Annotated in this window: 91 protein-coding genes, 1 tRNA gene, 1 pseudogene and 1 riboswitch; of the genes and pseudogenes, 57 read left to right on the top strand and 36 right to left on the bottom strand. The window is 72.0% G+C overall.

What is annotated here, in order from left to right; genetic code table 11:
- Positions 1 to 92 precede the first annotated feature (92 nt).
- Positions 93 to 749: a Scr1 family TA system antitoxin-like transcriptional regulator gene (locus tag ACIRPK_RS26085; RefSeq protein WP_403042296.1), complete on the bottom strand. Its 657-nt coding sequence runs from the start codon at positions 747 to 749 to the stop codon at positions 93 to 95.
- A gap of 164 nt (positions 750 to 913) precedes the next feature.
- On the opposite strand from ACIRPK_RS26085, the gene ACIRPK_RS26080 reads away from it, so the two are divergent.
- Both ACIRPK_RS26080 and ACIRPK_RS26075 read left to right on the top strand, forming a co-directional pair.
- Positions 914 to 1255: a hypothetical protein gene (locus ACIRPK_RS26080; protein ID WP_403042294.1), complete on the top strand. Its 342-nt coding sequence runs from the start codon at positions 914 to 916 to the stop codon at positions 1253 to 1255.
- A 454-nt stretch (positions 1256 to 1709) separates the two neighbouring features.
- A complete protein-coding gene (locus ACIRPK_RS26075) occupies positions 1710 to 2894 on the top strand; it encodes an rRNA adenine N-6-methyltransferase family protein (RefSeq protein WP_403042292.1) in 1185 nt (394 codons plus the stop codon).
- 66 nt (positions 2895 to 2960) lie between these two features.
- On the opposite strand, the gene ACIRPK_RS26070 is transcribed toward ACIRPK_RS26075, so the two are convergent.
- Together ACIRPK_RS26070 and ACIRPK_RS26065 are read right to left on the bottom strand one after the other, a co-directional pair.
- Positions 2961 to 3350: a hypothetical protein gene (locus tag ACIRPK_RS26070; protein ID WP_403042290.1), complete on the bottom strand. Its 390-nt coding sequence runs from the start codon at positions 3348 to 3350 to the stop codon at positions 2961 to 2963.
- 178 nt (positions 3351 to 3528) lie between these two features.
- Positions 3529 to 3616 (bottom strand) — tRNA-Leu (locus ACIRPK_RS26065).
- A 430-nt stretch (positions 3617 to 4046) separates the two neighbouring features.
- On the opposite strand from ACIRPK_RS26065, the gene ACIRPK_RS26060 reads away from it, so the two are divergent.
- The gene (locus tag ACIRPK_RS26060) at positions 4047 to 4553 is read left to right on the top strand and encodes an ATP-binding protein (protein ID WP_403042319.1); all 507 of its coding nucleotides are present in this window, start codon (positions 4047 to 4049) and stop codon (positions 4551 to 4553) included.
- Positions 4554 to 4630: 77 nt separating this feature from the next.
- Here the strand turns inward: ACIRPK_RS26060 and idi are convergent, their stop codons facing one another.
- Positions 4631 to 5242: an isopentenyl-diphosphate Delta-isomerase gene (gene idi, locus ACIRPK_RS26055; protein WP_403042288.1), complete on the bottom strand. Its 612-nt coding sequence runs from the start codon at positions 5240 to 5242 to the stop codon at positions 4631 to 4633.
- A gap of 258 nt (positions 5243 to 5500) precedes the next feature.
- Here idi and ACIRPK_RS26050 point away from each other — a divergent pair.
- The 16 genes and pseudogenes from ACIRPK_RS26050 to ACIRPK_RS25975 form a co-directional block, all read left to right on the top strand.
- Positions 5501 to 5599: pseudogene (locus ACIRPK_RS26050) on the top strand (DUF5941 domain-containing protein); the annotation flags it as partial.
- A 104-nt stretch (positions 5600 to 5703) separates the two neighbouring features.
- Positions 5704 to 6459 carry a sugar phosphate nucleotidyltransferase gene (locus ACIRPK_RS26045; RefSeq protein ID WP_403042286.1) on the top strand — a complete coding sequence of 252 codons (756 nt, stop codon included), beginning with the start codon at positions 5704 to 5706 and terminating at the stop codon, positions 6457 to 6459.
- Positions 6447 to 7508, top strand: coding sequence for an iron-containing alcohol dehydrogenase family protein (locus ACIRPK_RS26040; protein ID WP_403042284.1), 1062 nt, complete (start codon positions 6447 to 6449; stop codon positions 7506 to 7508). The genes ACIRPK_RS26045 and ACIRPK_RS26040 overlap by 13 nt, the downstream gene beginning before the upstream one ends.
- 70 nt (positions 7509 to 7578) lie before the next feature.
- The gene (locus ACIRPK_RS26035) at positions 7579 to 8316 is read left to right on the top strand and encodes a CDP-alcohol phosphatidyltransferase family protein (RefSeq protein ID WP_403042316.1); all 738 of its coding nucleotides are present in this window, start codon (positions 7579 to 7581) and stop codon (positions 8314 to 8316) included.
- The gene (locus tag ACIRPK_RS26030; RefSeq protein WP_403042281.1) at positions 8313 to 9197 is read left to right on the top strand and encodes a glycosyltransferase family 2 protein; all 885 of its coding nucleotides are present in this window, start codon (positions 8313 to 8315) and stop codon (positions 9195 to 9197) included. The genes ACIRPK_RS26035 and ACIRPK_RS26030 overlap by 4 nt, the downstream gene beginning before the upstream one ends.
- Positions 9198 to 9329: 132 nt before the next feature.
- The gene (locus ACIRPK_RS26025) at positions 9330 to 10247 is read left to right on the top strand and encodes an ABC transporter permease (protein WP_403042279.1); all 918 of its coding nucleotides are present in this window, start codon (positions 9330 to 9332) and stop codon (positions 10245 to 10247) included.
- Positions 10248 to 10278: 31 nt separating this feature from the next.
- Positions 10279 to 11052 carry an ABC transporter ATP-binding protein gene (locus tag ACIRPK_RS26020; protein ID WP_403042313.1) on the top strand — a complete coding sequence of 258 codons (774 nt, stop codon included), beginning with the start codon at positions 10279 to 10281 and terminating at the stop codon, positions 11050 to 11052.
- 123 nt (positions 11053 to 11175) lie between these two features.
- Positions 11176 to 12102: a squalene synthase HpnC gene (gene hpnC, locus ACIRPK_RS26015; protein WP_403042276.1), complete on the top strand. Its 927-nt coding sequence runs from the start codon at positions 11176 to 11178 to the stop codon at positions 12100 to 12102.
- Positions 12103 to 12143: 41 nt separating this feature from the next.
- Positions 12144 to 13001, top strand: coding sequence for a presqualene diphosphate synthase HpnD (gene hpnD / locus ACIRPK_RS26010; RefSeq protein ID WP_403042310.1), 858 nt, complete (start codon positions 12144 to 12146; stop codon positions 12999 to 13001).
- Between the two features lie 103 nt (positions 13002 to 13104).
- Positions 13105 to 14499, top strand: a complete 1395-nt coding sequence (gene hpnE, locus ACIRPK_RS26005; RefSeq protein WP_403042273.1) for a hydroxysqualene dehydroxylase HpnE — start codon at positions 13105 to 13107, stop codon at positions 14497 to 14499.
- 83 nt (positions 14500 to 14582) lie between these two features.
- The gene (locus ACIRPK_RS26000) at positions 14583 to 15677 is read left to right on the top strand and encodes a polyprenyl synthetase family protein (RefSeq protein ID WP_403042271.1); all 1095 of its coding nucleotides are present in this window, start codon (positions 14583 to 14585) and stop codon (positions 15675 to 15677) included.
- Between the two features lie 172 nt (positions 15678 to 15849).
- Positions 15850 to 17775: a squalene--hopene cyclase gene (gene shc, locus ACIRPK_RS25995; protein WP_403042308.1), complete on the top strand. Its 1926-nt coding sequence runs from the start codon at positions 15850 to 15852 to the stop codon at positions 17773 to 17775.
- Between the two features lie 71 nt (positions 17776 to 17846).
- Complete coding sequence (locus tag ACIRPK_RS25990) at positions 17847 to 18611, top strand: 1-hydroxy-2-methyl-2-butenyl 4-diphosphate reductase (RefSeq protein WP_403042269.1); 765 nt, start codon at positions 17847 to 17849, stop codon at positions 18609 to 18611.
- A 2-nt stretch (positions 18612 to 18613) separates the two neighbouring features.
- On the top strand, positions 18614 to 19636 hold the full coding sequence (hpnH, locus tag ACIRPK_RS25985; protein ID WP_403042268.1) for an adenosyl-hopene transferase HpnH: 1023 nt from the start codon (positions 18614 to 18616) through the stop codon (positions 19634 to 19636).
- Between the two features lie 108 nt (positions 19637 to 19744).
- Positions 19745 to 21655: a 1-deoxy-D-xylulose-5-phosphate synthase gene (gene dxs / locus ACIRPK_RS25980; protein WP_403042266.1), complete on the top strand. Its 1911-nt coding sequence runs from the start codon at positions 19745 to 19747 to the stop codon at positions 21653 to 21655.
- Positions 21645 to 23033, top strand: a complete 1389-nt coding sequence (locus tag ACIRPK_RS25975) for an aspartate aminotransferase family protein (RefSeq protein ID WP_403042264.1) — start codon at positions 21645 to 21647, stop codon at positions 23031 to 23033. Before dxs ends, ACIRPK_RS25975 begins: the two co-directional genes overlap by 11 nt.
- Positions 23034 to 23079: 46 nt before the next feature.
- Here ACIRPK_RS25975 and ACIRPK_RS25970 read toward each other — a convergent pair whose 3' ends face one another.
- Entirely contained in the window at positions 23080 to 23862 is a 783-nt protein-coding gene (locus ACIRPK_RS25970) for an IclR family transcriptional regulator (RefSeq protein WP_403042261.1), read from the bottom strand.
- Between the two features lie 162 nt (positions 23863 to 24024).
- Between ACIRPK_RS25970 and ACIRPK_RS25965 the strand changes: the two genes are divergently transcribed.
- Positions 24025 to 25521 carry an aldehyde dehydrogenase (NADP(+)) gene (locus ACIRPK_RS25965; protein ID WP_403042305.1) on the top strand — a complete coding sequence of 499 codons (1497 nt, stop codon included), beginning with the start codon at positions 24025 to 24027 and terminating at the stop codon, positions 25519 to 25521.
- A 1-nt stretch (position 25522) separates the two neighbouring features.
- Here ACIRPK_RS25965 and ACIRPK_RS25960 read toward each other — a convergent pair whose 3' ends face one another.
- Positions 25523 to 25798: a DUF6343 family protein gene (locus tag ACIRPK_RS25960; RefSeq protein ID WP_403042258.1), complete on the bottom strand. Its 276-nt coding sequence runs from the start codon at positions 25796 to 25798 to the stop codon at positions 25523 to 25525.
- Positions 25799 to 25861: 63 nt separating this feature from the next.
- Between ACIRPK_RS25960 and ACIRPK_RS25955 the strand changes: the two genes are divergently transcribed.
- Positions 25862 to 26041 (top strand): I78 family peptidase inhibitor, encoded by a 180-nt coding sequence (locus ACIRPK_RS25955; RefSeq protein WP_403042256.1) that lies wholly within the window; start codon positions 25862 to 25864, stop codon positions 26039 to 26041.
- Here the strand turns inward: ACIRPK_RS25955 and ACIRPK_RS25950 are convergent.
- The 4 genes from ACIRPK_RS25950 to fabG form a co-directional block, all read right to left on the bottom strand.
- Complete coding sequence (locus tag ACIRPK_RS25950; RefSeq protein ID WP_403042254.1) at positions 25965 to 26714, bottom strand: phosphatase PAP2 family protein; 750 nt, start codon at positions 26712 to 26714, stop codon at positions 25965 to 25967. The genes ACIRPK_RS25955 and ACIRPK_RS25950 overlap by 77 nt on opposite strands.
- 136 nt (positions 26715 to 26850) lie before the next feature.
- Positions 26851 to 29577, bottom strand: coding sequence for an NPCBM/NEW2 domain-containing protein (locus ACIRPK_RS25945; RefSeq protein ID WP_403042252.1), 2727 nt, complete (start codon positions 29575 to 29577; stop codon positions 26851 to 26853).
- Positions 29578 to 29725: 148 nt separating this feature from the next.
- The gene (locus tag ACIRPK_RS25940) at positions 29726 to 29917 is read right to left on the bottom strand and encodes a hypothetical protein (protein WP_403042249.1); all 192 of its coding nucleotides are present in this window, start codon (positions 29915 to 29917) and stop codon (positions 29726 to 29728) included.
- A gap of 92 nt (positions 29918 to 30009) precedes the next feature.
- Positions 30010 to 30777, bottom strand: a complete 768-nt coding sequence (gene fabG / locus ACIRPK_RS25935; RefSeq protein WP_403042246.1) for a 3-oxoacyl-ACP reductase FabG — start codon at positions 30775 to 30777, stop codon at positions 30010 to 30012.
- A gap of 395 nt (positions 30778 to 31172) precedes the next feature.
- Here fabG and ACIRPK_RS25930 point away from each other — a divergent pair, with 395 nt between their 5' ends.
- On the top strand, positions 31173 to 32069 hold the full coding sequence (locus ACIRPK_RS25930) for a MarR family winged helix-turn-helix transcriptional regulator (RefSeq protein ID WP_246511128.1): 897 nt from the start codon (positions 31173 to 31175) through the stop codon (positions 32067 to 32069).
- A 125-nt stretch (positions 32070 to 32194) separates the two neighbouring features.
- Here ACIRPK_RS25930 and ACIRPK_RS25925 read toward each other — a convergent pair whose 3' ends face one another.
- On the bottom strand, positions 32195 to 33049 hold the full coding sequence (locus ACIRPK_RS25925) for an aldo/keto reductase (RefSeq protein ID WP_403042242.1): 855 nt from the start codon (positions 33047 to 33049) through the stop codon (positions 32195 to 32197).
- A gap of 308 nt (positions 33050 to 33357) precedes the next feature.
- Here ACIRPK_RS25925 and ACIRPK_RS25920 point away from each other — a divergent pair, with 308 nt between their 5' ends.
- Positions 33358 to 35136: an ABC transporter transmembrane domain-containing protein gene (locus tag ACIRPK_RS25920; RefSeq protein ID WP_403042240.1), complete on the top strand. Its 1779-nt coding sequence runs from the start codon at positions 33358 to 33360 to the stop codon at positions 35134 to 35136.
- Positions 35133 to 36905 carry an ABC transporter ATP-binding protein gene (locus ACIRPK_RS25915; RefSeq protein ID WP_403042238.1) on the top strand — a complete coding sequence of 591 codons (1773 nt, stop codon included), beginning with the start codon at positions 35133 to 35135 and terminating at the stop codon, positions 36903 to 36905. Before ACIRPK_RS25920 ends, ACIRPK_RS25915 begins: the two co-directional genes overlap by 4 nt.
- Positions 36906 to 36912: 7 nt before the next feature.
- Here the strand turns inward: ACIRPK_RS25915 and ACIRPK_RS25910 are convergent, their stop codons facing one another.
- From ACIRPK_RS25910 to ACIRPK_RS25900, 3 genes are read right to left on the bottom strand one after another with little or no spacing between them, the layout of a single operon-like run.
- Positions 36913 to 37548, bottom strand: a complete 636-nt coding sequence (locus ACIRPK_RS25910) for a 4'-phosphopantetheinyl transferase family protein (protein ID WP_403042235.1) — start codon at positions 37546 to 37548, stop codon at positions 36913 to 36915.
- Complete coding sequence (locus tag ACIRPK_RS25905) at positions 37541 to 37801, bottom strand: acyl carrier protein (protein WP_403042233.1); 261 nt, start codon at positions 37799 to 37801, stop codon at positions 37541 to 37543. The genes ACIRPK_RS25910 and ACIRPK_RS25905 overlap by 8 nt, the downstream gene beginning before the upstream one ends.
- Positions 37802 to 37838: 37 nt before the next feature.
- Positions 37839 to 38696: an aminoacyl--tRNA ligase-related protein gene (locus tag ACIRPK_RS25900; protein ID WP_403042231.1), complete on the bottom strand. Its 858-nt coding sequence runs from the start codon at positions 38694 to 38696 to the stop codon at positions 37839 to 37841.
- A 430-nt stretch (positions 38697 to 39126) separates the two neighbouring features.
- Between ACIRPK_RS25900 and ACIRPK_RS25895 the strand changes: the two genes are divergently transcribed.
- From ACIRPK_RS25895 to ACIRPK_RS25835, 13 genes are all read left to right on the top strand, one after another.
- Positions 39127 to 40218, top strand: coding sequence for a phytanoyl-CoA dioxygenase family protein (locus tag ACIRPK_RS25895; RefSeq protein ID WP_403042302.1), 1092 nt, complete (start codon positions 39127 to 39129; stop codon positions 40216 to 40218).
- On the top strand, positions 40200 to 41510 hold the full coding sequence (locus ACIRPK_RS25890; RefSeq protein ID WP_403042228.1) for a DUF6271 family protein: 1311 nt from the start codon (positions 40200 to 40202) through the stop codon (positions 41508 to 41510). Before ACIRPK_RS25895 ends, ACIRPK_RS25890 begins: the two co-directional genes overlap by 19 nt.
- 59 nt (positions 41511 to 41569) lie before the next feature.
- On the top strand, positions 41570 to 43282 hold the full coding sequence (locus ACIRPK_RS25885) for a condensation domain-containing protein (protein WP_403042226.1): 1713 nt from the start codon (positions 41570 to 41572) through the stop codon (positions 43280 to 43282).
- A gap of 1 nt (position 43283) precedes the next feature.
- Complete coding sequence (locus ACIRPK_RS25880) at positions 43284 to 44534, top strand: MFS transporter (protein ID WP_403042223.1); 1251 nt, start codon at positions 43284 to 43286, stop codon at positions 44532 to 44534.
- Between the two features lie 86 nt (positions 44535 to 44620).
- A complete protein-coding gene (locus tag ACIRPK_RS25875) occupies positions 44621 to 44878 on the top strand; it encodes a lipopolysaccharide assembly protein LapA domain-containing protein (RefSeq protein WP_403042221.1) in 258 nt (85 codons plus the stop codon).
- 23 nt (positions 44879 to 44901) lie between these two features.
- On the top strand, positions 44902 to 45630 hold the full coding sequence (locus ACIRPK_RS25870; protein WP_403042300.1) for an amino acid ABC transporter ATP-binding protein: 729 nt from the start codon (positions 44902 to 44904) through the stop codon (positions 45628 to 45630).
- A 9-nt stretch (positions 45631 to 45639) separates the two neighbouring features.
- Positions 45640 to 46527: a glutamate ABC transporter substrate-binding protein gene (locus ACIRPK_RS25865; protein WP_403042219.1), complete on the top strand. Its 888-nt coding sequence runs from the start codon at positions 45640 to 45642 to the stop codon at positions 46525 to 46527.
- Positions 46528 to 46540: 13 nt separating this feature from the next.
- Positions 46541 to 47185: an amino acid ABC transporter permease gene (locus tag ACIRPK_RS25860; protein ID WP_403042217.1), complete on the top strand. Its 645-nt coding sequence runs from the start codon at positions 46541 to 46543 to the stop codon at positions 47183 to 47185.
- Entirely contained in the window at positions 47182 to 48042 is an 861-nt protein-coding gene (locus ACIRPK_RS25855; RefSeq protein ID WP_403042214.1) for an amino acid ABC transporter permease, read from the top strand. The genes ACIRPK_RS25860 and ACIRPK_RS25855 overlap by 4 nt, the downstream gene beginning before the upstream one ends.
- Positions 48043 to 48100: 58 nt before the next feature.
- The gene (locus ACIRPK_RS25850) at positions 48101 to 49006 is read left to right on the top strand and encodes a LysR family transcriptional regulator (RefSeq protein ID WP_403042212.1); all 906 of its coding nucleotides are present in this window, start codon (positions 48101 to 48103) and stop codon (positions 49004 to 49006) included.
- An 89-nt stretch (positions 49007 to 49095) separates the two neighbouring features.
- Positions 49096 to 49656 (top strand): cysteine dioxygenase, encoded by a 561-nt coding sequence (locus ACIRPK_RS25845; protein WP_403042210.1) that lies wholly within the window; start codon positions 49096 to 49098, stop codon positions 49654 to 49656.
- A 15-nt stretch (positions 49657 to 49671) separates the two neighbouring features.
- Positions 49672 to 50691, top strand: a complete 1020-nt coding sequence (locus ACIRPK_RS25840; protein ID WP_403042299.1) for a YeiH family protein — start codon at positions 49672 to 49674, stop codon at positions 50689 to 50691.
- 291 nt (positions 50692 to 50982) lie between these two features.
- Positions 50983 to 51669: a spermidine synthase gene (locus ACIRPK_RS25835; protein WP_403042208.1), complete on the top strand. Its 687-nt coding sequence runs from the start codon at positions 50983 to 50985 to the stop codon at positions 51667 to 51669.
- A gap of 2 nt (positions 51670 to 51671) precedes the next feature.
- Here the strand turns inward: ACIRPK_RS25835 and ACIRPK_RS25830 are convergent, their stop codons facing one another.
- From ACIRPK_RS25830 to ACIRPK_RS25815, 4 genes are all read right to left on the bottom strand, one after another.
- Positions 51672 to 53918 carry a glycosyl hydrolase family 18 protein gene (locus ACIRPK_RS25830; RefSeq protein WP_403042205.1) on the bottom strand — a complete coding sequence of 749 codons (2247 nt, stop codon included), beginning with the start codon at positions 53916 to 53918 and terminating at the stop codon, positions 51672 to 51674.
- Positions 53919 to 54211: 293 nt separating this feature from the next.
- Positions 54212 to 56053 carry a hypothetical protein gene (locus ACIRPK_RS25825; RefSeq protein WP_403042203.1) on the bottom strand — a complete coding sequence of 614 codons (1842 nt, stop codon included), beginning with the start codon at positions 56051 to 56053 and terminating at the stop codon, positions 54212 to 54214.
- Between the two features lie 92 nt (positions 56054 to 56145).
- Positions 56146 to 56910 carry a TetR/AcrR family transcriptional regulator gene (locus tag ACIRPK_RS25820; RefSeq protein WP_403042200.1) on the bottom strand — a complete coding sequence of 255 codons (765 nt, stop codon included), beginning with the start codon at positions 56908 to 56910 and terminating at the stop codon, positions 56146 to 56148.
- A gap of 50 nt (positions 56911 to 56960) precedes the next feature.
- Complete coding sequence (locus ACIRPK_RS25815) at positions 56961 to 57482, bottom strand: NUDIX hydrolase (RefSeq protein ID WP_403042198.1); 522 nt, start codon at positions 57480 to 57482, stop codon at positions 56961 to 56963.
- 86 nt (positions 57483 to 57568) lie between these two features.
- Here ACIRPK_RS25815 and ACIRPK_RS25810 point away from each other — a divergent pair, with 86 nt between their 5' ends.
- Entirely contained in the window at positions 57569 to 58786 is a 1218-nt protein-coding gene (locus ACIRPK_RS25810; protein WP_403042195.1) for a serine hydrolase domain-containing protein, read from the top strand.
- A gap of 472 nt (positions 58787 to 59258) precedes the next feature.
- Here the strand turns inward: ACIRPK_RS25810 and ACIRPK_RS25805 are convergent, their stop codons facing one another.
- The gene (locus tag ACIRPK_RS25805; RefSeq protein WP_403042192.1) at positions 59259 to 59582 is read right to left on the bottom strand and encodes a nuclear transport factor 2 family protein; all 324 of its coding nucleotides are present in this window, start codon (positions 59580 to 59582) and stop codon (positions 59259 to 59261) included.
- A 169-nt stretch (positions 59583 to 59751) separates the two neighbouring features.
- On the opposite strand from ACIRPK_RS25805, the gene ACIRPK_RS25800 reads away from it, so the two are divergent.
- Together ACIRPK_RS25800 and ACIRPK_RS25795 are read left to right on the top strand one after the other, a co-directional pair.
- A complete protein-coding gene (locus tag ACIRPK_RS25800; RefSeq protein WP_403042189.1) occupies positions 59752 to 60180 on the top strand; it encodes a DUF6325 family protein in 429 nt (142 codons plus the stop codon).
- Between the two features lie 11 nt (positions 60181 to 60191).
- A complete protein-coding gene (locus ACIRPK_RS25795) occupies positions 60192 to 60533 on the top strand; it encodes an SHOCT domain-containing protein (RefSeq protein WP_403042188.1) in 342 nt (113 codons plus the stop codon).
- 107 nt (positions 60534 to 60640) lie between these two features.
- Here ACIRPK_RS25795 and ACIRPK_RS25790 read toward each other — a convergent pair whose 3' ends face one another.
- Together ACIRPK_RS25790 and ACIRPK_RS25785 are read right to left on the bottom strand one after the other, a co-directional pair.
- The gene (locus tag ACIRPK_RS25790) at positions 60641 to 62164 is read right to left on the bottom strand and encodes an aldehyde dehydrogenase family protein (protein ID WP_403042185.1); all 1524 of its coding nucleotides are present in this window, start codon (positions 62162 to 62164) and stop codon (positions 60641 to 60643) included.
- Between the two features lie 167 nt (positions 62165 to 62331).
- Entirely contained in the window at positions 62332 to 63156 is an 825-nt protein-coding gene (locus tag ACIRPK_RS25785; protein WP_403042183.1) for a terpene cyclase, read from the bottom strand.
- A gap of 408 nt (positions 63157 to 63564) precedes the next feature.
- Here ACIRPK_RS25785 and ACIRPK_RS25780 point away from each other — a divergent pair, with 408 nt between their 5' ends.
- The 3 genes from ACIRPK_RS25780 (at position 63565) to ACIRPK_RS25770 (ending at position 68298) form a co-directional block, all read left to right on the top strand.
- Positions 63565 to 66492 carry an ATP-binding protein gene (locus tag ACIRPK_RS25780; protein WP_403042180.1) on the top strand — a complete coding sequence of 976 codons (2928 nt, stop codon included), beginning with the start codon at positions 63565 to 63567 and terminating at the stop codon, positions 66490 to 66492.
- 112 nt (positions 66493 to 66604) lie between these two features.
- Complete coding sequence (locus ACIRPK_RS25775; RefSeq protein WP_403042177.1) at positions 66605 to 67666, top strand: aldose epimerase family protein; 1062 nt, start codon at positions 66605 to 66607, stop codon at positions 67664 to 67666.
- A gap of 44 nt (positions 67667 to 67710) precedes the next feature.
- Entirely contained in the window at positions 67711 to 68298 is a 588-nt protein-coding gene (locus tag ACIRPK_RS25770) for a helix-turn-helix transcriptional regulator (RefSeq protein WP_403042174.1), read from the top strand.
- Here ACIRPK_RS25770 and ACIRPK_RS25765 read toward each other — a convergent pair.
- Positions 68288 to 69439, bottom strand: a complete 1152-nt coding sequence (locus tag ACIRPK_RS25765; RefSeq protein WP_403042172.1) for a globin domain-containing protein — start codon at positions 69437 to 69439, stop codon at positions 68288 to 68290. The two genes, ACIRPK_RS25770 and ACIRPK_RS25765, sit on opposite strands and share 11 nt — an antisense overlap.
- 314 nt (positions 69440 to 69753) lie before the next feature.
- On the opposite strand from ACIRPK_RS25765, the gene ACIRPK_RS25760 reads away from it, so the two are divergent.
- The 5 genes from ACIRPK_RS25760 (at position 69754) to ACIRPK_RS25740 (ending at position 75894) form a co-directional block, all read left to right on the top strand.
- Entirely contained in the window at positions 69754 to 71037 is a 1284-nt protein-coding gene (locus ACIRPK_RS25760) for an extracellular solute-binding protein (protein ID WP_403042170.1), read from the top strand.
- Positions 71038 to 71150: 113 nt separating this feature from the next.
- Positions 71151 to 72146 (top strand): carbohydrate ABC transporter permease, encoded by a 996-nt coding sequence (locus ACIRPK_RS25755; protein WP_403042168.1) that lies wholly within the window; start codon positions 71151 to 71153, stop codon positions 72144 to 72146.
- Complete coding sequence (locus ACIRPK_RS25750; protein ID WP_403042166.1) at positions 72143 to 73042, top strand: sugar ABC transporter permease; 900 nt, start codon at positions 72143 to 72145, stop codon at positions 73040 to 73042. The genes ACIRPK_RS25755 and ACIRPK_RS25750 overlap by 4 nt, the downstream gene beginning before the upstream one ends.
- A 109-nt stretch (positions 73043 to 73151) precedes the next feature.
- Positions 73152 to 74846: a glycoside hydrolase family 13 protein gene (locus tag ACIRPK_RS25745; RefSeq protein WP_403042164.1), complete on the top strand. Its 1695-nt coding sequence runs from the start codon at positions 73152 to 73154 to the stop codon at positions 74844 to 74846.
- Between the two features lie 25 nt (positions 74847 to 74871).
- Complete coding sequence (locus ACIRPK_RS25740) at positions 74872 to 75894, top strand: LacI family DNA-binding transcriptional regulator (RefSeq protein WP_403042162.1); 1023 nt, start codon at positions 74872 to 74874, stop codon at positions 75892 to 75894.
- Positions 75895 to 75952: 58 nt separating this feature from the next.
- On the opposite strand, the gene ACIRPK_RS25735 is transcribed toward ACIRPK_RS25740, so the two are convergent.
- The 3 genes from ACIRPK_RS25735 to ACIRPK_RS25725 form a co-directional block, all read right to left on the bottom strand.
- Entirely contained in the window at positions 75953 to 76156 is a 204-nt protein-coding gene (locus ACIRPK_RS25735; RefSeq protein ID WP_403042160.1) for a hypothetical protein, read from the bottom strand.
- An 81-nt stretch (positions 76157 to 76237) separates the two neighbouring features.
- On the bottom strand, positions 76238 to 76585 hold the full coding sequence (locus ACIRPK_RS25730; RefSeq protein WP_403042158.1) for a hypothetical protein: 348 nt from the start codon (positions 76583 to 76585) through the stop codon (positions 76238 to 76240).
- Positions 76586 to 76731: 146 nt separating this feature from the next.
- Positions 76732 to 77910 (bottom strand): transglycosylase family protein, encoded by a 1179-nt coding sequence (locus ACIRPK_RS25725; protein WP_403042156.1) that lies wholly within the window; start codon positions 77908 to 77910, stop codon positions 76732 to 76734.
- Positions 77897 to 78099, bottom strand: a riboswitch (cyclic di-AMP (ydaO/yuaA leader). It overlaps the preceding gene by 14 nt.
- Before the next feature lie 329 nt (positions 78100 to 78428).
- Here ACIRPK_RS25725 and ACIRPK_RS25720 point away from each other — a divergent pair.
- Complete coding sequence (locus tag ACIRPK_RS25720; RefSeq protein ID WP_403042153.1) at positions 78429 to 80408, top strand: hypothetical protein; 1980 nt, start codon at positions 78429 to 78431, stop codon at positions 80406 to 80408.
- A 305-nt stretch (positions 80409 to 80713) separates the two neighbouring features.
- On the opposite strand, the gene ACIRPK_RS25715 is transcribed toward ACIRPK_RS25720, so the two are convergent.
- Positions 80714 to 81559, bottom strand: a complete 846-nt coding sequence (locus ACIRPK_RS25715; protein ID WP_403042150.1) for a sirohydrochlorin chelatase — start codon at positions 81557 to 81559, stop codon at positions 80714 to 80716.
- Positions 81560 to 81898: 339 nt separating this feature from the next.
- Between ACIRPK_RS25715 and ACIRPK_RS25710 the strand changes: the two genes are divergently transcribed.
- Complete coding sequence (locus tag ACIRPK_RS25710) at positions 81899 to 82135, top strand: DUF397 domain-containing protein (protein ID WP_403042148.1); 237 nt, start codon at positions 81899 to 81901, stop codon at positions 82133 to 82135.
- Between the two features lie 120 nt (positions 82136 to 82255).
- Here ACIRPK_RS25710 and ACIRPK_RS25705 read toward each other — a convergent pair whose 3' ends face one another.
- Positions 82256 to 82795 carry an ATP-binding protein gene (locus tag ACIRPK_RS25705; RefSeq protein WP_403042146.1) on the bottom strand — a complete coding sequence of 180 codons (540 nt, stop codon included), beginning with the start codon at positions 82793 to 82795 and terminating at the stop codon, positions 82256 to 82258.
- A gap of 416 nt (positions 82796 to 83211) precedes the next feature.
- Here ACIRPK_RS25705 and ACIRPK_RS25700 point away from each other — a divergent pair, with 416 nt between their 5' ends.
- A complete protein-coding gene (locus tag ACIRPK_RS25700; RefSeq protein WP_403042143.1) occupies positions 83212 to 84081 on the top strand; it encodes a helix-turn-helix domain-containing protein in 870 nt (289 codons plus the stop codon).
- A gap of 7 nt (positions 84082 to 84088) precedes the next feature.
- Here ACIRPK_RS25700 and ACIRPK_RS25695 read toward each other — a convergent pair whose 3' ends face one another.
- The gene (locus ACIRPK_RS25695; protein WP_403042141.1) at positions 84089 to 84706 is read right to left on the bottom strand and encodes a TetR/AcrR family transcriptional regulator; all 618 of its coding nucleotides are present in this window, start codon (positions 84704 to 84706) and stop codon (positions 84089 to 84091) included.
- Positions 84707 to 84897: 191 nt separating this feature from the next.
- Positions 84898 to 86436, bottom strand: coding sequence for an MFS transporter (locus tag ACIRPK_RS25690; protein ID WP_403042139.1), 1539 nt, complete (start codon positions 86434 to 86436; stop codon positions 84898 to 84900).
- Between the two features lie 88 nt (positions 86437 to 86524).
- Here ACIRPK_RS25690 and ACIRPK_RS25685 point away from each other — a divergent pair, with 88 nt between their 5' ends.
- Positions 86525 to 86971, top strand: coding sequence for a MarR family winged helix-turn-helix transcriptional regulator (locus ACIRPK_RS25685; RefSeq protein ID WP_403042137.1), 447 nt, complete (start codon positions 86525 to 86527; stop codon positions 86969 to 86971).
- Here the strand turns inward: ACIRPK_RS25685 and ACIRPK_RS25680 are convergent.
- From ACIRPK_RS25680 to ACIRPK_RS25660, 5 genes are all read right to left on the bottom strand, one after another.
- Positions 86963 to 87913 carry a M56 family metallopeptidase gene (locus ACIRPK_RS25680; protein WP_403042135.1) on the bottom strand — a complete coding sequence of 317 codons (951 nt, stop codon included), beginning with the start codon at positions 87911 to 87913 and terminating at the stop codon, positions 86963 to 86965. The genes ACIRPK_RS25685 and ACIRPK_RS25680 overlap by 9 nt on opposite strands.
- Before the next feature lie 130 nt (positions 87914 to 88043).
- Positions 88044 to 88577, bottom strand: a complete 534-nt coding sequence (locus ACIRPK_RS25675) for a DUF5134 domain-containing protein (RefSeq protein ID WP_403042134.1) — start codon at positions 88575 to 88577, stop codon at positions 88044 to 88046.
- 105 nt (positions 88578 to 88682) lie between these two features.
- On the bottom strand, positions 88683 to 89462 hold the full coding sequence (locus ACIRPK_RS25670) for an amino acid ABC transporter ATP-binding protein (protein WP_403042132.1): 780 nt from the start codon (positions 89460 to 89462) through the stop codon (positions 88683 to 88685).
- Positions 89459 to 90322: an amino acid ABC transporter permease gene (locus ACIRPK_RS25665; protein WP_403042129.1), complete on the bottom strand. Its 864-nt coding sequence runs from the start codon at positions 90320 to 90322 to the stop codon at positions 89459 to 89461. The genes ACIRPK_RS25670 and ACIRPK_RS25665 overlap by 4 nt, the downstream gene beginning before the upstream one ends.
- A complete protein-coding gene (locus ACIRPK_RS25660) occupies positions 90319 to 91185 on the bottom strand; it encodes an ABC transporter substrate-binding protein (RefSeq protein WP_403042126.1) in 867 nt (288 codons plus the stop codon). The genes ACIRPK_RS25665 and ACIRPK_RS25660 overlap by 4 nt, the downstream gene beginning before the upstream one ends.
- A gap of 408 nt (positions 91186 to 91593) precedes the next feature.
- On the opposite strand from ACIRPK_RS25660, the gene ACIRPK_RS25655 reads away from it, so the two are divergent.
- Genes ACIRPK_RS25655 through ACIRPK_RS25645 form a run of 3 tightly spaced genes read left to right on the top strand, consistent with a single transcriptional unit; the run spans position 91594 to position 94837 of the window.
- Positions 91594 to 93009, top strand: coding sequence for a DUF6421 family protein (locus ACIRPK_RS25655; protein WP_403042124.1), 1416 nt, complete (start codon positions 91594 to 91596; stop codon positions 93007 to 93009).
- Positions 93006 to 93755 carry an SDR family NAD(P)-dependent oxidoreductase gene (locus tag ACIRPK_RS25650; protein WP_403042122.1) on the top strand — a complete coding sequence of 250 codons (750 nt, stop codon included), beginning with the start codon at positions 93006 to 93008 and terminating at the stop codon, positions 93753 to 93755. The genes ACIRPK_RS25655 and ACIRPK_RS25650 overlap by 4 nt, the downstream gene beginning before the upstream one ends.
- Complete coding sequence (locus ACIRPK_RS25645) at positions 93752 to 94837, top strand: threonine aldolase family protein (protein WP_403042121.1); 1086 nt, start codon at positions 93752 to 93754, stop codon at positions 94835 to 94837. The genes ACIRPK_RS25650 and ACIRPK_RS25645 overlap by 4 nt, the downstream gene beginning before the upstream one ends.
- A gap of 83 nt (positions 94838 to 94920) precedes the next feature.
- Here ACIRPK_RS25645 and ACIRPK_RS25640 read toward each other — a convergent pair whose 3' ends face one another.
- The gene (locus tag ACIRPK_RS25640) at positions 94921 to 95793 is read right to left on the bottom strand and encodes an NAD-dependent protein deacetylase (protein WP_403042119.1); all 873 of its coding nucleotides are present in this window, start codon (positions 95791 to 95793) and stop codon (positions 94921 to 94923) included.
- Between the two features lie 98 nt (positions 95794 to 95891).
- Here ACIRPK_RS25640 and ACIRPK_RS25635 point away from each other — a divergent pair, with 98 nt between their 5' ends.
- On the top strand, positions 95892 to 96560 hold the full coding sequence (locus tag ACIRPK_RS25635) for an O-methyltransferase (protein WP_403042116.1): 669 nt from the start codon (positions 95892 to 95894) through the stop codon (positions 96558 to 96560).
- A 118-nt stretch (positions 96561 to 96678) separates the two neighbouring features.
- Positions 96679 to 97644, top strand: coding sequence for a DUF2199 domain-containing protein (locus ACIRPK_RS25630; protein ID WP_403042114.1), 966 nt, complete (start codon positions 96679 to 96681; stop codon positions 97642 to 97644).
- Between the two features lie 56 nt (positions 97645 to 97700).
- Here the strand turns inward: ACIRPK_RS25630 and ACIRPK_RS25625 are convergent, their stop codons facing one another.
- Positions 97701 to 98294: a DUF4291 domain-containing protein gene (locus ACIRPK_RS25625; RefSeq protein WP_403042111.1), complete on the bottom strand. Its 594-nt coding sequence runs from the start codon at positions 98292 to 98294 to the stop codon at positions 97701 to 97703.
- Between the last annotated feature and the right edge of the window lie 250 nt (positions 98295 to 98544).

Below are 98544 nucleotides of genomic sequence, written 5' to 3'. Positions count from 1 at the left end.
GCACGACGGCGCAGCTCAGGCGGGTAGGAAGAGGGACGTGCCATGACTCGAATCCTTACACGAAATCGAGCCTCTACCGAACCCGGGGCGGTTCAGCCCTCCGTGTAGGCCACGTCGGGGCTGCCATCCGCAAACGACATTAGGGTCATTGCGCCCTCCATGACGGCATGAGCACCACGCTTGATCTCAATCACTTGGACAACAGCCGCTCTTGAGCGGATCAGGCCAGCAAGCTTAGTTAGTTGATCGGCCATGACGCGATGTCCGCCCACAGGGCGCCGAAGGGCTATCTCGTCCAACAGCCACCACAGCATGGGCCGTGTCGGTTCAGTTAGTAGCTGCTGCCGACCAACCCGAGTGGCGATCTTGGCATCGATGACTTCGTCGGGCGCCAGGGGCGATGCCGCGCGGAACAGATGACGTGCGTAGTCCTCGGTCTGTGCCAGGCCAGGGATGAAGGGACCGCCGTACTCCTGGATGCGGCGTGCCCTCAGCTCCATCTCTGCATAGGACTGGAAGTAGTCCGGGAACGGCCCCCTGACCACGTGGGGCCACAATCGCGTGAAGAGACCACTCGTCTCCAACGCACCGTCAAGTCTCTCCGCGAACTCCAACGTAGGGGTACGGCGTCCAGTCTCGATCTGACCGATCAACGAGCCTGTGTACCCCAGTACTTCACCAAGGCGGTCCTGGCTCATGTTGGACGCTGTCCGAAGACGTCGGATCTCACTGCCGAAGAGAGCCGCCATGGACTCCGACGGATCAAGCTCGCGAGGGTTTGGCACGACGGCCCCCAATGCTGTCGGACGCTGTTGGACCTCTATGCCTGGTGATCGTAGCGCCGTGTGTCGATGCTGTGACTGGAACGAATCAACCGGTCCGAGTCCGGCACCCTCCCGAGAGCGAGCGCATCATGACGGTTCTTCAGATCACTCCGACGCTGATAGTCCCGGTCGAGCAGGGCCGCCGGTGGCGGCCGGAGATCGGCGCGTTGGTGTCCGACCTTCGGGAGGGTGTTGAACTCCGGGTGCCGATGGTCGTGGTGGGTCTCGGGCACGCCATGGTGACGGTCCTGCTCTCCTCTGCTGACGGTTCGGAGTCGCGGCTCCTGGCCCGTTGGTACGACGAGATCGCGCCGTACGCCTACGACGACCTGGAGCAGTGGGGCTACCCGGCGCAGACCTTGGGAGGAACGAATGGGGACGTACGGCAGCTTGGCCAGGCTCACGCTGGTGGTCTATCGCGTGCGGCCTGACGGCACCCGCATCGAGGTCTCGCGGTCGGAGTCGGACGGTTCCAGCTACCCGGATTCGAGCTTGTGGCCTGCGTGTGGTTGCCCACTGCATCGCCCAGGCCCGGAGGTCCGGCGGCCGGCCGAATTGCAGGCTGGCTGACTCCCAGGAACTCCGGTTGCTGGTTCGAGCTTGAACCCCTCGCCAGCAGCCGGGCACTACCCCCGCTGCCCGCCACAGGAAGCCATACCGAGTCGGTGGGCAGTGGGTAGGACGGTCCCGGGCATTTCCCCCAGCCGGGGCCGTCCGACAGGCACCACCCCACATCGCAGCGATGTGGGCAGGACCAGCAGAGGAGTGATCCATGGCTGAGAACGGAGGGCACGGGGGCAACCCTGCGCCGATCCAACCGCCCCCGCCGCCGCCGACCCCTTCGCCGGACAGTGGGCCGCCGCCCGGTGATGGAGGCCACCGCAAGTGACCGACACCCTCTCTGAGGGGATGGACCGCCCCAGCGTCGAGCTGGGGCGGTTTCTCCTCAACAACGGTTCCATGTCTCCCGATTGGGAGGCGTCGTTCAACGCTGTTCCTCGCTCGCTCTTCACGCCCAAGTTGGTGTGGGCGTGGACCGAAGCGTCGCAGTCCACGGAGGCCATCGACCGCCGGACTGATCCGGAGGCGTGGCAGCAGGCCGTGAACTCGAACATCCCGCTGGTGACCCAGTGGGACGACGGCCGTCACGAGGGCACCAGTCCGGGAAAGGTGTCCACCAGCAGTCTCAGTCAGCCCAACGTGGTCATGTCGATGCTGCGGGATCTTGATGTCCGGCCCGGAATGAAGGTGCTGGAAGCGGGAACGGGGCCGGGCTGGACTGCCGGACTCCTGGCGTACCGGCTCGGTTCCCAACAGGTCGTCAGCATTGAGGCCGACTCGGCCGTGGCGGTGAGGACTTCGGCGGCCCTTCGCAGGGCGGGGCTGACGCCGGAGGTGATCACGGGTGACGGTCAGCTCGGCTGGCCCAAGCGTGGCCCGTATGACCGCCTGATCGCCACCTACGGCGTTCAGCAGATTTCCCAGGCGTGGATTGAGCAGGTCCGGCCGGGCGGCATCATCCTGGCCCCGTGGGGAACCCACTACAGCCACCGTGACGCAGTGGTGAAGCTGACCGTTGGGGACGGGGGTTGCGCTTCGGGCAACTTCACGGAGCTGGTCGGGTTCATGAAGGACCGGGGCAACCGGCTCGTGTTCCCCGGGCACTCCGCCTACGTGCCGGAGTTCCCCGCTGATGCCGACACCAGCTACCGGACAACCCTCACGCCCGATTCCCTGGGCGGGGCGTGGGATCTCCAAAGGTTCCTGATTGGTCTCGTGGTGCCGGACGTTACCCACGTGATCCATGAGCAGGATGACGGAACCGTCACCGCGTGGCTCTACGGGCTGAGCGACAAGGCTTGGGCCTGTGTTGCGTGGCGGCCGGAGGAGTCCGGTGCCACCGTGTACCAGGCGGGTCCCCGAAGGTTGTGGCAGGACCTCGAACGTGCCTTGGCTTGGTGGACCGGCCAAGGCCAACCGGGCATCAGCCGCTTCGGGCTGACCGTCACGGCTGACGGTCAGACAGTGTGGCTGAACCACCCGGGTAACCCGGTTCCTCAGCACGGCTGACAGGACTTACGAACTAAGAACCGCCCCAACCGAATTGCGGTTGGGGTGGTCCTGGTTGTCGGTTCGTTAGATCAGGCTCAAGAAGGGATTGGCAGCACCCGTAACGGGTGCGGGCGTAAGCGTCGGGGTCCTGGGCTGCTTCATGTGCTTTGGGACCTCCGGGGCCCGCAGGGGGGCGGGGCGGTAGGTGTCCAGGCGGACAACCGTCGTGGTCCGATTCTCCTCACGCTGGGCAAGCGGCCGGCTGCGCGGAGAGTGAGAAGAACTGTCGGCCTGGGTGAGGGTGTAGACGGTGGCAGGCCGACCGACCTTGGAGCGGTCGAGAGTGAACGTGATCCCGGGCAGTGCCTTCACCGCAGCGGCGGTGGCGTTCACGTACGGAAGGATCTGTGAGGCGGTGGCCTGCCCACCGTGCATGGCGATCCGGGCCCGCACCTTGTCCGCCAGCGTCAGCACCGGGCGGGATGCCTTCGGGGCGCAGTAAGGCCGGAGCAGTGAAGTTGGCCGCTGGCAGTGCGCGGCGTATGGGGCTGTCTTCCCTGGTCTGACAAGGGAATCGCTCGGCTGTTGGTCACGTGGTTGGTCACGCCACAGCCGGAAAAGCAAAAAACCCCACGTGAAGTGGGGTCTGAGCTGGTGTCCGAGGGGGGACTTGAACCCCCACGCCCGATAAAGGGCACTAGCACCTCAAGCTAGCGCGTCTGCCATTCCGCCACCCGGACAGGGTGTGTGCCTTGGGGCTTTTGTGCTGTTCCCCTTGGCGACAGAGAGAACACTACCAGGCCATGGGAGCGCTTCTCACCTGCGTTTCTTCCCGGTCCGGGGTGGCCGTGGGGGTGTGGGGCGGTGGAGTGGGACGGATCGGTGCAGAACGGACAGAGGTGGGACGGCGGGGGCAGGGAGAGGTGGAGACGGAGCCTCCGGTGGGTGTGGAGGAGCCGTCGCGGTCGTGAATGTTCCGTCCGGGGTTGGCCTGAAGGTGTGCGGGATCGATCAGGAGCGGGCAGGGAACGGTCGGGACACGCCACGACGCGTCAAGTTGCAGTCGCTGAGCCGCTGCTGACTTTCGTTCTCCTAGCCTCGGTGGTCCAGTGCGAAGGGCGGCTTGACGTGGAGCAGACCAGAGGACCGGCCGAGCCAGTGACGAGACGGCTGACGGCGGTGCCGAGCAGGGGGTCGAGTGCGGGTCCGGGGCAGGGGATCTGGCGGTTCTCGGCGGTGGCGCACGAGGCCTCCGTCCCGCAGACCCGGCATGCGGTGCGGGACCGGCTGCTGGAGCAGGGGATGGCGGGTCAGGACTACCAGGAACTGATCGACGACCTGCTGCTGATCGTCTCCGAGCTGGTCAGCAACGCGGTCACGCACGCCGCGGTGCTCTCCCCACAGCTGACCACCGAGCTGGTGATCGACGAGGGCTGGGTCCGGGTCTCGGTGGAGGACGGGCATCCGTACCGGCCGAAGGCGTTGGAGAGCGACCTCGGGCAGCTCGGCGGGCGGGGGCTGCTGTTGGTGAAGAGCGTGACGCTGCAGGCGGGCGGGGTGTGCGACGTGGAGCGGACCGGCGAGGGCGGCAAGGTGATCTGGGCGTCACTGCCACTGCCGGTGCCCCGGCAGCGCCTGGACGAGGGCGCCGGGGGCGACTGGCGCCCCCGGCGTTAGGCCCCGGGAAGAGCGGGGGAGAACGGCCCCGGCCGGAGTGTCCCGAGAAGAGTCCGAGAAGCACCCGGGGCGGGTGACTACCAGTCGCGTCCGGCGATCTCGCGGATGCCAGGGAGGGCGGCCTCGAAGACCGTCCGGAACCAGACCGAGGTCGGCTTCGCGGCCTCCAGGGCCCGTAGCTCCTCCGCCGTGACGAAGACGGTGTCGTCGACCTCGTCCGGGTCGGGGGCCAGGTCGCCGGTGACCAGGCCGACGAAGAGGTGGTTCCACTCGCGCTCGATCAGGCCGCTGGCCTCGTCGGGCAGGTCGTAGCGGACGGTGCCGGCCTCGCAGAGCAGCGCGGGGGCGACGCCCAGCTCCTCGGCGGTACGCCGGGCGGCGGCGACGAAGGGCTGCTCGTCGGGGTACGGGTGGCCGCAGCAGGTGTTGGACCAGACCCCGGGGGAGTGGTACTTCGTCAGGGCGCGGCGCTGGAGCAGCATCCGGCCCTGGCGGTCGAACAGGAAGACCGAGAACGCCCGGTGCAGCCGGCCCGGCTGCTGGTGGGCGGAGAGCTTCTCGGCGGTGCCGATGGTCACGCCCTCGTCGTCGACGAGCTCCAGCAGGATCTCCCCGGCGGCCGCCGGAGTCGAGGCGACGCCGCCGTCCTCGGCGAGCAGGGTCTGACCGGTCGGTCGGGTCTCGGGCATGGGGCCTCTTTCGGAAACGGGGACCAGGGGAGAAGGCGAGGGCTGGGCCGGCCCCACCGGGGCGCCGCGCGGGCGCCCGGAAGCCAGTCTGCCGTATGGCTTGCTACCCGAATGGGCGCGACGCACACGAGGACCTGGAAGGGCCGGATGATCAGACAGCCTGTTCGACATGCGATCGGTTGAGGTCCGCTCCCGCCGTTTTCTGAAAATCCCCGCACCGCGTCGACCGGAGCCGGAACCGAAGCCGGAGTCGACGCCGTGGCGAGCACCGACCCCGAGCCGTCACCCGCCGCTTTCGGGCTGGTCGCCGCCGTCGCCTACCATCACTACGACACGGCCCGCCGCCTGCGCGGCGGCCGTGCTCGCGCTGGGGACGGTCGCCGGGAGCGACCGGTTCCCGGGTCTTCGGCGGCGTCACAGCAGCACGCCACAGCAGAACACGACGAGTCAGGAGACACCGCATGATCGGCCTCGTTCTGGCAGCCGGCGCCGGCCGCCGGCTGCGCCCGTACACCGACACCCTGCCGAAGGCTCTGGTGCCGGTGGACGGGGAGCGGACCGTCCTGGACCTGACCCTCGGCAACTTCGCCGAGGTCGGCCTGCGGGAGGCCGCCATCGTGGTGGGCTACCGCAAGGAGGCGGTGTACGACCGCAAGGACGCCCTGGAGCAGAAGTACGGCGTCAAGCTCACCCTGGTCGAGAACGACAAGGCCGAGGAGTGGAACAACGCCTACTCCCTCTGGTGCGCCCGGGACCTGTTCGGCGAGGGTCTGCTGCTCGCCAACGGCGACACCGTGCACCCGGCCTCGGTGCAGCGCACCATGCTGGACGGCAACGACCGGCTGCTCACCGAGGGCCGTGCCCCCGGCATCCTGCTCGCCCTCGACACGGTGAAGAAGCTCGCCGACGAGGAGATGAAGGTGATCGTCGACCCGGTCACCGGGATGCGCCGGATCACCAAGCTGATGGAGCCCGAGGAGGCCACCGGCGAGTACATCGGCGTCACGGTGATCAACCCCTCGGCCGCCGCCGACCTGAGCAGCGCCCTGCAGGCCACCTTCGAGCGCGACCCGCAGCTGTACTACGAGGACGGCTACCAGGAGATGGTGAACCGGGGGCTGCGGATCGACGTGCAGCCGATCGGCGAGGTCTCCTGGGTCGAGGTCGACAACCATGCCGACCTGGCCAGGGCGCGGGAGATCGCGTGCCAGTACTGACCCGGCTGGTGCCCTCGCCGGTCTTCGTCGAGATCCGCCCGGGTGCCCTGGACGCGCTGGCCGGCATCCTGGCCGACCAGCGGCTGTCGGCCGCCGGCCGGATCGCGGTGGCGATCAGCAACGGCTCCGGGGCCCGGCTGCGCGAGCGGCTGGAGCCGGCGCTGCCCAGCGCCGACTGGTACGAGGTGGCCGACGGCAGCCTGGACAGCGCCGTGCTGCTGGCCGAGCAGATGCGGGCCGGGCACTACGACGCCATGGTCGCGCTCGGTGGCGGCAAGATCATCGACGTCGGCAAGTACGCCGCCGCCCGGGTCGGACTGCCGCTGGTCGCGGTGGCCACCAACCTGGCCCACGACGGCATCTGCTCGCCGGTCTCGATCCTCGACAACGACGCCGGGCGGGGCTCCTACGGGGTGCCCAGCCCGATCGGCATCGTGGTCGACCTGGACGTGATCAGGCAGGCGCCGCCGCGCTTCGTGGCGGCCGGGATCGGGGACGTGGTCTCCAACCTCTCGGCCTGCGCGGACTGGGAACTCTCACACTCCGTCACCGGCGAGCCGGTCGACGGACTGGCCGTGGCGATGGCCAGGTCGGCGGGGGAGAACCTGCTCCGGCACCCCGGGTCGCTGGAGGACCGGGACCTCCTCACCACGCTCGCTGAGGCCCTGGTACTGTCCGGCATCGCGATGAACATCGCTGGCAGCACCCGTCCTTCCTCGGGTGCCTGTCACGAGATCTCGCACGCCCTGGACGTGCTCTTCCCCAAGCGATCGGCCCAGCATGGCGAACAGGTCGGCCTCGGCGCGGCCTTCGCCAGTTTCCTGCGGGGCGAGCGCGAGCTCACCGGACTGATCGTGGACCGACTCCGGTTCCACGGGCTGCCGGTGACCGCAGATCAGATCGGCTTCACCGAGGAGGAGTTCACCGAGGCGGTGCACTACGCTCCGAACACCCGTCCGGGACGGTTCACCATCCTGGAACACCTGGACCTCCCCCCCTCTGACATCAGGGACTCGTACGCCGACTATGTCCAAGCCGTCAACAGCTGACCGCCCCGAGGTCGACCTGACCCGCCGCCCCTCGATCGAGGAGCTGCGCGCCGTCATCCACCCCGAGGGCATGCTCCAGCGCCGTAGCGCGGAGCACTGGGCCGGGCGCCTCTACATGCGGAAGATCTCGCTGCGGATCACCCGGGTGCTCTCCACCGTCACGGCGATCACGCCCAACGGCCTGACCTACCTGATGATGTTCACCGGCATCCTCGCCGGTGCCGCGCTGGTGATCCCCGGCCTCGCCGGTGCGATCCTCGGCGCGGTCCTGATCCAGGTCTACCTGCTCCTCGACTGCGTCGACGGCGAGGTGGCGCGCTGGCGCCGGCAGACCTCGCTGACCGGGGTCTACCTGGACCGGGTCGGCCACTACATGTCCGAGGCGGCGCTGCTCACCGGCCTCGGCCTGCGGGCCACCGACCTGTTCCACCGTCAGGGCGGCGCCTCGCACTGGGAGTGGGCCTTCCTCGGCACGCTGGCCGCGCTCGGCGCCATCCTGATCAAGTCGGAGACCGACCTGGTGGACGTGGCCCGGGCCCGCAGCGGCCTGACCGCCGTCGAGGACGCGGCCGCCGTGCCGCGCTCCGCCGGGGTGGCCAAGGCCCGCAAGGCCGCCGCCTTCCTGAAGTTCCACCGCCTGGTCGGCGCGGTGGAGGCCTCGCTGCTGATCCTGGCCGCCGGGATCGCCGACGCGGTCGCGGGCGAGCTGTTCTTCACCCGGCTCGCGGTGGTGGTGCTGGCCGCGATCGCGATGCTGCAGACCGTGCTGCACCTGCTCAGCATCGTGCTCTCCAGCAGGCTGCGATGAGCGACGGCTTCCGGCTCGGTGCCGTCATCATCACGATGGGCAACCGCCCGGACGAGCTGAACGCGCTGATCGAGTCGGTCCGCAACCAGCGCGGCCCGGCCGTCGAGCTGGCCGTGGTCGGCAACGGCGCCCCGCTGCCGGTGCTCCCGGCGGACGTCCGCTCCGTCGAGCTGCCGGAGAACCTCGGCATCCCCGGCGGGCGCAACGTCGGCATCGAGCTGTTCGGCAAGGACGGCTGCGAGGTCGACGCGGTGCTCTTCCTGGACGACGACGGCCTGCTGCCGAACACCGACTCGGCCGAGCTGCTCCGCCGGGCGTTCGAGGAGGACCCGCGGCTGGGCATCGTCTCGTTCCGGATCGCCGACCCGGAGACCGGGGTGACGGCCCGGCGGCACGTGCCCCGGCTGCGGGCCAGCGACCCGCTGCGCTCGTCCCGGGTGACCACCTTCCTGGGCGGCGCCAGCGCCGTCCGGAGCAAGGTCTTCACCGAGGCCGGCCAGCTGCCCGGGGAGTTCTTCTACGCGCACGAGGAGACCGACCTCGCCTGGCGCGCCCTGGACGCCGGCTGGCTGATCGACTACCGCGCGGACGTGGTGCTGTTCCACCCCACCACCTCGCCGGCCCGGCACGCCACGTACTTCCACAACGTGGCCCGGAACCGGGTGTGGCTGGCCCGACGGAACCTTCCGGCCCCCCTGGTGCCTCTCTACCTCGGAGTCTGGTTCCTGCTCACCGTGGCCCGGCGTCCTTCGGGCGCCGCACTCAAGGCCTGGCTGGGCGGATTCCGGGCCGGCTGGCGCGAACAGTGTGGTCCGCGCAAGCCGATGCAATGGCGTACGGTGTGGCGGTTGACCAGGATGGGCCGACCACCAATCATCTGATCGCAGAATCTTCCGGTGGCCCCCCGCGCCACCGGACCGGAACATCCACCCGTGATCCCGGTGGATCAGCCCGGACCTCCGCCGTCTCCCCCTCGGCGGAAGCCTGGTCATCCGATCCCGTGAAGGACGAATGTGTCGACAGTGAGTGACTCGCTCAGCTTTTCCGCACCCAGCGGCGCTGACGCGGGTCTGACCCCGAAGCAGCTCGCGGCCAAGTACGGCCTTTCGGTGAGCGGCCAGCGGCCCGGCTTCTCCCAGTACGTGCGGGAGTTGTGGGCCAGGCGACATTTCATCGTCGCGTTCGCCACCGCGCGACTGGTCGCGCAGTACACCACGGCCAAGCTCGGCCAGGTGTGGCAGGTGCTCACCCCGCTGCTCAACTGCGTGGTGTTCTACCTGGTGTTCGGCGTGATGATGGAGGGCAACAAGGGCATCCCGGACTACATCGCGTGGCTGTGCATCGGGGTCTTCGTCTTCCAGTTCAGCCAGAGCGCGGTGCTCTCCGGCACCCGGGCGATCTCCGACAACCTCGGGCTGATCCGGGCACTGCACTTCCCCCGGGCGGCACTGCCGATCGCCTTCACGATCATCCAGCTCCAGCAGCTGCTGATCTCGATGGTCGTGCTCGTCTTCATCGTGCTGTTCTTCCAGCTGCCCACGATCACCTGGCTGTTGGTCGTCCCGGCGCTGCTGCTGCAGTGCGTCTTCAACACCGGCCTCGCGCTGGCGATGGCCCGGATCGGTGCCAAGACCAGTGACATGGCCCAGTTGATGCCGTTCCTGCTGCGCACCTGGATGTACACCTCCGGCGTGATGTACAGCGTGCAGGGCGCGGTGGACAAGTTCCCCGCGGTTTTCCGGGTGCTGTTCCGGATGAACCCGGCCTCGATCTACATGGACCTGATCCGGTACGCCTTCATGCCGAACGAGTACAACAAGCACGCGCTGCCGGACCACGTCTGGCTGATCGCGCTGGCCTGGGCCCTGGTCGCCGGTGTGGCCGGCTTCATCTTCTTCTGGAAGGCAGAGGAGGAGTACGGCCGTGGCTGACACCGCTACCACCGAGACCCGAGAGGCCGCCATGACGAACGCCCAGGACGCCCGCGTCCCCACCGTGGTCGTGGACGACGTGCACATCGTCTACAAGGTGCACGGGGCCGGCTCGGGGAAAGGCAGCGCCACCTCGGCGCTCAGCCGGATCATCTCCAAGAAGCGCTCGCCCGCGATCCGCGAGGTGCACGCCGTCCGGGGGATCAGCTTCACCTCGTACCGGGGCGAGGCGGTCGGCCTGATCGGCTCGAACGGCTCCGGCAAGTCGACCATGCTGGCGGCCATCGCCGGTCTGCTGCCGACCGAGCGCGGCGCCATCTACACCAACGGCCAGCCCTCGCTGCTCGGCGTGAACGCCGCGCTGATGAACGACCTGACCGGTGACCGCAACGTCATCCTGGGCTGCCTGGCGATGGGCATGTCCCCGGCCGAGGTGAAGAGCCGCTACCAGGACATCGTGGACTTCTCGGGGATCAACGAGAAGGGCGACTTCATCTCGCTCCCGATGCGCACCTACTCCTCGGGCATGGCCGCCCGCCTGCGGTTCTCGATTGCGGCGGCCAAGACCCACGACGTGCTGCTGATCGACGAGGCCCTGGCCACCGGCGACCAGAAGTTCCAGCGCCGCTCCGAGGACCGGATCCGTGAGCTGCGCAAGGAGGCCGGCACGGTCTTCCTGGTCAGCCACAACAACAACTCGATCCGGGACACCTGCGAGCGCACCATCTGGATCGAGAAGGGCGAGCTGGTGATGGACGGCTCGACCGACGACGTCATGAAGGAGTACGAGAAGTTCAACCACTGAGGCTACGAAGTGGTGGGCCGAACGGCGGGGGCCGGTGCCCGGGGCGAACCCGGAACCGGCCCCTTGGCCGTGTCCGGGTGGGCCGGGTGCCCGAGTGCGGTGTAGAACGGGGGAGTGACGGCAGTGGTGACTTCAAGGCAATCTGACAGTCCGACGGACGGTGGCACGCTCGGCAAGGCGGACCTGGAGAACTTCCCGGTCGCCCCCGGGTTCCTGCCGGCGGCCTGGCGGGCCGATCTGATGGCGATCTACGGGTTCGCCCGGTTGGTGGACGACGCCGGGGACGGTGACCTGGCCGAGCCGGAGCAGGTGGCCGCGCTGCTGGGGGTGACCGGCGCTCCGGCGGACCAGGGCTTCCGGCTCGCGCTGCTGGACGGTCTGGAGGAGGACCTCGACCGGGCCTTCGGCGCCGCGCTGGACCCGAAGGCCGACAGCCCCCGGCACCCGCTGATGCGGGCCCTGGTCCCGCTGATCGATCGTCACCCGGTCACCCCGGAGCCGTTCCGCCGGCTGATCGAGGCCAACCGGGTGGACCAGACCGCCACCCGCTACCCGACCTACCAGGACCTGCTCGGTTACTGCACGCTCTCCGCCGACCCGGTCGGCCGGCTGGTGCTGGCGGTGGCCGGCTACGGCACCCCGGAGCGGATCGCCTACTCGGACGCGGTCTGCACCGCGCTGCAGATCGTCGAGCACCTCCAGGACGTGGCCGAGGACCTGGCCCGGGGCCGGATCTACCTCCCGGTCGAGGACCTGGAGCGCTTCGGCGTGACCGAGGCCGACCTGGCCGCGCCCAGCGCCGACGCCCGGGTCCGGAAGCTGATCGCCTTCGAGGCGGACCGGGCACGCACCCTGCTCGACCACGGTGCCCCGCTGGTGGGTACGGTTCGGGGAAGGCTCCGTCTGCTGCTCGCGGGATTCACCGCGGGCGGGTACGCGGCCCTGTCGGCCATCGAGGCCGCCGGGTACGACGTGCTCGCCGTGCAGGCGAAGCCGGACAAGCGCCGCCTCGCGGTGAAGGCGGCGGCAATCTTCGCGAAGGGAAGGTGAACGCCCGCGTGGCGGCATCACCACTGGCCTCGGCCCCGGTCATGGCGGCCTACCGGTACTGCGAGGCGGTCACCGCCCTGCAGGCCCGGAACTTCAGCTACGGCATCCGGCTGCTGCCCGAGCCCAAGCGGCTCGGCATGTCCGCGCTCTACGCCCTGGCCCGCCGGGTGGACGACATCGGCGACGGCGAGCTGTCCGCCGACCGGAAGGGCGAGCTGCTCCGGCAGACCCGCGAGCTGCTGGACGAGGTCCGGCTCGGCACGGTCAGTGAGGAGGACACCGACCCGATCAAGGTCGCGCTGGCGGACACCGCCCGGCGTTTCCCGATCGACCTGGGCGGTTTCGACGAGCTGATCGACGGCGTCGAGATGGACCTCAAGGAGGTCGAGTACCGGACCTTCGAGGACCTCAAGGTCTACTGCCGCTGCGTGGCCGGATCCATCGGCCGGCTCTCGCTCGGGGTGTACGGCTGCGAGAACCCGAAACTCGGCGCCGAGTACGCGGACACCCTCGGGCTGGCCCTGCAGCTCACCAACATCCTGCGCGACCTGCGCGAGGACGCGTTGAACGGCCGGGTCTACCTCCCCACCGAGGACCTGGTGCGATTCGGCTGCGAACAGGGGTTCGCACTGGACCGGCCGCCGGTCGGGGCGGACTTCTCCGGGCTGGTCGCCTTCCAGGCCGCGCGCGCCCAGGAGGCGTTCGCGGACGGCCTGCGGCTGCTGCCGCTGCTGGACCGCCGGAGCCGCGCCTGCACCGCCGCGATGGCCGGGATCTACCACCGGCTGCTCGGCCGGATCGCGGCCGAGCCGGAGTCGGTGCTGCAGGGCCGGGTCTCGCTGCCGGGCTGGGAGAAGGCGTACGTGGCTCTCTCCGGGCTCGCCGGAGGGCGTTCTTGATTCTCTCGGCGTTTATGTCACGCTGTGTCAGCACGGAATCACCGGGCGCCGGTTCGCCGTTCCCCGGTGACCGCACGGACCATCACATCAGGGGGAGGGGCAGATGACGGTACGGCACGACTCGAAGCGCCCCACCGCGGTGGTGGTCGGCGGCGGCCTGGCCGGGATCACGGCCGCGCTGCGGCTGGCCGAGGCGGACCACCGGGTCACCCTGGTGGAGTCCCGCCCCCGGCTCGGCGGGCTGGCCTTCTCGTTCAAGCGCGGGGAGCTGACGGTCGACAACGGCCAGCACGTCTTCCTCCGCTGCTGCACCGCGTACCGGGGTCTGATCGACCGGTTGGGCGCGGGCCGTCTGGTGGATCTGCAACCCCGGCTGGACGTCCCGGTGCTGGGCGTCTCGGCCGACGGCCGGCGCACCCTGGGCCGGCTCCGCCGGGCCGGGCTGCCCGTCCCGCTGCACCTGGCCGGCAGCCTGGCGACCTACCCGCACCTGTCCGCCGTCGACCGGCTCCGGGTGGTCCGGGCCGCGCTGGCGCTCAAGCTGCTGGACCTGGACGACCCGGCGCTGGACGAGATCTCGTTCGGCGACTGGCTGCGCCGGCAGGGTCAGAACGCGGCCACCCTGGCCGCGATGTGGGACCTGGTCGGGGTGGCCACCCTGAACGCCACCGCCGACCAGACCTCGCTGGCGCTGGCCGCGATGGTCTTCAAGACCGGCCTGCTCTCCGAGCCCGGCGCCTCCGACATCGGGATGGCCAACGTCCCGCTCGGCGCGATCCACCACGACGCGGCCCGCGCCGAGTTGGAGCGGGCCGGGGTGCGGGTGCTGTTGCGGGCCCGCGCGGTGGAGCTGAAGAGCGCCGAGCAGCACGCCGTCCGGCTGGACGGCGACGAGCTGCTGACCGCCGACACCGTGGTGCTGGCCGGGGCCCAGGAGTCCGCCGCCGCGCTGCTGCCGGCCGGGGCGATCGACCGGCAGGAGCGGCTGGCCGAGCTCGGCCACGCGCCGATCCTGAACGTGCACGTGGTCTACGACCGCAAGCTGCTGCGCCGGCCGTTCTTCGCCGCGCTCGGCTCGCCGGTGCAGTGGGTCTTCGACCGCACCGCGCACTCGGGCCTGGCCGTGCCCGGCGCGCAGTACCTGGCGCTGTCGCAGTCCGCCGTGCAGGACGAGATCGAGCTGCCGGTGGCCGAGCTGAGGGCGCGTTACCTGCCCGAGCTGGAGCGGCTGCTGCCGGCCGCCCGGGGCGCCGAGGTGCTGGACTTCTTCGTCACCCGGGAGCGGACCGCGACCTTCGCGCCCGCCCCCGGCACCGCCCCGCTCCGCCCGGCCGCCCGGACGAACCTGCCCGGCCTGCTGCTGGCCGGTTCGTGGACCGCCACCGGCTGGCCCGCGACCATGGAGAGCGCCGTGCGCAGCGGCCACGCGGCCGCCGACGCCGCCCTCGGGGCCGGCCGCCGCCCGGTGGACCGGGGCGACGGACGGTGGCCCCGATGACCTCGGCCCCCGCCAGAACCGACAGCGCATCAGACGGGCCGCCCGCCGCGGCCTCATCACCCCAGCACGGAGAGGGAACGTACGTGGAGCATCGCACCGGAGCCGCCGCCTCCGTCCAGGAGGCACCTGTGCCGGAGGCGCTCTCGGTGCCGGAGCTGCTGGCCCGCGGCCGGACGCTCTGCACCCCGCCGCTCCGGGCGGCGGTGGCCCGGCTGGCCGCGCCGATGGACACGGTGGCCGCGTACCACTTCGGCTGGATCGACCGGGACGGCACGCCGACGGCGGGGGACGGCGGTAAGGCCGTCCGTCCGGCCCTGGCACTGCTGTCGGCCGAGGCGGTCGGCGCGCCCGCCTCGGTGGGGGTGCCCGGCGGGGTCTCGGTAGAACTGGTGCACAACTTCTCGCTCCTCCATGATGATCTGATGGACGGTGACGAGACCCGCCGGCACCGGGCCACGGCCTGGACGGTCTTCGGCCCGGCCCAGGCGATCCTGGTCGGCGACGGCCTGGCCGCCCTGGGCACCGAGGTGCTGCTCGACGCCGGGCTGACCGGTGGCGCCTCCGCCGTCGACGCGGCCCGCGCCGTCCGGTTGATCACCACCGCGACCCGCAAGCTGATCGACGGTCAGGCCCAGGACCTCTCGTTCGAGCACCGCGACCTGGTCACGGTCGAGGAGTGCCTGGAGATGGAGGGCGGCAAGACCGGTGCCCTGCTGGCCGCCGCCGCCGCGATCGGCGCGGTGCTGGCCGGGGCGGACGACCGCACCTCCGACGCGCTCCAGCGCTACGGCCACCACCTCGGCCTGGCCTTCCAGGCCGTCGACGACCTGCTCGGCATCTGGGGCGCCACCGAGGTGACCGGCAAGCCGCACTGGGGCGACCTGCGGCAGCGCAAGAAGTCGCTGCCGGTGGCCGCCGCGCTGGCCGAGGGCGGCCCGGCCTCCCGTCGGCTGGCCGCCGAGCTGGCCGACCCGGCCGGGCGGGGCGAGGAGAGTGAGCAGCAGCTCGCCGCCCGCGCCGCCCTGATCGAGCAGGCCGGCGGCCGGTCCTGGACCCAGGACGAGGCCCGCCGCCAGCACAAGACCGCCCTCGCCGCTCTGGACGAGGTGCCGATGGCCGACGAGGTGCGTCAGCGCTTCGTCGCACTCGCCGAATTCGTGGTGGTACGAGAGAGGTGACGTTGAGGTGACAGCAACCGCGGACGGCCGGCTCGACCCTGAGTACGATCCCGAGCCGGCCGCGGTGGGCGAACGCCCGCCGGTGCCCGAACGGCTGAACGGCCGTCAGGTGACGGTGGCCCAGGCGGCAGCGGTGCCGCTCGGGTCGAGACGGTGGGAACCCGACGGACCGGTGGCGGTAGTACCGTCCGACGATCCCACTGCGGCGGAGGCGCTGGCCCGCGCCACCGCCGAGCTGTTGTCACGCCAGAGCCCGGACGGCTGGTGGAAGGGCGACCTGGAGACCAACGTCACCATGGACGCCGAGGACTTGTTACTGCGTCAGTTCCTCGGCATCAGGACGGCCGAGCACACCGAGGCCACCGCCGTCTGGATCCGCTCGCAGCAGCGCGAGGACGGCACCTGGTCCACCTTCTACGGCGGCCCCGCCGAGCTCTCCACCACGGTCGAGGCGTACGTCGCGCTCAAGCTCGCGGGCGACGACCCGGCCGCCCCGCACATGCAGGCGGCGGCCCGGCACGTCCGGGCGGCGGGCGGCATCGCGGCCAGCCGGGTGTTCACCAGGATCTGGCTGGCGCTGTTCGGCTGGTGGCCCTGGGACCGGCTCCCGGAGATGCCACCGGAGATCATCTTCCTGCCGCGCTGGGTGCCGCTGAACATCTACGCCTTCGGCTGCTGGGCCCGGCAGACCATCGTCCCGCTCACCGTGGTCTCGGCCCACCGCCCGGTCCGCCCGGCACCGTTCGACCTGGACGAGCTGCACACCGACCCGGCGGACCCGTACCCGGCCCGCCCGCTGCCGCCGCTGAACGGCTGGGACGGTGTCTTCGAGCGGCTCGACCTGGCCCTGCACGCCTACCACCGGCACGCGGTCAAACCGCTCCGCCGGGTGGCGCTCGCCCAGGCCGGCCGGTGGATCGTCGAACGCCAGGAGGCGGACGGCTGCTGGGGCGGCATCCAGCCCCCCGCGGTCTACTCGCTGATCGCCCTGCACCTGCTCGGCTACGACCTCGACCACCCGGTGATGCGGGCCGGGCTGGCCGCCTTCGACCGCTTCACCGTGCACACCGAGGACGGCGCCCGCTGGCTGGAGGCCTGTCAGTCCCCGGTCTGGGACACCTGCCTGGCCACCATCGCGCTGCGCGACGCGGGCCTGCCCGCCGACCACCCCGCGCTGGTCTCGGCGGTGGACTGGATGCTCGCCGAGGAGATCACCCGCCCCGGCGACTGGGCCGTCCAGCGCCCCCGGCTGGCGCCCGGCGGCTGGGCGTTCGAGTTCGAGAACGACAACTACCCCGACATCGACGACACCGCCGAGGTGGTGCTCGCGCTCCAGCGGGTCGACCACCCGGACCGGGAGAAGCTCGCGGGCGCGGTCGAGCGCGGCGTCGAGTGGAACCTCGGCATGCAGTCCAAGAACGGCGCCTGGGGCGCCTTCGACGTCGACAACACCAGCACGCTGCCGAACAAGCTGCCGTTCTGCGACTTCGGCGAGGTGGTCGACCCGCCGTCCGCCGACGTCACCGCGCACGTGGTGGAGATGCTGGCGGAGACCGGCCGGGCCGGCGACCGGCGGACCAGGCGCGGGGTCGACTGGCTGCTGAAGAACCAGGAGGCGGACGGCTCCTGGTTCGGCCGCTGGGGCACCAACTACATCTACGGCACCGGTTCGGTGCTGCCCGCCCTGGTCGCCGCCGGCCTGCCGACCGGGCACCCGGCGATCCGACGCGCCGTCAGCTGGCTGGAGGACCGGCAGAACCCGGACGGCGGCTGGGGCGAGGACATGCGCTCGTACGAGGACCCGGAGCGGTGGTCCGGGCGTGGCGACTCCACCGCCTCGCAGACCGCCTGGGCCCTGATGGCCCTGCTGGCGGCGGGCGAGGGCCCGGACGGGGCGGGCGGCGAGGCGGTCGAGCGCGGCGTGCGGTGGCTCTGCCGCACCCAGCTGCCCAGCGGCAGCTGGGACGAGCCGCAGTTCACCGGGACGGGCTTCCCGTGGGACTTCTCGATCAACTACCACCTGTACCGCCTGGTCTTCCCGGTCACCGCCCTCGGCCGCTACCTGCACGGCAGCCCGCTGACCGGAGGCCGCAAGTGACCGCAGCTCCGCACGGCCAGGGGCCGCAGCCCGGCGCGGGCGGGTCGCGTTCCGGCTCATCGGAACACCCCGTGGCCGAAGGGCCGGCCGCGTCGGAGCAGCCCGCCGAAGGCAGGGCCGCTGTCGACCCCCGGAAGCCCGCCGCAGGCGAATTCTCTTTCCGTACCCCCGAGCTCGCCGCAGGCGCGGCCGCTCCCCTGCTGGTGGTCTGCGCGCTCGGCCCCGAGGTCTGGGCACTGCGCGGGGGCGACTGGGCTGCGCCCCCCGTGCTGGTCCGGACCGGGGTCGGGCGGGTCAGGGCCCGGCGGGTGGTCTGCAACCTGCTCTCCCGGGACGGCTACGGGGCGCTGGTGGTGGCCGGCTTCGGTGCCGCGGTGGGGCCGGGCGTCCAGCCCGGCGACGTCATCGTGGCCGACGCCGTCCGCAGCGGCGAGGGCGAGGAGTGGCCGCTGACCTCGGCCGAGGCGATGGCCGCCGAACTGGTCGCCCGGGGCCTGACCGTCCACATCGGCCCGCACCACACCGCCGACCGCGTGGTGCGGGGTGCGGAGCGCCGCGCCCTGTACGCCACCGGTGCGCTGGCCGTCGACATGGAGGCGGCCGCCGTCCTGGCGGCCCGGACCAGGCTGCGGCCCGCCCTCCCCACCGCCGTGCTGCGGGTGGTGGTCGACACCCCCACCCGCGAACTGCTCCGCCCCGGCACCCTGCCGGCCGGACTGCACGCCTGGCGCACCCTGCGGGACGCCGTCCCGGCGCTCACCGCCTGGTACCGACAGGCCGTCACCGACCCGATCCATGCTCCACAGTCCTCGACGCTCCCTCAGGAGGCGAGCTAGTCATGGCAATGCCGCTGCGCCAGACCGTGCGGGTCAGCACCTATCTCATGCAGCAGAAACTGATCAAGCGGCGGGACAAGTTCCCGCTGATCGTGGAGCTCGAGCCGCTGTTCGCCTGCAACCTCGCCTGCGAGGGCTGCGGGAAGATCCAGCACCCGGCCGGGGTGCTCAAGCAGCGGATGCCGGTCGCCCAGGCGGTCGGCGCGGTCCTGGAGTCCGGTGCCCCGATGGTGTCGATCGCGGGCGGCGAACCGCTGATGCACCCGCAGATCGACGAGATCGTCCGCCAACTGGTGGCGCGCCGCAAGTACGTCTTCCTCTGCACCAACGCGCTGCTGCTGCGCAAGAAGCTGGAGAAGTTCACCCCCTCGCCGTACCTCACCTTCACCGTGCACATCGACGGGCTGCGCGAGCGGCACGACGCCTCGGTGGCCAAGGAGGGCACCTTCGACGAGGCGGTGGCGGCGATCAAGGAGGCCAAGCGGCAGGGCTTCCGGGTCACCACCAACTCGACCTTCTTCAACACCGACACCCCGCAGACCATCATCGAGGTGCTCGACTACCTGAACGACGAGCTGCACGTCGACGAGATGATGATCTCTCCGGCGTTCGCCTACGAGAAGGCCCCCGACCAGGAGCACTTCCTCGGCGTCGAGCAGACCAGGGAGCTGTTCCGGAAGACCTTTGCGGGTGGCAACCGGCGCCGCTGGCGCCTCAACCACAGCCCGCTCTTCCTGGACTTCCTGGAGGGCAAGGTGGACTTCGAGTGCACCGCCTGGGGCATCCCGAACTACTCGCTGTTCGGCTGGCAGCGCCCCTGCTACCTGATGTCGGACGGCTACGTGCCGACCTACCGGGAGCTGATCGAGAAGACCGACTGGGCCAAGTACGGCCGCGGCAAGGACCCGCGCTGCGAGAACTGCATGGCACACTGCGGGTACGAACCAACCGCCGTACTGGCCACCATGGGCTCGCTCAAGGAGACCATCCGGGCCGCCAAGGAGACCCTCGGCAGCAGGTCCTGACCCCCGTGGGGCCCGCTCCGGCGGGCCCCACAACAGGCGCGCCACCGGTGATGACCGCAGGCTGAGTACAGACCGTCATCATCCAGACCCGAGCCGCGAGGTGAAGCCATGTCACTTCTGTCCACCGTTCAGGGGCCCGCCGATCTCCGCCGCCTCTCACCGGCCGAGCTCGGGCAGCTGGCCGACGAGATCCGCGAGTTCCTGGTGGACGCGGTGACCCGGACCGGTGGCCACCTCGGCCCCAACCTCGGGGTGGTCGAGCTGACCATCGCGCTGCACCGGGTCTTCGACTCCCCGTACGACCGGATCCTCTGGGACACCGGACACCAGAGCTACGTGCACAAGCTGCTCACGGGCCGTCAGGACTTCTCCCGGCTGCGGATGCAGGGCGGCCTGTCCGGCTACCCGTCCCGCGCCGAGTCCGAGCACGACCTGATCGAGAACTCGCACGCCTCGACCGCCCTGGGCTACGCCGACGGCCTGGCCAAGGCGCACCAGCTGCTCGGCACCCCCGGCCGGCACACCGTCGCGGTGATCGGCGACGGGGCGCTCACCGGCGGGATGGCCTGGGAGGCGCTGAACAACATCGCCGAGGCGAGCGACCGCCCGCTGGTGATCGTGGTCAACGACAACGAGCGCTCGTACGCGAGAACCATCGGCGGCCTGGCCCACCACCTCGCCACCCTGCGCACCACCCAGGGCTACGAACGCTTCCTGGCGCTCGGCAAGGAGGCGCTGCAGCGCACCCCGCTGGTCGGCCAGCCGCTGTTCGACGCGCTGCACGGGGCGAAGAAGGGCTTCAAGGACGCGTTCACCCCGCAGGGCATGTTCGAGGACCTCGGCCTCAAGTACCTCGGCCCGATCGACGGCCACGACCTCGGGGCGATGGAACAGGCGCTCCGGCAGGCCCGGGGCTTCGGCGGCCCGGTGATCGTGCACTGCCTGACCGTCAAGGGCCGCGGCTACCGGCCGGCCGAGCAGGACGAGGCGGACCGGTTCCATGCGGTCGGCGCGATGGACCCGTACACCTGCCTGCCGGTCTCGCCCTCCGCCGGGGTGTCCTGGACCTCGGTGTTCGGCGGCGAGCTGCGGGCCCTGGGCGCCGAGCGGCCCGACCTGGTGGCGATCACCGCCGCGATGCTCCAGCCGGTCGGGCTCGCCGAGTTCGCCGCCGCCTACCCCGAGCGGACCTTCGACGTCGGCATCGCCGAGCAGCACGCGGTGGCCAGCGCGGCCGGCCTGGCCACCGGCGGGCTGCACCCGGTGGTGGCGGTCTACGCGACCTTCCTGAACCGGGCCTTCGACCAGGTCCTGATGGACGTCGCGCTGCACCGGCTGGGCGTCACCTTCGTGCTCGACCGCGCGGGCGTCACCGGCAACGACGGCGCCTCGCACAACGGCATGTGGGACATGTCGATCCTCCAGGTGGTGCCCGGTCTGCGGCTGGCCGCCCCGCGCGACGCCGACCAGCTCCGCGCCCAGCTCCGGGAGGCGGTGGAGGTCGCCGATGCGCCGACCGTGGTCCGGTTCCCCAAGGGCGACCTGGGCCCCGTCGTCCCCGCGCTGGAGCGGATCGGCGGCGTGGACGTGCTGCAGCGGACCGGTCCGATCCCGGAGATCCTGCTGGTCGCGGTCGGCGCGATGGCCCCCGCCTGCCTGGACGCCGCCGCCCTGCTGCTCGCCGAGGGCTTCAGCTGCACCGTGGTCGACCCGCGCTGGGTCAAGCCGGTCGACCCCGCCCTGCCCGAACTGGCCGCCGCCCACCGCCTGGTGGTAACCGTCGAGGACAACGGCCGGGCCGGCGGCGTCGGTTCGGCGATCGCCCAGGCGATGCGGGACGCCGGAGTGGACGTGCCGCTGCGCGATCTCGGCATCCCGCAGGAGTTCCTCGACCACGCCGGCCGGGGAGAGCTCATGGAGGAGATCGGCCTCACCGGCACCGGTGTGGCCGCCCAGACCGCCGTCTTCGCCAAGCACCTGCTACCGACCCGAGGAGCGAACCAGCACCATGCCGGCTGACCGTCTCGACCTCTCCGCACTGCTCGCCGAACGCGGCGCCGAGCGCTACGAGTTGCAGGCCAAGTACCTGAACCCGCAGCTGGCCCGGATGCTGCACACCATCGGGTTCGACAAGTTCTACGAGCGGGCGGAGGGGGCCCACTTCTTCGACGCCGAGGGCAACGACTACCTGGACATGCTGGCCGGGTTCGGCATCTTCGCGCTGGGGCGGCACCACCCGGTGGTCCGGGACGCCCTGCACCAGGTGCTGGATCTCGGGCTGCCGGACCTGACCCGGTTCGACTGCGCCCCGTTGCCCGGCCTGCTGGCCGAGCAACTGCTCTCGTACGCACCGGGGTTGGACCGGGTGTTCTTCGGCAACAGCGGCACCGAGGCGGTCGAGACGGCGCTGAAGTTCGCCCGGTACGCCACCGGGCGCAAGCGGGTGCTGTACTGCGACCACGCCTTCCACGGCCTGACCACCGGCGCGCTCTCGGTGAACGGCGAGAACGGCTTCCGGAAGGGCTTCGACCCGCTGCTGCCGGACACCGCGGTCCCGCTCGGTGACCTCGGTGCGCTGGCCAGGGAGCTGCGGAAGGGCGACGTGGCGGCCCTGATCGTGGAGCCGATCCAGGGCAAGGGCGTGCACGCCCCGCCGCCGGGCTGGCTGCTGGCCGCGCAGCAACTGCTGCACGAGCACAAGGCGCTGCTGATCTGCGACGAGGTGCAGACCGGTATCGGCCGGACCGGTTCGTTCTTCGCCTACCAGCAGGAGGAGGGCGTCCGGCCCGACCTGGTCTGCGCGGCGAAGGCGCTCTCCGGCGGGTACGTCCCGGTCGGGGCCACCCTCGGCAAGGGCTGGATCTTCGAGAAGGTGTACTCCTCGATGGACCGGGTGCTGGTGCACTCCGCCAGCTTCGGCTCCAACGCCCAGGCGATGGCGGCCGGGCTGGCCACGCTGCACGTGCTGCGCGAGGAGAAGGTGGTCGAGAACGCGCACCGGGTGGGGGAGTTGTTCCGGTCCCGGCTGGCCGGGCTGGTGGAGAAGTACGAGTTGCTGGCCGAGGTGCGCGGGCGCGGCCTGATGATCGGCATCGAGTTCGGCCGGCCGAAGTCGCTCAAGCTGCGCACCGGCTGGACCGCCCTCCAGGCTGCCCGCAAGGGCCTGTTCGCCCAGATGGTGGTGGTGCCGCTGCTCCAGCGGCACCGCATCCTGACCCAGGTCTCCGGCGACCACCTGGAGGTGATCAAGCTGATCCCGCCGCTGGTCCTCACCGAGCAGGACGTGGACCGGTTCGTCGACGCCTTCACCGAGGTGATGGACGACGCGCACCGGGGCAGCGGGCTGATGTGGGACTTCGGCCGCACCCTGGTGAAGCAGGCGGTGGTCAAGGCGTGAGGCGAGCCGTGGGCGGGTGCCCGGCGGTGTGCCCGCCCACGGTCCGTCAGAGGTGCCGGGTGGCCAGCGTCAGCCGGTGCCCGGCGTCGAGCAGGGCGTCCCGGATCTGCTCCTCCCGACCCGGTGTCAGCCGGGCCACCGGCACCGAGACGCTCACCGCGTCCCGGGCCGGGGTCCGGTGGGGCAGGGCGAGGCCGAAGCAGCGCAGCCCGACGGTGTTCTCCTCGCGGTCCACCGCGTAACCGCGTGCGCGGACCTCGTGCAGCTCGGCGATCAGGAGTTCCCGGTCGGTGTGGGTGTGCTCGGTGACCGGGGTCAGCTCGGCGGGCAGCAGCTGCCTGATCCGCTCGTCCGGGTGGGTGGCCAGCAGCGCCTTGCCGTGCGAGGTGCAGTACGCGGGCAGCCGCCGGCCGATCCGGATGAACGGCCGCAGGCTGTGCCGGGACTGACGGGTCGCCAGGTAGACCACGCTGGTGCCGTCCAGCCGGGCCAGGTGGACGGTCTCCCCGGTGTCCTCGGCCAGCCGGTCCAGGCCGGGGCGGGCCAGCGCCACCACCTCGTCGCCGTCGATGTACGAGCTGCCCACCAGCAGCGCCCGCACCCCGATCCCGTACCGGGTGCCGGTGCCGTCGGTCTCCACCCAGCCGAGCTCGACCAGGGTCCGCAGCAGCATGTACAGGCTGCTCTTCGGGTAGCCCGTCCGCTCCTGCAACTCGGCCAGGGTGTGCAGTCCCGGGTGGCCGGCGAAGTGCTCCAGCAGGGCGACGGTGCGGACCGCCGACTTGACCTGGGAGCCGTTGCCGGGGCCGGAGTTGGGCGTCGGGTCCATGGGCGCTTGACCCCTTCTGCCGTGCGGCGTAGCGTTCCGCGAGGTTCAACCGTCCGAACGGTGTTCAGCCTACTGAACAGATCCGGGCCGCGGGAGGCCGGGCGCCGCAGCTCCGGCGGGCGCCGCCCGACCGGTGGCCCGGCCGAGGAGGCCCGCGCAGTGCTGTCAGATCCCCGTCGCCCCGTCCACACCGCCGATCCCAGGACCGGCGAGCCCGGCCCGCAGGTGGCGGTCGAGTCCGGCCCCGAGCAGGTCGACCTGGCGGTGCGCGCCGCCGCGGCCGCCGCCCCCGCGCTGGCCGACCGGGCGGTCCGGGCCGCGCTGTTGCGCGCGGTGGCCGACCGGCTGACCGACGCGGCCGTCGAGGTGATCGCGGCGGCCGATGCCGAGACCGCGCTCGGGGTGCACCGGCTGAGCGGTGAACTCGTCCGTACCACCTACCAGTTGCGCACCTTCGCGGACCAGGTCCAGCAGGGCGGCTTCCTGGACGTGGCGATCGACCACGCCGATCCGGGGCTCGGCCGGCCCGACCTGCGCCGGATGAAGGTCCCGCTGGGGGTGGTCGCGGTGTTCGCCGCGAGCAACTTCCCGCTCGCCTTCAGCGTCCCCGGGGGCGACACCGCGAGCGCGCTGGCGGCGGGCTGCCCGGTGGTGGTCAAGGCGCACCCCGACCACCCGGCCACCAGCGAGCTGTGCGCCCGGCTGATCCGGGAGGCGGCGGTCGGGCTCGGCCTGCCGGCCGGACTGCTCGGCCTGCTGCACGGCTTCGAGGCAGGACCCGAGCTGGTCCGGCACCCGCTGGTGGCGGCGGTCGGCTTCACCGGCTCGGTGCGCGGCGGGCGGGCGCTGCACGACGTGGCAGCCGCCCGGCCCCGGCCGATCCCGTTCCACGGCGAACTCGGCTCGCTCAACCCGGTGGTGGTGACCGAGCGGGCCGCCGCCACCCGGGCCGCCGAGATCGGCGGCGGCCTGGCCGCCTCGTTCACGCTGGGCTCCGGGCAGTTCTGCGTCAAGCCCGGGCTGGTGCTGATCCCGGCCGGGTCGGCCGAGCTGGAGCAGGAGGTGGTGGCGGCCGCCGCCAAGACCGGCGGCGGGCCGCTGCTCGACCCCCGGATGCGGGAGGCGTTCCTGACGGGCGTTCGGCACCGGGCGGCCCAGCCGGGCGTGCAGACCCTGCTGGCCGCCGGGCCGGCCGACTCCGCTCCGCTCGCGGTCGCCCCCGGCGTGCTCGCGGTCGCGGCGGCGGATCTCACCGAGGAGCTGCTGGAGGAGTGCTTCGGCCCGGTCACGGTGCTGGTCCGCTATGCCGACCCGGCAGAACTCGAAGACGTCCTCGGCAAGTTGACCGGAAACCTGACCGCCACCGTGCAGCTGGCGGCGGACGAGCGCGGCCCCGAGGCGGCCGCCCTGCTGGACCGGCTGCGCCCGCTGGCCGGCCGCCTGGTGGTGGACGGCTGGCCGACCGGTGTCGCGGTCACCCCCGCCATGCACCACGGCGGCCCGTACCCCGCCAGCACCAGCACCTCGACCTCGGTCGGCGCCACTGCCGTGGAGCGCTGGCTGCGGCCGGTCAGCTACCAGAACACCCCGGAGGAGCTGCTGCCACCGGAGCTGCACGACGCCAACCCGCTGAGCGTGCCGCAACGGGTGAACGGCTGACTCACAGCTCGGTCCGCCGTCGGCGCACCACCACCAGCAGGTCCACCAGGGCGAACAGGGTCAGCAGACCGCAGCCGACGGCGAAGGCGGTCAGGGTGGCCGGGCTCGGCGAACCGCCGGGGTCGGCCACCGCGGCCCAGTACCCGAAGCCGGCCGTGCCGAGCGCGAACAGCGGGGTGAAGAGCACCGAGAGCAGGAAGCGGAGCTTCAGGTCGCTGCGCGCAGTCATCGGCTCGGTGCCGCTCTGCCAGCGACGAGGTGTCTTGGTCGGACGCATCGCCGGGTCACCTCCAGGCCCTACCATCCACGGTATGCCCGGAGAACCGAGGGGGTAACAGGAGTGGACGAGCAGGAGTACGTCGGCCTGACCGGGGCCGAGGCCGAGCGGCTGGCCGCCGAGCGCGGGTGGCGGGTGGTCCGGGTGCTGGCACCGGAGGCGATGATCACCATGGAGTACCGCGAGGACCGGCTGAACCTGGCCGTCCGGGACGGGCGGGTCGAGCGCTGCTGGCAGGGCTGACCGGCCGCCGGAGCGCGGTGATCCGCCGGTCGGCCGCGGTGACCAGCGGCTCGGCCAGCGGCAGCGCGAGCAGCACCAGTGCACCGGCCGCCCAGCCCGCGAGCACGTCCGACACCCAGTGCGTGCCCAGGTACACCGTGGTCAGCCCGACGGTGACCGCGGTGACCGTGCCGAGCAGCACCCCGGTCCGCCGCCAGCGGACCGCCAGGTAGGCCAGCGCGCCCCAGGTGACCACGGCGTTGGCGGTGTGCCCCGACGGGAAGGCGGTGCCGCCGAGGAAGAGTTCGGGGGAGCCCGGGTACCGGGCGTGGTGCGGGCCGAGCCGGCCGGTGAGGATCTTGACCGCGCCCACCGTGGTGTTGAGCAGCAGCAGGGCGGTCCCCAGCAGCAGCAGCGGCCGCACCGTCCGCAGCCGGTGGCAGCGCCAGCCGAGCCAGGCGCAGGCCGCGATCGCCGACGGGCCGCGCTGCCCCGCCACGATCCAGACGTCCAGCAGCGGTCGCAGCTCGGGCCAGTGCTGGTCCGGGCGGAGCCGGCGGAGCGTCCAGTCCAGCTGCACCAGCGGGCCGTCGAGCAGGACCGCCAGGACCACCAGCAGGTACAGCAGCCCGACCACGCCGACCGACAGCGCATGCCGACGGCTCGTCGAACGGGGTCGGATCGGTGCGCGCACCGACCGGACTCTACCGGCCCGGCGGGAGCCGCCCGGGCGCCGGGAACGGCAGGACGGCCGCTTCCGCAGGGTGGGGGTCCTGCGGAAACGGCCGTCGGACTGCGTCTGACGAGGCGTCAGAAAACCTGTACAGACATCAGCTGCAGAGGAACCTAGCAGCCCCCCAGTCCCCGTGGTCACCCGTTTTCGTGCCGACCGTGTTCACCTTCAGGTGCACCCGGGCGGCACTGCCGAGCGGGACCGTGACCGGCAGCGGCGCCGAGGTGCCGGTCAGGGTGGGTGAGGTCCAGAGCGTGACCCCGTCGGCGACCACCGAGAAGGTCACGTCGCCGTAGCCGTTGATCTCGTCGTCGATCCCGACCGTGGCGTTGAACGAGGTGCAATTGCCTCCGGTCACGAACTCCAGGTCGGAGTCCGCGTGCGTGCCGAGGCCCTTGGCGAAGGTGGTCCCGTTCAGGGTCAGCGTCCGGCCGTCCGCCGCGCCCTGCTCGCCGTTGCTGCGGTCCCGCTCGGCGGGGCCCCAGCCGTTGGTCTGGGAGGCGAACGGCAGGTCGCTGGCCCAGGACCAGCTCGGCCCGCCGGCGGTGGCGGCGAGTGCGGTGACGCCGTCCAGGGTGAGCTGGAAGGCGGTCGCGGTGCTGAGCGTGGCGGTCTTCACCTGGGCCACCCCGCCCCGGTCGGCGGCGTCGAAGAACCAGCCCTCGGCCGCCGCGTCGAACGCGGCCCTGTCGGTGAACCGGGGCAGTGCCCGCCCGCCGAGCGCGACCGCGGTCGGGACGCTCACGCTGTGCACGCTGAACCGGTACGGCCGGGTGGTCTGCTTGCCGGTGAAGGCGCCGACGCTGGCCGACACGTCCACGGTGGCCCGGCCGACCCCGGTGGCGGGGGCGGTGACGGTGGCGGTCTGGGTCGCCGACCGGCCCTGCCGGTGCTCCTTGGTCACCCCGTCGTCCTCGTACAGCGAGAAGGAGTTGACCCCCTGCGGGTAGACGTCCCAGGCCAGCGGCGAGGTGGCGGTCCGGTCCTGATAGGAGCTGACGCCGGGCCACATCGGCACCACGGCGCCGGCCCTGACGAACAGCGGCAGGGTGTCCAGCGGCGCGCTGTAGCCGTTCACCGTGGTCGGGCCCTGGTAGGTCCGCCCGGACCAGTAGTCCACCCAGGTCCCCTGCGGCAGGTAGATGCCGTCCCGCACGGTGGTGTCCGAGTAGACCGGCGCGACCAGGAAGTCCCGGCCGCTGAGGAACTCGTACGTGGCCGCGTCGGTCGCCGCCACCTGGTCCTGCGGGTACTCCAGCGCCAGCGGCCGGACCGCGCCGACCCCGGTCCGGGCCGCCTCGGCGGCGTAGCTGTACATGTAGGGGAGCAGCGACTCCTTGAGCTTGAGGTACTTGCGGTTGATCGAGGTGTACGGCTCCCCGTAGCGGTAGGGCTGCTTGTCGCTCGGTGCCCAGCCGTCCATCGACATGATGGCGGGCAGGAAGGACTTCCACTGCAGGTCCCGGGTGTAGGTCTTGGCACTGCCGCCGAAGATCCCGTCCACGTCACCCGAGGTGTACGCCAGGCCGGACATGGTGGCGCCCGCGTAGGTCGGGATCTGCCACCTGATGTAGTCCCAGCTGCCGGACTGGTCGCCGCTCCACTGCACGCCGCAGCGCTGCGCACCGGACCAGCTCTCGGGCGCCCAGGTGAAGCCGCGGGCGGTGCTGTTGTCCTCGATGCCCTGGTAGGCGGCCTTGCAGCCGTCGAGGGCGAACTTGTAGCCGGAGCCGACCCAGGCCACGTCCAGCTTGGCCACCCGCTGGCCGGCCTTCACCTGGTCCGCCAGCTTGGTCAGGCCGTCCTCGGTCCACAGGCCGAGCTGCATCTTGCGCTGCTGGAGGCCCTGGGCGGTCTGCGCCAGGTTCTCGTAGCCGCAGCCGTAGCCGTCGTTGACCAGCATCCAGCCGTTCGGCAGGTCGTTGGCGAGGTAGTCGTCGGCGATCTTCAACGCGTCCAGGGTGTGCCGCTCGCCCCGGTTGGCGTTGTGCAGGTAGCAGTCCGAGTCGCCCATCTCCAGGCCGTAGATCGGTGGCAGGAAGGGCTTGCCGGTCAGCGTGGTGTACTGCCCGATCACGTCCTTGCTGCTCGGTCCGGCGAAGTAGTAGGCGTCGAACCTGACCTCCTGCTCGGTGGTGGTCACCGGGTCGTTGAAGGCGTAGGTGCCGGGGGCGTAGGTGTTGCGGTACACGCCGTACCCGGCCGAGGACAGGTAGAACGGGACCGAGTTCGGGTGGCCGCCCTCGTTCCAGTTGTGGTCGACGCCGACCTCGACGGTCTTCCCACGGTGTGAGAAGGAGCCGTTCTGCTCGCCCGCGCCGAAGTACTGCTCGGTGACGCCCCGGCCGAGCGTCTGGGTGGTGGCCTTGTCGGTCCAGGAGAGCGGCTTGGTCTCCTCCCAGACCTTGCTGCCGTCGGCCCGGTAGAGGCCGAACCGCAGCGCCGACTTGTACGCCCGCAGGGTGACCGCGGCGGTGGACATCTCGTACCGGTCGCCCGCGTCCCGCCAGCTGGTGGCGGGCGGGGTGCCCTGCGGCAGCACGATGTCGCTGCCGGTCGGGTCGGCGAAGGTGCCGGTGGGCGCCAGTTCGATCCGGAACACCTGGTCGCCGACGAAGCTGACCCTGGCCCTGGCGGCACCCGCCGAGATGGCGTAGCCGCCGGCCGGGCCGGGGGTGAAGGCGGTGATCGCCCCGGCCGAGGCGTTGACCGCCGCGGCCGGCTGGGCCAGCCCGGGAGCGATCGTCACCCCGCCCAGCGAGAGCACCGCGGCCAGTCCGAGCGAAGCCGACCGGCTTCGCCAGTGTTGCAAAGTTCTGCGCATAAGAACCCCTCCGCATGCAAGAGCGAGCACTGCTGAGCAGGTATAGCGCACCGAGCCCCGCTTGACCACACCCCCTGTCGTGACCTGGACAGCAGTCAGGCCCCGTACGCCGTACGGGGCCTGACTCCTCGGTCGTTCGCTGCGGGCCTCAGGGGAGCAGCCGCTCCACCGCCGCCGCACCTTCCACTTCGAGCTGTTTGCGCGCCTTGTCGAGCAACTTCGGGGTGGGGGTCCGACCCGAGGCCATCACCAGGTCCTCCGGGTCCACCGGGTGCTCGGCGCCGGTGTGCAGCAGCCGGTCCGGTGTCGGCCGCGAATCCGTGTCGTCCGCTTGGGTCATCTCGTGCCTCCCGTGTCCTCGGGGTGCGCAGCGGGCACCCGCACCCCGAGTCTGCGCCTGCCTGCCGGTGGACGCGAGCGGACCGCGGCCGGTCAGTCGAGCGGCCCGCCGGCCACGTAGACGACCTGGCCGGAGACGAAGCCGGCGGCCTCGCCCGCGAAGAACGAGATGGTGTTGGCGATGTCCTCGGGGGTGCCGACCCGGTTGACCGGGATCTGGGTGGCGGCGGCGGCCTTGAACGCCTCGAACTCCATCCCGATCCGGGCCGCGGTGGCGGCGGTCATCTCGGTGGCGATGAAGCCGGGGGCGACCGCGTTGGCGGTGATGCCGAACTTGCCGAGCTCGATCGCCAGGGTCTTGGTGAAGCCCTGCAGACCTGCCTTGGCGGCGGAGTAGTTGGCCTGGCCGCGGTTGCCCTGGGCGGAGGAGGAGGACAGGTTGACGATCCGGCCGAACCCGGCGTCCACCATGTGCTTCTGGCACGCCTTGGTCATCAGGAAGGCGCCCTTGAGGTGCACGTCCATCACGGTGTCCCAGTCCGACTCGGACATCTTGAACAGCAGGTTGTCGCGCAGCACCCCGGCGTTGTTGACCAGTACCACCGGGGCGCCCAGCTCGGCGGCGATCCGGTCCACCGCGGCCTGCACCTGCCCGGCGTCCGAGACGTCCGCGCCGACCGCCAGGGCCCGGCCGCCGGCCGCGGTGATCAGCTCGACGGTCTCCTGGCCGGACTTCTCGGTCAGGTCCACCACCGCGACCGCGTAACCGTCGGCGGCCAGCCGGAGCGCGGTGGCCGCGCCGATACCACGAGCCGCGCCGGTGACCACCGCGACACGAGGTGAACTGCTGTGCTCGGTCATGTTCGTACTCGTCTCTCTCAGGAGGGTGACAGGAAACCGTGACCTTGACCCCGAGGGGCTCGGGAGGCCGCTCCGGCGGTCAGATTACCGACCGGTAGGAATGCTGACCAGAGGACAGAGCCGCAGGTGACGGAGGGTGAGGGTGGCCGGGCGCGGCAGTTGTGCCGATCAAGTGGACGTGAGCGCGACATACGGCGGAAATATGCCAACTTCGCCGAACAAACATCTACTATTGGCCCCCGCCTGCCGGTACGGGCCGACCGTTTGTATAGTGTGCGCCAGCAGCCACCGGCTGCACGGCTGGCGCGCCTACCCTCACAGCGGGACGCTCACTCGCCGTTACTGCCCCGCCCGGGTGTCCCACACACACCGGGTGTGACATCGGGACGGATTTCATGGTGCTGGGGGAGATCCCGACGACCCGCGTGACCGGTCGGCTGCAGCAGTCGCCCGGACACCTCATCCGCGTGGCCCAGCAGGTGCACACCCGCCTCTGGTCCGAGCATGTCGGCAACGAGTTGACGGCGCCTCAGTTCGCCGTCCTGCTCGCGCTGGCGCTCGAACCAGGAGCGGATCAGCGCACCGTCGGCGAACGGGCCTCGCTCGACAAGGCCACGATGGCCGAAATGGTTGCCCGGCTGGTCCGGCGCGGCCTGGTGCTGCGTCGCCGCGACCCTGCTGACGGTCGCCGCAAACTGCTCGCCCTCTCGCAGAACGGAGCCCAGGCGGTCCGGGAGGCGACCGGCGGAGTCGTCCGGGTGCAGCGGACGCTCTTCGAGCCGCTCAGCCCGGACGAGCAGCTCGAACTGGTCCGGGTGATGGCCAAGATCGCCCGGCTGGAGCCCGCGGCGGTCGCCGCGCTGACCGATGCCCGCCCGCTGCTGGACGCCCAGCGCGCGGTCGGCTATCTGATCCGGGTCAGCCAGCAGGTGCACACCAAGCTCTGGTCCGACCAGGTCGGTTCCGATCTGACGGCGCCTCAGTACGCGGTGCTGGACGCGCTGGAGGCCGAGCCGGGCGCCGACCAGCGCACGGTCGGTGAGCTGGCCTCGCTGGACAAGGCCACCATGGCGGAGATGGTCAGCCGCCTGGTCCGACGCGGTCTGGTGCTCCGCCGCCGCGACCCGCTGGACGGGCGGCGCAACCTGCTCTCGCTCTCGCCCGCCGGGCAGGAGCTGCTGCACCGGTCCTCCGCCGGAGTGCGCGCGGTGCAGGAACTGCTGCTGGCTCCGCTGGAGCCGCACGAGCACGCCGCCGCGATGGCGCTGCTCGCGAAGGCGGCCCGGCTGTAACGATTCACCAGGTGCCATGGACCTGGCAGGAACGATTTGCCAGCTCCGACCGCACCGGCAGGACCCGCACGGCCGACGGCCGCCACCCCATCCGCAGGGGGTGGCGGCCGTCGGCATGCCGGGTGTCAGCTCCAGTCGAAGGACTGCGGGTCGGGGCCGAGGCGCTTGCCGGTCTCCAGGGCCGCGATCGCGGTCAGGTCGTCGGCGTCCAGCTCGAAACCGGTGAAGTCCAGGTTCTCCACGATCCGGGACGGGGTGACCGACTTCGGGATCGCGATGATCCCGCTCTGCAGGTGCCAGCGCAGCACCACCTGGGCCACCGTCCGGCCGTGCTTCTCGGCGATCTTCACCAGCGCGGGCTCGGTGAGCAGGTCCTTGCCCTGGCCGAGCGGGCTCCAGGCCTCCGTCGCGATGCCGTGCTCCGCGTGGTAGGCGCGCAGCTCGTGCTGCGGGAAGTGCGGGTGCAGCTCGACCTGGTTCAGCACCGGGACCAGCCCGCTCCGCTGGGCCAGCGCGTCCAGCTGGACCTGGCCGAAGTTGGAGACGCCGACCGACTTCGCGCGGCCGTCGGCGGCCAGCTGCTCGAAGGCCGTCCAGATGTTGCCGAAGCTGCCGTGCATCGGGCGCGGCCAGTGGATCAGGTAGAGGTCGACGTACTCGAGCCCGAGCTTGGCCAGCGAGTCGTCGAAGGCGCGCAGCACCGCGTCCCGGCCCTGTTGCCCGGACCAGTCGACGGTGCCCGAGTTCCACAGCTTGGTGGTGACGTACAGGTCCTCGCGGGGGACCCCGGCCGCCGCGATCGCCTTGCCGGTGCCGGCCTCGTTCTCGTAGATCGCGGCGGTGTCGATGCTGCGGTAGCCGGCCTTGATCGCCGTCTCCACCGCCGTCGCCGCCTCGTCGTCCGCGACCTGCCAGACGCCGAAGCCGAGCTGCGGAATGGTCTGGCCGTTGTTCAGGGTGATGCTCGGGATGGTGCTCACGGGGAAGGGGTGCCCTCCGGATCGTCCAATGCTGCCGACATAGGACCAACTGGTGGACTTGACCACTTGTTCCCGGATGACGGGAATTCACCGGAAATGACGGCTCCGGGTGGCAGCGCCGGCCCTGACGTGCGGCCGGCCCGGAAAACCTGTTGCGGTCGCGGTGTGACCCCCAACACACTCGATGTCCATGACGTCATGACGGACATTCCCCCGGTCTCCCCTCCGCCGCCCCGCCCGCCCCGCCAGTGATGCGGGCCGGGCCCGGGCCGTGCGCCCCTGCCCGAACCATCCCGCATCGGAGCGTCATGCCGCTCACCACCCTGCCGATGGCCGACCCCGGCCGTCCCGATCTCGACTCCCCGCTCGCCTTCCTGCGCTGGCTCCAGCGCAGCCAACGCCGCGGCCAGTGGCTGGCCACCCTCTGGGGGGTGGTGGAGATGGGCGCGATGGCCACTCTCCCGGTCGCCCTCGGCCTCGGCATCCAGGCCGCCGTCGACCACCGCACCGGCGGCGTGTGGCGGGCCGGCGCGCTGGCCGTGCTGCTCACCGCCGTGCAGGCCACCGGCAGTGTGCTGCTGCACCGTCAGGCGGTGTGGAACTGGATCACCTCCGCCGCCCAGACCCGCCAACTGGTGGCCCGGCAGGCCAGCGCGCTCGGCGCCGGCCTGTCCCGCCGGATCGCCACCGGCGAGATCGTCGCGGTCAGCAGCGGCGACGTGGAGAAGATCGGCTGGTACGTCGAGCTGGTCGCCCGGGTCCGCGCCGCCGTACTGGTCTGGCTGGCCGTCAGCCTGGTGGTGCTGGTCCAGCAGCCGCTGCTGGGCGCCGCCGTGCTGCTCGGCGTCCCGGTGCTGGCGGTCTCCGTCCTGCCGCTGCTCGGCCCGTTCGAGCGCCGCTACAGCGAGCAGCGCGCGCTCGGCGGCAAGGCCACCGAGCTGGCCGCCGACACCGTCGCCGGGCTGCGCGTGCTGCGCGGCATCGGCGGCGAGGAACTGTTCCTGGAGCGCTACCGGCGGGCCTCCCAGCTGGTCCGCGGCGCCGCCGTCCGGACGGCCAGGGTCTGGGCGCTGATGCAGGCTCAGCAGGTGCTGCTGCCGGGCCTGTTCGTGGTCGGGGTCACCTGGTACGGCGTCGAGCTGGCCGCCGACGGCCGGATCGGCGTCGGCGAGCTGGTCGCGGTGTACGGCGCGACCGCCTTCCTGGCCGCCCCGCTGCGGATCCTCGGCGAGGCCGCGCACGCCTGGAGCGTCGCCCGGGTCTCCGCCGGGCGGGCCACCCGGGTGCTCGCGCTGCGGCGCACCGCCGACGAGTCCGGGCAGACCGCCGCGCTGGCCGCCCCGGGCCGGTCCGACCTGCACGACCCGCTCACCGGGCTGACCGTCCGGGCCGGCCGGCTGACCGCGGTGGTCTGCGCCGACGCCGGCACGGCCGACGAGCTGGCCACCCGGCTGGGCGGCCACGTCCCGCTGGCCGAAGGCGAACTCCCGACCCCCGCGGTCCGGTTGGGCGGGATCGAGCTGGACGCCGTACCGCTGGCCGAGGCCAGGGCGGCGGTGCTGGTGCACGACAAGGAGCCGGTGCTGCTCTCCGGCACGCTGGCCGAGCTGTTCGAGATCCCGTCCTCCGGCCGGGTCACCCCGGCCGAGGCGATCACCGCCGCGCAGGCCGAGGACGTGCTGGACGCCCTGGTCGACGGCTCCCCGGAGGCCGACGGCGACCCGATGCGGGCGCTGATCACCGAGCGCGGCCGGTCGCTCTCCGGCGGCCAGCGGCAACGGCTGGCGCTGGCCCGGGTGCTGGTCGCCGACCCGCCGGTGCTGGTGCTGGACGAGCCGACCAGCGCGGTGGACGCGCACACCGAGTCCCGGATCGCCGCCGCGCTGCGCGGCATCCGGGCCGAGCGGACCACGGTGGTGCTGGCCACCAGCCCGCTGCTGCTCGACCAGGCCGACACCGTGGTGCTGATCGACGGCGGCCGGGTCACCGCCACCGGCACGCACCGCGAACTCCTGCACACCGCCCCGCACTACCGGGCCGTGGTCACCCGCGAGGACGACCGGGCCGCCGTCGAGGAGAAGGTATGAAGCCGCCCACCCTTCAGGAACGCGGCCCGGCGACCATGCTGCCGGTCGGCTCACCCGCCACCGTGCGGGCGTACGTCCGGCTGCTGGCGCGTCGGCACCTCGGGGGCTTCGGCGCCGTGGTGGGGCTGCACACGGTGGCCACGCTGGCCGGGCTGGTCGGCCCCTGGGTGCTCGGCTCGCTGGTCGAGGACCTGAGCGCGGGCACCGCGCGGGGCCGGGTGCTGTCGGCGGTCGGCTGGTACCTGGGCGCGCTGCTGGTGCAGTCCGCCTTCACCGGCTGGTCCCGGCTGCGCGGCGGCGTGCTCGGCGAGGAGGTGCTGGCCGACCTGCGGGAGGACTTCCTGGTCCGCTCGGTGGCGCTGCCGCCGGGCGTGCTGGAGCGGGCCGGTACCGGCGACCTGGTCTCGCGCGGCACCACCGACATCGACCGGCTGTCCAAGTCGATCCGCGAGGCGGTGCCCGAACTCGCGGTCGCCCTGGTCTCGCTGGTCCTGGTGCTCGGCGCGCTGGTGGTGACCTCGCCGCTGCTGGCGATCACCGTGGTGGTCGCGCTGCCGCTGATCCTGACCACCTCGCGCTGGTACTTCCGCCGGGCCCCGCAGTCCTACCGGGCCGAGTCGGCCGGGTACGCGGCGGTCAACACCGTGCTGGCCGAGACGGTGGACGCGGGCCGGACGGTCGAGGCGCTCCGGCTCGGCACCGACCGGGTGGAGCTGACGGACCGCAAGATCGGCGAGTGGCAGGCCTGGGAGCGGTACACGCTCTGGCTGCGCTCGGTCTGGTTCCCGACGGTGGAGGCGACGTACGCGATCGTCATCATCGGCACCCTGGTGCTCGGCGGGCTGTTCACGGTGCAGGGCCGGCTGACGGTCGGTGAGCTGACCGCCGGGGTGCTGTACGCCCAGGCGCTCACCCACCCCGTCGACCTGATCCTGCGCTGGTACGACGAGCTCCAGGTCGGCCAGGCCTCGCTGGCCCGGCTGGTCGGCGTCCGGGAGGTCGAGGACCCGGAGACGGACGAGTCCGCCACACCGGACGGCCGCCGGGTGGAGGCCACCGACGTCCGGTTCGGCTACCGGGCGGGCGCCGACGTGCTGCACGGCATCAGCCTGGACGTGGCGCCCGGCAGCCGGGTCGCGCTGGTCGGTCCTTCGGGGGCGGGCAAGTCCACCCTCGGGCGGCTGCTGGCCGGGATCTACGCTCCCGGCCGGGGCACCGTCACGCTGGGCGGCACCGCGCTGGCCCGGATGCCCGCCGAGCGGGTCCGGGCCGAGGTGGCGCTGGTCAACCAGGAGCACCACGTCTTCGTCGGCACGCTGCGGGACAACCTGCGGCTGGCCAGGCCGGAGGCGGACGACACCGAGCTGCGGGCCGCCCTGCAGGCGGTGGACGCGGGGGAGTGGGCCGACCTGCTGGCCGACGGTCTGGACACCGAGGTCGGCTCGGGCGGGGTGGCGCTGACGCCGCCCCAGGCGCAGCAGCTCGCGCTGGCCCGGCTGGTGCTGGCCGATCCGCACACCCTGGTGCTGGACGAGGCCACCTCGCTGCTGGACCCGCGCGCGGCGCGGCACCTGGAGCGCTCGCTGTCCCGGGTGCTGGCCGGCCGTACGGTGATCGCGATCGCGCACCGCCTGCACACCGCGCACGACGCGGACGTCATCGCGGTGGTCGAGCGCGGCCGGATCAGCGAGTACGGCTCGCACCACGAGCTGGTCACCGCCGACGGGCCGTACGCGGCGCTCTGGCGGAGCTGGCGGGACGAGCACTGAGCCGCCGTCAGTTCGCTGCGCCGTCCGTCGGGCCGAGGGTGAAGACCGTGACCGGGGCGGTGGCGGCGACCGCCGCCACCGCGGCCCGCTGACGGTCCGTCCACTCCCTTAGCCGGACGTCGTCCTGACCGGCCTTCAGCAGCGCCTCCCGGCGGACCCAGAGCCGGAGCTGCGCGGCCCCGGGGTCGGGCTGGGCGGCGGCCTCCCGGAGTTCGGCCTCGGGCAGCATCCGGCGCAGCACCCGGAGCGGGCCGGGGCGGCGGCCGGCCGGCTCCACGTCGACGCCGACCGCACCGGGGCCGACGGCGGCCGCGGCCAGGCCGTCGGCGTGGCTCAGGCTGACGCCCACCCCGGGGTGGCCCGGCAGGGAGGGGCGGCCGTGCCCGGACCGCTCGCACTCGGCGCAGAACTGCGCCGGGGCCGACTCGGCCGGCGTCCGGCCGGTGTACCGGGCGACGCACAGCCGCACCAGCAGCCGGGCCGCCAGCACGTCGTCGCGGCGGCCCGGCAGCCGGATCCGGGCCAGCCGCCGCAACTCCCAGTCCGCCAGCAGAGCCTCGGTCAGCTCCGGCCGGTCCAGCACCTCCCGGGTGGTGGCCAGCACGGCGAGGGCGGTCCGGGCCGGCGCCGGACGGTCAGTCACGCGCGGGGGCTCCACCGGCGGCCGCGCCGGAGCTGCTCAGGAAGCGCTGCCGCACCCGGTCGAGGGTGCGGAAGTCGTCGATGGTGACCTCCTGGAGGTCGATGCCGGTGCCGGAGATGTCCTCCAGCAGGTCGACGAACTCCAGGAAGTCCATCGAGTCGATCAGGCGGGCCTCGATCAGGTCCTCGTCGGTCTCGATCGGGCCGTCCAGGCCGGGGTTCTTCTCGTGCAGCCAGGCGGCGATGCGTTCCACAGGTGCTCCTCGGTCGGTACGGGGTCGGGCGGGTGGTTCAGTTCCGGGTGTCCCGGAGCCGGTCGAGCGCCTGCTCGGGGGTGCCGTGGGTGAGGATCATCGCGTGCACCCAGCGCTCCAGGCCGAAGGCGACGCAGGCGCTGTAGGCCGGCCCGTGCGAGCCCGCGCGGATGTCCAGTCGCTCGCCGAAGAAGTTCCGGTGCCGGTTGACCGAGGCGATGGCGGTGCCGTCGGTGGCGACGAACTCGTGCTTGACCGGGTCGAGGGCCATCAGCCGGGCCCGGGAGCTGCCCTTGTCGTAGAACGGGTCGTCGGCCACCACCCGGTTCAGCTCCAGGCCCAGCCGGCCGGCCAGCTCCTGGACGAACTCGGCGCCCTGGTCGAGGTGTTCGACCGAACCCTGCTTGGTGCCGAGGTACAGCACCTCGCGCATGTGGAAGCCCCACAGCCGGCGCAGGCCGTCGTAGTGGGTCTCGTTGCGGAAGCAGCGGCCGCTCGCGGAGAGCCGCAGGCCGTGCTCGCCGACGTCCCGGCCCTCCAGCGAGAGCAGCAGCCCGTAGCAGGTGGCGGAGGGCAGCAGGTGGCCGGTCGGCTGCAGCGACAGCTCGCCGGGCGCGCCGCCGGCCGCCAGGCCGTCCAGCGCCTCCGGGCCGAACCGCCCGGTGGAGACGCCGAGATGGGGGAAGTTGCGGAAGTAGTCGAGCCGGGCGAGCGCCGCCGCGGACAGCAGCGGCGGGCCCACCACCTCGGGAGCGGCGAGCCGGGCGGCCAGGCCGGTGATCAGGTCCTCCAGCCCGTGCAGCAGGGCGGTGCGGACCGGGTCCAGGGTGAGCAGGCCCGGGCCTGCGTCCTTGAGGCCGCCGTCCGGCAGGGCCGCGATGCTGGATGTGCTCATGGGAACCGCTCCCTCTTGGGGTGGGACAGGCGTGACGGCGTCGGCCGGACGAGCGGAGCGGAGTCGTGGCGGCGCGACCGCGGCGGGGCCGAACGTCCGTGGAGACGGCCGCCGTCGACCGCGCGGCGCAGCATGGGATCCGGCTGGTGCTCCGTCAAGGACGAGGGCTGCGTGTGGCGACCGTAATCCAGTTGATCGCGAATTGTCTAGACCAGATCTGTCGACCGAACGACCATTGTCGGTAAGGTCTTTCGGGCGGCCGGGCCGCCCGTCCGGTCGGCGCGGACCGGGCTTGACGTGCCCCTATGGTCTACACCAATGTTGCCGGGCAGTGCGTCACCCCGCACCGAGCCCGCCGTCGCGCAGCCGCTCCGGCCGGCCGCCCACCGCTGCACCGCCTCCCCGACTCCCGTTCTGGAGCGACCCGATGATGACGACACCCGCCGCGAACCACCGTGCACGCCGCCCCCGGCTGCACCGGGCGGCGTCCGAGCTGCCGTACTTCAGCGCGGACGGCGAGTCGTACCTGGCCCAGACCACCCTGCGCGAGCTGAAGAAGTCCCGGCCGCTGCGGGTGCTGTCCGAGGCGGACTTCGCGCACTGGCAGACCTACGGCCACGTCATCGTGCGGGAGGCGATCCCGGCCGCCGCGGCGCGCGAACTGCTGGACTTCACCTGGGACTTCCAGGGCCTCGACCCGGCGCGGCCGGACAGCTGGCACCTGGACCGGCCGTTCCGGTCCGAGCTGGACCGGCAGCTGCACGTCTACGGCTTCGTGGAGGCGTACCACCACCAGCTGCTCTGGGACAGCCGGCAGGCCCAGCGGGTCTACGACGCCTTCGTGGACGTCTGGGACTGCGAGGAGCTGTGGGTCACCCTGGACCGGCTCAACCTCAACCCGCCGAACCGCGGCAACCGGGACCGGGCGCTGATCGAGCCCACCGACCGGGGCTTCGACATCGAGCTGCACTGGGACATCGACACCACGCTCGGCGTGCCGCCGCAGCGGGTGCAGGGCATCATCGCGCTCAACGAGACCCGGCCGGAGTCGGGCGGGTTCCAGTGCAACCCCGAGCTGTTCCGGCGGTTCGAGGAGTGGCGGGTCGGCAGCCCGGCCGACCGGGACCCGCTCCGCCCCGACGTGGACCGGGCCGAGTTCCCGGTGGTCCGGCCCGAGTTGCACCCCGGCGACCTGCTGATCTGGAACGGCCTGCTGGCGCACGGGGTGGCGCGCAACACCTCGGCGGACCAGGTGCGCGCGGTGCAGTACCTGTCGATGATGCCCGCGCTGGAGGAGCACGAGAAGCTGCGGCGCTCCCGGGTCGAGTCCTGGCGCAACCTGCGCACCCCGCGCTGGAACCGCACCCTGGTCGGCGACCCGGTGCGGCCCGAGTCGGTGCGCTACCCCACCGCCGAGCTGAACCCGCTCGGCAACCGCCTGCTCGGGCTCACCTCGTGGGCCGACCGGGACGCCCCGGTCGACGGGCAGAGCGGAGCCCCGGCGTGCGCCGTGTCTGTCTGACCCTGCCCACCAACCGGGCCTGTGCCGGGACGATCGGGGCGGTCGCGGCGGAAGCCGCCTACGGCGCACGGGAGTTCGGCGTCGAGGTGCACCTGCTGATCCTGGACTCCGCAGTCGCCCCGGTGCTCGCGGAGCACCGGGCGGCGGTGGCCGCGCTGCCGCCGGCCCCCGGCGTGGTGGTCCACCACCTGGACGAGAGGGCGCAGCGCGACTTCCTCCGCCGGGTGATCGACCGCTCCGGGGTCGCCGAGCCGGACCGGGTGCTCGACCTGATGCTGCCCGCCGGGGTCTCGTACGGCGCCTGCACCAACCGGGCCTTCCTGATCGCGGAGGCGCTGGGCTGCGAGTCGGTCCACCGCCGCGACTCCGACAGCCGCTACCAGCAGCTGGATGGGGCGCCGGTGTTCCCGATCCACCCCGAACTCACCGCACTGGGCAGGCCGGCCACCGAGGTGGCCGGCCTGGTCTCCCGGAGCAGGCTCGACCCCGGGTACGCGCACCGGCCGGTGGCCCTGGTCGGCGCCTCCTTCATCGGCGCGATGTCGGTGGACGTGGCGGAGATCCGCGATCTCGACCCGGAGGTCTACCAGGAGGTGATCGGCCTCTCGGTCCCCGCCGGCTACCCGGAGATCTGGCGCCGGAACCTGATCGAGGAGTCCTTCCGGGGCGCCGGGACCGCGCCGTTCACCGCCGACCGCACCACCCTCACCAGCGTCAGCCCGACGCGGGTGGACATGTGCAACCTCGGCCTGGCCCGGGAGGTCTACGCCCGGGTGCCGCTGCCACCGGCCACCGACACCATCGGCAGCGACTACTTCCTGCTGCACCTGGTGCAGGACGCGCGCCTGCCCGGTGTCCTGCACAACCGGCACATCGTCAACTACCACACCGCCGAACGCCGTTCCGAGGCCGGCTTCCTGGCCTACCAGGAGCGGTTCGCCAAGTTCCTGCTGTCCACCCGGTACTTCGACGCGGTGTACGCCCGGCTGGCCGAGGCCGGCGAGGCGCTGCTCGACGCCGAGGGTCTGGTGCTGGCCCCGGCCGTCGCCGGGTTCGTCCGGGACAGCACCGGCCTGGACCGGGCGGCGGGCGCCGAACAGCTCGACGTGCTCGACCGCTGCTACCGCAAGCTGTCCGGCCGCTGGGCCGCGGCGGCGGACCGCTTCGCCGACCGCCGCGAGCGGCTGCTCGACCGGGCCCGGCAGGACATGGCGGAGTTCGCCGGCCTGATCGACGCCTGGGAGCCGCTGGTCCTGGCCGGCCGGAGCGAGGGGATCGCGGGCGTGCGGTGAACCCTCCTGCCCCGGACCGGGGTCTGCCCGGCCACCCCGACCCGAGTGAGCGAGCTTCCGTGCGACCGACGAACACCCACACCGTCACCGTCCCGTACCGGGGCGGTGCGCAGCGCCGCGGCCCCGTGACGATGGGTCAGGCGAACATGATCCGCTGCATCCTGCGCGACGACCCGGCGCAGATCAACATCCACGACGTCTGGCAGGTGCCCGCCGGGGCCGGCCTGGACGCGGCGATCGACGCCCTGCGGGCCCTGGTGGTCCGGCACGAGGCGCTGCGCACCACCTTCCCGCCGGGCCCGGCGGCGGTGCCGGCCGAGCAGGTGGTGGCGGCCGAGGGCGAGTTCACCGTCACCGTGGTCGACCACGACGAGCTCCCGGCCGCCGGCACGTCGTACGCCGACGCGCTGGCCGACCTGGCCCGGGCCGAACGCTTCGTGCTGGAGCGGGAGTTCCCGCTGCGGATCACCCTGGTCACGCTGGCCGGCGCCCCGGCCTTCGCGGTCGTGGTGTCCAGCCACGCGGTGGCGGACGGCAGCGCGCTGGCCGTCCTGCGGGAGGAGTGGCAGGCCCTGCTGGCCGGGGAGAGCCTGCCGCCGGTGACGGCGCTCACGCCGATCGACCTCGCGGTCGAGGAGGCGTCCCCGGCCGGGCTGAGGAAGTCCCGGGCCTCGCTGGCCCACTGGGAGCAGATCATCCGCACCGGCCCGCAGGCGATGTTCGCCGAGCCCGCCGCCACCGGCGCCGAGGTGCGGGCACCGCAGCTCACCCTCAGGTCGCGGCGGGGCGCCCGGGCGCTGGCCCGGGTGGTGGAGCGCACCGGCAGCCTGCCGGCCACCGTGCTGCTGACCGCCTGGTGCGCGCTGGTCGCCCACCGGGCCGGCCAGCGCACCTGCGTGGTCGCCGTGCCGACCTCGAACCGGTTCACGCCCCGGCTGGCCCGCTCGGTGAACACGGTGTCCCAGGACGCGCTGCTCTCGCTCGACCTCCGGGAGCCGTCGTTCGACGCGCTGCTCCGCCGGGCCTGGGGCGCGGCGCTCAACGCCTACCGGCACAGCCAGTTCGACTCGCTGGCGCTCTGGGAGATGATCGGGCGGACCACCCACGAGCGCGGCAGCCGGTTCACCCGCGACGTGGTCTACAACGACGTCAGCACGCTGCCGCCGACCCAGGCCGGGACCACCCTCGGGACGGCCGACGGGCCGGACCCGGAGCTCGGTTGGAGCCAGGGCCAGGATCTGCCGACCCGCATCCTGGCCTTCGTCTTCCGGACCGATCCGCAGCTCCACCTCAGCATGTGGGCGGACCCCGCGCTGTTCCCCCGGGAGCAGGCGGAGGGCTTCCTCGAAGGGCTGGTCCGGCTGCTGGAGGCGGCCGCCGCCGGGGACGTCCCGTTCACCTCGCTCACCGAGGTCACCGGGGTGCGCCCGGTCGAGCGCGGCCCCGACTGGCAGCAGGTGGACGGCTGTTGGGTCTCGCCGCCCGCCGTGGCGGACGCCCTGCGGCAGGCGGTCGGCGGCCTGCCGGTGCACGTCGCCCCGGCGGCGGACGAGACCGGCGGCCTGACCGCCTACGTCGCCGCCGGCGGCTCCGCGCTGACCCCGGCGCAGGCGCACGCCGCACTGATGGACCTCCTGCCCGGCCGCCCCGGGGTACTGGCGCCGCGCCGGTACGTGATCGTCCAGGACCCGCCGAGCCCGGCGGACCGGACCAGCGACTGGCTCCGGCAGCAGATTCTGAGCGAAGGGAACGGCCGGGAACGGTCGATGTGACATGACGATGGACGACCTGAGAGTCGAGCGGGAGACCGCCGCGCTCCCCAGCCCGTGGCGGTCCGGCCGCTTCCGGCTGTTCTTCACCGCCCGCAGCACCTCGCTGCTGGCCGACGGCATGCTGATGGTCTCGCTCACCACCGCCGTGCTGGGCGCCGGGTACGGGGCGGGCGGGGTGGGCTACGCGCTGGCCGCCTGGATGGCCCCGATCGTCCTGCTGGTGCTGTTCGGCGGGGTGCTGGCGGACCGGTTCACCCCGCAGGTGATGATGGTCGGCGCCGACGTGGTGCGGATGGTGGCGATGCTGGCGCTCGCGGCGCTGCTGACCGGCACCGAGGTGCGGCTGTGGCACGTCATGGCCCTGCTGGCGCTCAGCGGCGCCGCGACCGCGATGTTCCAGCCCGGGCTGGCGAGCATGATCCCGCAGGTCGCCGAGGACATCCAGCGGGCCAACGCGCTGCTGCGGATCTCCGAGGCGATCTGCACCCTGCTCGGCCCCGGCCTGGCCGGCCTGCTGGTGGCCTACTGGGACGTGGCGGGCTCGTTCGTGGTCATCGCGCTGGCCTACGCGTGCAGTGCCTTCGGCCTGGCGCCGCTGCGCAAGCTCGGCACCGCCCCGGAGCGGAGCGAGGAGTCGATGTCGCGCCGGCTGGTCACCGGCTGGCAGGAGTTCCGCTCCCGGTCCTGGCTGTGGGGGGTCATCGCGGTCTGGGCGGTCTACGGCCTGTTCGTCTTCGGCCCGGCCCTGCCGCTCGGCGCGGCGCTGCTGACCGAGCAGCACGGGGCCGGCGGATACGGCTGGATCGCCTCCGCCGACGGCGCGGGCACCATCGTCGGCGGCCTGCTCGGGATGCGGGTCCGACCCCGGCGGCCACTGATCGCCGGTGCCTGCGCGATGTTCTTCTTCTCCCTCAACCCGCTGGCCCCGGCAATCGGTTGGAACTTCGCGCTGACCGCCTTCACCGGTGTGCTGGCCGGCTGCGGCTTCGCCTTCTGGGGCGTCATGTGGGCCACCAGCGTGCAGTCGCACATCCCGCTGGCGGTGCTGAGCCGGGTCTCCGCGTACGACGTGGCCGGTTCCATCATGGTGATCCCGCTCGGCCGGGCGCTGGCGGGGCCGGCGGCCGACCGGTTCGGTGCCGACCACGTGCTGCTGTTCTCGGCGGCGGTCGGCATCCTGTGCATCGGGGTGATGCTCGCCGTGCCCGCCGTCCGCGCCCTGGGCCGGGCCCCGGCCGCCGCCGACGCCTGACCGGGCGGGGGACCATTCGGGTGGGTTTCGCCGGCCGGGCGGCGGGGGTCCGGGGCGCCGGTGAGGGGGCGGCGCAGACTCCGGGGATGACCAAGACTTCTGGCGGTTCCTCAACTCCCTCCGGGGGCGGCAAGCGGAGCGAGATCGCGGGCATCCCCACCCGCGCGATCGCGATCGGCGCGATCGTGGTGCTCGCGGTCTGGTTCCTGCTGGCCAACCTGAACAAGGTGAAGATCCAGTTCTGGGTGTTCACGGTCAGCGCGCCGCTCTGGATCGCCCTGCTGGCCACCCTGCTGGCCGGTGCCGCGCTCGGCTGGCTGCTGAAGGGCCGACGGAGCAGGTGACCGCCCCCGCAGGCTTCACCCCGCTGATCGAACTCAGCGGGGTGAACAAGCACTTCGGTGAGCTCCACGTGCTCAGGGACATCGACCTCACGGTCGGCCGGGGCGAGGTGGTGGTGGTGATCGGTCCGTCCGGCTCCGGCAAGTCCACCCTCTGCCGGGCGGTCAACCGGCTGGAGCAGATCGAGACCGGCCGGATCACCATCGACGGCGTGCCGCTGCCCGAGGAGGGCAAGGGCCTGGCGCAGCTGCGGGCCGAGGTCGGCATGGTGTTCCAGTCCTTCAACCTGTTCGCGCACAAGACGGTGCTGCAGAACCTGGTGCTGGCTCAGGTCAAGGTCCGCAAGCGCGGCAAGGCCGAGGCGGAGGCCAAGGCTCACCAACTGCTGGAGCGGGTCGGTCTGGAGGCGCACGCCGCCAAGTACCCGGCCATGCTGTCGGGCGGCCAGCAGCAGCGGGTGGCGATCGCCCGGGCACTGGCGATGGACCCGAAGGCGCTGCTCTTCGACGAGCCCACCTCGGCGCTCGACCCGGAGATGATCAACGAGGTGCTGGACGTGATGCGCGGCCTCGCGCACGAGGGGATGACCATGGTGGTGGTCACCCACGAGATGGGCTTCGCCCGCTCGGCGGCCAACCGGGTGGTGTTCATGGCGGACGGTCAGATCCTGGAGGACCGGGTGCCGGAGGACTTCTTCGGCGCTCCGGAGACCGAGCGGGCCAAGGACTTCCTGTCGAAGATCCTGAAGCACTGAGGTGGCGTCATGAAGCGTCCGGTCCTCACCGCCGTCCTGCTGCTGGCGCTGGCCGCCTGCGGCAAACCCGGCACCCCGCCGCCCAAGGGGCCGCAGGCCGGTGCCCTGCCCAGCTACCAGGTCGGCAGCAGCGACGCCGGGCAGGGCTCGCCGACCCTGGCGGCCGCCCGCAGCCGGGGGCACCTGGTGGTCGGGGCCAAGGAGGACCAGCCGTACCTGGGGCAGAAGAACCCGGCGGACGGCACGTACTCCGGCTTCGACATCGAGATCGCCAAGATGGTCGGCGCCGACCTGGGCTTCGCGCCCGGGCAGATCCAGTTCCGCACCATCGCCTCGGCCAACCGCGAGACCGCGCTGCAGAACGGCCAGGTGGACTACTACGTCGGCACCTACACGATCAACGACAACCGGAAGAAGCTGGTCGGCTTCGCGGGCCCGTACTACATCGCCGGGCAGAGCCTGCTGGTCCGGGCCCAGGAGAAGGGCATCGACGGACCGGCGGACCTGGCCGGCAAGAAGGTCTGCTCGGCCGCCGGGTCCACGCCGTACCAGCGGATCCAGCGCGACTACCCGAAGGCCGACCTGGTCGGCTACGACACCTACTCGGCCTGCGTGGACAACCTGATCACGGGTCAGGTGGACGCGGTGACCACCGACGACACGATCCTGATGGGCTACGCGGCCAAGGCCCCGGACGAGCTGAAGCTGACCGGGCGGCCGTTCTCCCAGGAGCCGTACGGGATCGGGACGCCGCGCAGCGACCCGGTGCTGCGCAACGTGCTCGACGACGCGCTGCTGCGGCACGAGCAGAACGGCGACTGGAAGGCGGCCTACGACGCCACCCTCGGCCTGTCCGGGGTGCCCGCGCCCACCCCGCCGCCGATCGACCGGTACTGAGAGCGGAGGCCGCGTGAAAGTCCTGACCGACAACCTCTCCACCTTCTGGGAGGGATTCCTCGGCACCCTGGAGCTGACCGGTGTGAGCGCCGTGCTCGCGCTGCTGCTCGGGGTGCTGACGGCGAGCTTCCGGGTCTCCCCGGTGAAGCCGCTGCGCACGGTGGGCACCGCCTGGGTGACGGTGCTCCGGAACACCCCGCTGACCCTGCTGTTCTTCGCCGTGCTGCTCGGACTGCCGCGGTTCGGCGTCTCGCTGCCGTTCTTCACCTTCGCGGTGATCGCCCTCGGCTGCTACACCTCGGCCTTCGTCTGCGAGGTGCTCCGCTCCGGTATCAACACGGTGCCGGTCGGGCAGGGCGAGGCGGCCCGCAGCCTGGGTATGACGTTCGGTCAGACCCTCAACCTGGTGGTGCTGCCGCAGGCGTTCCGCTCGGTGGTGGCACCGATGGGGAGCGTGATGATCGCGCTGGCGAAGAACACCGCGATCGCGGGCTCGTTCAGCGTGGTGGAGCTGCTCGGCACCTACCGGACACTCAGCGAGCTGGGCTACAGCATCATCTGGACCTTCCTCTGGATCGCGGCCGGCTACCTGGTGATCACCCTGGCGATCAGCGCGGTCTTCAACCTGATGGAACGACGACTGGCGGTGTCCCGGTGAGCGTCTCCGCTCTGTACGACGTCCCCGGCCCGAAGGCGGCCGCGCGGCACCTGCTGTACGGCGTCCTGACCACCGTGGCGCTGGCGGCGGTGGTCGGCTGGGTGGTCTGGAAGCTGTTCGGCACCGACCAGTTCACCTACCAGAAGTGGATGCCGTTCGAGTACCGGGGCGTCCAGGAGCTGCTGCTGCGCGGCCTGGGCAACACGCTCAAGGCGTTCGCGCTGACGGCTGTGCTGGCGCTGCCGTTCGGTGCGCTGTTCGCGGCCGGGCGGCTCTCCGACCACCGGGTGGTGCGCTGGTTCGCCACCCTGGTGGTGGAGTTCTTCCGGGCCATGCCGCTGCTGGTGATGATCTTCTTCATCTTCGTCGCCATGCAGGTGCAGCCGCTCTGGGCGCTGGTCGCCGGGCTGACCCTGTACAACGGCTCGGTACTGGCCGAGGTGTTCCGGGCCGGGGTGCTGGCGGTGCCCAAGGGGCAGCGCGAGGCGGCCTTCGCGCTGGGGCTGCGGAAGACCCAGGTGATGGCGTACGTGCTGGTGCCGCAGGCCAACCGGGCGATGCTGCCGAGCATCATCAGCCAGCTGGTGGTGGCGCTCAAGGACACCTCGCTCGGCTTCCTGATCACCTACGAGGAGTTCCTGCACGCGGGCAAGCTGATCGCCACCAACCTGGACTACGACCTGCCGTTCATCCCGGTGGTCATGGTGATCGCACCGGTCTACATCGGGATGTGTCTGCTGCTCTCCTGGCTGGCCCGCTGGGTCGAGCAGCGCGGCCGCCGCAGCCCGAAGGTCAAGGGCGGGGCACCGATCGCGAGGGCCGGGGTGGCGATGGGGCTGCCGCCCGAGGCGCGGTGATCCATTCGATCCGGCGAACCATCGCTCCCTGACCCCAAGTTGTGCTTATCATTCGGGGGTGTTCGACTCCCGGCACATCAGGACCTTCCACGAGGTGGTCACGGCCGGCTCCTACTCGGCGGCCGCCCGGGCCCTGGGCTACACCCAGCCGGCCATCACCCAGCAGATAAAGGCGCTCGAACGCGTGGTCGGCGTACCGCTGTTCACCCGGGCCGGGCGCGGACTGCGGCTGACCGAGGCGGGCGAGGCGCTGGCCCGGCACGCCGAGGTGATCCTCGGCGACCTGCGGGCCGCGCAGCAGCAACTCGGCGCGCTGGCCCGGCTGCGGGCCGGGCGGGTCCGGGTCTGCGCCTTCCCGAGCGCCAACGCGACGTTGATCCCGGCCGCGATGGCCCGGCTGCTGGCCGAGCACCCCGGCGTCCGGGTGGAGCTGCTGGAGGCCGAACCACCGGAGTCGGTCCAGCGGTTGCTGCGCGGCGAGTGCGACATCGCACTGGCCTTCCACTACCCGGGGGCCCCGGTCGAGGTGCCGCCCGAGCTGGTCGAGACACCGCTGATGGAGGATCAGCTGACCGTGCTGCTGCCGGTCGGCCACCCGCTGGCCCGCCGGCACGCCGTCCGGCTGACCGACCTCACCGAGGAGCGCTGGATCGCCGGCTGCCCCCGGTGCCGGGCCAACCTGCTCCAGGTCTGCGCGGCCCAGGGCTTCGCCCCCGACGTGGTGTTCACCACGGACGACAACCTGGCCGTGCAGAGCCTGGTGGCCGCCGGGGTCGGGATCGCCCTGATGCCCGCGCTGGTGCTCTCCTTCATGTGCCACCGCAAGGTCACCGGGCGGCTGGCCGAGCCGCACGTGCGGCGCAAGGTCTCCGCGTACGTGCTGCGCGAGCACCTGCGGATCCCCGCCACCACCCTGGTGCTGAACGAGCTCAAGGCGGCCGCCGCCGCCCGGGTGGGGTGCTGAGCACCGGGCCGGATCCATAAGCGGGAGCTGACGGAACGCCAAGGAACTGTCGTTGGACGCTCGCTCGGGCGCGCCCGCACGATCCTGGCATGACAACCTCCGCCGCGTTACCCGGGGTCGTCCGCACCGAGCGGGCGGACGAGCTGGTCGCCGAGCTGCGCCTGGCCGTCGGCCGGGGCCTGCCGCCGGACCTGACCGCGCACCTGGCCGCCGAGTGTCTGCTGCCGCACCTCGGGGCCCGCGACCTGCTCACCGGCCCGCAGCAGACCGGCGACCCCGAGTGCTACCGCCAGCACCTGCTGCACGCCGAGCCGGACGGCAGCTTCTCGCTGGTCGCACTGGTCTGGCTGCCCGGCCAGCACACCACCGTGCACGACCACCTCGCCTGGTGCGCCACCGGTGTGCACCTGGGCGAGGAGACCGAACGCCGCTACCGGCTGCTCCCGGACGGCCGGACGGCCCGCCTGGTGGCCACCGGCGACGTGGTCAACCCGAGCGGCACGGTCTGCGGCTTCGCCCCGCCCGGCGACATCCACCGGGTCCGCAACAGCGGCACCGGCACCGCCGTGTCGCTGCACGTCTACGGCGCGGACCTGGCCCGGCTCGGCAGCAGCATCCGCCGGGTCTACCACCTGCCCACCGAGGGCTGACCGGTGGCGCTCCCGCTGCGGGCCGTGGCGCACCCGGTGGTCCCGGCCGGACTGCGCCGGAACGGGCCCGGACTGGCGCTGGCGGCGACCGGGGTGGCCGCGGCCTGGGGCCTGCACCGGGTGCTGCCGGCCTTGCCGCTGCTGACCGCCGCCGTACTGCTCGGGGTGACGGTCGGTCAACTGCCGGCCCTGCGACGGCTGGTCACCGGCCCGGCCAAGGCCGGACTGGCGCTGGCCGCCCGGCGGTTGATGCGGGCCGGGATCGTGCTGCTCGGGCTCAGGCTCGGCCTGCGGGACGTGCTGGGGCTCGGCTGGGCGACGGTCCTGATGGTGCCGGCGGTGGTGGCCGCGACCTTCGCCGGCACCTGGTGGCTGGGCCGGCGGCTCGGCCTGCCCGGGGACCAGCCGCTGCTGATCGCCACCGGGTACTCGATCTGCGGTGCCTCGGCGATCGGGGCGGTCGGTCAGGCGACCGGCAGCGACGAGGAGGACATCGCCACCTCGTGCGCCCTGGTGACCCTCTGCGGCACCCTGGCGATCGCCGTACTGCCGCTGCTGCAGGGTCCGTTGGGCCTGGACGCGGGCGAGTTCGGCCGCTGGGTGGGCGCCGGGGTGCACGATGTCGGGCAGGTGGTCGCCACCGCCCAGACCGGCGGTCCGGTGGCGCTGCGGGAGGCCGTGCTGGTCAAGCTGATCCGGGTGGCGATGCTGGCCCCCCTGGTGGCCGGGGTCGCGGTGAGCCGGCGCCGACTCGGGCGTTCCGCCGGGGCGGCGCGGCCGGCGGTGGTGCCGCTGTTCGTGGTCGGGTTCCTGGGGATGGTGCTGCTGAACAGCGTCGGGGCGGTGCCGGCTACGGGGCTCGTGGTGGCGGGGCACGCGCAGGAGCTGCTGCTGGCGGCGGCGTTGTTCGCGCTCGGGAGCGCGGTGCGGCTCGGCGCGCTGGCGCGGACGGGTGGGCGGGTGGCGCTGCTGGGGCTGGCCGCCTGGGTGCTGATCGCCGGGGCGGCGTACGGGGGAGTCCTGCTGACCGCCTGACGGAACCTTCTGCAGGAGTTCTCAGATTTTGCAGGCGGCTCGGTCGCACTACCCAGGGGCTCGGGGCTCTGCTGTGGTGCGGCTCCGCCGCGGGGGCGAGGAGATCTGGCGTGCGGGTCACTGCGAAAGTGCCTGACCATCCACGCGACGATCACCTGCAAGGGTCGGCGTCGCAGTTCCCCGAGCCCCTGGTGGCCGAGCCCGGAGCGCAGTGACCCGAGCCCCTGACCGTCGGTCGGCGTACTAGAGTCGGTCGGGTACGACCGCCCGAGGACTCGGAGGACCCCAGTGATGACCGTGCTCCCGGAGCGGGACGGATTCGACGCTCCCGTCACCGTCGACCGGCGTGAGGGGCCGTACGGGGAGGTGGCGTTGCGGCGGCGGGGCGGGCACTACGAGATCATCGCGAACGGCTGCTTCCTGATGGACACCGCCGACGGCCGGTCCGAACGGCTGTTGGTCCAGGCGGCGTTGGACGAGCTGACGGTCGAGCGGCCGGCCGTGCTGATCGGTGGCCTCGGGGTCGGCTTCTCGCTGGCGTACGCGGCGGCGGAGCCGCGGTGGGTGCGGATCGCGGTGGCCGAGCGGGAGGACGCGATCATCGACTGGCACCGGACCGGACCGCTGGCCGAGTTCTCCGCGAACGCCCTGGACGATCCCCGGGTGGCGGTGCTGCACGGGGACCTGGTGGCGTACCTGGCCGCCGAGGGCGAGCGGTTCGACGCGCTCTGCCTCGACATCGACAACGGCCCGGACTGGACGGTCACCGAGGCGAACTCCGGCCTGTACGGCCCGGCGGGGCTGGCGGCGGCGCAGCGGCGGCTCAACCCCGGTGGGGTGCTGGCGGTGTGGAGCGCACAGCCGTCCGCAGACTTCGAGGAAGCACTGCGGACGGCCGGGTTCGTCAAGGTGCGCACCGAGCGGATCCCGGTGTCGCGCGGCGTGCCCGACGTGGTGCATCTGGCCCGCCGCGCCTGACGTCATCTCAGGCCGGTGTCCACGGCGGTCATCAGTTCGCCGTTGGTGGTGTCACCGTCGAGCGACCAGAGCATCGCGCCCGCCAGGCCCTGGGACTTGATCCAGGCGGTCTTGCGGGCGATCTCGATCGGGTCGTCGTAGGTGTAGAGGACCGTGCCGTTGTAGATGTAGGCGTGGCCCGCCACCGGGTCGCGGTAGATGGTGTAACCACCGCCGGAGGCCATGGTCTTGAGCTTGTGGTAGTCCTCGTACCCGTTCTCGTAGGTACCTGGGGCCGGCCCGGTCGCGGACTGGAACAGACCGTTGGTGGTGCCGCGCGGCACCCCGGTCCAGCCCCGGCCGTAGAACGGGATGCCCAGGGTCAGCTTGCTCTTCGGCGCCCCGGCGGCCAGGTAGGCGTTGATGGCGATCTCGGAGCTGAACTGGCGGTCCGGGGTGCTCGGGTCGCCGGCGGCCAGCTTGATCGAGGACTGCTGGTTGGTCTGGTTCTCCCAGGCGCCGTGGTAGTCGTAGCCCTGGATGGTGGCGAAGTCGAAGGCACCGAACAGGCCGGGCACGTCGATGCCGACGTTGATCTTGGCCGGGTCGGCCGGGAGGAAGGCGCTGAGGGTGTACTTCTTGCCGGTGGTGGCGGTCAGTGCGTCCAGCTGGCGGCGGAACTCCTGGGCCAGCAGGGTGTAGTTGGCCTTGTCCTGCGGCCGGATGACGTTACCGAGGTGGCCGTCCGAACTGGGCCACTCCCAGTCCAGGTCGATGCCCTCGAAGATGCCCGCCGCCGAGCCCGCGCCACCGCGGCCGTCGATCACCGGCAGGTTGCCCTTGATGTACATGTCGATGCAGGAGCTGACCAGCGCCTTGCGCGAGGCGTCGGTGAGCGAGGCGTCCGAGAACCACTTGCTGTAGGACCAACCACCCAGCGAGATCTGCATCTTGAGGTTCGGGTACTTGGTCTTGAGCTGCTTCAGCTGGTTGAAGTTGCCGGCCAGCTTCTGGTCCCAGGTGTCGGTGGTGCCGGCCACCGAGCTGCCCGCGTCCCAGCCCTTGCCGAAGTCCGCCCAGGCGTCACCGGCACCGTCGCCGGCGTTCGGGTCGGAGTCGTTCCCGGCCGCCTTGTTGGTGATGAAGCACTGCTTGCTGCTCGGGTTGATGTTGGCGAAGGCGTAGTTCAGGTGGGTCAGCTTCGCCGCCGTGCCCGAGGTGTCCAGCTGCTTCACGCTGTAGCCGCGGGCGTAGATGCTCCACTGGGTGAAGTAGGCGATCTTCAGCGCGTTGGGGTTGACCACCTCCTTGGTGGTCCGGGTGCTCACCGGGCTGGAGGAGACCGAGGCGTTGCCCGCCGCGTCGCGCGCCTTGACGGTGAAGGTGTAGTCGGTCTCCGGGGTCAGACCCGAGACCACCGCGCTGGTGCCGGTCACCGTGGTGGCCAGGGTGGCACCGTTGTAGACGTCGTACGCGGTCACCCCGACGTTGTCGGTGCTGGCGGCCCAACTGAGCGCCACCGAGCGGGAGTCGGGGTTGGCCGTCGGGGTGCCCGGCTTGGTCGGCGCCTGGGTGTCCGGCTGCGGCGGGGTCACCACGACCTGGACCGGACCGGCCGCCGCCGAGCGGTTGCCCGCGGCGTCGAACGCGACCACGGTGAGGTTGTAGGTGCCGGCCGGCAGCCCGGAGATGGTGCTGCCGGTGCCGGCCACGGTGGCCAGCTTGGTGCTGCCGTTGAACACGTCGTAACCGGTGACCCCGACGTTGTCGGTGCTGGCGGCCCAGGAGACGGTGATCGAGCCGGCGCCCGGGACGGCCTGCAGGTTGCCCGGCGTGCTCGGGGCGGTCTGGTCGCCGCCGCCCGCACACGGGTTGCCGTTCAACTTGCAGTTGAGCAGCGGGGCGTAGGCGCCGGAGTAGGCGATGTTGAAGCCCAGGTTGTACGAGGCGCCGGGGGCCAGCGATCCCGCCCAGCTCGGGTTCTTGACCGTCACGTGCGAGGCGGCGGTGGTGTAGGTGGCGTTCCAGAGCGAGGCCACCGTGTTGTTGGCGGGCAGGTCGAACTCGAGGGTCCAGCCGTTCATGGCGGTGGTCTCGTTGTTCTTGACGGTGTAGCTGCCCTCGTAACCGGAGCCCCAGTCACTGCCCTTGGCGAAGGTGGCGGTGGAGGCGGCGGCCTGGGCGATCCCGCCCGGCAGGGCGACCGCGATGAGCGGGGCGATCAACGCCCCTGCGGCGAGCAGGGGCAGGCTGAACCGACGTCTGCGCATGGATGAGCTCCTGTCCAGGGAGCGGGCGGCCGTCCGGCCGGAGCGCTCCCTACCTGTGGGGAGGTGGCGGTGCCAGGTGCAAAGGTGCTGCGCGCTCCGGCTGTTGACGTGCTGGGGGCAGCGCGGAGCGGGGCCGCCGGGCCGTCGGGTTGCCGCGGAGATCCTGTGACAGGAGCGTAGGGACGTCGATGGGTACTGGCAATAGGTCTGGACCAGCAGGGCCGTGGACCTGACAGCAATCCGTCAGGTCCACGGCCCGTGGTCGGTATACGCGGTCGGTGACCGGTCCGGGGTCAGCCGAACGGGTTGTACGCAGGTGGTTCGGGTTCGGCCGCCGGTGCGGGCGCGGCGGCGACCGGCGGCGGGGCGGGTGCGGCGAAGGGGTTGAAGTCCGGCGGCGGCACGTTGACCTTGACGCCCTTGCCAGGGGTCGGGGCGTCCTCCGCCGGGGTCTCGGCCGCCGGGGCCGGGGGAGCGAAGGGGTTGAAGTCCGGCGGCGGGACGTTCACCTTGACGCCCTTGCCGGGGGCCGGCCGGGCTGCCGCCGGCGGGGCGGCCGGGGGCGGCGTCGGCGCGGGGATCCGGGCCGGGGCGGTCGGCTGACCGGACGTCACGGTGCCGAACGGGTCGGCCTTCTGCTGGGTGGTCACCGTGCCGAACGGGTCGGCGACCGCGGGCTGGGCCACCGGCTGCGGGGCTGCTGCTGCGGCGGCCGGGGCGGTGACGGGCGCCGGGGCGGGTGCGGCGAAGGGGTTGAAGTCCGGCGGCGGCACGTTGACCCTGACGCCCTTGCCGGGAGCCGGGGCGTCCCCCGCCGGGGCCTCGGCCGCCGGGGCCGGGGCGGGCGGAGCGAAGGGGTTGAAGTCGGCCGGCGGGATGTTGACCAGCGTGCCCTTGGGACGCTCCGGGGCGGGGGCGGGAACGGTCGGGGGCACGGTCGGCATGGCCGGCACCGGCGGGGCCGCCACGGGGGGCAGCGGGGCCGGCTGCGGTGCCGCCGGGGCCTGGGCGACCGGGGGTTGGGCGGGCTGCTGGGCCACCGGCTGCTGGGCCGGGATCTGCGGCAGCGCGGCCCGGGTGCCGTCCCAGCCGAGCTGGATGCTGGCCAGGATCTCGGCGAAGGCCGCCGCGTACAGCTCCCAGTCGTCCGCCTGGGCGGTGCCGAGCTGGACGGTCAGCACCGAGAGACCGTCCGGCAGCGGCAGGAACGCCTGCAGCACCGAGCTGACGGTGTTGTCCGCGACGTCGGGCTCGCCGGCGGGCTGGCCGACCGGGAGCAGCAGCGGCGGCACCGGCGCGATCCGGCTCTCCACCAGCACGGCGGTCGGACCGGCCGGGATCAGCACCGTCCAGACCTCGGCCTGCGGGCGCTGGTCGGCCAACTCGGCCGACAGCTCGGAGATCTGACGCGGGGACTGGGCCAGCGAGACCACCAGCGAGGCCCGGCTGCGCCGGCCGTCCGTCTGGAGGGCGGCGACCCCGGCGTAGACCACCCCGGCGGCGGCGGCCGGCTGGGCCAGCAGGCCGGTCAGCACCGACCAGTCCTGCCGGCGCGGTGCGCGGGCGCCCGCGTACAACTCCTCGGCCACCTCGGCGAGATGGCCCGCCCGGGCCTGCCGGTCGCCCCGGACGGTCAGCGGGTGGAAGACCGACGGCACCACCAGGCGGACCTCCACGCCCGCCCCGGTGGCCAGCTCCTCGGGCACGGCGACCGGCCGCTCGGCGGCGAACCGGGCCACGGCCGCCGGGAACTCCGGCCGCATCCAGCTCTCGGCCGGCTCCGGCCGGACCGGCACGGCGACCTGCTCCGCGGAGACGGCCTCGACCGGCAGCCCGTAGACGTCCTTGCCTCCGTAGCGGGCGAACAGCTCCGCCGTCGGCGCCTCGGCGCCGGCCGAGGTCCGCGCGGTACCGGCCTCGACCACCGTGCCGAGCCCGCGGACCGTCAGCAGGCCGGGGCCGCCGGGACCGATCCGGAGCCCGAACAGGGCCTCGGCGGAGGGGTGGGCGGTGCGGTCGAAGGCCGTCAGCGAGCCGGCCGGGTAGTACGTGGCATCGGCCCCCAACAGGGTGTCAGCCAGTACGTCGATCGTGGCGCCGATTCGTTCCGCGCCCGCGAAGCCGTCCTGAGTCATGCCGCTGAGCCCCCCTCGTTCTCAGACCTGATAATTCCGTCCACTTTCTATCAGAACCCGGCGTCAGGAGCAGGTGCCGGGGCAGGGCCGGCTCACCCTTCGGCGAGCGTCGCCACCGCGTCGGCCAGACCCGGAACGCCCAGCAGACCCGCGAGTTGGCGGATCAGCCGGCCGGTCGGGCCGTCGGCGCTCTCGGCCGCCAGGAAACCGGCCAGCTCCACCGCCAGGGCGGGCTCCCGGGCCGCGCACACGGCCAGCGCCGCGACGAACTCCTGCACCAGCTGGAGCTGGAGCTCCTCCAACGGGACCTCGGGGGTGGCCAGCCAGTCCAGCGAGGTGATCTCGGCGTTGGCGATCCAGGCCCGGACCGTCCGGCGCAGCCCCGGGCTGGGCTCGGCCACCGCCAGGTGCCGGAGGATCTGCACCGCCGCCGCCCGCCGCACCTCGTCGATCACCGCGTTGCCTGCCGGTCCGGCCGTCACCGAACCGCCCCGCAGCAGCGCCGCGAAGCCGGGCCCGTGGCTGCGGACGAAGTCCAGGTAACGGCCCATCACCCGCAGCAGCCGCGCCGAGAGCGGTCCCTCGTGCGGCTCCTCGAACCGCCCGGCCAACTCCTGGCCGGCCCGCCGCAGCGCCTCTTCGTAGATCGCCTGCTTGCCCGGGAAGTAGTGGTAGACCAGCGGCCGGGAGGCACCGGCGGCCGCCGCGATGTCGTCGATCGACACGTCCTCCGGCGCGGCCCGGCTGAACAGGTCGAGGGCCACCGCGATCAGCTGCTCCCGGCGCTCGTCCACGCTCAGCCTGCGCCGGGGTGCTCGCTCGGGCCGGTCCGCCACCGGCGGCGTACGGGAAACCATGGGCGCCACCCTAATTGTTCGAGCGGGCCCGTGGGGGTCCGGGCCGGTGGTCAGCCGACCGTACCGCCCGCCCGGTGCACCAGGTAGTGCCGGTACGCCTGGAGGCCGTCCGGGACGAACGGCCACTCCGTCAGCCGCCGGGTCAGCTCCTCCTCGGTCAGCCAGCCGTGCCAGTCGACCTCCTCGACCTGGGGGCTGACCGGTCCGTCCCAGCGGGCCTCGTAGGTGTCGCACCACCAGGACATGCCGTTCTCCTCGAAGAGGAACTTGAACAGCCGGACCGGCACGATCCCGCTGACCCCCATCTCCTCCTCGGCCTCCCGGACCGCCGCCTCGGCGTAGCTCTCCCCGGCGCCGACCACGCCGCCGACGAAGCAGTCGTAGGTGCCGGGTGCGTAGAGCTTCCCGGCAGCCCGGCGGTGGGTGAAGATCCGCCCCTCCGCGTCCCGGACCAGGATGAAGACGCACCGGTGGGTCAGCCCCAGCCGGTAGACCTCGCCGCGCGGGGCGGTGCCGATCACCCGGTCCTGCCCGTCCACCACGTCCAACACTTCGTCAGCAGGGTTCGTCATGGACCCACGCTACCGATTCGGCAGGCGCCCGATGATCGGACTATCTTTCGGAAGTAGGGGAGCGGACGAGCAGAGGGCGGCACGCGGTGGTGGAGATCTGGGGCGAGGCGGCGGACGGTTTCGAGCCGGTACGGGAGGCCTTCGCGCGCAACTTCCGCGACCACGGCGAGCTCGGCGCGGCGTTCACGCTCTACCTGGACGGCCGCAAGGTGGTCGACCTCTGGGGCGGCGACGCCCGTCCCGAGGTGGGCGGTCGCCCCGACCCGGCGGTCCGCTGGACGGCCGACACGGCGCAGGTGCTCCGCTCGGTCACCAAGGGCCTGACCGCCGCCACCGCCCTGCACCTGGCCGGGCAGGGACAGCTCGACCTGGACGCCCCGGTGGCCTCGTACTGGCCCGAGTTCAAGGCCGCGGGCAAGGACCGGATCCCGGTCCGCTGGCTGCTCTCGCACCAGGCCGGGCTGCCCGCGCTGGACGTGCCGCTGCGGGTCGAGGACGTGATCGCCTGGGAGCCCGCCGTCGCGGCGGTCGCCGCCCAGACCCCGTTCTGGGAGCCGGGCCGGGCACACGGCTACCACCCGTACACCTTCGGCTGGCTGGTCGGCGAGGTGGTCCGGCGGGCCGCCGGGCGCAGCGTCGGACAGTACTTCGCCGAGGAGATCGCCCAGCCGCTCGGGCTCGACCTGTGGATCGGCCTGCCCGCCGGCGCCGCCCCCAGGGTCGGCCGGCTGGTCGACCTGCCTGCCCCCGAGGCGGCGCTGAACGGTCCGAACGGCCTCCGGCTGCGCCCCCGCAGGTCGGTGGTGGACGCCTACCAGGACCCCTCCTCGCTGACGGCCCGTTCGTTCGGCGCCGTCCGGCCCAAGGTCGACCTGAACGATCCGGCGGTGCAGGCCGCCGAGATCCCCGGTGCGGGCGGGATCGGCACCGCCCGTTCGGTGGCCCGGTTCTACGCGGCGCTGATCGGTGCCGCCGACCGGCACGGCGGGGCCCCCGGCGAACGGCTCCCGGCGGTGTTCGGCCCGGGCCTGCTGGCCGAGGCGATGGGCCCTGCGGTCAGCGGCCCGGACCGGGTGCTCATCATCAACACCGCCTTCGGCCTCGGCTTCTTCCGCCACGGCCCGAGCTCCCCGATGGCCTCCCCGGCCTCCTTCGGCCACCCGGGCCGAGGCGGCTCCCTCGGCTTCGCCGACCCCGACCTGGGCATCGGCTTCGGCTACGTCACCAACGGCATGCAGCCCGGCGTCACCGGCGACATCCGCTCCCGCACCCTCATCGCAGCCGTCCGCACCTGCCTCACCTGACCCAACCTCGTGGCGGACGTCGCGGTAGTCAGGGGCTTGGGGCTGTGCTGTTGTGCGGCTCCGCCGCGCGGGCGACGCCGACTTTTTGCAGGTGCTCAGCCCGCTACGGAGTCAGGGGCTCGGGGCTGTGCTGTTGTGCGGCTCCGCCGCGTGGGCGACGCCGGCCTTTTGGCAGATGGCTCAGCACAGCAGGGGCTCGGGGCTGTGCTGTTGTGCGGCTCCGCCGCGTGGGCGACGCCGGCCTTTTGGCAGATGGCTCAGCACAGCAGGGGCTCGGGGAACTGCGACGCCGGCCTCGGAAAAGGTGATCCGTGCGTAGGCGGTCAGGCACTTTCGCAGTGACCCCGGCGCCAGATCTCCTCGCAGTTCCCCGAGCCCCTAAGTAGTTGACGGTTGAGCGCCTGCCTAGAGCGCAGCCCCGCGCCCCTGGACAGTGCAACTGAGCGCCCTGCCCACGGCGCAGCCGCGAGTGTCAGGCCTGGCCCGTCTCGAAGCGGCTGATCAGGCCGTCCCGGACGGCGAAGCGCCAGGCGGTGCGCATCTCGCCCCAGGTGTCGTTGCGGTAGGTGGCGACCACCGTGCGGCCGTCGTCCTTCTCGGACTGCACCTCGATGTGCCCGCGCGAGGAGAAGATCTCCCGCTCGGTCCAGTCGGCGAGGTCGCGGTCCGTGCCGTCGTCGGCCATGGTGGCGTCCGGGGTGAGCGCGGCCTTGAAGGCGGACCGGTCGTTGGCGTTGAGGGCGGACAGGAAGGTCCGTACGGCCGGGTCGGAGAGCTTGTCGATCTGGATGGTCATGGGTCCTTCTCCAGGGGAGGGATGGCTGTCGGAGCCAGCGAAACACTCCGCCCCGGGCGGTCCCGGTGACCTTGGGCCGTCCGTGGCGTGCCGCGACCTGCGGCCTTTTCATCCTTTGATGTGCTTTGATCCAGTTATAGGGGGATTCGCTCACCGAAGGGAGCCCTGGATGGGGCCGGCCGAACTGCTCGTCCTGACGTTCCCGCAGGAGACCATCACCGTCGAGGCGGTGAAGGCGCTGGGGCAGCTGCGCACCACGGGCAACATCCGGGTGATCGACTCACTGGTCGTCACCCGGCACGCCGACGGCGAGGCCACCTACGGCGAACTCGCCGACTTCGAGCACCTCCAGGGCGTGGTGCCGGCGGACCTCGACGAGTTGGCGCTGATCGGTCCGGAGGACGCCCAGGAGGCCGCCGAACTGCTGGAGCCGGGCAATGTCGCGCTGCTGGTGCTGATCGAGCACCTGTGGGCGCAGGCCGCCGCCGAGGCGCTGCGTGCGGTCGGCGGCCGGATCGCCACCGGCGTGCGGATCCCGCCGGAGCACATCGACGAGGCCGTGCGGGCCGCCGAGGCCCGCGTCGCGGCCGGACAGTAGAGGAGGACGTCGTGTTCCGACCCATGCGCCCGATCCGGCCGATCCGTGTCGTCCGCCCGGTGGGAGCCCCGCTGGTGCGGGGTCTGGTGGTCGGCGGTGCCGCGTACGCGGCGGGCAGGAGCGCCGCCCGCTCGTCCCGCGACGAGCAGGACCAGAACGCCGCCATCGCCGACCTCCAGGCCCAGCAGGCCCCGCCGCCCGTTTACCAGGCCCCGGCCTACCAGCCGCCGCCGGCGGCCGCGCAGCCCGACTTGGCGTCCAAGCTCACCGAGTTGGGGCAGATGGTGCAGCAGGGCCTGCTGACCCCGGAGGAGTTCGCCACCGCCAAGGCCCGGCTGCTGGCCTCGGGTTGATCGAGGGCCGGAGCGCGCGCCGGGGGAGTGCTCCAGGAGGTGGCAGGGTGGTGTGAAGCGCAGTGGGGGCGCTCGACCAGTGGCCGAGCGCCCCCCGGGTCGGCGGGCTAGAAGAAGCCGAGCGCCTGCGGGGAGTAGCTGACCAACAGGTTCTTGGTCTGCTGGTACTGCTCCAGCAGGGACTTGTGGGTCTCCCGCCCGATGCCGGAGTTCTTGTAGCCGCCGAAGGCGGCGTGGGCCGGGTAGAGATGGAAGCAGTTGGTCCAGACCCGCCCGGCCTGGATCTCCCGGCCGGCCCGGTAGGCGGTGGAGCCGTCCCGGGTCCAGACGCCCGCACCGAGCCCGTACGGGGTGTCGTTGGCGATCGCGACCCCGTCCGCGAAGTCGTCGAAGCGGGTGACCGAGAGGACCGGGCCGAAGATCTCCTCCTGGAAGATCCGCATCCGGTTGTCGCCCTCGAAGACGGTCGGCGTCACGTAGTACCCGTCCGTCAGGTCGCCGCCCAGGTCCGCCCGTTCGCCACCGGTGAGCAGCTTGGCGCCCTCGGCCTGGCCGATGTCGAGGTAGGAGAGGATCTTGGCGAGCTGGTCGGCGCTGGCCTGGGCGCCGATCTGGGTCTCGGTGTCCAGCGGGTTGCCCTGCCGCATGGCGGCCACCCGGGCCAGGCCGTCGCCGAGGAAGCGGTCGTAGATGCCGGACTGGATCAGCGCCCGGCTCGGACAGGTGCAGACCTCGCCCTGGTTCAGCGCGAACAGCGCGAAGCCCTCCAACGCCTTGTCGTAGAAGGCGTCCTGATCGGCCGCCACATCGGCGAAGAACAGGTTCGGGCTCTTGCCGCCGAGCTCCAGCGAGACCGGGATCAGGTTGGCGGAGGCGTACTGCATGATCAGGCGCCCGGTCGAGGTCTCGCCGGTGAAGGCGATCTTGCGGACCCGGGGGGAGGAGGCCAGCGGCTTGCCGGCCTCCTCGCCGAAGCCGGTGACCACGTTGACCACCCCCGGGGGCAGCAGGTCGGCGGTCAGCTCCATCAGCTGCAGCACCGAGACGGGGGTCTGCTCGGCGGGCTTGAGCACCACGGCGTTGCCGGCGGCCAGCGCGGGCGCCAGCTTCCAGACCGCCATCAGCAGGGGGAAGTTCCACGGGATGATCTGCCCGACCACGCCGAGCGGCTCGTGGAAGTGGTAGGCGACGGTGTCCTCGTCGAGCTGGGAGAGTCCGCCCTCCTGGGCGCGCAGCGCCCCGGCGAAGTAGCGGAGGTGGTCGACGGCGAGCGGCAGGTCGGCGGCCAGCGTCTCCCGGACCGGCTTGCCGTTGTCCCAACTCTCGGCCACCGCGAGGGATTCGAGGTTGGCCTCGATCCGGTCGGCGACCCGGAGCAGGATCAGGGCCCGGTCGGCGGGCGAGGTGCGGCCCCAGGCGGGGGCGGCGGCGTGGGCGGCGTCCAGGGCCGCCTCGATGTCCTCGGCGGTGCCCCGGGCGACCTCGCAGAAGGTCCGGCCGGTCACCGGAGTGGGGTTGTCGAAGTACGCGCCCCGGACCGGGGGCGTCCACTGCCCGCCGATCCAGTGCTGGTAGCGGGAGTGCAGGTCGACGACGCTGCCGGGTTGACCGGGAGGCTGGTAGACCGTCATGAACGGTGGTACTCCTCGCTGTTGGAAGGCGTACCCGGGCCGGCGGGTGGCGGCCCTGGGCGGGAACCGACACGTGCGAGGGTCACGACTCGAACACTCGGAGTAGTGACCCGTGCGGAACCCTAACCCCGTGACGGCCCGGCCGCCACGGTGCCTTCCGGCCGGTCTCAACCGGCCAGGTAACGACCGGTCCTGGCCTCCCAGCGGAGGTAGCCGGCGGTCCAGGCGGCCAAGCCGTCGGCGTACCGGTGCGCGGAGTGGCGCTCGGTGGTCGTGAGACCCAGTAGACTGTAGATCTCGGGGAGTTGGCCCATCAGCTCGGCGAACCGGTGCACCATGAGCTGGGCTTCGGCCATCACCACCGAGGCGGCTTCGTCGGCCGGGCAGCCGCGTTCCCGCTGGACGATCATCACCAGGTTGGCGACGTCGCCCCGGGCCAGTTCCTGGGCGTAGGAGCGGACATCGTTGGAGAGCGAAGGTATGTCGGCGGCCAGCTGCCGCAGTTGACGCAGTACTGGATGGTGCAGCACCGCCTGCGGCACCTCGAACCGGCCGAGGCGTTCGACCATGTCGAAGATGGTCTCCATGGCCGCCGTCCCCCGACGGAGCATCAGATAGCCCTCGCGGTCCGGGAGGCGGCTGGATATCCGGCCGGCCGCCTCGGCGGGATGGCAGGCGAAGTACCACTCCCAGTTGTACGCCGCCCTGGCCCGCCAGCGGGCGGACATGCCCTGCAGGCTGCGCCGCCAGAGGTCGGCGAAGGCGCGTTCGGTGGGGGTGCTGCCGAGCGGGCGGGTGCTGTGGATGATGGCGGTGAGGCGTTCGCAGATCGCCGCCACCCGTTCCGGCTCCCGGCCGAGGGCCTCGTCGAACTGGTCGTCGAAGAGGAAGTAGAAGCCCATCAGGTCGGCCGCCAGGTCGAGGTCCTCGGGGCTGCTCTCCGGGTAGGTGAGCGCGGCGAGTTCCGGGACTTCCCAGCGGGCATATGCCAACTCACCGGTGGAGGCAGCGAGTTCGCGGTGGCGATGCAGCCATTCCTGGTGGTGCTGGGTCGCGTGGGACTGGTGGGGGTTTCGACGGTGGGGGAACGGAAGCTCGAGTGAGCATTCGTCGGACATGGGACTCCCGGCGCTCGGTTCTGTGCGTGCTCTTGGCGCTCTCCACGGCTCTGTAGGAAGCCTTTGCGCCGTATACGTGCTGAAGATCAGCGGCGCCCCGTTCGGGGCGAAGAGTATCTGATCTGATCATCAGACGTCAGGGGTACCAAGGGATTTGCCCCCGGCGTCGGCACCGAACCCTGAACGGGCACTCCAGCCTGCGCGAACGCGCGCCACGGGGGCGGCCACGGTACTAGTCTCGCAACAGGTGCATGGGACGGGTGCGAAGCGGAGGCTGGGGCAGTGGTCGATCATCAGGGCGGGGCCAGGAGCGGTCGCCTGCGCGAGCGGGACGAGGAGTTGCGGACCGCGGAGCAGGCGCTGGACCGGCTCTGCCAGGACTTCGAGGCCGGTGGCACCGAGATCGGCGAACTCCTCGTGTACGCGTCGCCCGCCGGTCTGGGCAAGACGGCGGTGATGGACCACGTCCGGCGCCTGGCCAAACTCCGGAAGACCTGCACGGTGCTCTCCGGCCGCGGCGGCGAGCGGCAGATCAAGGAGCCGTTCCACGTCCTCAAGCAGCTGTTGCTGCCGGTGCTCGGCGGTCTCACCGAGGCGGAGCGCAGCGAGGTCTTCGGCGGCTGGTACGGCATCGTCGGCCCGGCGATCGGCCTGGTCCCGCCGTCCGGCGAGGTGGAGCAGCTCGACCCGCAGGGTGTCCGGGACGGCCTGGACTACGTGCTCACCCAACTGGCGCCGCGCCGAGCGCCGTTGGTGATGATGGTGGACGACCTGCACTGGGCCGACCAGGAGTCGCTGACCTGGCTGGCCTCGTTCTCGGTCCGGGCCAGGCACCTGCCGGTGCTGCTGGTCTTCGCGCACCGCAACGAGTTCGAGGAGGAGGGCCGCAGCCTCCAGCAGCAGATCGAGAGCCAGGCCACCCGCCGGCACGTGCTCCGGCCGCTGAACCCGGCCTCGGTCAGCGAGCTGGTCCGGGACGAGCTGGGCGCGGAGGCGGAGGACCTGTTCTGCCGTCAGGTCTGGGCGGTCACCCGGGGCAACCCGTACGACGTGGCGGTGCTGCTGCGCGAGGTCAAGGAACAGCAGCTGGAGCCGTTCGAGGAGAACGTCCAGCAGTTGCACGACCTGGCGGCCGCCGCCAAGGGCATGACGATGGACTACTGGCTGGAGAAGCTCGGCGCCCGGGTGATCCGGTTCGCCTGGGCCTGCGCCCTGCTCGGTACCGACATCAAGCAGAACCTGGCCGCCGCGATCTGCGCGCAGAGCCCGGCCGAGGCGGAGGAGTCGGTCCGTCAGCTGCGCCGCCACCACGTGCTCACCACCGGGCCGAACGGACGGCTCGACTTCGTCCACCCGGTGATCGGCACCTCGATCTACCAGACCATGCCGCCCAGCACCCGGACGGGCATGCACGGCATCGCGGCCACCGCGATCGAGAACTCCGGCGGCTCGCTGCTGGACGCCTCCCGGCACCTGCTGGAGACCCACCCCGAGGGCGACGACCTGATGGTGGCCAAGCTCCGGCAGGCCGCCACCGAGCACCTGGCGATCGGCGCCCCGGAGGCGGCACTGCGCTGTCTGCAGCGCGCCCTGTACGAGCCGCCGGACGAGGACGTCCGGGCCGAGGTGCTGTTCGAGGCGGGCAGCGCCGCGCTGCTCACCGACCCGCTGGCCACCGTGCACCAGCTCAAGCAGGCCCTCGCGCTGGAGCCGGGCCTCAGCCCGGAGAAGCGGGTGGACGCCACCTTCCGGCTGTCCGAGGTGCTGGCGCACTCCGGCGAGCTGATCGAGGCGGCCGAGGTCTGCCGGATCGAGGCCGAGCGGACGGCGGCGGGCCCCGACCGGCTGCGGCTGGAGGCGCTGCACTTCATGTGGATCGCCTGGCAGCGCGACGAGGCGGACGGCCCGGAGCGGTCCCGTCGGCTGGCCGCGCTGGACGGCCGGATCAGCGGCCAGCGGAGCCCCGAGCGGGCCGTCTACACCCTGCGGGCCTGGGACTTGACGCTCCGCGGCGAGCCTGCGGGCCGGGCGCTCGGCTTCGTCGAGCAGGCCACCGACGCGGGCCGGCTGCCGGAGGGCCTGGGCTGGCGGAACACCACCTGGGGCTTCGAACTGCCCGCCATCATCGGCCTGACGTACACCTACACCGACCAGCTGAACAGCGCGGAGAAGCTGTTCGCCGAGGCGATCACCGAGTTCGAGGTGGCCGGCTGGAGCGGTGCGCACCGGGGCTTCTCGTACTTCCTGATGGGCCTGGTCCGGTTCCGGCGCGGGCTGCTCGCCGAGGCCGAGGACTTCCTCCGCCGGGGCCTGCGGCTGTCCGAGCGGATCGCCCCTGACCTGCCGCTGCAGTGGGACGTGGTCGGCGTGCTGTGCGACACCCTGCTGGCCCGGGGCCGGGTCACCGAGGCGTGGGACCTGGCGCGGAAGTACCACTTCGAGCCGCCGTACCACCCGACCGCGATGGTGCTGCCGGACGCGCCCACGCTGTACGGCAAGCTGCTGCTGGCCAAGGGCGACCGGGCCGGCGCGATCGAAGTGTTCCGCTCGGTCGGCGCCCAGCTGACCAAGCGCGGCTGGTTCAACCCGGTCTGGGCGCCGTGGGCCGGTCAGCTGGCCCTCGCCCTGGCGCCCGACCGGCCGGAGGAGGCCCGCGCGATGGCGGCCCAGGCGATGGAGTGGGCGGACAAGTTCGGCACCGCCTCGGCCCGCGGTACCGCGTTCCGGATCCAGGCGGCGGTGTCGGACGGCCAGATCGCGGTGCCGCTGCTGGAGGAGTCGGTCAACCTGCTCACCCAGTCCCCGGTCAGCTACGAACTCGCCTGTTCGCTGGTCGATCTGGGCACCGCGCTGGCCCGTACCGGTCGGCTGACCGACGCGGCCGAGTACTTCTACCAGGGCATCGAGCTGGCCCAGAGCTGCGGCGCCGACGTCCTGGTCGCCCAGGCCAGGCGGGAGCTGGCCAGGACGGGGCTGCGGCCGAACCGGCTGCGCACCCTGAGCAAGGAGTCACTCAGTCAGCACGAGCGCAAGGTGGCCGAGTTGGCCGCCAAAGGCGTCCCGCCGCAGCGGATCGCCGATCAGCTCAACGTCCAGCTGAGCCTGGTGCACCGGCGGCTGGCCGCCGTCCACCGCAAGATCGGCACCGGCCCCGAGGGCCTGGCCGAGGCTCTCGGCCTGCCCCGCCCGGAGTCGGAGGACACCGACTGACCGGCCAGGTGCCCGGTCCGATCCGGCGCGATGGGCCGGACAGCCCCTAGGCTGTGGGCAGACGACCGGATCGCACCGGGTCGGACAGAGCTCGCACCAGGAGGAACGGTTCATGGTGGCCCAGCAGACCGAGGTACGGCGGGAGCCCTTCGACGCGTCCGGCGCGGGTGCGGCGATCGAACGCTGGACGCTGCGCAGCGACCGGGTCGAGGCCACCGTGCTGACCCTGGGCGCCACGCTGCACGGCCTGACCGCGCCGGACCGGGCCGGCCGCCCCGCGCAGATCCTGCTCGGCACCGAGGAGTTGACGGGCATCCTGGGCCCGGCCCGGCACTACGGCGCCACCGTCGGCCGGTACGCCAACCGGATCGCCGACAGCCGGATCACCATCGACGGCGAGGAGTTCCCGCTCGCCCCCACCGGGAACGGCGTCACCCTGCACGGCGGTCCGGACGGCTTCGCGCACCGGATCTGGAGTGCCACCGAGATCCCGGGCGGCGTCCGGCTCCAGCTGCACAGCCCGGACGGCGACCAGGGCTTCCCCGGCGCGCTCGACGTCACGGTCGGGTACACCCTGGACGGCGCCACCCTGACCATCGCCTACCGGGCCGTCACCAGCCACCCCACCGTGGTCAACCTGACCAACCACGCCTACTTCAACCTCGCGGGTGAGGGCAGCGGAGACGTGCTCGGCCACCTGCTCACCCTGGATGCCGACGCGTACACGCCGGTGGACGCCCGGCAGATCCCGCTCGGCCCGTACGAGCCGGTGGCCGGCACCCCGTTCGACTTCTGCACCGCCCGCCCGGTCGGCAAGGCGATCGACGACGACCACCCGCAGCTGACGGCGGCCGGCGGCTACGACCACAACTGGGTGCTCCGGGAGCGCAGCGCGGACGGCACGCCGACCCGGGCCGCCTTCCTGGAGGACCCGGACAGCGGCCGCACCCTGGAGCTGCTGACCACCGAGCCGGGGCTGCAGGTCTACACGGCCAACGGCTTCCACGGTGCGGTGCGCGGCCCGAGCGGGGTCCCGTACGGGAAGTACGCCGGGATCGCGCTGGAGACCCAGCACCACCCGGACTCGCCGCACCACCCCGACTACCCGAGCACCGTGCTGCGGCCGGGCGAGGAGTTCCGGTCCACCACCGTGCTGCGGCTCGGCGTCGGCTGATCCGCATGGACGGTGTCGGGGCAGCAGCGGCGGGGAACGCAGGTGTGCACCGCGCACTGGCCGTCCCGGCCCGCCGGGCGCTGCTGGCCGAGCTGACCTCGGCCGCCGGGCCGCTGGAGGCCCAGCAGCTGGCCGCGACGCTGGGCCTGCACCCGACCACCATCCGGCACCACCTGACCGCCCTGGTCCAGGCCGGCCTGGTCACCGTGTCCCGGCACCCCGGCACCGGCCGGGGCCGCCCCAAGCTGCGCTACGCGGCCGCCCCCGCCCACCAACAGCTGGACGCCTACCGGGAGTTGGTCGAGATCCTGGCGCACGGCTACGGCCGGCTCGGCGCCACCCGGGCCGGCCGCGACTGGGGCGCCGGGCAGCCGCCGGACGACGCCCCGCTGGCCGACCGGGTCCGAGCCGCCGCCGAACGCTGGGGCTTCCGGCCCGAGCCGGGCCCGGACGGCGAACTGCTACTCCGGGACTGCCCGTTCCTCCGGACCGCGGAGCGGCACCCGGAGGTGATCTGCGCCGTCCACCAGGGCCTGTTGGACGCCCTGGCGGACGGTCAGCACATCGTCCGGCTGCACCCGTTCAGCGCGCCGGGCGTCTGCACCGTGACGATCGGGCCGGTCAGCGGCTAGCGAGCCAGAGGTCCGGACCGAAGACCTCGTAGTGGATCGCCCCGGCGGGGATGCCCCGGTCGAGGAGCTGGGCCCGGGCGGTGCGCATGAAGGGGAGCGGGCCGCAGAGGTAGGCGCGGACGTCGTGGGGGAGGTCGACGGTGCCGAGGTCGACCCGGCCGTCCTGGTCCTCGTACCAGCGGTGCAGGGTGGATCCGGGCAACTCGGCGGTCAGGGTGGTGAGTTCGGCGGCGTGGGCGTGGTCGGCCGCCGAGCGGTCGCCGTGCACCGCGACCACCCGGCGGTCGGAGCCGGTACGCACCAGGTGGTCCAGGATGCCGATCATCGGCGTGCAGCCGATCCCGGCGGAGGCGAGCAGCAGTGGGGCGTCGCCCTCGTCCAGGACCAGGTCGCCGAAGGGGTGCGAGACCTCGATCGGGTCACCCTCGCGGACCGTGGTGTGCAGGTGGCCGGAGACCTCGCCGTCGCGCTTCACGGTGATCCGCCATTCGTCCCGGCCGGGCGCGGCGGAGAGGCTGTACTGGCGGATCTGCCGGGCCCCGTCGGGGAGCTGGACGGCGACACTGACGTACTGGCCGGGGCGGAACGCGGCGACCGGCCCCCCGTCGGTGCGGCGCAGGGTGAAGGAGAGCGCGTCGGCGGTCTCCCGGGTGCGGCCGGTGACCGTCATCGACTGCCAGACGTCGCCCGGCTCCAGACCGGCCTCCAGGTACAACTTGGCTTCCAGGGCTATGAGTTCATTGGCCATCAGCCAGTAGACCTCGTCCCAGGCGGCGGCCACCTCGGGGGTGACGGCGGTGCCGAGCACCTCCACGATCGCGGCGAACAGGTGGGTGTGCACCACCTCGTACTGGGCCACGGTGACGCCGAGCGAGGCGTGCTTGTGGGCGATCCGGGCCAGCATCGCGCCGGGGCGTACCTCCGGCTGCTCGACCAGCATGGTGGCGTAGGCGGCGATCGAGCCGGCCAGGGCGCGGGGCTGGTCGCCGACCGCCTGGTTGCCCCGGTTGAACAGGTCGCGCTCCAGCTCGGGGTGGGCGGCGAACAGCTTGGCGTAGAACAGCGGGGTGATCTCCCCGATGGCCCCACCGACGGCGGGCAGGGTGGCGCGGACGGTCTCGGTCGACTGCGGGGAGAGCACAGGTTCCTCCAGAAACGCTGACGCGGACGGCTGCGCTCTCAATATAAATGACGTACATCATTTAAAAAGGGGGCCGGAGGTCCCGCCCTCGGAGTCGCGTCGGCCGACTACCTTGCGGCAACGTCCAGGACACGTGGACGTAACGATCCCCGGTTCTTGCAGAAACTTGCTGCAAGACCTTTCGACGGCGGTTGCATCGCTGTTACGTTCCTCCCCAAGCCCGACGGCCTGCAACGGCGCAGTCGGCGTGGGACAGCCATTATGCGCCGTCCACCTCCATCCCGGGCACCCCCACCTTTTCCCTAGGAGTTCTCATGCGGCGTGGCATCGCGGCCTCTGCCCTCGTTGCGGCCCTCGCGGTCACCATGGCAGCCTGTGGCAGCAGCGGCTCCGGATCCGATGACAAGGCTGCTGACGGCCCGGTCACCATCACCTACTGGGACACCTCCAACGCCACCAACGAGGCGCCGAACTACGAGGCCCTGGTCAAGAAGTTCGAGGCCGCCAACCCGAACATCAAGGTCAAGTTCGAGAACGTGCCGTTCGACCAGGCGCAGAACAAGCTGCAGACCGCGATGGGTGCCACCGGCGCTCCGGACGCCTTCCGCTCCGAGGTGGGGTGGACCTCCGCGTTCGCCAAGGCCGGCTTCCTGGAGCCGTTGGACGGCACCCCGGGGATGACCGACAAGGCCGCCTTCCAGGCCAGCCTGATCGAGCAGGCGACGTACGAGGGCAAGGTCTACGGCGCCCCGATCGTCACCGACACCCTGGGCCTGCTCTACAACAAGGAGCTGTTCACCAAGGCGGGCGTCACCAAGGCCCCCGCGACCTGGGACGAGCTGAAGACCGTCGCCGCCCAGGTCAAGGAGAAGGCCGGGGTGGACGGCTTCTTCCTGCGCGCCGGTGACGGCTACTACGCCATGCCCTTCCTGTACGGCGAGGGCACCAACATGGTGGACGCCAAGGGCAAGAAGATCACCATCGGCTCGCCCGAGGCCGTCAAGGCCGTCGAGACCTACAAGTCGATGTTCACCGCGCCCGGCACCGCCAAGGCCGACGTGACCACCGACAGCTACGCGCACATGATGGACGCCTTCAACACCGGCAAGGTCGCGGCGATCATCCAGGGTCCGTGGGAGATCACCAACATCTACAAGGGCGCCGCCTTCGCCGACAAGAACAACCTCGGCATCGCGGCCGTCCCGGCCGGCTCGGCCGGCAAGGCCGGTGCCCCCACCGGCGGCCACAACGTCTCGGTCTACGCCGGTGCGGACAAGGCCCACAAGGCCGCCGCCGAGAAGCTGGCCGGGTTCCTCACCTCCGCCGAGAGCCAGACCTTCCTGGCGCTGAAGAACTCCACCCTGCCGACCCGCACCGACGCGTACACCGCCGAGGTCAAGGCCAACCCGGGCATCGCCGGCTTCCAGGCGATCCTGACCGCCGCCCAGCCGCGCCCCGAACTGCCCGAGTACAGCTCGCTGTTCGGCTCGATCGGGACCAACCTCGGCAAGATCGTGCAGGGCCAGAGCAGCACCCAGGCCGGCCTGGACGCCACCGCCGTCGACTACCTGAAGCTGCTCCCCGGCTTCTCGAAGTAACCAGCCAGCCGTCCGGGCCGCCCACCTGACCGAGGTGGCCCGGGCGGCCGTTCCCGTACCGACAGCAGTCACCGCCCCGAGCCGCGGCGGACCTCCCGAAAAGGTGTCAACTCATGGCAGTCGCCGTGCAAGGCGCGCCCAGCAAGGGCAGCCACGACCCGCGCCCCGGCCTGGTGGCACGCGTCAAGCTCTCGTACAGCAAGCACTGGTACGCCTACGCGATGGTCGCGCCGGTCGTCATCGTGCTCGGCGTGCTGGTCGGTTACCCGCTGATCAACGGTTTCTACCTGACCCTGACGGACGCCAACAGCCTCAACTCGGCCCGCACCATCGGGGTCAAGGAGATCCCGGCCACCTACGAGTTCATCGGCCTGCACAACTACGCCGACATCCTCTGGGGTCCTGGCTCCTACGACCGGTTCTGGTCGCACTTCGTCTGGACCATCGCCTGGACGGTCATCTGTGTGACCCTCACCTACTCGACCGGTCTGGCGCTCGCCCTGCTGATGAACCAGCGGCTGCGCGGCCGCAGTCTCTACCGACTGATGCTGATCCTGCCGTGGGCGGTGCCGACCTTCGTCACGATCTTCTCCTGGCGGCTGATGCTGGCCGACGGCGGTGTGGTCAACGGACTGCTCGGCTCGCTCGGCCTGCCCGAACCCGCCTGGCTCTCCGACCCGTTCGCGCAGAAGGCGGCAGCCATCCTGGTGAACACCTGGGTCGGCGTGCCGTTCATGATGGTCTCCCTGCTCGGCGGGCTGCAGTCGATCCCCGACGAGCTGTACGAGGCCGCCGAGATGGACGGCGCCACCGCCTGGCAGCGGTTCCGCCACATCACCCTGCCCGGCCTGCGCACGGTCTCCTCCACGGTGGTGCTGCTCGGCGTGATCTGGACCTTCAACCAGTTCGCCGTCATCTTCCTGCTGTTCGGCAACGGCGCCCCGGACGCGCAGATCCTGGTCACCTGGGCCTACCGCCTGGGCTTCGGCCAACAGCCGCGCGACTACGCCCAGTCGGCCACCTACGGCGTGCTGCTGCTCTCCATCCTGATCGTCTTCACCAGCTTCTACCGTCGCTGGCTGGCCCGGAACGAAGAGGCTTCCCGATGACCGCCACCATCGAAGAGACCGTCAAGACCCCCGCCCCGGCGTCCCGTCCGGCCAAGGTCCGCCGACGCGGCGAGAGCACGCCGCTGGTCCGCGCCCTGTCGCACGGCGCCCTGGTGATCGCCAGCCTGGTCGCCCTCTTCCCGGTGGTGTACATCGGCTTCATCTCGCTCGGTCCGGACAAGATGGACTACCTGCACCCCGGGCAGATCTTCGACAAGATCACCTTCTCGAACTACTCCAAGGTGCTGTTCGAGACCGACTTCGCCACCTGGTTCCTCAACTCGGTGATCGTGGCCGGCGGCACCACCGTGTTCGGCGTACTGGTCGCCGCCACCACCGGCTACGCGGTCTCCCGGATGCGCTTCGCCGGGCACCGCCAGCTGATGTGGACCCTGCTGGTCACCCAGATGTTCCCGATCGCGGTGCTGATCGTGCCGATGTACACGATCCTCTCGGCGCTCAAGCTGCTGGACGGCTACACCGGCCTGATCATGGTCTACTCGGCCACCACCGTGCCGTACTGCGCCTGGCTGCTGAAGGGCTACTTCGACACCATCCCGATGGAGATCGACGAGGCCGGCCGGGTGGACGGGCTCAGCCCGTTCGGCACCTTCTGGCGCCTGATCATCCCGCTGGCCCGCCCGGGCCTGGCGGTGGCGGCCTTCTACTCCTTCCTCACCGCCTGGGCCGAGGTGGCCTTCGCCTCCACCTTCCTGCTGAGCTCCGGCAAGTACACCCTGGCGGTCGGTCTGCAGACCTTCGTCAGCCAGTACGAGAGCCAGTGGAACCTGATGGCCGCCACCTCGGTGCTGATCGCACTTCCCGCAGCCCTGGTCTTCTACCTGGTACAGCGTCACCTCGTGGCCGGACTGACCGCCGGCGCGGCCAAGTCCTGACGCTTCGACGTACCGTCAACTCAGCACCCGCCTCCGTCTGTTGCCGCGTGCCGCCGATCCGCACCCCGGACCGGCGGGACGACACCTAGTCCCCAAGGGATGACTGTCCATGACCCAGAACCTGGCCGACACCTCCCGGCCCGCCGCCGAGTCCATCGCTGCGAACGGTGCTGCCTCCAGAGGCTGGTGGCGGGATGCGGTCATCTACCAGGTGTACCCGCGCAGTTTCGCCGACTCGAACGGGGACGGCATGGGTGACCTGCCGGGTGTGCGCAGCCGGCTGCCGTACCTGAAGGCGCTGGGTGTGGACGCGGTGTGGCTGTCGCCGTTCTACGCCTCGCCGCAGGCGGACGCGGGGTACGACGTGGCGGACTACCGCGCGGTGGACCCGATGTTCGGCACCCTGCTGGACGCGGACGGGTTGATCCGGGACGCGCACGAGCTGGGTCTGCGGATCATCGTGGACCTGGTGCCCAACCACTCCTCCGACCAGCACGAGTGGTTCCAGCGCGCGCTGCGCGAGGGGCCGGCCTCGCCGCTGCGCGAGCGCTACCACTTCCGGCCCGGTAAGGGTGCCAGTGGTGAACTGCCGCCCAACGACTGGGAGTCCATCTTCGGCGGCCCGGCCTGGACCCGCACGGTGAACCCGGACGGCACCGACGGCGACTGGTACCTGCACCTGTTCGCCCCCGAGCAGCCGGACTTCAACTGGGAGAACCCGGCGGTCGCCGACGAGTTCCGCTCGATCCTGCGGTTCTGGCTCGACATGGGCGTGGACGGCTTCCGGATCGACGTCGCGCACGGCCTGGTGAAGGCCCCGGGCCTGCCCGACCTGGGCGGCGCCGACCAGCTCAAGCTGCTCGGCAACGACGTGATGCCGTTCTTCGACCAGGACGGCGTGCACGCCATCTACCGCGCCTGGCGCCGGATCCTGGACGAGTACCCGGGCGACCGGATCGGCGTCGCCGAGGCGTGGACCCCGACCGTCCAACGGACCGCCAACTACGTCCGCCCGGACGAGCTGCACCAGGCGTTCAACTTCCAGTACCTGGGCACCTCCTGGGACGCCGCCGAGCTGCGCGAGGTGATCGACACCTCGCTGGACGCGATGCGTCCGGTGGACGCCCCGGCGACCTGGGTGCTGTCCAACCACGACGTCACCCGGCACGCCACCCGGTTCGCCAACCCGCCCGGCCTGGGCACCCAGATCCGCACCCCCGGCGACCGCGAACTCGGCCTGCGCCGGGCCCGCGCCGCCACCCTGCTGATGTTCGCGCTGCCCGGTTCCGCCTACGTCTACCAGGGCGAGGAGCTCGGGCTGCCGGACGTCACCGACCTCCCGGACGAGGTCCGGCAGGACCCGTCGTTCTTCCGGCAGGCCGGTCAGGACGGCTTCCGGGACGGCTGCCGGGTGCCGATCCCGTGGTCGGGCACCGAGGCGCCGTACGGCTTCGGCCCCACCGTCGGCGGCCCGAGCTGGCTGCCGCAGCCCGCCGACTGGGCCGGGCTGAGCGTGGAGGCGCAGGCCGGGGACCCGACCTCGACCCTGGAGCTCTACCGCAGCGCGCTGACCGTGCGGCGGGAGCACCCGGACCTCGGGGCCGGTGCCTCGGTGGAGTGGCTGGACACCCCGGCCGGGGTGCTGGCCTTCCGTCGTGGCTCCTTCGTCTGCACCGTGAACGTCGGCGCCGAGCCGGTCCGGATCGCGGCGCCCGGCCGTATCCTGCTCTCCTCCACCGAAGCCGTCGCGGTGGACGGTGCCACCCTGCTGCCGGCGGACAGCACCATCTGGTGGGCGGTCTGACGTGGTTGCAATAGGCTCTGGGATCGTGACTACGGCGCGACTTTCGGACATCGCGGCGCAGGCGGGGGTCAGTGAAGCGACCGTCAGCCGCGTCCTCAACGGCAAAGCAGGGGTTTCGGCCACGACCAGGCAGACGGTGCTGGCCGCCCTGGACGTGCTCGGCTACGAGCGCCCGACCCGGCTGCGGCAGCGCAGCGCCGGCCTGATCGGCCTGATCACCCCCGAGCTCAGCAACCCGATCTTCCCGGCGCTGGCCCAGGTGATCGAACAGGTGCTGAGCCGGCACGGGTACACCCCCGTGCTCTGCACCCAGACCCCGGGCGGTTCCACCGAGGACGAACTGGTGGAGATGCTGGTCGAGCGAGGGGTGGCCGGCATCGTCTTCGTCTCCGGTCTGCACGCCGACTCGACCGCCGACCACGACCGGTACGCCAAGCTGACCGGCCGTCAGGTCCCGTTCGTGCTGATCAACGGGTACAGCGAGAAGATCGCCGCCCCGTTCATCTCACCGGACGACCGGGCCGCGATGTGGATGGCGGTCCAGCACCTGGTCGAGCTCGGCCACGAGCGGATCGGCCTCGCGGTCGGCCAGCGCCGGTACGTCCCGGTGCTGCGCAAGATCGAGGGCTTCACGGCGGCCGTGCGCGAGCTGCTCGGCCTGACCGAGGCGGAGGCCGAAGGGCTGGTCCACCACACCCTGTTCAGCGTCGAGGGCGGCCACGCCGCGGCCAACGCGCTGCTCGACAAGGGCTGCACCGCGATCGTCTGCGGCAGCGACATGATGGCGCTCGGCGCGATCCGGGCGGTCCGCCAGCGCGGGCTCGCGGTGCCGCAGGACGTCTCGGTGGTCGGCTTCGACGACTCCCCGCTGATCGCCTTCACCGAGCCGCCGCTCACCACCATCCGTCAGCCGGTCGAGGCGATGGCCACCGCCGCCGTCGACGCCCTGCTGGAGGAGGTCGGCGGGAGCCCGGGGCAGCGCGCCGAGTTCATGTTCCAGCCCGAGCTGGTGATGCGCGGCTCGACGGGCGCCCACGCCAAGGGCTGACCGGAGGTACGACGGCGGGGCACGAGAGATCTCTCGTGCCCCGCCGTCGTACCTCCGGTCAGCCCTCCTGGACGATCGGGGCGGGGCGGGCGCCGAGCCGCGCCTCGTCGGCGGCGTCCGAGGTCCGGGCCTCGGTGCGACGGCCCCGGGCCAGGTAGTCACGGAGGATCAACTCGACCGCGTCCTGCGGGTTCCTGGTACCGGAGAGCAGCATCAGCTCGATCGCGAAGTCGGCGTCGAGCGAGACGGTGACCTTGGCCATGCGGGGCTCCTTGGACGCAGGGGATACCGCCGCAGCATAGGCCGCCGGAGCCGGGCGGACACGGCGAACGGGCCGCCCCGGTCAGTCGGTCGGCGGCTCGTCGGGGGTCGCGCGCAGCTCGGCCAGCTCGGCCTCCAGCTCGGCGACCCGGCTGTTCAGGCGCTGGACGTCCTGGACCGCGTCCAGGTAGTTGGCCTTGTGCCGCTTCGCGACCTCGCTGAGGGTGTCGACCCGGTCGGCGAACGCGTCGCGCTCGACGGCGAGCGGCTGGACGGCGGTGTGGAAGACCGCCTCGGCGATCCAGTCCGCCCAGGCGTTGATGTGCTGGGTGCCGGCGGCGCCGCCGAGGTCGGCGTTCTGCAGACCCTGGAGCATCGCGGGCCGGATGGTCTCGGCGATCCGCTGGGTCGCGGTGGGCGGCACGGTCATGGCTGGTCCTCGCGGTCGAACTGTGGGCTGGCAACTCCGCGACATGACCGACGAAGCGAAGGCGCACATCACCGCCAGGATAATCGCTGCGGGCAGGCCGCTGCCCCGGAGCCGACCAGGGTCTCCGGGGCAGCGGCCTGGGTGCGTCAGACGCGACCGGCGAAGTCCGGCGCCCAGTTGGCGATGGACTCGGTCTTCACGCCCGCCCGCGGGTTGGCGGCCTCGACGTACTTGCCGTCGCCGATGTAGAGGGCGACGTGGTAGACGCCGGAGTTGCTGCCGTTGTTCGACCAGAACAGCAGGTCGCCGGCCTGGAGGTTGTCCAGCGAGACCCGGGTGCTGGCATCCGCCTGGTCGTTGGCGACCCGGGGCAGCGAGATGCCGGCCTGGCGGAAGGCCGCCTGGGTCAGACCCGAGCAGTCCCAGCCGCCGTTGCTGCTGCCGCCGTAGACGTAAGCCTGGCCGAGCTTGGACATCGCGAAGTTGATCGCGGCGGCCTTGCTGCCGGTCGCCGCCACCGCGGTGGTGGCGGTGGAGCCGGACGCGGCCTTGGTGCTCTTGGTGGTCTTGGTGCCGGTACCGGCCGACGACGAACTCGGCGCCGGGGCGGTCGACTTCGGCGCGCTGGTCACCACGGTGGTGGTGCCGCCGAGGGCCAGCTGCTGACCCGGGTAGATCATGTCCGGACCCTCGGACAGGATCGCCTTGTTCAGCTCGTAGAGCTTCTCCCAGCCGCCCTCGACGTTCTGGCTCTGCGCGATGGTGGAGAGCCAGTCACCGGCGACCACGGTGTAGCTCTTGGCCGCGGTGGTCGTGGTGGTGGTGGTCTGCTGCTCGGCCGCCTTCGGCGCCGGGGTGGCCGCCTTGGGGGTGGTGGCCTTCGGCGTGGTGGTCTTGGCGGTGGTGCCGGCCGAGGAGGTGTCGACCTGGGCGGCGCCGCCGCCCTTGGTCAGTCCGGCCTGCACGGAGCAGACCGGCCAGGCGCCGGGGCCCTGGGAGGCGAGCACCTTCTCGGCGATCGCGATCTGCTGGCCCTTGCTGGCCTGGTTGGCCTGGGCGGCGTACTGCGTGCCGCCGAACTCGGCCCAGGTGCTGGAGGTGAACTGGAGGCCGCCGTAGAAGCCGTTGCCGGTGTTGATGCTCCAGTCGCCGGTGGACTCGCACTGGGCGACCTTGTCCCAGGTGGAGACGGTGGCGGCGGAAGCGGAACCGGCAGTGAGGCACGGGACCGAGAGGCCGATGCCGACCACACCGGTCGCGGCGATCAGACGGCGGGTGCGCTTGGACGCGCTGCTGGACAGCATGAAGATGCGTTCCTCTCCCACGCCTGCGAGGTGAGCTGTCGGATTCGGGCTGGAGTTGCCCGGCCGTGCGTGAGCACGGCTTCACCCCGAGCCTGAAATCGGTCAAATCGGACCAATTGCAGGCGACTTACCTGTGGTTCCCCCGCCCCTGCCATGGTGCTTTGCTCTGCTGCCTGTTCATCCGATGGCAGGACTCGGCGTTCCGGATGAACTGGGTCCGTGTGGCCACGAACAGGGGAGCACGTTAGGCAGACTTAAGTTCAAACCGCAAACCTCTGTGATGTGGATCATGCTTTCTTTATGGAACCTTCATGGTGCGGAAGCGTCCGTTCCAGTGGTGTGTTTCGATCGAATCTGATCAAATCCCTTTCCGTTCAAGGGACTTGCCTATGCTTCAGGCGAGGCGGCCGCAGGCGCGGCCCGGGGGAGGGGTGCGCGGCACCATGCGGCACGCGAAGAGGCCCGGAGCGGGGCCGGAAGATAACGACTCGGCAAAGACCGGGCGCAGAAAGCTACTCGGCTGGATCGCGGCCGGCACGGTGGCCGCCGCGATCGGGGTGGAGGAGCTGGTCCGGCACACCGGTGACGCCCCTGACGTCGCCTCGGCTCCGCCGCCGCCCACGCCCGGGGCCTCCCACTCGCACGGCGCCCCGCTGCCGTCCGCCTCCCCGGAGCCCTCGCCTTCGCCCTCCCCGGAGCCGAGCCGGCCGGCCCGTCCGTGGTCGGACCCGGCCGGCTGGGGCGGCAAGCTGCCCGGCCCGGCCGCCGCCGTCCGGATCGCCGACCACGTGGTGCTGGACGGCGATGCGGAGGTGGGCTCGTTGGTGGTCGAAGCATCCGGCTCGCTGACCTTCGCGGCCGACCGCTCGGTGGTGCTCAGCTCGGCGGGCAACGTCGAGGTCAAGGGCAGCCTGACGCTGGCCCCGGCCGACACCGCCCTGCACACCCTGCGGTTCCCCGGCGTGGACGAACGGCGCTTCCAGGGCGGCGGTATGACGCTGATGCCGGACGACACCGGTCTCTGGGTCACCGGGGCCGGCTACCTGCGGCTGGACGGCGCCGCCAGGACGGCCTGGGTGCGCGCCGCCGGCGCGCTGAAGGCCGGCGACACCCGGATCACCCTGGCCGCCGAGCCGACCGGCTGGCGGCCCGGTGACGAGCTGGCCGTCACCCCGACCGGGGCGCCCGACGGCGACGGCTTCTCGGAGCGGTACGACCTGCGGACCATCGCCTCGATCAGCGGGGGCACGGTCACCCTGGACGGCCCGCTGAAGTACCCGCACCCCCGGGTGGCGACCGGAGGGGGCGTCACCGTCGGGGCGGAAGTGCTGAATTTAACCCGTAATGTCCGAATTGAGGGCACCGAGAAGGGCCGCGCCCACGTCCACCTCACCAGCTCCCGGAAGTCCGACGTCCGGCACGCCGCGCTGCGCTGGCTCGGACCGCGCGGCCCCGGCAAGGACCAGTGGAACGGCAAGGCGGTCACCGAGCCGGTCCTCGGCCGGTACGGGCTGCACTTCCACATGCTCGGCGACACCAGCCGGGGCACCGTGGTCGAGGGGGTGGTGGTCCGCGACACCGGCAGCCACGCCTTCGTCCCGCACGCCAGCCACGGCATCACCTTCCGCAGCTGCATCAGCCACCAGACCTGGGAGGACGCCTACTGGTGGGACGGGCCGCTGGACACCCGGACCCCGCAGGGCCCGTCGGACGACATCACCTACGACTCCTGCGTCGCCTCCCGGACCCTCTTCGACCCCAACCCGCGCGGCTACCGGCTGACCGGCTTCAGTCTCGGCGCGGGCACCGGCGGCGTGGCCAGGGACTGCGTGGCGGTCGGCGTCCAGGGCGCGACCGGCGCCTCCGGCTACCACTGGCCGGAGACCAGCGAGGGCGTCTGGACCTTCGAACGCTGCCTGGCCCACAACAACCTCGAGAACGGCATCTTCGTCTGGCTGAACGCCCAACACCACCACCTGGTCGGCCAGTTCGTGGCGTACCACAACGGCGGCTGGGGCATCGAGCACGGCGCCTACCTGAACGACTTCGACTACACCGGCAGCGTCCTGTACGGCAACGCCGCCGGGGGAGTGGCGCTGCACGCGCTCGGCCGGGACAAGGGGACGGTCCTGGACGGCCTGCTGATCGACGCGGCGGGCCAGTCCGACTTCGCGGTCTCCACCATGCACCACCAACTACCGGGGGAGACCGTCCTGGTGACCCGCAGTCGGCTGACGGGCTATCGGAAGGCGGGCGTCGCGTTCCGCGCGGTGGACGGCGGGGCGCCCGAGGACATCGCGGTGCTGGACTGCGAGTTCGGCGGCCCCGAGCTCTGGTTCGACCCCGCCCTGCCGGAGCCCAAACGCATCGTCTTCCGCCCGGCCGGCCAGACCCAGGCCGTCGAGGTCCGCCGCGACAACTCCCGTACCCCCACCACCGCCACCCCGGCCCCCCGCCCGGTGACGACCCCCCAACTCACCCTCCACGACACCGCAGCCCGCACCACCCGCCTCACCTGACCCCCAGCCAGCTACGGTCCAGGGGCTCGGGGCTCTGTTGCTGTGCGGCTCCGCCGCGTGGGCGACGCCGACTTTTGGCAGGTGCTCGGCCCGCTACGGAGTCCGGGGCTCGGGGAACTGAGACGCCGGCCTCGGAACAGGTGATCCGTTCAGGGGTGGTCAGGGACTTTCGTCTGTGACCCGAACGCCAGATCTCCTCGCAGTTCCCCGAGCCCCTGACCGTAGATGCCCGGACGCCTGCCAAAAGTGCAGTCCCCGAGCACCTGCCAACAGTGCAGCCCCGGGCTCGGGAGCTGAGTGCAGCGTTATGCCTGGTCGGCGAGCACGATCTCCAGGGCGGAGAGGTACGCCGAGGCGATCAGCTGACCGAGCGCCGCGTAGGCGCCGAGCGGAGCGGCCCCCGGGCAGCCGGTCTCCTCCGCCGCCGTCGCCAGCAGCTCGGGGTCGGCCTCGGGGCCGATCACCAGCGGGGCGAGGGCCGGCCGGACCGACCCGGTCGCCCGGAGGTGCTCGACGGCGGCCCGTACGGAGCCGGGCACGTCGAGTGCGGCCGGCACCACCGGAACCGCGAGCCGGGCGGCCAGCAGCACCCCGGTGATCCCGGCGGCCGCAGCCGCCTCCTCGCCGCCGGCGGTGGTGAGGACGACGCCGTCCGCCGCCGTGGCGATCGCGAACAGCCGGGCCCGGTCGGCCCGGGCCAGCCCGGCCTCGGAGAGCCGGACGTGGACGGCCTCGGCGAGCAGCGGGTGCGGGCCGAGCACGTCGGTGACCGTGGCGCCGGTCTCGGCGGCCAGTCGGTGCAGGTCCGTCAGGGAGCCGTGCGGGCCGGGCAGCAGGGGTACCAGGACCGGGGCCGGGAGCCCGGCCTCGGCGGCCCGGGCGAGCACCTCGGCGACGGTGGGGTACTCCGGATCGGCGCTCTCCAGGTATGCGGCGGCCGCCTCGATGCCGGGCTGTTCGCCCCGGACGATCGAGAGCAGTTCCTCGACCACGGGGCGGGACTCCGGACCGGCGGTGGCCGGGACGGCCAGCACCAACGACGGCGAACCCGCGGGGATCTCCGGCCGCTCGGGACGGCGGTGGCGCCCCCGCGCACGGGAGCCTGGAGTGCGGACGGGCAGTGGCGGGCCCGGGATGGCTGCTGTGCTCATGGCGGAGATCGTAGGACATTCCGTGGACCGGACCACAGTCGGCCCGCTCTCCGGACGGTGATCGGCGTCACAATCCGGCCGAGGTGACGGATCGTGAGGTGGCGCGAAAGGCCCGGCAAGATCGACAACCCGCTGGAGTTCGAGTACGCGCAGTCATCGGTATGTTCACGAATCGCTCGGCTTTGTCCGCATAAGGGGCGTCAACTTGCCTGCCCGACGGGCCCCGTGGAGGGATGATGCCCATACGGTGCACGCGCAAACACCCGTGCTGATGCACGTGCACTGGAGCTATCATCACGTCAAGTGAGGCGAACGCCAGGCACGTCGGGGAGAATTCGAATGCAGGACACTTACAACGGCATGGCTGCTGCGGACCTCGAAGACGTGGTCTGGCAGAAGAGCCGGCACAGCAACTCACAGGGGAACTGCGTGGAGTTCGCGGCGCTGCCCGGCGGCGACGTCGCGATGCGCAACTCCCGGTTCCCGGAAGGACCCGCGCTCATCTACACCCGGGCGGAGATCACCGCCCTGCTGCTCGGGGCGAAGGACGGGGAGTTCGACCACCTGGCCGGCTGATCCGGCGTCATCCTGGTGGTGCGTCAGAGGCCGTCGTGGAAGTCACCGCGACGGCCTTCGTCATGTCCTCATGTACTGGTGGAGCGTTCGGGCGCAGCCGTCCCGGCGGCGCCCGCGACCTCAGGCGGAGCGCCGGTGGCGGCCCGCCGTCTCGTTCTCGGCCTCGAAGACGGCCCAGACGACCTTCCCGGCACCGGCCAGGGGGTGCCAGCCCCAGGCCCGGCTGAACGAGTCGACCAGGTGCAGGCCCCGGCCGGACTCCGCGACGAAGTCGGGCTCCCGGGCCACCGGGCCCCGGCTGCTCGGGTCGCTGACGGCACAGACCACCTGCGGTGAGCGGTGCACCAGGCTGATCCGGATCGGGAGCCGGGCGGCGATGGCCTGGGTCGGACCGGGCTGGGCCGGTACCCGGACCGACTCGGTGAGTATTCGGACCGACTCGGCCGGCGGAGCGTCGGTGCGCTGCTCCAGCGCGTGCCGGAGCGCGTTGGTCACCAGCTCGGAGGCGACCAGCGCGACGTCGTCGAAGAGTGCGCCCAGGCCCCAGCCGTGCAGCGTCGACCGGGCGAACTCCCGGGCGGTTCTGACGGCTTCGAAGCGGGGAGCGAGAGTGCAGGTGACCACGTGGGGGTCGACCGCGATGGCCGTTCCGGTGCTCATGAAGAGCTCCTCCCATAAGGGGGCGGACACGGCTGGACCCGCCGGGGTCATGCCGGTCACCTCCGACTCGCTCGGCCTCACGGCCACCGCGTCGACCGACCGTACGCGCACACGGACAACCGGCCACGCGGGGGCGTGGCCGGAAGCGTGTGCGGAAACGCGTACAGGGGTCGACGCGGTGCCCGCAGGGATGCCAGGGGCGTGCAGGTGCACGTGCACCATGGTCCCGTGCGCACACTGCGGATGCAAGAGTCGATTCACGTGCAGTCGCACTATTGGCATATGCAAGCGCCGGATGCACGTGCATCATGGTGCCCGGAGCGCAGAACAGGGAGGTCGTTCCGTCAGTACCGGCACCCAGAGCGCTCAACTGATGGCAGACTGTGCGCTGTTTGCCCACGGCGGAGGTTTACGGCATGACCACCACAGCTCAGCCCGGCGGCGGTTCGATGGTGCGCCGTATCCTGCTCGGTTCGCAGCTCCGTCGTCTCCGCGAGTCCCGCGGGATCACCCGCGAGGACGCCGGGTACCAGATCCGCGCCTCGGAGTCGAAGATCAGCCGGATGGAACTCGGCCGGGTCTCCTTCAAGGAGCGTGACGTCGCCGACCTGCTCAGTCTGTACGGGGTGGACGACGGCGGCGAGCGGGAGGCCCTGCTCGGCCTGGTCCGGGAGGCCAACAAGTCCGGCTGGTGGCACAGCTTCAACGACGTGCTGCCCGGCTGGTTCCAGACCTACGTCGGACTGGAGGAGGCCGCCGCCCAGATCCGCACCTACGAGGTGCAGTTCATCCCCGGCCTGCTGCAGTGCGAGGAGTACGCCCGCGCGGTCTTCGGGCAGACCCGGCCGGTGATCTCCGAGGAGGAGCTGGAGCGGCGGCTCAGCCTGCGGCTGCGGCGGCAGAAGCTGCTCACCGACGGGCAGAGCCCGCGGCTGTGGGCGGTGATCGACGAGGCGGCGCTGCGCCGCCCGGTCGGCGGGCCGACAGTGATGCGGGCCCAGGTGCAGTACCTGCTGGACGTGTCGGAGCAGGCGAACGTGGTGATCCAGGTGATGCCGTTCCGGTTCGGGGCCCACGCGGGCGAGAGCGGTGCGTTCTCGATCCTGCGCTTCCCCGAACAGGACCTGGCCGACGTGGTCTACCTGGAGCAGCTCACCAGTGCGCTCTACCTCGACAAGCGCGACGACGTCGACGCCTACGTCCAGGTGATGGAGCGGCTCTGCGTCGACAGTCTGACCCCGGAGCAGACCAAGGACCTGCTGACCCGGATCCTGGCCGGTCACTGACCCGCCGTCAGTCCGGTTCGCCGGCCCGGGCGGGCGGCTGCCAGCGCGGCGGCGCGACCGGCTGCGGCGGTACGCCCAACTCCCAGGCCAGGCCGTAGCGGAAGAACAGGTCCGCCCGGATCGGCGGCAGCGAGACCGCCGCGCCGGGCAGCAGCAGCCCGATGCAACCGCCCATCAGCGCACTGCGCAGCACCGCGTGCTCGGCGACCGGGTCGGCCGCGCCCCAGGCCAGCAGCAGATCCTGCAGGACCTGCCCGAGCTGCCGCTGCTCCGGGTCCTTCACGAACGCGCCCATGTCCGGGTCGAGGATCAGCGCCAGGTGCGAGCGCATCACCCGCGGGTGGTCGAGGGCCAGCCCGAGCACCGCGTCGATCGCCCGGGCCAGCCGGGCGTCCGGGTCGCTGCCGGCCGGCAGCTCGGCCAGCGCACCGCTCAGCGACAGGTGCATCATCCGGTGGGTGGCCGCCTGCATCAGGAGTCGTTTGCTCTCGAAGTAGTACGACAGCAGGCCGCGGGCCAGGCCGGCGCGCTCGGCTATGTCGCCCAACGTGGTCCGGCCGTATCCGTGCTGGTCGACCAGCTCGACCGTGGCGCGCATGATGCGGAGCCGGGAACGTTGGCGCATTTCCTCGTTGACCGATTCCCCGCGAGGTGCCATCGTGTCTGCTCCGTACGTTGATTGGCTCCTGGCCAATATACTGGCAGGGCCGGTACGGGTTCCCTCAGGGGTACCCGGGTACGGCGACGAAGGTCGGCTCCACCAACACGGGGGTTTGGTGGAGCCGACCTTCGTGCTGCCCGGGTGTCGACCGGAGGTCAGCGCGGTGACAGGACCTCGGAGTTCGAGCCGACGACGGTGGCGGAGTAGTCGTAGTCGGGCACTGCGACCAGCTGCTTCCGGTTCCGCTCCACGGCCACCCCGACGGCGGTGACCAGGAAGCCGAGCAGCGAGATCCCGGTGATCACCAGCAGCGCCGGGCGGTAGCCGTCCAGCTGGGCGGCCGGGCTCTGGCCGCCGTTGCTGCCCGCGGTGATCACCGCGGTGGCGGCGGCCAGCACCAGCGCGCTGCCGACCTGGAAGGCGGTGTTCACCAGACCGGAAGCCAGGCCCTGCTCGTCGTCCGAGACGCCGTTGGTGGCGGCGATGTTGACGGACGGGAAGCCCAGTGCGAAGCCGATGCCGAGCAGCACCATGCTCGGCAGGACCAGGCCGACGAAGCTGCTGTGCTCGTCCAGCCGGAGGAACAGCACGTAACCGAGGGTGAGCGAGAGCACGCCGCCCAGCATCAGCCGCCCGGTGCCGAACCGGTCCACGATCGAGCCCATCTTGGTGGCCGACAGGGCGACCAGCGCACCGGCCGGCAGGAAGGCCAGCGCCATCTCCAAGGCGGACCAGCCGAGCAGTCGCTGCAGGTAGAGGGTGGCGACGAACTGGAAGCCCGCGTAGCTGCCGAACAGCGCGAGCGCGGTGAGGTTGGCCCGGGCCACGCCGCCGTTGCGGAAGATGCCGAGCCGGACCAACGGGTGCGCGGTGCGCTGCTCGATCACCAGGAAGGCGGCGGCCAGTGCGGCCACCACGATGAGTGACAGCACGGTGCGGGCGCTCGCCCAGCCGGCGCTCTGCGCCTCGGTGACGGTGAAGACCAGCAGCAGCAGCGATCCGGTGCCGGTGATCGCACCGGCGATGTCGTACCCGCCGGTGCCGCGCTCGGGGCGGGGCTGACGGGGCAGCAGGCGGAACGCGAAGGCCAGCGCGATCAGTGCGACCGGGACGGGCATCAGGAAGGTGAAGCGCCAGCCGACCGAGGTGAGCAGGCCGCTCAGCACCAGGCCGAGCGAGAAGCCGCTGGCCCCGGTGACGGTGTAGATGCTCAGGGCGCGGTTGCGGGCCGGGCCCTCGGCGAAGGTGGTGGTGATGATGGAGAGGCCGGCCGGGGCGGTGAAGGCGGCGGCCACCCCCTTGACGAAGCGGGCCGCGATCAGCAGGCCGCCGTTGTCGACCAGGCCGCCGAGCAGGGAGGCGGCGGCGAACACGGCGAGCGCGATCAGGAAGACCTCGCGGCGTCCGAGCAGGTCGGCCGCCCGCCCGCCGAGCAGCAGCAGGCCGCCGTAGCCGAGGACGTAGCCGCTGACCACCCACTGCAGGGTGGAGGTGGAGAGGTGCAGGTCGTCGCCGATCGAGGGCAGCGCGACACCGACCATCGAGACGTCGAGGGCGTCGAGGAACAGGGCGGCGCAGAGGACGATCAGGGTGCCCCAGAGCCGTGGGCTCCAGGTGTCGTCACCGTGGACGGACGGGGCGTCAGAAGGGGTGGCAGGGGCGCTGGTTGCCGAAGGCTCTCGGGCTGTGGTCATGAGGGAGACAGTACATGCATATGCATTCAATGCAAGTCGATTTAATGCGCTTGCAATAGGTTCCGAGGCATGTGCTAGCGTGGATCCCGTGTCAGAACTCGATGTCACCGCCGACGAGGCGGCCCTGGTCGGCGGCTGGCGGGAGTTGCTGGCCCGCCACGCGGCCACCGCGTGTGCGCTCGACCGTGAGCTCGGTGAGCTGCACGGCCTGGGCATGAGTGAGTTCGAGGTGCTGGAGCGCCTGTTCGAGGACGAGCGGGAGTCCGACCGGGAGAAGCTCCGGGTGCAGGACCTCGCGCACCAGGTGCACCTGAGCCAGAGCGCGCTGTCCCGGCTGATCGGACGGCTGGAGAAGGCCGGGCTGGTCGAGCGGGCGATGTGCGCGGCCGACCGGCGCGGCATCTTCGTGATGCTCACCGACGCCGGGCGGCAGCGGTACCGCGAGGCGCGGCCGGTGCACCGCGAGGTGCTGGCCCGGACGCTGCGCGGCACCCCCTGTGTCGACCGGACGTCAGGCGACGGGGCGTCAGAGTAGGGCGTGCAGGCCGGGTGCCACCGCGAGCAGCACCGCGGCCGCCGGCGCGGCCAGGGCCGCCACGGTGAGCCGGAGCCGGTGCCGGACGGGCAGCCGGGGCGCTCCCAGCAGCAGCCGGTCCACCCGGTGCGGGGACTGGGCCAGCTGCTGCGGCGGGCAGCCGCCGAAGACCCCGCGGCCGCTGTTGATCTCGACCAGCGCCAGTGCCGTGGTCACCCGGCCGTGCCGCCGGGCGGCCCGGTCGTCGGCGGCCAGCTCCACCAACTCGCCCACCTGATCCCGGAACGCGCTGAACACGCCCACCCCGGGGAAGCCGCCGGCCAGTGCCTGCGCTGACTGCGCCAGCCAGTGGTGCCTGGCCCGGACGTGCCCGCGCTCATGACTGAGCACCGCCTGCAGCTCGCCGGCGGTGAGCTGTTGCAGCGCACCCGTGGTGACCACCAGCCGGGCGCCCGGCCCGGGCAGCGACCAGGCCTCGGGGCGGACGTTCTCCAGCACCACCAGCTGCTCGCCGGTGCGCCGGGGGAGTGCCAGGCCGCGCGGCAACTCCGGCGCGCGGTGGGCCAGTTCGGCGAACCGACGGTCGCGCAGCGCGCGGGCCGCGAGCACCTCCCGGCCGAGCGACCAGGCCGTCCAGACCCCGCCGGCCGCGAGCAGCGCGGCGGCCAGCCGGCCCCAGCCCTCGGCACCCGCCAGGCCGTACGCCGCCTCGACGCCGTGCGGGGCGCCGGTGAAGAGCAGGTCGCGCAGGGCGGGGAGGGCGGCCGAGGCGGCCAGTAGCAGGCTGAGCAGGCAGCAGAGCAGGACGGCGATCACCAGGCACTGCCAGGCGCAGAGCGCCAGCACCGGTTCGCGATCGGGCCAGGGCGCCCGGGCCAGCAGTCGGGGCGCCACGGTGGACAGCAGGACGCCTAGCAGCAACAGACCGATCAGAGCCGTCATGGCAGGTGCTCCCCCAGGCGGGCACGCGGGCGCGACCGTGCGCCTGCTGCCAACCTACGCGCTCGGCGGGCCGGTGCGGAACGCCCCCGGGCCGGTCAGTGACCAAGCTGACACGGCCGGCGGGCCGGGCTCACATGGTCAGCAGCATCGCGAACATCCCGACGCCCATCGCCGTCCGGCAAGCTCTCGAGACGGCGGCCGGCCCGACGGCGATCCGGCCGACGCCGACCGGGCCGCTCGGGCCGTCCGGCACCGACAGCAGCCGGCTGCCGGTCCAGAGGGCGTACCCGCCGAAGTAGACGAGCAGCGCCCCGGTCACGGCCGGTGGCCCCATCGAGCCGTGGTGGCCGGCCGGGGCCAGCCCCATGTACGTCATGGCGAGCGCGCCGACCCCGTGGTGCAGCCGGTGGGCCCTGGGCGCGCCCGGGGCCAGCGCGCCGAGCAGCAGGGCGAGGGCGAGCAGGGCGAACAGCCACCCCCAGACGATCCCGGGCCGGAGCACCATCCCGGCCATGCCGAGCCCCATCAGGGCCTCGGCGGCGTCCGAGCCCTGCCCCGCCGGATCGCAGTCGCCCCGGCCGGCCCGCAGCCGGTGGAGCCCGAACGCGGACGAGGCGACGGCGAGCGCCGCGAGCAGCCAGCTGACCAGGACCGGACCGTGCACGGCGCCCCCTCCAGACCGGTGTGCCGGGACTCACGGTCCACGATCACCGATCCGGAGCGGGCTCAGCAGGGCGCGAACGGGGGCGCACGGAGGTGTGACGGGTGGTCAACTGCTGGGCGCGAGCCGTCCGGAGGCGATGATCCGCTTCAGGAACTGCCGGGTCCGCTGCTCGGTCGGGTCACCGAGGACCTGCTCGGGCGGCCCCTGTTCGAGCACCACCCCGGCGTCCAGGAAGCAGACCTGGTCGGCCACCTCGCGGGCGAAGCCCATCTCGTGGGTGGAGAGCACCATGGTCATCCCCTGCTCCTTCAGGTCCCGGACCACGGCGAGCACCTCACCCACCAGCTCGGGGTCGAGCGCCGCGGTGATCTCGTCCAGCAGGAGCAGCCGGGGCCCGGTGGCCAGCGCCCGGACGATGGCCACCCGCTGCTGCTGCCCGCCGGAGAGCCGGTCCGGGTACTCGCCGGCCCGGGCCGCCAGCCCGAGCCGGTCCAGCAGTTCCAGCGCGTGCGCCTCCGCCTCGACCCGGGCCCTGCGGTGCACCCGGCGGGGCGCGAGCGTGACGTTCTGCAGCACGGTCAGGTGCGGGAAGAGGTTGTACGCCTGGAAGACCACGCCGATCCGGCGCCGGACGGCGTCCTGGTCGGCCCGGGGCTCGGTGATCTCCTCGCCGTCCAGGAAGATCGCGCCGTCGTCGATCTCCTCCAGCAGGTTGGCGCAGCGCAGCAGGGTCGACTTGCCCGAGCCCGAGGCGCCGATCAGCGCGGTGACCGAGTGCGCCGGCACGGTCAGGTCGACGTCGCGCAGCACCGGTTGGCCGCCGAACGACTTGCGGACCGCCTCCAGGCGCAGCACCGGTTCGGTGCCCGGCGGTTCTCCGGTCATACGGCGCCCCCCTGGAGCTGACGACGGTTCATCCGGGTGGTGATCCAGTCGGTGAACCGGGTCATCGGGACGGTGAGCACGATGAAGACCAGCGCGGCGACCAGGTAGGGCGTGTAGTTGAAGGTCCGGGAGGTGACGATCTTCGCGGCGAACACCGCGTCGATCACCCCGCCGATCGAGACGAGTCCGGTGTCCTTCTGCAGCGAGACCAGGTTGTTCAGCAGCGGCGGCACCACCCGGCGCACCGCCTGCGGCAGCACCACGTAGCGCATCGACTGGGCGTGGCTCAGCCCGAGCGAACGGGCCGCCGCCCGCTGGCTGGGGTGCACCGACTGGATGCCGGCCCGGAACACCTCGGAGACGTACGCCGAGTAGGTCAGCACCAGCGCGGCGCCGCCGAGCACCAGCGGGTCGGTGGTCACCCCGGTCAGCCGGAGCGCGGGCACGCCGGTGATCATGATCAGCAGGCAGATGATCATCGGCAGGCCGAGGAAGAAGTCCACGTACGCCGTGGCCAGCAGCCGGACCGGCAGGAACACCGGGCCGCGCAGCGTCCGCAGCACCGCCAGCAGCAGGCCGAGGACCAGGATCAGCGCCCCGCAGACCACCATCAGGGTCAGGTTGATCCGTAGGCCCTTCAGCACCTCGGGCAGGGCCAGCCGGGCGTAGTGCGCGTTGAAGAAGGTCTCCCTGGTGCGCTCCCAGCCGGGGGAGTTGACCACCACCAGGTAGAGCACCAGCGCGGTGGCCGCCGTGCTCGCGGTGGCCACCAGCACCGAGCGGCGGGCCCGGCCGCGCCGGAACGCCTCCCGGGCCAGCCGCCGCTCGGAGGGCCGGTACCCGTCGGTCCCGGTGGTCACTTGAGCACCGGCGCGGAGACGGCGTCGGCGAGCCACTGCTGCTCCAGCCTGGCCAGCGTGCCGTCGGCGCGCAGCGCGTCCACCGCCTGGCTGACGCAGCCGGTGAGCGCGCTGCCCTTGTCCAGCACCAGGCCGAACTGCTCGGTGCCGGCGGCGCTGAGCTGGCCGATCACCTTGGCCTCGGTCACCTCGGCACCGGTGATGTAGAACGCGGTGGGCAGGTCGACCACCAGGGCGTCGATCTGACCGTTCTTCAGGGCGGCCTTGGCCAGGTCGTTGTCGTCGAAGACGGCGGGCTGGGTGCTCGGCCTGATCTGGTCGGTGACGGCGGCGAGGCTGGTGGTGCCGACCTGGGCGCCCAGCTTGACGCCCTTCAGGTCGGCCAGGCTGCGGGCGTCGGCCGCCTTGGAGGTCTTCAGCGCCACCACGGCCTGCCGGACGTCGTAGTAGCCCGAGGAGAAGTCCACCGACTGCTTGCGCTCGGCGTTGACCGACACCTGGTTGATGTCGAAGTCGAAGTCCTTGGCACCCGGGGCGAACGCCTTGTTGAACGGGCTGACCACCCAGCTCACCTTGGACTTGTCGTAGCCCAGCCGCTCGGCCACCGCGAAGGCCACCGCGGACTCGAAGCCCTTGCCGTTCGCCGGGGTGTCCTTGGAGAACCAGGGGTCGTACGCGGGCTTGTCGGTGCCCACGGTCAGCGTGCCGGCCTTCTTGGTGGCCAGCGCGCCCTTCTCGCAGCCGCCCGCCGCCGCGCCGGAGGTCTTGCCCTCCTCCTGCGGCGCGCAGGCGGTCAGCAGCGCGGCGGCCGTCAGCAGGGCGGCCAGCGGGGCGAGACGGATCGTGCGCGGAACAGTGGTCACGAGAGGCTCCAGGAGGCAGCAGAGGTGAGATCGCCAGGGGGAGAACTGCCCAGCGGGCGCGCGGACACTCCGGTGGCGAGGTCTCGGGGCAGCGGGCATGGTCGGCGTACGGCACCGACTCCGCGGTGCCCCGACGAGGTGTCAGCGGCGGTGACGACAACAGTCCGCGCGACAACAGGAGGGCACCCGGAGCAGGTCGAGGTGGCGGACCGCCACGGAGATCACCGCCGGGAGCATGGCGGGAGGTTCGCACCCCATCGGCGGAACTGTCCAGATCGTCCGCGCAAGTGTCCGAATGGCGGACACGACACTGTTCACGTCAGTGTCCGTCCAACCCCCCTTGAACAGGAGAACCTTTCGAATCTATGGTGTCCCTGTCGAAATAACTCCTGTCGAAGTGGGTCTCTGATGCAGAATCTTTCGCCCGGGCTGACTGTGGCGGCCGAACTCTCCGGAGTCACCCCGGCCGGTCATGCGGCACACCCCGCCTGGCTGCGGCTCAAGGAGGCCGTCGAGGCCCTGCGCCCGCTGCAGTCCAAGGACGGCTCCATCGACCTCTCCACCGTCCAGCGCTCCGCCGTGGACCCGCTGGTGGAGACGGTGCTCGGCGCGGTCGAGGAGCTCACCCCGCTCTTCCCGCACTCGGCCGGCTACCTCACCGCCGTCCTGGCGGACCTGCGCAAGTGGGCCGACACCGGCTACCGCGAGCCCGACTTCCTGGACTCGCTGCTCGCCTTCCAGCCCGCCGAGCAGCGCGAGGACGGCCTCGAGCACCTGGTGGTCTTCCCGATGTACACCCAGAACGGCAACCCGGACCGCAACCTGGAGGCCGTGCTGCTCAAGGTGGTCTGGCCCGAGTGGCTGGCCGAGCTGGAGCGCACCCGGTTCGACAACCCGATGTTCGTGCCGATCACCTTCACCGACTTCACCGCCGGGTACGACACCAACTCCGCGGTGCTCTTCCCGGAGACCGTCGCGGTCCGCCAGGCCCCCGAGCGGTTCACCTGGGGCGGCATCTTCTGCGACCGCGAGGCGGCCCGCTTCCGCGCCGTCACCACCAGCGCGGTCAAGCAGCTCGGCCTGGAGATCCCGGCCGACGCGACCGAGCTGCTCGCCGACCAGCAGCGCGCGCAGCAGACCTTCGTGCTCTGGGACCTGGTCCACGACCGCACCCACAGCCACGGCGACCTGCCGTTCGACCCGTTCATGATCAAGCAGCGCAGCCCGTTCTGGATGTACGGCCTGGAGGAGCTGCGCTGCGACCTGACCGCCTTCAAGGAGGCCGTCCGGCTGGAGGCCGAGGGCTACGAGCAGGGCCGCGACGTCCAGTACGCGATCCTGTTCGACCGGATGTTCCGCTTCCCGGTCAGCGGCGACCGGGTCCGCAACTACGACGGCATGGGCGGCCAGCTGCTCTTCGCGTACCTGCACAAGCACGACGCGCTGCGCTGGCGCGACAACCGGCTCTCGATCGACTGGGAGCGGGTCGCCGAGGTCACCAACGCGCTCTGCGGCGAGATCGAGACCCTCTACCGGGACGGCATCGACCGCCCGAAGACCGCGCACTGGATCGCCGCCTACCAGCTGGTCTCCCGCTACCTCACCCCGCACCCGGCCTCCACCTGGGCCAAGGGCCCCGAGGCGCTCCCGCTCGGCACCGCCGACGGCAAGGCCCTGAACAAGGCGCTGTGCGACGCCGTGCTGCCGGACGAGTTCCCGCTCAGCATGTTCTACGAGGCCCTGGCCAAGAAGCTCAGCGGCGTGATCGCCGCCACCACCGGCATCACCGGTGCCTCCGCCGACCGCCAGGGGGCCGCCGCGTGAGCACCCGTCAGCTCGACGGCAAGGTCGTCGCGGTGGCCGGCGCCACCGGTGCGGCCGGCCGGGCCGTGCTGCGCCGGCTGGCCGCCGACGGTGCCACCGTGGTCGCGGCCGGCAGCGACGCCCGCCGGCTGGACGAGGTCATGGACGCCACCCGCGCCCAGGTCCCCGGCTCCCGGGTCAGCGGCCAGGTGATCGACCTGCTCGACCCGCAGGAGGTGCACGACTGGGCCGACCACCTGGAGGCCGAGCACGGGCACGTCGACGGCGTCTTCCACCTGGTCGGCGGCTGGCGCGGCAGCAAGACCTTCTTCGACAGCCGGATCGACGACTGGGACTGGCTGCACGACCGGGTGGTCCGCACCCTCCAGCACACCTCGCTGGCCTTCCAGCCCGCGCTGGTGCGCAGCGCCGCCGGCCGGTACGCGATGATCTCCGCGACCGCCGCGCACAAGCCCACCGCGGGCGGCGCCGCGTACGCCGCCGCCAAGGCGGCGAGCGAGGCGTGGACGCTGTCGATGGCGGACTCCTTCAAGAAGGAGACCACCTCGCCCGACGGGGTCCCGACCGCCGCGGCCGCGATCCTGGTGATCAAGGCCCTGGTCACTCCGGAGATGCGGGTCGAGAAGCCCGAGGCGAAGTTCCCCGGCTTCACCGACACCGCCGACCTGGCCGACACCCTGGCGGGCCTCTGGGACCGCCCCGCAGCAGAACTGAACGGACAGCACCTGTGGTTGACAGCCCGATGAACGTCGCCCCCGAGAGCGTCGGCACCGACGCCGTCCGCCGGCACGACCCCGCCGTCCGGGGCTTCGCCAGCGACAACTACGCCGGGGTGCACCCCGAGATCCTGGCCGCCATCGCGGTCGCCAACGGCGGGCACCAGGTCGCGTACGGCGAGGACCAGTACACCGAGCACCTCCAGCAGGTGTTCCGCCGGCACTTCGGCGACCGCGCCGAGGCGTACCCCGTCTTCAACGGCACCGGCGCCAACGTGGTCGCCCTGCAGGCGCTGCTGCCGCGCTGGGGTGCGGTGATCGCCGCCGAGTCGGCGCACATCAACGTGGACGAGTGCGGTGCCCCCGAGAAGATCGCCGGGCTCAAGCTGCTCACCGTGCCCACCCCGGACGGCAAGCTCACCCCCGAGCTGATCGACCTTCAGGCCTGGGGCTGGGGCGACGAGCACCGGGCCCAGCCGCTGGCCGTCTCGATCACCCAGAACACCGAGCTGGGCACGGTCTACACGGCCGAGGAGATCAAGGCGATCTGCGACCACGCCCACGAGCACGGCATGCTGGTCCACCTGGACGGCTCCCGGATCGCCAACGCGGCCGCCGCCCTCGGGCTGCCGCTGCGCGCCTTCACCACGGACGCCGGCGTCGACGTGCTGTCCTTCGGCGGCACGAAGAACGGTCTGCTGCTGGGCGAGGCCGTGGTGGTGCTCAACCCGGAGAAGGTCAGGAACCTCAAGTTCCTGCGCAAGATGTCGATGCAGCTGGCCTCGAAGATGCGCTTCGTCTCCGTGCAGTTCGAGGCCCTGCTGAGCGGCGACCTCTGGCTGCGGAACGCCTCGCACGCCAACGCGATGGCCAAGCGCCTGGAGACGGCGGTCCGGGACATCGAGGGCGTCACCGTGGTGCGTCCGGTCCAGGCGAACGCGGTCTTCGCCCTGCTCCCGCGTGAGGTGAGCGAGCGGCTGCAGAAGCGTTACCGCTTCTACTTCTGGGACGAGCAGACCGGCGAGGTGCGGTGGATGGCCGCCTTCGACACCACCGAGGCCGACATCGACGCCTTCGCGGCCGCGATCGCCGAGGAGATGGGCCGGGCCTGACGGCCGTCCCGTCGCACCGGACCCACCGACTGCCTCCCGCCGTTCGACGGCGGGAGGCAGTCGGCGTCCGGCCGTTCGTCAGGTCAGCGGAGCGGCTGGGGAGCCGTACCGCCGACCAGGTCGGCCAGCTCGGTCAGGGCGGGGCCGAGCGGCAGCCCGATCCGGGTGGCGGCCAGTTCGTCGCCCCGGGTCGGGCCCTGGTTCACGATCGCCACCGGGGTGCCGTCCCGGGCCGCCCGGCGGACGAAGCGCAGCCCCGACATCACGGTCAGCGAGGAGCCGAGGACCAGCAGCGCCTGCCCGGCCGCCACCAGCTCGAAGCAGCGCTCCACCCGGGGCTTGGGCACGCTCTCGCCGAAGAACACCACGTCCGGCTTGAGGACCCCGCCGCACTCCGCGCACGGTGCGACCCGGAACGCCGCCACCACGTCGTCCGGCAGCAGCGCGTCGCCATCGGCCTGGGTCCGGGCGCGGCTCTCCCGGAAGTCCCCGTTCAGCTCGGTCAGCCGCCGGTCGAGGTCGGCGCGCGGGGTGAGGTGACGGCAGGTCAGGCAGACCACCCGGTCCAGCCCGCCGTGCAGCTCCACCGCCTGCCGGGTGCCGGCCGCCCGGTGCAGGCCGTCCACGTTCTGGGTGATCACCGCCGACACGTGGCCGGAGCGGCGCAGCCGCTCGACCGCCCGGTGCCCGGCGTTCGGCTCGGCCCGGGCGATGGTCCGCCACCCGGCGTGGCTCCGCGCCCAGTAGCGGCGGCGGGCCTCCGCGCTGCCGGTGAACTCGTCGTACGTCATCGGGTTGCCGCGCCGTCTGCTGCCGGTCTCGCCCCGGTAGTCGGGGATGCCCGACTCGGTCGACAGCCCCGCCCCGCTCAGCACCACCACGCCCCGCCCGGCCAGCAGACCGGCCAGTGACTCCAGTGCCGCGGCCCGGTCCTCGTCCGCCACAGGTGCACTCATGCGGCCAGGGTAGACCTGCCCGGGGTGGGAGTCGGGGGCGTACCGCGGTGTAGTAGGTTCCTCCTGGGCACGAAGTAAGTATCGAAAGGGAACTCACTATGGCTCAGCAGACCTGGACCGCCGTCGACGACTACTTCAACGGCCTGTTGGTGGCGGAGGACGACGCGCTCCTCGGCGCCGTCGCCGACAGCACGGCGGCCGACCTGCCCGCCCACCAAGTCGCGCCCAACCAGGGCAAGTTGCTCCACCTGCTGGCCCGGATCAGCGGCGCCCGCAGCATCCTGGAGATCGGCACCCTCGGCGGCTACAGCACCATCTGGCTGGCCCGCGCCCTGCCGGCCGACGGGCAGCTCGTCACCCTGGAGGCCGACCACCGCTGCGCCGAGGTGGCCACCGCCAACCTCACCCGGGCCGGCCTCACCGACCGGGTCGAGCTCCGCCACGGCCAGGCGCTCGACACCCTCCCGGAGCTGGCCGCCGAGGGCCGCGCCCCGTTCGACCTGGTCTTCATCGACGCCGACAAGCCCTCGAACCCCGCCTACCTGGAGTGGGCACTGCGCCTGACCCGCCCGGGCAGCCTGATCATCGGCGACAACGTGGTCCGCGACGGCGCCGTCACCGACCCGTCCTCCGACGACCCCCGGGTCCAGGGCGTCCGCACCTTCACCGAACAGATCGCCGCCCACCCCCGCCTCACCGCCACCGCGCTGCAGACGGTCGGCTCCAAGGGGTACGACGGCTTCGTGCTGGCGCTGGTCACCGGCTGACCGTCGGGACCGCGCTCAGCCCTCGGGACCGCGCTCAGCCCTCGGGCGGAAAGGTCTCGACGGTCCGTCACGCCGCTCAGTAGGCTCCGCGCGACAACAACGGGGGACGGGGAGCGGCATGACGGCCACGGAGCTGCTGATCGCGGTGGTGATCGGCACGGCGATCGGAATACCACTCGGGCTCTGGCTGAAGCGACGCCTGCAGGGTGTCGGTTCCGGGCCGGAGGCGAACCGGGCCTTCGCGGACGGGCTGTGCCGCGAACTCCTGGAACGGACCGCCTACCCCGGCGAGTGGATCGACCTGGGCGCCTACCTGGCTGAGCAGCCCTACGCCCGTTCCCGCCTCCAGCGTCTGGCGATCTTCTCCCTGCTCCACCGAGACGGCACCCTGGACGAGCTGCCGGTCCCGGACTCGGTGGTCAAGGGCGGTGTCTCCGCTCGCCTCTCCGAGCGGGCCTGGCTGGACCATCACGAGGCCCGGGCGGCCGGCCGCCGTTCCGGCGACGATACGGGCGACCCGGGGGCGCCCGCGCAGCCCGCCGTACCGACCTGCCGCTGCTGCGACGAACCCCTGGACACCAGCGAACCGGCTTTCAACCTGGTGCTGCCCGACCCGTTGGCCGAACTGACGGAGGCGGAGCGGGAGCGGACCATCACCTTCCACTCCGAGCAGACCGTGCTGACCCGGACCCTCGGCGGTTTCGTCCGGGCCCTGCTGGCCGTGCCACTCACCGACGGACGGACCGTCAGCCTCGGGGTCTGGGTCTCCCTGGAAGCGGACACCTACACGCAGTTCGCCGACGCGGTGCACGGCCCGGACGACACCGCCGCCGGTCCCTTCGAGGGCAGACTCGCCAACGCCCTGGATCCTTGGGGCGAGGGCATCCTCGCCGCGCCCGTCTCGATCAGCTCCCCGCGCCGACCGGAGGGGCTGCGCACTCCGAGGATCCTCGACAGCCCCGTCCCGGTGGTGGCCGGCATCCTGCGGAAGCCGTGGCCGCCGGCCGAGATCCTGACGGGCGAGCGGGCCTGGGCGCTCGCGTACGACCCGGAGAATCCGCCGAAGCCGCACGCGCACCACTGATCGGAGCCTGGTGGGCGGGCGGCCGGCGCTTGGAAGCGGCCTGTCGCGTGCGTGCGTCAGGCGAGGAGGTGGGCCAGCACGCTCTCCTCGACCGGGTAAGGCCGCTCCCGGGGGAGCAGTTCGGCGGCTGCGTCCAGGTCTCCGCTGCGCACCAAGGCGTGCACCTGGTGAGCGAGTGGCGTCACGTCCGTGATGGAGACGGTCCACTCGTCCGCGTACCGGGTCGCCGCCTCTCCGCTGAGCCCGAGCTGCAGTGACCGGTACGGGAGCGGTCGGAGGTGCAGATCGCGCTCGGGGTCCCACTGGACGCGGGTCGGAGCCCGCTTGAGCTCGCGCTTCCAAGCGCCGTGCTCGGTGTGCAGGCTCCGCTCGTAGTGCGAGAGGCAGGCGTGCCGCAGCGCCCATTCGAAGCCGGCGCGGGAGATCTCGACGGCCAGTACGGTCTCCTGCCCCTCATTCAGACCCCAGCCGCAGCGGTACATCATCCAGAGGAACGACGGTTTGATCCAGGTCATCCGGCCCCGCTGCCAGACCGGGGGAAACCGACCGTCGCGGGCGGCCGGCTCGCCGATCTCGGGGCGGTAGGCCTGGTAGACGGTGACGGTGGTGGCAGTGTGCTGCGCGCGAATCCGGCGCTTCGGTTCCTCCATGGCACGAGGATGGGGCCGGTCGGGTGGAGCGGACCACTCGATTTTGCGTGCGAGCCGCTCCGGGCCGTTGGTCCCGCCGACGAGAACGTGCTGGTCAGGGGGCCTGGAGAGCGGCTGTCGGGCGGGTCGGATCGGCCGGGCGGAGGCGATTTGCTTGTGGGGCGGCGATGCCCGTACAGTTCCGGAGTCGCACCGCGAGGGGCGAAGAAAAGCGAGTCGGGTGAATGAAACTCCGGAAAACGGAGCGGAA

The sequence above is a fragment of the Kitasatospora sp. NPDC101801 genome (assembly GCF_044766665.1).
GTDB lineage: Bacteria > Actinomycetota > Actinomycetes > Streptomycetales > Streptomycetaceae > Kitasatospora.
This window is presented reverse-complemented; position numbering and strand designations above follow the sequence as displayed.

Excerpts from the sequence above, each read along its gene's own strand:
- ACIRPK_RS25805 (WP_403042192.1), bottom strand. The coding sequence starts at position 59,582 with ATGACCATCCAGATCGACAAGCTCTCCGACCCGGCCGTACGGACCTTC.
- ACIRPK_RS25715 (WP_403042150.1), bottom strand. The coding sequence starts at position 81,559 with ATGAGCACAGCAGCCATCCCGGGCCCGCCACTGCCCGTCCGCACTCCA.
- hpnH (WP_403042268.1), top strand. The coding sequence starts at position 18,614 with ATGGCAATGCCGCTGCGCCAGACCGTGCGGGTCAGCACCTATCTCATG.
- ACIRPK_RS25635 (WP_403042116.1), top strand. The coding sequence starts at position 95,892 with ATGGCTCAGCAGACCTGGACCGCCGTCGACGACTACTTCAACGGCCTG.
- ACIRPK_RS25630 (WP_403042114.1), top strand. The coding sequence starts at position 96,679 with ATGACGGCCACGGAGCTGCTGATCGCGGTGGTGATCGGCACGGCGATC.
- ACIRPK_RS25730 (WP_403042158.1), bottom strand. The coding sequence starts at position 76,585 with ATGACCGTGCCGCCCACCGCGACCCAGCGGATCGCCGAGACCATCCGG.
- ACIRPK_RS25960 (WP_403042258.1), bottom strand. The coding sequence starts at position 25,798 with ATGCGTCCGACCAAGACACCTCGTCGCTGGCAGAGCGGCACCGAGCCG.
- ACIRPK_RS26020 (WP_403042313.1), top strand. The coding sequence starts at position 10,279 with ATGACGAACGCCCAGGACGCCCGCGTCCCCACCGTGGTCGTGGACGAC.
- ACIRPK_RS25690 (WP_403042139.1), bottom strand. The coding sequence starts at position 86,436 with ATGACCACAGCCCGAGAGCCTTCGGCAACCAGCGCCCCTGCCACCCCT.
- ACIRPK_RS25930 (WP_246511128.1), top strand. The coding sequence starts at position 31,173 with ATGGTGCTGGGGGAGATCCCGACGACCCGCGTGACCGGTCGGCTGCAG.
- ACIRPK_RS25655 (WP_403042124.1), top strand. The coding sequence starts at position 91,594 with ATGCAGAATCTTTCGCCCGGGCTGACTGTGGCGGCCGAACTCTCCGGA.
- ACIRPK_RS25700 (WP_403042143.1), top strand. The coding sequence starts at position 83,212 with ATGACCACCACAGCTCAGCCCGGCGGCGGTTCGATGGTGCGCCGTATC.
- ACIRPK_RS25680 (WP_403042135.1), bottom strand. The coding sequence starts at position 87,913 with ATGACGGCTCTGATCGGTCTGTTGCTGCTAGGCGTCCTGCTGTCCACC.
- ACIRPK_RS26080 (WP_403042294.1), top strand. The coding sequence starts at position 914 with ATGACGGTTCTTCAGATCACTCCGACGCTGATAGTCCCGGTCGAGCAG.
- hpnE (WP_403042273.1), top strand. The coding sequence starts at position 13,105 with ATGACGGTACGGCACGACTCGAAGCGCCCCACCGCGGTGGTGGTCGGC.
- ACIRPK_RS25625 (WP_403042111.1), bottom strand. The coding sequence starts at position 98,294 with ATGGAGGAACCGAAGCGCCGGATTCGCGCGCAGCACACTGCCACCACC.
- hpnD (WP_403042310.1), top strand. The coding sequence starts at position 12,144 with ATGGCGGCCTACCGGTACTGCGAGGCGGTCACCGCCCTGCAGGCCCGG.
- ACIRPK_RS25920 (WP_403042240.1), top strand. The coding sequence starts at position 33,358 with ATGCCGCTCACCACCCTGCCGATGGCCGACCCCGGCCGTCCCGATCTC.
- ACIRPK_RS25695 (WP_403042141.1), bottom strand. The coding sequence starts at position 84,706 with ATGCGCCAACGTTCCCGGCTCCGCATCATGCGCGCCACGGTCGAGCTG.
- fabG (WP_403042246.1), bottom strand. The coding sequence starts at position 30,777 with ATGACCGAGCACAGCAGTTCACCTCGTGTCGCGGTGGTCACCGGCGCG.
- ACIRPK_RS26085 (WP_403042296.1), bottom strand. The coding sequence starts at position 749 with ATGGCGGCTCTCTTCGGCAGTGAGATCCGACGTCTTCGGACAGCGTCC.
- ACIRPK_RS25880 (WP_403042223.1), top strand. The coding sequence starts at position 43,284 with ATGACGATGGACGACCTGAGAGTCGAGCGGGAGACCGCCGCGCTCCCC.
- ACIRPK_RS25845 (WP_403042210.1), top strand. The coding sequence starts at position 49,096 with ATGACAACCTCCGCCGCGTTACCCGGGGTCGTCCGCACCGAGCGGGCG.
- ACIRPK_RS26030 (WP_403042281.1), top strand. The coding sequence starts at position 8,313 with ATGAGCGACGGCTTCCGGCTCGGTGCCGTCATCATCACGATGGGCAAC.
- ACIRPK_RS25825 (WP_403042203.1), bottom strand. The coding sequence starts at position 56,053 with ATGACTCAGGACGGCTTCGCGGGCGCGGAACGAATCGGCGCCACGATC.
- ACIRPK_RS25800 (WP_403042189.1), top strand. The coding sequence starts at position 59,752 with ATGGGGCCGGCCGAACTGCTCGTCCTGACGTTCCCGCAGGAGACCATC.
- ACIRPK_RS25775 (WP_403042177.1), top strand. The coding sequence starts at position 66,605 with ATGGTGGCCCAGCAGACCGAGGTACGGCGGGAGCCCTTCGACGCGTCC.
- ACIRPK_RS26035 (WP_403042316.1), top strand. The coding sequence starts at position 7,579 with ATGCTCCAGCGCCGTAGCGCGGAGCACTGGGCCGGGCGCCTCTACATG.
- ACIRPK_RS25705 (WP_403042146.1), bottom strand. The coding sequence starts at position 82,795 with ATGAGCACCGGAACGGCCATCGCGGTCGACCCCCACGTGGTCACCTGC.
- ACIRPK_RS25895 (WP_403042302.1), top strand. The coding sequence starts at position 39,127 with ATGACGACACCCGCCGCGAACCACCGTGCACGCCGCCCCCGGCTGCAC.
- ACIRPK_RS25750 (WP_403042166.1), top strand. The coding sequence starts at position 72,143 with ATGACCGCCACCATCGAAGAGACCGTCAAGACCCCCGCCCCGGCGTCC.
- ACIRPK_RS25710 (WP_403042148.1), top strand. The coding sequence starts at position 81,899 with ATGCAGGACACTTACAACGGCATGGCTGCTGCGGACCTCGAAGACGTG.
- ACIRPK_RS25835 (WP_403042208.1), top strand. The coding sequence starts at position 50,983 with ATGACCGTGCTCCCGGAGCGGGACGGATTCGACGCTCCCGTCACCGTC.
- ACIRPK_RS25900 (WP_403042231.1), bottom strand. The coding sequence starts at position 38,696 with ATGAGCACATCCAGCATCGCGGCCCTGCCGGACGGCGGCCTCAAGGAC.
- ACIRPK_RS25790 (WP_403042185.1), bottom strand. The coding sequence starts at position 62,164 with ATGACGGTCTACCAGCCTCCCGGTCAACCCGGCAGCGTCGTCGACCTG.
- idi (WP_403042288.1), bottom strand. The coding sequence starts at position 5,242 with ATGCCCGAGACCCGACCGACCGGTCAGACCCTGCTCGCCGAGGACGGC.
- ACIRPK_RS25820 (WP_403042200.1), bottom strand. The coding sequence starts at position 56,910 with ATGGTTTCCCGTACGCCGCCGGTGGCGGACCGGCCCGAGCGAGCACCC.
- ACIRPK_RS25670 (WP_403042132.1), bottom strand. The coding sequence starts at position 89,462 with ATGACCGGAGAACCGCCGGGCACCGAACCGGTGCTGCGCCTGGAGGCG.
- ACIRPK_RS25970 (WP_403042261.1), bottom strand. The coding sequence starts at position 23,862 with ATGGACCCGACGCCCAACTCCGGCCCCGGCAACGGCTCCCAGGTCAAG.
- ACIRPK_RS25760 (WP_403042170.1), top strand. The coding sequence starts at position 69,754 with ATGCGGCGTGGCATCGCGGCCTCTGCCCTCGTTGCGGCCCTCGCGGTC.
- ACIRPK_RS25865 (WP_403042219.1), top strand. The coding sequence starts at position 45,640 with ATGAAGCGTCCGGTCCTCACCGCCGTCCTGCTGCTGGCGCTGGCCGCC.
- dxs (WP_403042266.1), top strand. The coding sequence starts at position 19,745 with ATGTCACTTCTGTCCACCGTTCAGGGGCCCGCCGATCTCCGCCGCCTC.
- ACIRPK_RS25645 (WP_403042121.1), top strand. The coding sequence starts at position 93,752 with ATGAACGTCGCCCCCGAGAGCGTCGGCACCGACGCCGTCCGCCGGCAC.
- ACIRPK_RS25735 (WP_403042160.1), bottom strand. The coding sequence starts at position 76,156 with ATGGCCAAGGTCACCGTCTCGCTCGACGCCGACTTCGCGATCGAGCTG.
- ACIRPK_RS25755 (WP_403042168.1), top strand. The coding sequence starts at position 71,151 with ATGGCAGTCGCCGTGCAAGGCGCGCCCAGCAAGGGCAGCCACGACCCG.
- ACIRPK_RS25745 (WP_403042164.1), top strand. The coding sequence starts at position 73,152 with ATGACCCAGAACCTGGCCGACACCTCCCGGCCCGCCGCCGAGTCCATC.
- ACIRPK_RS25945 (WP_403042252.1), bottom strand. The coding sequence starts at position 29,577 with ATGCGCAGAACTTTGCAACACTGGCGAAGCCGGTCGGCTTCGCTCGGA.
- ACIRPK_RS25975 (WP_403042264.1), top strand. The coding sequence starts at position 21,645 with ATGCCGGCTGACCGTCTCGACCTCTCCGCACTGCTCGCCGAACGCGGC.
- ACIRPK_RS25640 (WP_403042119.1), bottom strand. The coding sequence starts at position 95,793 with ATGAGTGCACCTGTGGCGGACGAGGACCGGGCCGCGGCACTGGAGTCA.
- ACIRPK_RS25915 (WP_403042238.1), top strand. The coding sequence starts at position 35,133 with ATGAAGCCGCCCACCCTTCAGGAACGCGGCCCGGCGACCATGCTGCCG.
- ACIRPK_RS25940 (WP_403042249.1), bottom strand. The coding sequence starts at position 29,917 with ATGACCCAAGCGGACGACACGGATTCGCGGCCGACACCGGACCGGCTG.
- ACIRPK_RS25815 (WP_403042198.1), bottom strand. The coding sequence starts at position 57,482 with ATGACGAACCCTGCTGACGAAGTGTTGGACGTGGTGGACGGGCAGGAC.
- ACIRPK_RS25875 (WP_403042221.1), top strand. The coding sequence starts at position 44,621 with ATGACCAAGACTTCTGGCGGTTCCTCAACTCCCTCCGGGGGCGGCAAG.
- ACIRPK_RS26045 (WP_403042286.1), top strand. The coding sequence starts at position 5,704 with ATGATCGGCCTCGTTCTGGCAGCCGGCGCCGGCCGCCGGCTGCGCCCG.
- ACIRPK_RS25830 (WP_403042205.1), bottom strand. The coding sequence starts at position 53,918 with ATGCGCAGACGTCGGTTCAGCCTGCCCCTGCTCGCCGCAGGGGCGTTG.